At 43.3% G+C, this 115,343-nt stretch carries 65 protein-coding genes (1 of these 65 cut by a window edge); 5 read left to right on the top strand and 60 right to left on the bottom strand.

Annotation, left to right across the window (positions count from 1 at the left end; all coding sequences use genetic code 11):
- From P3L47_RS10735 to P3L47_RS10670, 14 genes are all read right to left on the bottom strand, one after another.
- Positions 1 to 1,823: the 5' portion of a glycoside hydrolase family protein gene (locus tag P3L47_RS10735; RefSeq protein WP_277783616.1), read on the bottom strand. It extends 427 nt beyond the left edge of the window; the window shows 1,823 of its 2,250 coding nt (coding positions 1–1,823); the start codon lies at positions 1,821 to 1,823; its stop codon lies off the left edge, out of view.
- A 12-nt stretch (positions 1,824 to 1,835) separates the two neighbouring features.
- Positions 1,836 to 3,758 carry a glycoside hydrolase family 97 protein gene (locus P3L47_RS10730; protein ID WP_277783615.1) on the bottom strand — a complete coding sequence of 641 codons (1,923 nt, stop codon included), beginning with the start codon at positions 3,756 to 3,758 and terminating at the stop codon, positions 1,836 to 1,838.
- 29 nt (positions 3,759 to 3,787) lie between these two features.
- Positions 3,788 to 5,929 (bottom strand): right-handed parallel beta-helix repeat-containing protein, encoded by a 2,142-nt coding sequence (locus tag P3L47_RS10725; protein ID WP_277783614.1) that lies wholly within the window; start codon positions 5,927 to 5,929, stop codon positions 3,788 to 3,790.
- 33 nt (positions 5,930 to 5,962) lie between these two features.
- The gene (locus tag P3L47_RS10720) at positions 5,963 to 7,747 is read right to left on the bottom strand and encodes a DUF4838 domain-containing protein (protein ID WP_277783613.1); all 1,785 of its coding nucleotides are present in this window, start codon (positions 7,745 to 7,747) and stop codon (positions 5,963 to 5,965) included.
- Between the two features lie 140 nt (positions 7,748 to 7,887).
- The gene (locus tag P3L47_RS10715; protein WP_277783612.1) at positions 7,888 to 9,954 is read right to left on the bottom strand and encodes an alpha-amylase family protein; all 2,067 of its coding nucleotides are present in this window, start codon (positions 9,952 to 9,954) and stop codon (positions 7,888 to 7,890) included.
- Positions 9,955 to 9,966: 12 nt separating this feature from the next.
- Complete coding sequence (locus tag P3L47_RS10710) at positions 9,967 to 11,043, bottom strand: uroporphyrinogen decarboxylase/cobalamine-independent methonine synthase family protein (RefSeq protein ID WP_277783611.1); 1,077 nt, start codon at positions 11,041 to 11,043, stop codon at positions 9,967 to 9,969.
- A gap of 34 nt (positions 11,044 to 11,077) precedes the next feature.
- Positions 11,078 to 12,565: a sulfatase family protein gene (locus P3L47_RS10705; protein WP_277783610.1), complete on the bottom strand. Its 1,488-nt coding sequence runs from the start codon at positions 12,563 to 12,565 to the stop codon at positions 11,078 to 11,080.
- A gap of 105 nt (positions 12,566 to 12,670) precedes the next feature.
- The gene (locus P3L47_RS10700; RefSeq protein ID WP_277783609.1) at positions 12,671 to 14,476 is read right to left on the bottom strand and encodes a RagB/SusD family nutrient uptake outer membrane protein; all 1,806 of its coding nucleotides are present in this window, start codon (positions 14,474 to 14,476) and stop codon (positions 12,671 to 12,673) included.
- Positions 14,477 to 14,499: 23 nt separating this feature from the next.
- On the bottom strand, positions 14,500 to 17,988 hold the full coding sequence (locus P3L47_RS10695; RefSeq protein WP_277783608.1) for a TonB-dependent receptor: 3,489 nt from the start codon (positions 17,986 to 17,988) through the stop codon (positions 14,500 to 14,502).
- Positions 17,989 to 18,221: 233 nt separating this feature from the next.
- Positions 18,222 to 19,181, bottom strand: a complete 960-nt coding sequence (locus P3L47_RS10690; protein WP_277783694.1) for a FecR family protein — start codon at positions 19,179 to 19,181, stop codon at positions 18,222 to 18,224.
- Between the two features lie 105 nt (positions 19,182 to 19,286).
- Positions 19,287 to 19,850, bottom strand: a complete 564-nt coding sequence (locus P3L47_RS10685) for an RNA polymerase sigma-70 factor (protein ID WP_277783607.1) — start codon at positions 19,848 to 19,850, stop codon at positions 19,287 to 19,289.
- 336 nt (positions 19,851 to 20,186) lie between these two features.
- Positions 20,187 to 21,587, bottom strand: coding sequence for a Gfo/Idh/MocA family protein (locus P3L47_RS10680; protein WP_277783606.1), 1,401 nt, complete (start codon positions 21,585 to 21,587; stop codon positions 20,187 to 20,189).
- 27 nt (positions 21,588 to 21,614) lie between these two features.
- Entirely contained in the window at positions 21,615 to 22,463 is an 849-nt protein-coding gene (locus P3L47_RS10675) for a sugar phosphate isomerase/epimerase family protein (protein WP_277783605.1), read from the bottom strand.
- A 25-nt stretch (positions 22,464 to 22,488) separates the two neighbouring features.
- Complete coding sequence (locus P3L47_RS10670) at positions 22,489 to 23,220, bottom strand: ThuA domain-containing protein (RefSeq protein ID WP_277783604.1); 732 nt, start codon at positions 23,218 to 23,220, stop codon at positions 22,489 to 22,491.
- A 286-nt stretch (positions 23,221 to 23,506) separates the two neighbouring features.
- On the opposite strand from P3L47_RS10670, the gene P3L47_RS10665 reads away from it, so the two are divergent.
- The gene (locus tag P3L47_RS10665) at positions 23,507 to 24,508 is read left to right on the top strand and encodes a helix-turn-helix transcriptional regulator (RefSeq protein ID WP_122360965.1); all 1,002 of its coding nucleotides are present in this window, start codon (positions 23,507 to 23,509) and stop codon (positions 24,506 to 24,508) included.
- A 13-nt stretch (positions 24,509 to 24,521) separates the two neighbouring features.
- On the opposite strand, the gene P3L47_RS10660 is transcribed toward P3L47_RS10665, so the two are convergent.
- The 15 genes from P3L47_RS10660 to P3L47_RS10590 all read right to left on the bottom strand — a co-directional run bounded on the left by P3L47_RS10660 (position 24,522) and on the right by P3L47_RS10590 (position 54,222).
- Positions 24,522 to 27,167, bottom strand: a complete 2,646-nt coding sequence (locus tag P3L47_RS10660; protein WP_277783603.1) for a glycoside hydrolase family 38 N-terminal domain-containing protein — start codon at positions 27,165 to 27,167, stop codon at positions 24,522 to 24,524.
- Between the two features lie 11 nt (positions 27,168 to 27,178).
- Complete coding sequence (locus P3L47_RS10655) at positions 27,179 to 29,344, bottom strand: glycoside hydrolase family 3 C-terminal domain-containing protein (protein ID WP_277783602.1); 2,166 nt, start codon at positions 29,342 to 29,344, stop codon at positions 27,179 to 27,181.
- 28 nt (positions 29,345 to 29,372) lie between these two features.
- A complete protein-coding gene (locus tag P3L47_RS10650; RefSeq protein ID WP_277783601.1) occupies positions 29,373 to 31,361 on the bottom strand; it encodes a DUF5054 domain-containing protein in 1,989 nt (662 codons plus the stop codon).
- A 62-nt stretch (positions 31,362 to 31,423) separates the two neighbouring features.
- Positions 31,424 to 33,301, bottom strand: coding sequence for a right-handed parallel beta-helix repeat-containing protein (locus P3L47_RS10645; RefSeq protein ID WP_277783600.1), 1,878 nt, complete (start codon positions 33,299 to 33,301; stop codon positions 31,424 to 31,426).
- 208 nt (positions 33,302 to 33,509) lie between these two features.
- Entirely contained in the window at positions 33,510 to 34,205 is a 696-nt protein-coding gene (locus P3L47_RS10640; protein ID WP_122360968.1) for a DUF3823 domain-containing protein, read from the bottom strand.
- Between the two features lie 18 nt (positions 34,206 to 34,223).
- Positions 34,224 to 35,999: a RagB/SusD family nutrient uptake outer membrane protein gene (locus P3L47_RS10635; protein ID WP_277783599.1), complete on the bottom strand. Its 1,776-nt coding sequence runs from the start codon at positions 35,997 to 35,999 to the stop codon at positions 34,224 to 34,226.
- Positions 36,000 to 36,018: 19 nt separating this feature from the next.
- Complete coding sequence (locus tag P3L47_RS10630; protein WP_277783598.1) at positions 36,019 to 39,357, bottom strand: TonB-dependent receptor; 3,339 nt, start codon at positions 39,355 to 39,357, stop codon at positions 36,019 to 36,021.
- Between the two features lie 226 nt (positions 39,358 to 39,583).
- The gene (locus P3L47_RS10625) at positions 39,584 to 40,615 is read right to left on the bottom strand and encodes a FecR family protein (protein WP_277783597.1); all 1,032 of its coding nucleotides are present in this window, start codon (positions 40,613 to 40,615) and stop codon (positions 39,584 to 39,586) included.
- A 41-nt stretch (positions 40,616 to 40,656) separates the two neighbouring features.
- Entirely contained in the window at positions 40,657 to 41,232 is a 576-nt protein-coding gene (locus tag P3L47_RS10620; protein ID WP_277783596.1) for an RNA polymerase sigma-70 factor, read from the bottom strand.
- Positions 41,233 to 41,453: 221 nt separating this feature from the next.
- Complete coding sequence (locus P3L47_RS10615; RefSeq protein WP_277783595.1) at positions 41,454 to 43,565, bottom strand: right-handed parallel beta-helix repeat-containing protein; 2,112 nt, start codon at positions 43,563 to 43,565, stop codon at positions 41,454 to 41,456.
- A gap of 48 nt (positions 43,566 to 43,613) precedes the next feature.
- A complete protein-coding gene (locus P3L47_RS10610) occupies positions 43,614 to 45,977 on the bottom strand; it encodes a GH92 family glycosyl hydrolase (protein WP_277783594.1) in 2,364 nt (787 codons plus the stop codon).
- 120 nt (positions 45,978 to 46,097) lie between these two features.
- The gene (locus P3L47_RS10605) at positions 46,098 to 47,975 is read right to left on the bottom strand and encodes a glycoside hydrolase family 97 protein (RefSeq protein ID WP_277783593.1); all 1,878 of its coding nucleotides are present in this window, start codon (positions 47,973 to 47,975) and stop codon (positions 46,098 to 46,100) included.
- Positions 47,976 to 48,038: 63 nt separating this feature from the next.
- Positions 48,039 to 49,751 carry a RagB/SusD family nutrient uptake outer membrane protein gene (locus P3L47_RS10600; RefSeq protein WP_277783592.1) on the bottom strand — a complete coding sequence of 571 codons (1,713 nt, stop codon included), beginning with the start codon at positions 49,749 to 49,751 and terminating at the stop codon, positions 48,039 to 48,041.
- A gap of 11 nt (positions 49,752 to 49,762) precedes the next feature.
- The gene (locus tag P3L47_RS10595) at positions 49,763 to 53,035 is read right to left on the bottom strand and encodes a TonB-dependent receptor (protein ID WP_277783591.1); all 3,273 of its coding nucleotides are present in this window, start codon (positions 53,033 to 53,035) and stop codon (positions 49,763 to 49,765) included.
- Between the two features lie 176 nt (positions 53,036 to 53,211).
- Positions 53,212 to 54,222, bottom strand: coding sequence for a FecR family protein (locus P3L47_RS10590; RefSeq protein WP_122360976.1), 1,011 nt, complete (start codon positions 54,220 to 54,222; stop codon positions 53,212 to 53,214).
- Positions 54,223 to 54,421: 199 nt separating this feature from the next.
- On the opposite strand from P3L47_RS10590, the gene P3L47_RS10585 reads away from it, so the two are divergent.
- A complete protein-coding gene (locus P3L47_RS10585; protein ID WP_277783590.1) occupies positions 54,422 to 55,594 on the top strand; it encodes an ATP-binding protein in 1,173 nt (390 codons plus the stop codon).
- Here P3L47_RS10585 and P3L47_RS10580 read toward each other — a convergent pair.
- The 14 genes from P3L47_RS10580 to P3L47_RS10515 form a co-directional block, all read right to left on the bottom strand.
- Complete coding sequence (locus P3L47_RS10580; protein ID WP_277783589.1) at positions 55,584 to 56,126, bottom strand: RNA polymerase sigma-70 factor; 543 nt, start codon at positions 56,124 to 56,126, stop codon at positions 55,584 to 55,586. The genes P3L47_RS10585 and P3L47_RS10580 overlap by 11 nt on opposite strands.
- 183 nt (positions 56,127 to 56,309) lie before the next feature.
- Complete coding sequence (locus tag P3L47_RS10575) at positions 56,310 to 58,595, bottom strand: glycosyl hydrolase family 95 catalytic domain-containing protein (RefSeq protein WP_277783588.1); 2,286 nt, start codon at positions 58,593 to 58,595, stop codon at positions 56,310 to 56,312.
- Positions 58,582 to 60,798, bottom strand: a complete 2,217-nt coding sequence (locus P3L47_RS10570; RefSeq protein WP_277783587.1) for a glycoside hydrolase family 3 C-terminal domain-containing protein — start codon at positions 60,796 to 60,798, stop codon at positions 58,582 to 58,584. The genes P3L47_RS10575 and P3L47_RS10570 overlap by 14 nt, the downstream gene beginning before the upstream one ends.
- Positions 60,799 to 60,811: 13 nt before the next feature.
- On the bottom strand, positions 60,812 to 63,256 hold the full coding sequence (galA, locus tag P3L47_RS10565) for a beta-galactosidase GalA (RefSeq protein ID WP_277783586.1): 2,445 nt from the start codon (positions 63,254 to 63,256) through the stop codon (positions 60,812 to 60,814).
- Positions 63,257 to 63,285: 29 nt separating this feature from the next.
- Positions 63,286 to 65,022: a discoidin domain-containing protein gene (locus P3L47_RS10560; protein WP_277783585.1), complete on the bottom strand. Its 1,737-nt coding sequence runs from the start codon at positions 65,020 to 65,022 to the stop codon at positions 63,286 to 63,288.
- A gap of 315 nt (positions 65,023 to 65,337) precedes the next feature.
- Positions 65,338 to 67,617, bottom strand: a complete 2,280-nt coding sequence (locus P3L47_RS10555; RefSeq protein WP_277783584.1) for a hypothetical protein — start codon at positions 67,615 to 67,617, stop codon at positions 65,338 to 65,340.
- An 11-nt stretch (positions 67,618 to 67,628) separates the two neighbouring features.
- A complete protein-coding gene (locus P3L47_RS10550) occupies positions 67,629 to 69,875 on the bottom strand; it encodes a hypothetical protein (RefSeq protein ID WP_277783583.1) in 2,247 nt (748 codons plus the stop codon).
- 61 nt (positions 69,876 to 69,936) lie between these two features.
- Entirely contained in the window at positions 69,937 to 72,624 is a 2,688-nt protein-coding gene (locus P3L47_RS10545) for a glycoside hydrolase family 38 N-terminal domain-containing protein (RefSeq protein ID WP_277783582.1), read from the bottom strand.
- Between the two features lie 106 nt (positions 72,625 to 72,730).
- Entirely contained in the window at positions 72,731 to 75,259 is a 2,529-nt protein-coding gene (gene galB, locus P3L47_RS10540) for a beta-galactosidase GalB (RefSeq protein WP_277783581.1), read from the bottom strand.
- Positions 75,260 to 75,296: 37 nt separating this feature from the next.
- Entirely contained in the window at positions 75,297 to 76,718 is a 1,422-nt protein-coding gene (locus P3L47_RS10535) for a family 43 glycosylhydrolase (RefSeq protein WP_277783580.1), read from the bottom strand.
- Between the two features lie 6 nt (positions 76,719 to 76,724).
- The gene (locus P3L47_RS10530; RefSeq protein ID WP_277783579.1) at positions 76,725 to 78,620 is read right to left on the bottom strand and encodes a right-handed parallel beta-helix repeat-containing protein; all 1,896 of its coding nucleotides are present in this window, start codon (positions 78,618 to 78,620) and stop codon (positions 76,725 to 76,727) included.
- 108 nt (positions 78,621 to 78,728) lie between these two features.
- Positions 78,729 to 81,464 (bottom strand): glycoside hydrolase family 38 N-terminal domain-containing protein, encoded by a 2,736-nt coding sequence (locus P3L47_RS10525; RefSeq protein ID WP_277783578.1) that lies wholly within the window; start codon positions 81,462 to 81,464, stop codon positions 78,729 to 78,731.
- Positions 81,465 to 81,481: 17 nt separating this feature from the next.
- Entirely contained in the window at positions 81,482 to 83,728 is a 2,247-nt protein-coding gene (locus P3L47_RS10520; RefSeq protein ID WP_277783577.1) for a GH92 family glycosyl hydrolase, read from the bottom strand.
- Between the two features lie 35 nt (positions 83,729 to 83,763).
- Positions 83,764 to 86,730, bottom strand: coding sequence for a LamG-like jellyroll fold domain-containing protein (locus tag P3L47_RS10515; protein WP_277783576.1), 2,967 nt, complete (start codon positions 86,728 to 86,730; stop codon positions 83,764 to 83,766).
- Between the two features lie 401 nt (positions 86,731 to 87,131).
- Here P3L47_RS10515 and P3L47_RS10510 point away from each other — a divergent pair, with 401 nt between their 5' ends.
- The gene (locus P3L47_RS10510; RefSeq protein ID WP_277783575.1) at positions 87,132 to 87,338 is read left to right on the top strand and encodes a hypothetical protein; all 207 of its coding nucleotides are present in this window, start codon (positions 87,132 to 87,134) and stop codon (positions 87,336 to 87,338) included.
- Positions 87,339 to 87,490: 152 nt separating this feature from the next.
- On the opposite strand, the gene P3L47_RS10505 is transcribed toward P3L47_RS10510, so the two are convergent.
- From P3L47_RS10505 to P3L47_RS10430, 16 genes are all read right to left on the bottom strand, one after another.
- A complete protein-coding gene (locus P3L47_RS10505; protein ID WP_277783574.1) occupies positions 87,491 to 89,755 on the bottom strand; it encodes a hypothetical protein in 2,265 nt (754 codons plus the stop codon).
- Positions 89,756 to 89,797: 42 nt separating this feature from the next.
- Positions 89,798 to 92,056: a glycoside hydrolase family protein gene (locus tag P3L47_RS10500; protein ID WP_277783573.1), complete on the bottom strand. Its 2,259-nt coding sequence runs from the start codon at positions 92,054 to 92,056 to the stop codon at positions 89,798 to 89,800.
- 14 nt (positions 92,057 to 92,070) lie between these two features.
- Entirely contained in the window at positions 92,071 to 94,356 is a 2,286-nt protein-coding gene (locus P3L47_RS10495) for a carbohydrate-binding protein (RefSeq protein ID WP_277783572.1), read from the bottom strand.
- Positions 94,357 to 94,366: 10 nt separating this feature from the next.
- On the bottom strand, positions 94,367 to 96,625 hold the full coding sequence (locus tag P3L47_RS10490; RefSeq protein WP_277783571.1) for a hypothetical protein: 2,259 nt from the start codon (positions 96,623 to 96,625) through the stop codon (positions 94,367 to 94,369).
- A gap of 30 nt (positions 96,626 to 96,655) precedes the next feature.
- A complete protein-coding gene (locus tag P3L47_RS10485) occupies positions 96,656 to 98,896 on the bottom strand; it encodes a glycoside hydrolase family protein (protein WP_277783570.1) in 2,241 nt (746 codons plus the stop codon).
- A gap of 216 nt (positions 98,897 to 99,112) precedes the next feature.
- On the bottom strand, positions 99,113 to 99,277 hold the full coding sequence (locus tag P3L47_RS10480) for a DUF4469 domain-containing protein (protein ID WP_277783569.1): 165 nt from the start codon (positions 99,275 to 99,277) through the stop codon (positions 99,113 to 99,115).
- Positions 99,262 to 99,744 carry a DNA-binding domain-containing protein gene (locus tag P3L47_RS10475; protein ID WP_277783568.1) on the bottom strand — a complete coding sequence of 161 codons (483 nt, stop codon included), beginning with the start codon at positions 99,742 to 99,744 and terminating at the stop codon, positions 99,262 to 99,264. Before P3L47_RS10475 ends, P3L47_RS10480 begins: the two co-directional genes overlap by 16 nt.
- A 213-nt stretch (positions 99,745 to 99,957) precedes the next feature.
- Complete coding sequence (locus P3L47_RS10470; protein WP_277783567.1) at positions 99,958 to 101,742, bottom strand: RagB/SusD family nutrient uptake outer membrane protein; 1,785 nt, start codon at positions 101,740 to 101,742, stop codon at positions 99,958 to 99,960.
- Between the two features lie 14 nt (positions 101,743 to 101,756).
- Positions 101,757 to 105,188: a TonB-dependent receptor gene (locus tag P3L47_RS10465; RefSeq protein ID WP_277783566.1), complete on the bottom strand. Its 3,432-nt coding sequence runs from the start codon at positions 105,186 to 105,188 to the stop codon at positions 101,757 to 101,759.
- Positions 105,189 to 105,341: 153 nt separating this feature from the next.
- A complete protein-coding gene (locus P3L47_RS10460) occupies positions 105,342 to 106,337 on the bottom strand; it encodes a FecR family protein (protein WP_277783565.1) in 996 nt (331 codons plus the stop codon).
- Between the two features lie 82 nt (positions 106,338 to 106,419).
- Positions 106,420 to 106,998, bottom strand: coding sequence for an RNA polymerase sigma-70 factor (locus P3L47_RS10455; protein ID WP_277783564.1), 579 nt, complete (start codon positions 106,996 to 106,998; stop codon positions 106,420 to 106,422).
- A 370-nt stretch (positions 106,999 to 107,368) separates the two neighbouring features.
- Positions 107,369 to 108,721, bottom strand: coding sequence for a TolC family protein (locus P3L47_RS10450; RefSeq protein ID WP_277783563.1), 1,353 nt, complete (start codon positions 108,719 to 108,721; stop codon positions 107,369 to 107,371).
- An 18-nt stretch (positions 108,722 to 108,739) separates the two neighbouring features.
- Complete coding sequence (locus P3L47_RS10445; protein ID WP_075556172.1) at positions 108,740 to 109,861, bottom strand: efflux RND transporter periplasmic adaptor subunit; 1,122 nt, start codon at positions 109,859 to 109,861, stop codon at positions 108,740 to 108,742.
- Between the two features lie 45 nt (positions 109,862 to 109,906).
- A complete protein-coding gene (locus P3L47_RS10440; protein WP_277783562.1) occupies positions 109,907 to 111,172 on the bottom strand; it encodes an ABC transporter permease in 1,266 nt (421 codons plus the stop codon).
- 12 nt (positions 111,173 to 111,184) lie between these two features.
- Positions 111,185 to 112,450, bottom strand: a complete 1,266-nt coding sequence (locus P3L47_RS10435) for an ABC transporter permease (protein ID WP_122361001.1) — start codon at positions 112,448 to 112,450, stop codon at positions 111,185 to 111,187.
- Positions 112,437 to 113,126 (bottom strand): ABC transporter ATP-binding protein, encoded by a 690-nt coding sequence (locus P3L47_RS10430; protein ID WP_122361108.1) that lies wholly within the window; start codon positions 113,124 to 113,126, stop codon positions 112,437 to 112,439. The genes P3L47_RS10435 and P3L47_RS10430 overlap by 14 nt, the downstream gene beginning before the upstream one ends.
- 520 nt (positions 113,127 to 113,646) lie before the next feature.
- Between P3L47_RS10430 and P3L47_RS10425 the strand changes: the two genes are divergently transcribed.
- Positions 113,647 to 114,369, top strand: a complete 723-nt coding sequence (locus tag P3L47_RS10425; protein ID WP_122361002.1) for an MBL fold metallo-hydrolase — start codon at positions 113,647 to 113,649, stop codon at positions 114,367 to 114,369.
- 18 nt (positions 114,370 to 114,387) lie between these two features.
- Complete coding sequence (locus tag P3L47_RS10420; protein ID WP_277783561.1) at positions 114,388 to 114,765, top strand: VOC family protein; 378 nt, start codon at positions 114,388 to 114,390, stop codon at positions 114,763 to 114,765.
- Positions 114,766 to 114,793: 28 nt separating this feature from the next.
- Here P3L47_RS10420 and P3L47_RS10415 read toward each other — a convergent pair whose 3' ends face one another.
- The gene (locus P3L47_RS10415; RefSeq protein WP_122361004.1) at positions 114,794 to 115,267 is read right to left on the bottom strand and encodes a GyrI-like domain-containing protein; all 474 of its coding nucleotides are present in this window, start codon (positions 115,265 to 115,267) and stop codon (positions 114,794 to 114,796) included.
- Positions 115,268 to 115,343 lie beyond the last annotated feature (76 nt).

Genomic DNA, 115,343 nt, shown 5'->3' with positions numbered 1-115,343 from the left:
ATATCTTCCAACAAATCAAGTGCACGCCTGTCTGCCGTCGCACGATAATATTTCAACAAACTATGTCCGGACCAAGTACATATACCAGGTGCACCATGTTTGTTGGCTACGCTCGCCCAAACCGCACCGGTTGCATGAGCACCCGCTTTCTCCATAGCTGATCCTTTAGGAAAGTGAAAGTCGTAAGAGACCGTCCAGCTGGCACAAACCGGCAACAATTCTGCCGCATATCGTAACCACTCTTTATCCCCCGTCTCTTCATAAAGCACCGTAAAAGACTCGAATAAAGCAAAAGCCGACTCACTATCCGGTGTTGACAAAATCTCACCCGGCCCCCCGGTAGTATAGCCCTTCTTGACATACTTATCATAGAACCAACGTCCTCCTAATATGGCTACCTCCAGGTAACGCGGGTTATTATAGGTCTTAGCCGCCATAGCCAAACCGGAAGGAACAATAGCCCCGGCACATGAATTACCTATACAAATATCACCAGTCTCCACATCTACGAACTGACCGAACTGACCATATTTATCCCATAGACGAACAAAAGCATCCGCCTGCTTGCGTGTACCTTCCTTCCAAGAATTTTTTATCTGTTCTCCCCTCGACTTCAGCAGATTCATCTGTAATTGCGCAAGGTACAACCAGTCACCTTGCGAACGAACAAAGGTTACATTATCATCCAATGGCTTCCCGTACCCAAATCCATAGAACTCTTTGCCATCGCCATAGGCATAAAAGAAACCGGACTTGGCTTGCGTGCGATCATAAATAGCATCCAGGTTCTTCATGGCACGTTCCTTGTCTGAATCAGTACCCCTCAAAAGGATAGGATAAGTAGCCTGGCCACCTCCGCACCACCCCAGTTGCCAAATGAAGTTCCAGGTTGCTTTATCTTTTACATCACTCAACCAATACATATTGATACGGTCATCCCAGCGACGAGTTTGGTACAGATTGTTCATCAACGTCCACAAATGGCTATAAGGTACCACGTCATGACGTTCACTCCTATTGAAATCCTTACGAACCTCTACAAAACGATCCATCATATCATTCAACCGCTTTGCTTTAAAGTCGTACACACGACAAGAGATAGACACGCTTTCTCCCTCTTTCAGAGTTGCCGGAATATCATCTCCATTGCCTGTACGTGTAACAGGAGCCGTAATAGAAAAAATAGCCTCCGAACGATCTTCATTTTCCTTTATGGTCAAACCATAATCCCCTAAATCATTTCCCTGACTGGTCTGCACCATCCAAGCCTTACGATCCTTTTCCGAGAAGTAAGCCATCAAAGGAGTGGATGCATTACCGGAAGTCAACTCAATCGGTTTAGACGGTTCGCCTTTCCTGCCCAATGTAGGCTGAGAAGAGGTGACAGTCGTAGGCATATCCACACGCCACTCGGCTTTGTCATACCAAAAAGGAGGATAACCGATATTCTTGGTAGCAAACCGGTTCCCGTCATAAACGATAGCAGGGACAAAGACATAATTATCCGGCGTCCATTCGTCCATTTTAAAATCTACGGCAAACGAGACATTCTCTGCTTTGCCTTTTTTCAACTCCCAAGTAAACGTATAATCAAGTGCTGTTTTATCGCCCGGTACCTGTTGTTTATCTGTTCTCAATACCCACTGACACCCTTTGGAGTCTGTTACTATCGAAGTTCCCTTCTCCTCAAAAGAGGTAGAAGCTACTACTTTATTATTTTGATGGTATCTTACCAAAGGTTTGATATCCCCTGTAGCATAAGCACTACTCAACGAAAATACCGATGCCATCCATAAACCAGTAATAATTAATTTGTTTCTCATGATGAATGTTTTTTACTTACTCTTTGCAATTTTCAAACAAGCGCCTCCGCCTGGTGCCAACGTAAGCGTAATCGTATCCTTACTGGTCACCTCTTTCTTCGATGCTTTATACGTTTCTCGATTGTTTAGATAATGCCCATTATCTCCATCCTCCACAACCTCAGCCAAATAGTTACCTTCAGGCAGAAAATCAAGCGCCAAGTTGATGGTACGACCGGATTCATTCGTGGCTGCGCCTACCAGATAAGCCTCCTCCGTCTGACGCATCATGACTATGTATTCGCCAATTACACCTTGCAATGTACGACTCTCCTTCCAAGGCATCTTCTGGGAAGAGATGAAATCGAGCAACTCCGGATATTTCTTATAATACTCAGGGATATCCGGAAGAATGGTGGCACCGGAGAAGGTTATCAAGGTGCGAGCCGCCTCAGATACGACAGTCGAAGGACATTCCTGATTATTGTCCACGCGGGTGGTAGGTCCCTGGCGCAGGTCGAACATACCGTTGTTCATATCCAGCGGACCGGCCACCATATTGACGAATACGGAAGTGACGAAGGTCTTCGGTTCGAACACACGATGAGCATCCAACTGGGCAAAATTGTATTCGCGCGTGACGGCATTCGGCCAAGTACGCATCTGTCCATAAGGGTGTACAGGGCCGTCGTGGTAATCCACCAGCAGATGATTTTGGGCACATAGTTCGGTAATCATCCGTGTACGATGGTTTTTCTCCTCCTGCGTTCCGCTCATAAACCCGTATTTCACACCAGCTGCACCCCATTCGCCATATTGCTTCAACGTCTCCTCGATAGGGTATTGACGTCCTCCCACATCATTCAGATATAGCCAGATGCCTACGCCCTTTTCCTTTCCATACGCAATCAGCTTTTGCACATCGCGTGCCTTGTCTCCCTTTGTCGGATCAGAATCTGATTCAAACTCTGGACCATACCAGTTGGCATCCAGCACCAGATACTTGAAGCCTTGTTCGGCCGCGAAGTCAACCATCCGAATCCAGGAAGGGTAAGACATCGTATACCTAAAGCCTTCCCATTCCGCACCGTCGATACGCCAATCCCACAGGGCGACGCTCGGTTTTACCCAGGAGAAGTCATACGAAGGATCCGGGTCGGGGTTGAGAAGTTCTATTAAATGCGAGTCGACCAGTTCACCCGGCTGGTTGCCGTGCATGATGACACGCCAGGCGGAGGCATATCCGGGGACTAAGGCAGACGGTTTGGAAGCCACGGTAAATTCCGTTTTCCCTTTCTCCGACTTCAACCGGAGCGGTTCACCCGTACGCAGGTCTGCCTCATGGATAGCCATAAAATGGCGGTCGCCGGCTTGGATCGTCATTACCGGCAATCGTTCCTCTCCGGTTTCCGTCAGTCTTTCCGGACCTAGGTTGTGATATTCTCCGTTGTAATACCATGCCGTATAATCGCCGGCAAAGTTGTAGGAGGTTTCTTCCGATTCCACCTTGGCCTCTCCCGCCAGGTCTTCAGGAATACGGTATTGGAAAGCTACACCGTCGTTGTAGGCACGTGCTACCAAGGTTATCTTTTCCGGGAAAGCACCCTTACGGCTCAATTCAAGGACCACTTCATTGAAATGGTCATCCACCTCCGTACGTTTTCCCCATATCGGTTTCCACACATCGCGCACTTTTCTCTTGGAGACATCATTGACTTTCCAGCCTTCGCCCGGTATGTCATCGTCACCAACCAGTTCAAAGCCCAATTCAGATTCGTTGATGAGCGGAGTGCCTTCCGCCTGGAAAGAATAGGTCCACTCTCCCTCCTCATTCGGACGGAGTTGCATAACCAGGTTGCCGTCGGGTGAGGATAATGTATAGTCGTTATTTGTACATGATGAGCACATTCCCAATAGAGCGATCAGAAAGGCTCCTGATAGAATTCGTTTATTCATTCTGTTTCTTATAAAGTGTTTGTATCTTGTTATTTCTTCAATCGTTCCCGACTTTTCTGTTGAAAGTCATCCAACGTCTGCGGACTCAGGCGGGCCTTCTCTACCCAGTCTTTTTTCCCGTAAACTCCTGCTTTCGAATAATCAAAAGGCTTAAAACCTATTTTACGAACAGCCTTTGCAGATAAAAAGGTATAATCATCCGACAAAGGAGCCTTAAACAGAGGGTCGGCATAGACGGAATGAGGTTCTTTCAGCTTCTTCCATTCTTTGAATGCATATTTGCCAAACTTCGGTTCACCGTTCAAATGCCAATACAGATTAGAATCAATATCCAACAAACCTGTCTCCCAGGCACCGGCCAATGTTTCCCCCTGCTCCTGCAAGATAATATTATGCTTGAAATGGAACGACAAATGCGATTCGGCACGGGTGTATTGTGCCTGGTAATAATGACCGAAAGCAAAGATATTGTTCTCTATCTTATTATCCTTGCCGTAATGCTGGTGGAAGCCACCACTTTTACATCTATATACCAGATTATTACTCATCTCAACACCGGTAGATCCTTCATCGGTATAAAGTCCCCATCCACCATAGTCATAAGACAAGACATCATGTATGACATTATTTGTCACCTTTGTTCCTTCCGATTCACCTAGCGTATAAACAGCTCCCATATCCGACAGTTCTCCCCAGCCGATATGATGGATATGGTTATATGAGATGATATTCCTGACAGCCGGACTTTTCAGTTTTGCCTGGTAAAACTCAGCTTCTCCCCTAAAATTGAGATGATGTGTCCAAAGATCCGGAGAGTCATTATATCCCCACACCCAACCGACAGAAACGCCGGAATAGTATAGATCGGAAATCTCGTTATGAGTCACTTGATTATCGCTACTATGAAAGATAGCAACTCCAATACCACTGGGTAATTCACGTCCGACATGCGTTATGATATTATTATGTATCACATTATGGCTGGTGACCTTACGATTATCTGACCTGAAATAAGGTTCGCCAATTTTAATACCACCAGCACCCAAATCAGCCAGGTAACAATGTTCCACTTTATTATTGTGACACTCTTGCCTGAACCAGACAGCGTAAGTTCCGATATGACCTATTTCGCAATTGATCAAAGATATATATTCGGAGAAATCAAATGATAACGCAGCTTTAGTAAAGGCAGCCGCCTGCATAGGCTCTTCTCCATGTTCCGGCATTCGATAGGAACTATATTTAAAAGAGATGTTTTCAAATGTCACATGTTTCACCGGACTTCCGGCTTCCCCTTTAAACACAACCAGCTGTTCAAGCGAAGGTACAAAGGACTCGGCAGTTTCCATGTTCTCCCCTTCATAAGGCATATAATACAGATATCCCGTATTCCTGTCAAGATACCATTCGCCCGGTGTATCCAACGCTTCCATATAATCATACATCAAATAGCGGGAACCTTCCCGTATCTGGTTCCAGGGATGCATCCCCTTCCCATTCACATAAATAAAAGCTGAATCGACATCCACATAGGCCGCACGTTTATGAGTGATATCCCATTTGTGATAAAACCGGAATTTCAACTGTTGCAAATCGGAAGGTTGTAGTTTACTCATCTCCTGCCAGTCTTCCTGATTGAGATTAATCCGCTGAACGGCATAATCAGCAAAGCGGACACCCTTCACAAAGGGAATCTCGGAAGAACTTTTTACATAATGCCAGTCCGTATTGGGAGTACGGGCCAGAATTGCCCGCTTTCCATTTACATATAATTGCTCAAACTCCAATCCATAACGGGTCACCTCCGGCACATAAGCCCGGTATAACTTATCTCCATATTTTTGCCAACCCTTAACAGACACACCACCTATGAAACAAGGTTTACCTACGTCTCCGTCCGATTGGATGATAATAGGACGAGAAGACGGTCGATCAATAACAAAAGGACGATCCATATAATAGTTGCCTGTTGCCACCTTTATAAACAAAGTATCCGTTTCACTCCGGTTATCCAACTGCCCATCTATCGCTTTATTCAGTGAATAATAAGGTGATTCGACGGTTCCTTTCCCATCGTCACTACCCGTAGGAGACAAGTAGACAACCTGGTCTGCATATACTCCGGGATTTATAAACCATAGTGTTAGTATTGATAAAACTATATTTTTCATTCTATAAAAGGTTGTTTTTAGTATTACATTACTTTAATGGATACCCTGAAAGAACTCATGCATCTGTACATCATACTCATCCGGTGTCGTATGCCACTCCGAAAGACGTGTAACTCCTGTCTCACGGCAAAGGGTAACGAACTCATCCAGACGAGTCAGAATTTCCGGACGCGTACGCCATTTTCCATCTATCTGTTCGAAGCAACGCCTATCTGCCGTTCCTCTTTTTTTCGCTATATTAAACAAAGCATACGTAAGTGGCATATGAGCCACCTTCACCCGTTGTAATATTTCCGGTTGTCCGTCGACGGCCTTCATTGCCTGAGTAAATATAGCTTCGTAACGCTCCATCAACTCATCCCGCAAAAAACCTTTTTCGCAATAATCTTCCGGATTCATAAAGATACCCAACTTCTCACCGGAAGCCTCCAGTTCATCATGCATCAGATCAATATACCGGCGGATATAAGGGGCTGCCTCGTGATAATAGTGTTTCAAGAAATCATCCATTTCTGCATTGATGTCGCAATTGGGGTTCCAAAGCAAACGAGCAATCAAATACTGGCGCAATTCATAAAACTCACCGCCTATTTCCCGGTTCCCTTGTTGGAAATGGGCATTCGTTCCATTCTCTACGAAAAACCGAATGTTCGGTTGCAAGACCCGTAAGTTCGGGAACGGACTTACCAGGTTTCTAAACTGTACGACATAATCCCAAATCATAATATCCCGAGTCAGTTTACCCCAAGCACGAAGATCGTCACCAAAGTTATCATTCGGATTGGTAGCAATAGGTGCTTGGCGCTCCGACTCAATATTACAAAGCATAATCTGCACATTTTCACGCGGAACGATTGAGCGAGGCGGCTTACGGCTATATTGATAGGCCAACGTTGAAATTACTTTGTCGGGGAAACGCTCAGCCACCCGATTCACAAAATCCAAGACTGAACCGCTGTGACTCTCTTCCTGCTCATCCAGTTTCGCACATTTCTCACAACGGCAATACCCATAGTTGTCATTCTGGCTGACCGACCAGTAGGTGGCTTTCGGAAACTGAGCCATCGCATCTTCCAAATTCTTCACCAGCACATCAAATACCTCCGGATTGGAAAGACACAACTGAGCCGGATTCCTCTTTCCGTCAATCAACGCATAATATTCGGGATGTGTTTTAAAATATTCAGCAGGCGGAACCAACAATTCAAATGTATGAACCATATATCCCCATTCACCATCCGTCACGCCGTCTAACGTACAATGATCGATCTTATGCCAATCAGAGTAGAACGGATCAAACGCATCACGATAATGCGTATCACGGAATAGATTAACCGGTACCTGTGTATCATCTATCTTCCCAACCTCAACCTGTTCAAGTTTCGGATACTCAAATACCTCGGATGAAAGACAACGATATCCAAGATATTGATCAAAGAAAAAATAAACTCCGTATAATGTTCCTTTATCTTTGCCACCAACAATCGACAAGCGTCTTCCTTCTGTCCGAATCGTAAATCCGTCTTCTGCAAGTTGGGTTGTATCAATATCGGTATGCGAGGAGGCACCTATCAAAATTTCATGCCGCCCGTCAGACTCCGTATCCAAAACCACCGGTAAAGTAACACCGCTACTCAAAGCCAATAACCGGCTAAACTCATTAGCGGCATGTCGTTCACTTTCTGTAACATCCGAAGATACTACAATTACATAGTCACTTCGTCCCTGGTCAGTTAATATTAATGGACCGTTTTGACAAGAGAGGAGTAGCGACATCGCCACTACCCCTCCAAGTATTAAATGTTGGTATATCTTCATCGTTTATTTATATTTGTTTTATAAGCTTCTCGATTGCACAAAAATGTACAATATTACCTTAAATTACCAACAAAAGTAAATAGCTTTTAGAGCATACAAAATAGCAAATAATTGCCTATTGGGTGGATTATTATTGCTTATTACATCACTTTATATTGTAAGAAAGAATAATCTACCGGATTGTCGATTGTAAAAGTAACAAAACCATCCTTCGATACCTCTACTTCTTTTGTCTGCTTACTTTTCAAGTTGGATATTTTCAACTTCTTTCCTGCCAAGAATTTCAATTGAATCGGTTTGTTAACCTCTCCATTATGTAACTCCCGGAACAAAAGCAGATAGCCTTCATCCTGCTTGTCATTGATAAACTGGAAACCTGCCCAACTAGCATTAGTCGGTGTCTCGCCTATCGGAAAACTATAGCAGTCAAACATCTTCTCGCGATGTTCCTTATACAGGGAAATAAGAGATTTCAACTCTTTCCGGCCAGCTTCATCCAGATATTGTGCACTCTGGAAAAAGACTGGAATAAACGGCAATCCCATGGCAAAGCAATAGCCATGTCCATGTTTGTCCGCATCGCTATAGCGTGTATCGACCCGCTTCGGGTTCTGGAGTAAGACCTGCAACTTATTACTATTGAAATATTTACTCATCAGCCAATGTTGACGCAACACATGATAAGGCACCATGATCAGATGTTCCGGCAACGCCTCCTGTATATTCTGGAAATAGATGCTACCATATTCTTTTGCATAATACCAGCCATATCGCGGATCATCATACTCCGGGCAGAAGGAAAACTGCGTCTTCATCCAAGCATTCTTCATTACCTCACGGATTCCTTTGAAACGATTTTCAAAAGCCGAGCGGTTATTCAAATGGTCAAAATCCACTTTCCAGGTAACCACATTCGCCTCCTTAAGGTTCAACAATAAATCCTTTTGTTTAGCCCTTTGAATGGCAATCCAAAGACCCAATTTAACATCGTTCTTCTTGCAAGCCTCAATAATATTCTTCCATCCATCCTCATAACTTGGCCGGAACACTTCTTTTTCTCCACCCCAAGGGTTTATCTGCCATCCATCATCAATACGAAGTACATCTACACCCAAATCAGCCAAAAGAGGAATCTCCTTTAACAAATAATCCTCAGCGGCAAATTGTCCTCCACCCGGATTGGCCGGTCCCCAAGTATCGTTTATAATCATAATATCCCGTTCCGGAAATACCGGATAACGGGTACGATCGAATTTCTTTAAAGCCAACTGCATACCGTCTTCTCCACCGGAATACACAATTGTCCAGTTCGCCCAACACTCACGGAAACGATCGGGCACAATCTCGTTAGGATTCAATCCCCATCCGGTAACGAACAAACCTTTCGGGCCGGCGTAGAAACTTCCCGTATTATGTCCCTGTTGGTTCACGCATTTATGAGATTCCTTAACGACAATCACACCTTCGTTTTCGTATTCGGACGAAACACAACTAGCCCAATTAATGTCCTCATCCTGGAACACAGGATAACCTACAACCACCTCTTCTTTCAACATATCCCGGCTTTGGTCATGGCGAGACCCCGGATTATTGTAATAGCCCCAATACCTGCGTTGATTCTTCACCGAATAATCCAACGGCAGATACTCCACACGTCCACTTGGCACCGACAAAGTATGACCAAAATAATTACGACTCGTCTCCTTCTCCGGCAAGCCCTCCGACTTAAAACCTTCCAATGCCTTCACCCGCAATTGCGTCCGCAAACCATTCGCATCCGGAAAAAGCCAAACGACATGTTGAAGTTCCAAACGAGCCGAATCATACTGAAATGTTGTAACTATTTCCAAATGTTCATTGATGAATCCATCATCATCGCTCACTTTGGCTTCAATATCCTTTAAGACGGCTTTAGATGTCGGGGTTATCGCTCCGGGCAAGTCCCAATCGCAAACAACATTCGGTTGTTCCTTTCCCCACTCTTTATTTACAGACAAGTCCTTCACTGATACCGTACGAAGTCCCGCCTCATTCAATATCCATTTACGCTCCATCTTACCGGTAGAAGCGATCAAGGTATCTCCGGAGACGGAGACTGAGGCGGATTTTAAATGCTTTTCAAAATTCGCCGGAAGGGTTTGAGCGCTAAGGGCAGTTACACACCCTAATAATAAACCTCCTAACAATATAAATGTATTCTTCTTCATTGTAATTCTATTTTAATATTTACGACACCATTTTTCTACTCTCTTCATTATATCAAATTCTTCCTCTTCAGATTCAGTGGCAATCCATAAAAAGGTATGATCCGGAGACATTATTTCCATGTATTCATCCAAATCCTCCTTAGCCAAATCCACAATAATACCTTTTTTACGGGATTGAACATAACGGATAAAATCCAAATGCTGCATAATAGGATAATCATCTCCCATTCCCTGAACCCATTGTATACATTGTATTTCTGGAACACTCAAGATGGCATCTATATGATTGGCAACACCTTTCCCGTCTACATGATAAACATTATGTGTCATTGTTTTCACTTCCTGTTCCAATATAGGCAAACCCCATTTTATATAATCAGCCGGAGATATCATAAAGGAAAAGTCAGCGCTAGGTATATGCATCCTTCCATTAACCGAAATATTCATCCAGGCCCCGGAAGGCATATTATGTTCTTTCAAAATTGTGTCATATTCATTGTAGACTTCCAAAAAATGAGCAGTTGACAAATCCATCAGTTTTTTAGTATTTTCAGGATCCATCACCAAGTCCATACACAGGTTATTCACTCCCCGCCAAGCCAAAGCACAATCCATTCCCGGGTGCAAATCTGTATAACCCACCAGATAGTCGCCCTGACATTTCTCCAAAGCGACATGAGTCAGCTCCAATATCTTTTTATAATACTTATTCTCTTTGGAAAACTGCAGTAAAGGAAGATCACGTTCGTAATCCTGAATGATTTCATGGTACCAGGATGTAGTTTCTCCAAACTCCATCTCCCCGCCATGAAAAGCAGCATACACATTCGGTCCCAGATTAGGACAAAACATCGGGAATGTTTCTGCATTAAAACGATGTCCTTGTATTTCTGCTTTAAAACAATCCACCTGATATTCAGCATCCATCCAACGATCTTCCAACGTCTGATGGTTACTCTGATGTATCACATCATATTCCGCATTGTGTCTATGAAAACGAATAGGAACCCTATCCAAAATTTCTCCGGCAAACCATGCTTCTATACGATTTACACATTCTTCGTAATCCTTTTTTGTTGTTAGTTCCATGTGTAAAGAATATTTATATTAATATAAGCTTGGATTACTCTTTATTTCTAATTTGTGACAATTCAGAAACTTGCCTTTTCAAATCTAAAGCAATCTTCCAATAAGCAGGCATTACATTATGTAATTCAGACGGATCGTTTTTCAGATTATATAATTCTTCATTTTGATTACTTTGAGCAGGAATCCATTTCCACTCTCCAGACCGTATAGCAATATTTCTCCCATTATTCTGAACAACTAAATATGGGCGATAGATATCTGCTTGACAATTAAAAAATAGTTGAGAAGCATCTCTACTGTCATTCATACACAAATTTTCTTCTTTAAATCCCAACATTCCAGAAAAAGTAGCTAACATATCAAGATAGCAAAACGGTTGATTTTGAATGAAACCTTTCTTTACTTTTTGAGGCCAACTGAAAATAAACGGGACACGAACTCCCCCTTCATTTAATGCTCCCTTTTCCCCTCTTAAAATCCAATAAGGATTATGTCCGTTTAAATTATCCAAAGCACCATCGTCATACCCCTCTTTTACCTTTGGACCATTGTCACTACTAACAATAATAATCGTATTGTCAAATTCTCCACTTTCTTTCAAAGTCTTAATTACCTCTCCTACTATATAATCGAATTCTTCAATTACATCACCATAAATACCAGCTTTTGATTTACCTTTAAATTTAGGAGATGGAATCCGTGGCTCATGGGCATTATGAGTAGCAAAATAAAGAAAATAAGGATGGTCCTTTTGATCTTTAATAAATTGTAAAGCTTTATCTAAAAAAACATCCGTCATCTCCTCATCTTTCCACAAAGCGTTTGTTCCACCACTCATCCAACCGATACGACTTATTCCATTAACAATAGTACCATCATGATCCAAATTCGGCTGAAGAGTCAATAATTCCGGATTTTCTTTTCCTGTTGGATTATTTCCAATTTTATGATTATAAGAAACCTGTATAGGGTCTTCATTAGATAAATTGACTACATTCCCATTTTCAATATAAACACATGGTACACGGTCATTGGTTGCCGGGAAAATATAAGAATAATCAAATCCAACTTCTTTAGGACCATTCACTATCGTTTTATTAAAATCAACTTTATTCTCTCTGCTACCTAACCCCAAATGCCATTTTCCAACAATACCAGTACGATACCCTGCTTGTTGAAATGTTTTTGGCAAATTGTTTTTTTGAGTATCTATCAATAACGGAGCATCCCCTGGTAAAATATGGGCCCCAGCCCGCCATGCATATTCTCCAGTAAGTAAGGCATAACGAGAAGGCGTTGATGTCGATGCTGGTGAATACGCATTGGTAAATTTCACTCCGATTCGAGCTAATTTATCAAGATTAGGAGTCTTTATTTGTTTGGCTCCATAGCAACCGAAATCAGCATATCCAATGTCATCTGCCAAAATAAAAATCACATTCGGCTTATCACTTGCTTGCACTGTTGTATGGAGTGTCAATAAACCCAAGGTTGTCAATAATATGTTTTTATCAAGTATCATCGTAACCGTATTTTATAAATTTATATGATATACAATAGAAAATTTCTTTCTTAATTTATTAGAGGGTGTTCCATCTTTACCATTTGAAACACCCTCTGTCATATTTTATTTAGGAGAATCCCAACCCGGATTTTGCTTCAAATTAGGATTAATAAGCATTTCATCCATTGGAATCGGACTTAAATAATCACGCCCTGCATTAAATTTAAATGTGCCTCCATTTAAGCTCACAGCATACGGGTCTAAATAACCATCAGCATCTACAGGTATAGTTGGAATTTTTAAACCCAATTTAATGTAATCATCCTGATTATATCTATATCCTTTCGGACGTTTTCCATCAAAAAGTTTATGAGCTCTCCATCGTTTCCAATCACCTCTTCGATAACCTTCTCCAGCCAATTCTATGCGACGTTCTTGTCGTATAATTGCCAAATTATCAGAAATCGAATATCCATAATCAGGCCACCATGATTCTACCCGTGGCTTAACTTCTGTTAAAGTAGGCATCCCAACACGCTTACGTAATAAATCGATATTATCCGACAAATCAGGAAATGTTCCATTTAATTCCACATATGCTTCCACATAATTCAGCATTAACTCCGGAATTCTGAATGAAATACCAGAAACTAAAGGATCAGTCTGATTTTGAAGCGGACCCTCCGGATTATGTGCTTTTTTAGGAGCAAATCCAGTTGTTGTATTACGACTAGCTTCCGACATATGTATCTGAGGTACCGTAAATAATGAATCAATAAAACCAGGGGTAACAGTATTCAATAAATCACCGGGAGTAAATACACTTTGTCGGTAACGAGGATCAAGTTTTGAAGCTAACTCCGACAAATAAGCTGCACCTGTTTCTCCAATAACAGCTCTATCCATTATATCAATCGATTTACCATCCTTTGACAAATAACTACGTATAAGATCTAAGGTATATGAACAATTATAATAGCCATACCACCAGGCCTGTACATTTACATTATTCTTAATACCTAAGGCCTCTGAATATTTCTTACTTAAAGTGACCTCTTGAACATCTGCATAATCAAACCGATTAAATAGATTATAGTAATCCGACTCCGGATGTCCTGTTGAATAAAGCTTACCTTCGAATCCCCCACAAAGTTGTTTAAACTGATCATAGGCTTCAATCACTTTCCGAAAATATTTATCAGCATCCACATCCGACGCAGAAGGACTACCTGCATGATATTTTGCCCATGTCGCTTCAAACAACGCTACTCTGGATTTAAAGATGAGTGCAGTTTCTTTATTAATTCGATTTACCCCCACTGCACTCCGAAGACCTAAATGTTCAACCGATTGATCGATTAGATTCATAATAGAATCAACAACCAGCGAACGTGGATCTCGTGCTTTGTTTAACATCTCCTCGTCTGTATCCGATATGACTGATGAATACCAGGGCACATCCCCGAAATTTCTCACCAATTCATGATATTTAAGAGCTTTCAGGAAACATGCTTCACCATACGTTTGAGCATAAGCACTAAAAGGTGATTCACATAATGCATAATTATCAAAAAACATATTTATCTCCCGAATGGCTTCCCATTTCCAGTTTCCGCCACTGGTTGGAGTCGTATTATCCTCTCCATTCATCCAAGTCGGGTGATTCATCCCGATAACCATGTTATCTGAATTTTGGTCATCCACATAATAACCTAATCCCCAATCTGTCAATGATCCAGGAAGCCAGTCATACTTACCTAAAATATAAGAATCTAGCTGTCCCGGTGTTTTCCAGAAAGTTGATTGAGAGACTTCATCTAAAGGTTTTCTATCCAAAAAATCATCACACGAACAAAATGCAACAAATGCTAACGGAATTAAAAGAAGATTTTTATGAACAATCTTCATTTTCTTAAATATATTTGCCATAACTATTTTCTATGATTATGTAATTAAAAACTAACATTAACACCAAAAGAATAAACAGCCTGTTGTGGATACATTCTACCTCCACTAACATTTTCCGGATCTATATAAGAAGGTAATCCAGACAACACGAACAAATTCTCTCCTGAAAAATAAACTCGACAATTTGTCATTCCCACTTTTGAGATCAGATGCTTCGGTAAAGTATAGGTCAATTGTAAATTCTTCAGGCGAATATAGGCTCCATTCAATAAATATTTTGTACTTGCCTGGAAATTCTTGTTTCCTTCAGCATTATCATAAGGACGTGGGAAATATGAATTAATATTTTCTCCCATATATTCAAGTAAACGTGCTTCTGTTGTTTCATCACGATAGAAATCCATATGTTTATCATTATTGAATACTGAACTGGCAAACGAATTACTTACGCCTGTACCCCAGAAAAAGAAAGAACCATTCATAAATACATCCCTCTTCGCTACACCTTCAAAAAATAAAGACAAATCTAAACGTCCAGCTTTTTCAAATTCATAGCCCGTTGACAGATTTATACCATATCTGAATCGTGGAGTTGAATTACCTATAATCCTCTTATCACCCGGTTCTTCTACTGTTGAATTACCTGGCGTTATTTCTCCGTCTCCATTCAAATCTTCATATTTGACATCTCCCGGATACCAGTTTGCATGAATCTTACTTTGATCGACCAAGAGCTTTCCATTTTCGTCAAAATCATCTTTAGTCAAGAATCTTTCTGCTTTGTATCCCCAAATCTCTCCAAATTCTTTTCCTACATACCATTTTTCCTTTCCATCAGATGTCTGACCAAAAGAATTAGAAGATGTATTATATTTAGTAATTTTGCTACGAGCATCTGCTAAATTCAGGGATGCACTATAATCCCATCTTTCATTAATCTGATCTCTCCAACTCAATTGCATTTCAAAACCTTTCGTCGTAAACTCGGCATTATTCACTTGTGGTGCACTTGTTCCAAGGACAGCAGCTTTAGGAGTTGGAGGTCCTATAATATCCCACGAACGTCTATTAAAATATCCAAGTTCTGCAGACAACCGACTATCAAGTAATCTCATCTCCAGACCAAGGTCTAAAGTTGTAATTTTTTCCCAAGTCCTGAACATATTCAAAATACCCGGAGTTTTTACATAAGGAAGACGACTTCCATTGAATATCCAATTAGACTCAGATGCAACTTCCATTGTCGGAATATGCAGGTATCCTGCCGAATTACCCTGATTACCTAAAGTCCCATACGAAGCTTTCAATTTTGAAAAGTTTATGATATCTTTGATTCCCGTCCAAAAACTTTCATTACTGATATTCCATGCAGCAAATGCAGAAGGGAAAAATCCCCATTGCGAACCTTTTGAATATCTTCCGGACCCATCATAACGTCCATTCAATTCCACAAAATAACGTTCATCAAAATTATAGTTTATTCTACCGAAAAAACCGGCGGTTGCCCAATCGTTTATTTTATCATCAAAAGTTCGTATACCCTGAGCTATCGATACGGCATCCATATCCGGAACAAACAAATCCTTTGCAGTACCAGACAATTCTCTGTAAATATTTTCCTCAGCCTGAGCACCCAACTGGACTCTGAAATTATGTTTCTTAATCTGATGTTCATAAGCAGTATATCCCTGTATAGTCCAATAACGATTCATATCTGTTTGCTTAGCCAATGAAGATTCAGTTCCTCCGAAAGTAAATTGATCTCCCGAGGGTCTCAGACCATAAACAGGTTTTCGTAATGTCTGATAATCCCGGAAGTTCATTCTCCAGGTACCATCAACATGTGCAGTCCATCCCTTTGCTAAATTAAAATCTAAAGATAAAATATTATCTAAACGATGCTGCAAATCTGTTTTATTTCCAGCTCCTACACCCGTACCTATTCGATTTCCTTCATTATAATACCCATCTGGATTTTTCACAGGAGTAACAGGCCATGCACCATATGCAAAATCATAAACAGCTTTTCGTCCCCAGTTATTTTCAAAACAGGGCTCTTTAGTCGTCTCATAAGAATAACGAGAACGATAAGTCAATTTCAACCAAGAAGTAATATCTGTCTCTAACCCTCCATTTATATTAAAACGCGAATAGTTATCTATATCTTCAACAAAATTAAAAATACCAGGCTGATAAACATATCCAGTAGAAACAAAATAAGACGTCTTATCATTTCCTCCTCTTACAGATAAGTCATGTTGATGACGAAAAGACGACCGCAACCAAATATCAATAAAGTCGTTATTACAATAAGATTTATTTCCCCATCCCCAGTCATTACCTTCTCCTGGGACCAAATCCAATAGCGTATATTTACCTGGGTTTTGAATATTATCTAAAATCAAATCCAATTTATCATCAGTAAATGCTCTTGGCATTTTAGCATTGATTTTTGATTGGTTCTTTAATAATCCAAAAGTATAGGAATCTGCCATTCTTGGCATATTAACAGGATTTACTATTCCGTAATTTCCACCATACGTAACTGTCGGCTTTTCGTTTCTTCGTCCCATTTTGGTCGTGATCATAAGAACACCGTATGGAGCACGTGCTCCATACACGGCTGATGCTGCAGCATCTTTCAGAACTGAAATACTTTCTACATCATTCGGATTTAAGGCATTAAAATCAGCCATCTCTGAAGGTATTCCATCGATTACGACGAGAGGAGGAGTCGATTCATTCAGGGCTGCTTGTCCACGTATTTGGATGGTTGGATTTTTTCCAGGTGTATTTCCGCCGGACGGAGTAGAAAAAGTTATACTACTCGCTTTACCCTGCAACATGGAACTGGCGCTGGTTACCGGACGATTTTCCAAATCTTTGGAACGGACAACATCTACTGAACCAGTTAGATTTGATCTTTTTTGTGTACCGTAGGCAACCACAACAACCTCATCCAAAGTCTGATTATCTTCCTGAAGGACAATATCAAAAGAAGTTTCATTTCCAACTTTCAGTTCTTTAGAAAGATATCCAATATATGATATTTGTAGTACGGCTCCCTCCGGCACGTTAATACTGAAAGAACCATTGATATCGGTTATTACTCCATTTGTCGTTCCCTTTTCTATGATATTAGCCCCAATAACCGGATCTCCGTAATTATCTTTTACCATTCCAGTTACAATTTTTTTTTGTTGAGTTATCAACGATGCAATATGTCCTGTTTCAGTCTTAGGTGACAATATTATATACGAACCATCTACTGTATATTTCACATCTGTACCGTTAAATAACTGGCTCAAGACATCCTCAAGAGGCTTTTTATTCAAGTTTACCGACACTTTACGGTTCACATTGACATATTTGTCATAAACAAACAAATAATCTGTCTGCTTCTCTATGTCAGTTAAAACACTGGATAGTTCCGTATTATTTTGTTTTACAGTAACCCTGACATTCTGCGAATTAGTGTTTTCTGCATGTAGACAGAAGATTAACACGAACAGGAATAAAGTGGTTAGCTTCATGATTCTAAAAAAGTGTTTACACCGTTGGGTTTTGTCATAGAAAACCCACGATAAGAATTTTTTATTCATATCTTTGTTGTTGCTAATTGATTAATACATTTATTTTTAACTGTGTTAATTGGATGCCGATGGGTGTGGGGACACTTGTCGGCATTTCATTTTAAGATTAACTTTCTTCTTTAAGATTAACTCTGCTTTTCATGTTCCATAGGCTGTTTCATTTTTAATTAGACTTATTTTATATAAACAATGGTATTATCATCGTTTCTTTCAAACGTATATTTAGCATTCCGCTGCAAAATTCGTAACGCATTATCCAATCCGTCGGAAATACGGAATTTACCGCTGCACGAATATTCTTCCAGCTTCTTATTTTCTACAACAATAGATATACCGTAACATTTTTCGAAACGTTTCATCAACTCATTAAAAGCGATATTGTCAAAACAAACCAATCCGTCCCGCCAACGGAAATGATCATAATCATCAATGAATGAAACTAACAACCGGCCATCTTTCATATGAACCTCCTGATCCGGTTTCAAAAGGACTGAAGTTGAGACAGCGGAATTATCCGTCACTTTCACAGATCCCTCCATCAAGGATGTTGAAAACTCTTCTGAATCCGAATAGGCCTCCACGTTAAACTTCGTCCCTAATACTTCTATATCACATTTCCGGGTATGAACCACGAAAGGAGATTCCTTATCATGTTTTACTTCGAAGTATCCTTCGCCATCCAGCTTCACCTCACGTTTCGCTCCGGAGAAAACTGCCGGATAAACCATCTCTGAACGGGCATTCAACCAAACTGTCGTCCCATCCGATAATGTAAGGTTTACCCGTTGTCCTGCCGGAACCGTTATCGTATTCATTGCAGCCAACAGTTCTTTCTTTTCTGATACATAGAAGTATAATCCACAAGCTACCGTCACTGCCACAACGGCGGCTACTTTCAGTACTTCGCGCATCCAGGGACGAATAAACGGTCCTCTGTTCGCATCCAATGCCAGCTTCTCTCCTGCTGCCTTTTCATCTGCACTTCCGGCCAAGATCATTGCATCGAAGAACTCGCGCTCCTTCAGCAACTCTTCTTCGTTTTCAGAAGAGGCATCCAGCCAACGGTAAACAGCCGCTTCTTCTTCCGAAGAAGCGATACCTTCAAAGTATTTATATAATGTTTCTTTTTGCATCTTTTTCATCGTTCTATATATAAAGCGTTCCAGCCGGAAACATCCCTAACGGAAAAGTGAACTTTTTTGAAATAAATATTCATTAAAAGGGAAAAGATCGGTCTACTAACAAATACCAAAGAAAAACAATGCAGGTAAATAATCTTTCAATGCAACGCGAAGCACCTTCAATGCTTTGGTAATATGAAACTCCACTGCTTTAGTAGAGATACCCAATGCATCGGCTATCTCTTTATGACTTTGGTTATGATAGCGGCTCCTTGTAAAAATATCTCGGGTTTGTGGGGGAAGGGACAACAATGCCTTATCAACCAGCTCCTGTAGTTCTTTTGAAAAGATCCGTTCGGGGTTACAAGCTTCCAAAGTGGTGATACGGATATTCAACTTACGGGTCTCATTAGTTTTCACATATTCCTCATAATCTTCCTGAACGCGTAATTGTCGCAAATGATCCAGACATTTATGCTTGATAACAGTCAATATATATGCCAGCACATTGGTATGAGCATCGAGTTTCCGACGATTTTCCCAATAGTACATCAGACTTTCAACGGCTATATCTTCAGCCATCATCCTGTCATCCACATACGTCCTTGCAAAATGAACAAAGCGATCTTTGTAGTTCGTAAACAGATGATTAAACGTTTGTATCTCAGTGCTCTCCTTCATAACAATATCGCTAACGGGGGATAAAGATATACAAAATATCTCAGTTACCCACTTTATGTACTGAAAACATTAAGAGATCTAGTTTAAAGTCAGCATTTCCTCATCGGTGTTTTTTGGTTGCACAATAGTGATAATACAAAAGGATGTGTCAAAATACACTAAATGGCACACAGATGACATTGATTAAACAGGTGAACACAGATTATTGATTGATTTTAATTTATTCATCTATGCTCATCTGACCGATCTACGTCATCTACGTGCCATAGTGTGACTTTTGAGACATTCTCATTTCAAAAGAATGCAACCTGTCCCCCCTTTACATTTATCAAAAGGTCAATAAACCGATATCTTCGTATCCTTGTGCGGTTCAGTAGCTTTACCTGGCAACGGATGTTCTTCCGGAATCTTGAAGCCGGGCTGCGTGATGTCCGGTCCCAGCAGGTTCTGATCCACCAATATCTGATCCCATGTATAGGTCTTGCCTGTATAGGCCGATTCGCGTCCCATGATACATGCCAACGTAGAGTTAGCCATGTTATTCGCATCGTTGAATGGCTTGTTCTCGCGGATAGATGTCACCCAATCGATATGCTCTTGCTGGAAACCACTGTAATCATCTATCGGTTTTCCGTTCTCGTCTTTCTCCGGTTCGTATTTGTAGATGACATTTCCCTTCTCGTCCCAAATGGTGTCGCTACAGTTTGAGCTACCTTTGGTACCCCGTACCACTTCGCCGATAAGGTCCGAACATTGGTCGATATGCCTTGTCGAACTGATAATGTGGATATTGTTCTCAAACTCATAATCGACCATAAAGAAATCATATTTATTGCCGAGCGAAGGGCGTATCTTAGCACCTTGACCTATTGCCCTCATAGGCGTCTTGTCACCCATAAACCATCTGACGACATCAATGTTATGGATCTGGTGGTCGTTAATACAATCACCTCCCATGAACGGGTAATTCAGCCAGTTGTAAAGCACATGTTCCGTGTCGCTCCACTCCGGACGACGGTCACGATACCAAGTACGGGCGGTATTCCAATAACAAGCCCCACCAACAATCTCGCCAATCATACCTGAAGCCACCCGGCGGTAGGTTTCGATGTAGTTGTTCATGTGGCGGCGGTAGGTACCACAGCAGACAGACAACCCTTTCTGGTCGGCCTGTTTGGCGGCAACCAAAACCGTACGTACACCGGCAGCATCCACAGCGAACGGCTTCTCGATGAAGACAGGCTTACCGGCATCCACGGCAGCCTTGAATATTTCCGGATGGAAACGGGGCGGAACGGCAGCAATGATCACATCGACTTCGGGCAATGCGATGACCTTTTTATAAGCATCAAAGCCTAAGAAAGCATGGTCTTTGGAGATGTTTTGCTTCATCTTCTCGTTGAAGTATTTCAACCCACCGTCCAATCTTTCCTGTAACGCTTCTGCCAAAGCCACAACCGACAGCCCGTCGCCAGCCTGTATAAACTGTGTCCCTGCCCCGGTAGCACGACCGCCGCAGCCGATCAGTCCGGCACGGAGCGGCTTGCCATCCACCGCTTTACGCAAAGAAAGAGGAAGCCCCAGCTCTTCACGTGATTTCAACACAAAATCATTGACACCACCGGATTTTCCACTATCCGTACAACCTGTAAGCATGGCACCACCGGCCACACTGCCACCCATCAATAAAGATGTACCCGCCAAAGCAGAACCCGTTAAAAAATCTCTTCTCTTCATATCGATATGTTATACTTTAATTATACTTCATTCAGCTCCCATGGATTTCAAAAATTCATAACTTTCAAGGACGCTCTCCTCACCGGCAATCTCCAAAGTAGAATAGCCGTCATAGCCCAATTCCACCAATGCTTTGTAAGCCTCTGCCACGTTGCAAACCCCTTTGCCCAGCGGAGTCACAGACATGCCGCAACCGAATATCTTCCCACGCAAAGGGACGAACTCTTCCGAGAGGTCTTTCCAATGGACATGGCCTATCAGATGGCCGAACCGTTTGATGTATTCCAATGAATCACCGCCGCCCAGCCACAAGTTACCGGTATCCAGGTTAAAGCCCAAAGCCTTGGAATTACACCGTTCGATAATTTCAGCAAAACTATCCGCATCGTCCGTCAAATAACCATGAGGCTCCAACAAGATGGTGACACCCAAATCTTCCGCCAACCGTGGCGGTTCGTACAGCTTTTCAACTACCGAGAAGATGGCCTCTTGATGAGACAGGTTCTTACCGAAAGGCGTTTGTGGTTCACCTTCTGCCGTTACCACATGTTTTACCCCCATCAATGCCGCCAGTTTTACCGCCTTCATCAACTGTGAAGTTCCATAACGGAACGGAGCCGCCGGGTCTAAAAGATTTGCATGGGCACACACACCGGTCATCGTTATGCCATACGTTTCGAACATTCTTTTCAAATCAAAGGGATTGGCATCCAAGCTCGCCATCGACGTAAAACCATATTCAGCCCCCAGGCAAGCACCATCGGACGTATCGGTCACATCCGCATACTTAAATCCCCATTCTTTAATTTGCGCCAATTGCTGCGGAAGCGTAGAAAACGCATTCACCAGTGCAAAACATCCTACTTTCATTGCCATAATTGTATTATTTTTTAAGTTGTTATTACTTTATCTTCTTTCCTGCAGTCCAACGAATGCCTCTGATCAGTAATTTCTCAAACATTGGTTGTTGCATAATCTCAGCATCGTGGCCTAACACCAGAAAAAAACTTCTGCCGCGATCTATTTGCTTGGCTACCGCAACCGGCTCATCTACTCCGGACGAGGCCCTTGCCGTACAAAGTACCTCAACACCTTTACTCCATTCCACGCTTTCCCATAATTCATCCCGAAACTGAAAAGACGTAATTCCCTTTGTTATCGGATGTTCCTTAGCGACTTTCACTTCAAAGTCTTCTATGGCACCATGATGGGTGTCTTTCCCCCAACGGCCACCGGTTAACTGCAGAAAAAAGTCCCAGTCATAGTTCGAGCAGCTCCCGGCATGGACCGTAACAAATCCCCCGCCATTCCTGACGAACTGTTCCAATGCTTGCCTCGATTCTTTGTTCCACATAAAAGTATTCTCCGGAAATGTATTCCAATTACTCACTATTACATCTTTACCTTTCAGCATTTCGGTATTCAATGTATCAGGACAATTAGTCACTGTCACCCGTATATCCGGATAATGCTCACACAAACGTTCCAAACAAGGTGTCGTACTACGCCAATCATGATTATTGGCTCCACTCAATAATAGAACCTGTATTGGTTTGGCATCGACTGACATCGATAATAATGTCAAACACAAAAACATATATAACACCGAAAAAAAGCATTGTTTATTTTTCATATCGCAACTTGTTTAATCTCCTGTCATAAAAAATAAAATTATTAAGGGGCACGCCGGATATTGAGATCCTTATGGCGTGCCCACATGCTAATCATAAAAAAAGATCTCTATCAAACTTCAAATAACTATACCATGTTAAATAGTTGATTAGCATCTATGATATACATACAATCTAAAGAACTTTGAATTTATGTCTATATCTTCTTTGGCAAAGAAATAAAATAATTATTACATTTGATTTCCTTTTTTTTCAGTGAAAGAATATGCAATGATTTATCGATAGCTTATGAAAAATACACCCATTTATTTTGACATCGATGGCAAAATATATAGTCCCGATTGTTGCGCTCCTTTAGAGAATGCGACCAGACAACAGGAGATAGAAATGCACACTCTTGCCAGAGATCATTATCCTGGTATTCGCCTGAAAGAAAATGAACTGGAAAATATTAAATCAATCGGCTACTGGAATGCAACCAAGCAGCAATCATGGGATCTGGAATGGCATTACAATGAAGGTATTGAGATTTGTTTCCTTGAAGCCGGGCAGGTCGACCTTTTTATAGGAGATGAGATATTACCGCTTCATCCTCAATATCTATCGATCACACGTCCCTGGCTTCGCCATAAAATCGGACATATAGGACGTTCCAAGCTTCATTGGTTCATCATCGATGTCGGTGTCCGTTTCCCTCATCAGGATTGGATCTGGCCAGACTGGATTGTACTATCCAAGCCCAACCTTTCCAAACTGACCCGAATTCTTCAACTCAATGAGCAACCTGTCTGGAAAACGAATAACACATTGAAGGATTGTTTTGCAGAGTTGGGACAGACCATTCTGCAAAACGATACTCCTTATCTTGATTCCAAAATTAAAATATGTGTTAATCGTATTTTAATTTCTCTTTTAGAACTGTTTGAGAAAGAATCCGTTTCCTTTGATGAGAAGTTAATCAGCAGTAAACGAAGTGTCAATATTTTTCTGGGAGAACTGGACTCCCTGTATGCACAGATCTGGACTCTCGAAAATATGGCTGAATATTGCGGATTGGGTGTCACGCAATTTTCTAAATATTGTCAGGAGATCACGAACCGCTCCCCCATGAAATATCTAAACGATATACGATTAGAAAAAGCTTGTCAGCAGTTGAAAGAATCTGCTGACAAGAATATTATCGATATCGCCTTCGACTGTGGATTCAGTTCCAACCAATACTTCACCCGTGTATTCAAAGAACGCTATGGGATGTCACCGCAACGATTCAGAAAGTCTCAAAAAGAATAATACTTATAGAAGATTATTCCAATATAAAACTGGCAGGCGCATAAGCTCCCAATTCCAGTTCAAACTTTCCGGATTTAATGTGGATAGGGTCTCCTTTCTTTTCCCCACGCAAATTTACCGGTACGGCAAGTGAGGCATTCATCCCTTTTGGCAACGTGACCATTAGTTTTCCTGAAACTCCAACCTGTTCCCAAACGCGTAGTAATGTTCCTGTATTTCCATCCGGATCGGCACCAAATGCGGTGACTGTCACTCCCGCACGAGAGACTTCTATACCCGATTGGGCAGCAGGAAGATTTCCTTCATTCTTTTTTACAGATACGGCTTGTAATGGATTACGCGCTTCCAAAGCTGAAGTCACAAACAGCAGGGATCTTTCTTCCGGAGTAGTACCTTCTTCTATCGTCCAAATACGAACCCGGGAACTCCACGTACCAGGATACCAATAACGGAAATTCGTATTCCACTGGTTATTATACAAATTAAGATAGACAACCGGCTGTTCCGGTACGTAATCATCTGAATATTTCCAACATCCGGGAACTCCCAAACTGATCAACGGATGATCGAGCGGACATACTGCCATTCCAGCTCCATCCCGACCGGTAATGGTTACACCATATTCAGCCGCATACAGATGCCGGTTTGCTCCCGATTGAATGTCCGTTGCCGGATTCATCACGCCTAACTGCCGGTAAACATTGAACTCCGGCTGCTCGATCCGGAAAGGCAGGCAGAGCCAGTCCGCCTCCGGCCAATTGTCTTTCGCTTTATCCTGTATGGTGATTTCCATATCCACATACGGCTGGTCTTTATACAAAGAGATACGCAATACAGAAGCCGGAAGATGGTTGGAGCGGTCGGAAGGCATAGCCAGTTCGGCTATTTGCACGTCACCCTCAGCAGTCATCTTCAACACACCTTGTTGGGGAGATGCGGCTCGATAAGGGACCTCTTTTTCCGACACCATACCCGGTTTGCAAATACCCGGATGTGCCCAATCTTTAGCTCGTCCTTGCTGGTAAGTCATCGTATAATCCAACGTTTGTTCATACGTGAACCGCTCATTCAGATACTGTCCGAAGCCCTGTTCGGCTTTCGGGTCTATCCACTCGCGTCCGCTCTTCTTATCTATCAAGGAAGTGATACATCCTCGTTCCGCATCGAAAGTGATTTTATAGTAGGTATTCTCAAGTGTGTTGCCTGACAATCTCTGTTCTTTGGTACTTACCTCTTTCAACGGGACAGTCCGGTATCCTCCTGCGGGGATATCCTTTACAAACAGTTTCTTTCCCTCTAGCTCTATCCAATCCGAACGCTTCCAAGGCAGCGGGTTGTAGACTATGGAAGAGGGTTTATTACATTTCACGTGAGTAGCCAAAGCCGTCATGTTCCTATCTGTAACCGAATGCGCGATGTCGGAGGCTTTCCGCACATAATTCGTTTTATCTTCCCACGAAGCTTCCAAATCTTCATTTTTTTCAGCCGATAATTGCTGAAAAGCCTTTCCGTAAACATTCACTTGTCTTGATCCGCCCCACGTATGTTCGCCATACAAAGCCATCTTTTCATACGCTGTAGCTATCTCATCCGAAACCGCCGGTGTATCAACACCCCAACAGCCCAATTGCGTATGCAACGCCTCTGCTGCCGGTATCAATGAATGCGTTTCCCGCAACAGGCGTATTCCACCCGGGTCACACATCACCCCATGTATCCAAGTATCCGGCATAGCGGACTTCACCACGGGCAATTGCGGATTTTCTTTCATGATAGCATCGTAAAAGTCATCCATCGTTCCCATGTGCACATTCACATCCGGCATTTTCTCTTTTATCTCCTGAAACAATTCCTTAATTCGTTCTGCCGTAGGAGGTCCCGAGTTATCACCTGTCACTAGAATAGCCGGCCAAACCGTATAAGGCCAATCTTTTGCCGGCATCAGGTTTACTCCCATCATCGGATCATTCGGTCCCTGCCATTCTACAGGACACACGGCACAGTTTGTTCCGTAACTGGCAGAGTACAATGTCATCACCCGCGAGCCATCCGGTCCTTCCCACCAAAACAATCCCGGTGTTTTAACAAACCCACTCGGCCAGTTACAACCGATATGCAAAAATCGGATACCCGCATGAGCCAATACCGTCGCCAAAGCTCCTGTCTGCGACGGTTCGTCGGTCATCTTGCCAGAGTGTGACAAAGGCAAACCATACTTACGATTCAACGCAGACGAAAAGCCCAGTCCGCGTACCATATCCTCCACTCCACAAATATCAGAGATTAGCGTGAAAGGCAACGCATGCGAGATAATCTTCCCCGACCTGAATTTATCGTCCAATATCTGCCTACGCTGAGGCGTTTGCCCATCCCAGTCTTCCATCGTCTTCGACAAGACCCACCCGGGGATCGTCCAGGCAAACTGTTGTTCTTCGGGCAGATCGGCACAAGCATCCATAGCTTTAATGGCACGGTCGATCATGTCCGTTTGATAATAGTTCACCACATCATCCACCCGATGCGTATAGCCAATGTCAAAATGGGTCTTACAAATCACAATGACCTCTTTCACCTTAGTATTATATTCTTCTGCCACCTCTCCTTTTGCCAGAAAGGGAAGCAAAGATAACAATCCACAAAATATACTTTTCTTATCCATAAACCTATATTTTATTGCAACTCAAACATAGCTTTCGCCCTGACATCATCCGATGCCGAGCCGACCAACACCTGGAACTTGCCGGGTTCAACCACCCAGCCATGCTGCGCCGGGTCATAAAAACTCAGTGCTTCCTTATCTATCGTAAAGGATACATTGGCAGTTTCCCCCGGAGCCAATTTGACCTTGCGGAACCCTTTCAATTCCTTTACCGGACGAGGCAAGGAAGATTTCAGATCGCTGACATACAACTGAACCACCTCTGATCCTTCTCGCGACCCTGTATTCGTAACAGGTACCGTTACAGTCAAACGTCCTGTCGCATCCACAACCTTCCTATCAACGGTTACATTCCCATACTTGAATGTCGTGTAACTCAAGCCATGCCCAAAAGCATAGTTGGGTTTGATTTTTTCTTTTTCAACCCACCGGTAACCGACAAAAATACCCTCTTTGTATTCGACCGTCTTTCCATCTCCGGGATAAGCTCCTAATGCATGCGCTGCCACATCGTCAAGCCGGACAGGGAAAGTTACCGGCAACTTTCCCGAAGGATTTGCCTTGCCAAACAATACCGATGCGATGGCATTCCCACTCTCTGTACCTCCATACCAGGCCTGAAGTATACCGGGTACCTGTTTCAACCAAGGCATGGCATACGCATTACCGCTTATCATCACGGCAACCAAATGTGGGTTGGCTTTCGATAACTCCGCTATCAATTCATCCTGCCCATACGGTAAATTATACGATAACCTGTCTGAACCTTCACTATCTTGGTTCGGTTCCTTATTTAACCCACCGACATAGACAACCACGTCTGCACCAACTACCGCTTTTAGCGCCTCCCGTTTCAGGCTATCTGCAGCAGATGTACCTTTCAATCCGGATGAATAACCGGGCTGATAAACGACCTCTATTTTATCGCCCACCATGTTCTTTATTCCCTCCAAAGGAGTCACTTCATACAAAGCCTTCACTTCGGAAGATCCACCTCCATTGGCTACAGTCCGTATGGCATTCTCGCCTACTACTACTATCTTTTTCAAGCCGGAAAGACTCAAAGGCAGGATAGAGGCTTCATTCTTCAACAATACGATTCCCTCTTCGGCAATCCGGCGTGCAGCATCTGTATGTTCCCGGGTATTCATAACACCCCAAGGGCGGTCTGCCGACATATTCGTCCGGTACATCATACGCAAAACACGTCTTACCTTTTCATCCAGCACTTTTTCGTCTGCCTTTCCTGATTTCAACAGTTGTAGATAAGCATTTCCCAAATAATAGTTTTCAAAAGCCTCTTCCGACCCTAAAGCGGTTCCATATTCCAAATCCAATCCATTGTCGATTGCTTCCTGCGTATTATGAGTACCGCCAAAGTCAGACAACAACACCCCGTCGAAGCCCCATTCCTTTTTCAATATGTCGTTCAACAAATAGTCGTTATGGCAGCAATGCTGACCATTCAACTGGTTGTAGGCTCCCATCACGGTCCACACATGCCCTTGTTGCACGGCTGCTTTGAAAGCAGGGAAATAGATTTCATGCAAAGTACGCTCGTCGACCAGCGAATTGATATACATCCTGCCGGTTTCTTGGTTATTGGTAGCAAAATGCTTCACACATGCTGCCACATGATTTGACTGAACACCTTGAATATACGACACTGCTATTTGAGACGCCAAGTAAGGGTCTTCCCCCATATACTCGAAACTACGCCCGTTGAGAGGTGTACGGCAGATATTCACTCCCGGACCCAATATGATGTTTTTATTACGGTACAACGCCTCTTCGCTGTATGACTTTCCATACAAGATACCCATATCCGGATTCCAAGTGGCAGCCAAAGAGATAAGGGACGGGAACGCCGTACAATAGTCATTATTCGCTTTCGCATCCGACCAGCTTTCCCAACGGAACTCCGGACGCATACCGGTAGGACCATCCGTCGGATTATTCTCCGGTATGCCCAAGCGGGGAACTCCCCAGGAACGATAGCCCCCATTGGCATGTAGCAATCGTACTTTCTCTTCCAGAGTCATACGGGACAGAGCATCTCCTATACGCTCTTCCACCGGTTTTGTTGCATCCTGATAGATAGGTTTCGTTTGGGAAAAAGCGGTAAAATAACCAATCAAACCCAAAACAAGCCATCCTGTTTTCTTTATATAGCTCATTGTCTATTACTCTTATGTTTATTCATCGTTAATCTATTCTTTCGATCGTGAAACGATAAGTTAACGATCCCTCATTCCACATACGGAAATTTGTATTCCAAAGATTATTACTCAGATTAAAATGGATACCGCCCTTTTTGTCGGGGTATTCCAATGAGTAGTTTATACCTCTCGCCTCACCTACATTAACCAGAAAAGCGGTTTCACTCCATATACGGATGGTTCCGTTAGAGGTAATCAAATCCACATAACGGTCGATGCCATGCTGCTGGCGGTTGCCCTTTTCTACCACATCGAGCAGGTCGACACGCCCGCCTACCTTCTCAGCAACGATAGAAAGAATATCATCCGTAGTAAAAGACAGCCAATAAGCTTCCGGCAAGCGAACAGCTGGTTTACCTTTTATCGTCAAAGTAACTTCCGCCTTCTTTCCGTTCTTATAGTCCAATACATCTATATACATCTTTTCAGGAAGTACCCGCTGATCCACCTTACCTTCATTTTGGAAGACCAGTTCGCTTACCGTCCGTATCCCTTTCTTCTCTTTACGGACCTCCTGCTTGATAGTCTGTGCGGAGAGAGAAACACTGACGGCTTTCGACTTATCCAGTCCCGGCTTGCCTATATCAGCTAAAGCCCATCCATAATGGGCACGCAGGTAGTTATCCAGATACTGCTTATAATCGGCGGCATCATACATTTGGTATGATAAACCTTCGAGTTTCAATGCCCCCTTCTTCAGTACGGCAGCCTGCCAAGGAGTAGAAGAAACCGATTGGGCTTTTTCCGTAAAGAGAGGAACAACCGGCTGGTCGATTTTCTTCATCTCCGCCAACGCCTCTGCCTGTAAATGCTGAGGAAGGTATTGGATCGCGTTATAAATATAATCGTCCAATTCCTTCCACGATGCTTCCGCCTTCCGGAAAGGTGCGGTAGCACGAGCCGGAAGGAAAAGGTCCATATCATATTTATCCCAGTTATGAAGATGTGTTTTCACATCCACTCCCTGCGTATGTTCGGCAATCAAACCCAATTCCAATACAAAATCGAGTGCAGCATCACTGTTCTTGTCGATTTTCTTTTCACGCAACCATTGGGAATAGAGTTCAGACAAGGCTCTGAATTTCGCCATTCGTATCGGGGCACTTCCATAACCATATATCCAGGTATCCCCTATTTCCGATGTAACTACCGGCAACTGGTCCTGCATGGCAATCAACTCTTCGGCAATCTCATTGAAAGAGCAAGCTACCAGACGGGCATTCGGATAACGCTTATGCAGGTCGGCATAAATCTCTTTCACCTTTTCATACGAATGAGGACCGTGGTTATCACCGGTAAAGTTGATAGAAATAACAGCCTTTCCTCCCGGAAGTATATTCTCCGAGCCGTAATCTTGCTGATAGACCAAAATCAATTCGCTGCCATCCGTATCTCTCCAACGGCAGAACTCCGGTACATTAGGTATAGGGCAAGCCGGATTCACACCAATATGCAGAAAACGAATCCCTGCACGGCTCATCGGCGACACAATGCTACGCGTATGTCCCGGCACATCCGTCATTTTAGCGGCAATCGTCTTTTTTCCGTACTTTTCATCCAGCTTATGAGAAAGAAGCAGGCTTGTTTCAAACAAATCCAAGTTCATCGATTCCGACTCGACAGTGTAAGGAACAGAGTTCCAAACAATATCCCCCCGTCCGATAGCTGCCTCCAGGCGTTTCACTTCCTCTGGAGATGCCGTATGGAGATATTTCCAAATCAGCCACGCCCCTGTTGTCCAGACATATTTTTCACTTGCATTCTCTGCCCGTAATTTTTCTGACACATCCAAAGCCTTGGGTATAAACTCTGTGATATAACGTTGTGTCACCACGGAGCTCAAATCGGTAAAACCAACATCCAAATGCGTCTTAAAAACGACATAAACTTTATCGACGGAGATATTTACTTCCTGTGCCACCAACTGGCAAAGTCCTCCCACAACCAGCAGTAGAAGGATTAACATTCGCTTCATAATCATCTTGTATTTTTAAAATTTAAACATTCTTCTTCCAACCCATTCGGTAGAGCTAAACATCACCACACCTTAATACGATTACCTGATACTATTTCAAACGGTCCTATAGAAGGAGAGACAGTTGATCTCTTTTCTCCCAAGAAATCAATATCCAATAAAAACGGAGTACCATCGGCATTCTCGAACGGATAGGTCGTCAACTTGGCAACTCCCAAGCGGTCGGTATTGACCGGTTTGCCTTTCAACCGAGACAATTTAGTTTCCCCTTCGAATGTAATATATACTTCATCCGCAACTTCTTCCACTTTGAAAGAAGGGTTGAACGCATCATCCACCACACCCTGCACCTTCTCTTTCATAGGACGGGCTCCGTTACAGAACAGGTTGTCTTCGGCATAAATCACACCTGTTACCTCATTCAAAAACTCCAAGCCATACAATTTCTTATCAGCTCCTCCCACAAAAATATTGTTATAAAAACGCAGGTCGCCATGTTTTATCGGACTTACACCTTTCAACTCGGTAGAATGATTCAATTGGTAAGGGGTAAAACGGGTATAGTCTGCCTGCAGAGTCAACTTCCCTCCAAAAAAATTATTCAGGTAAGCACCTCCATCCGTTGACTGACAAAGCGACAGGGAAGAAAGAAACAGGTTATTATCCACAATATACGGACCATGGCTCACTTCTATAAACAAATCAGTCGAATTACGATAGCACAAATTACCCGACACTCGTGTTCCTTGCGTCATCCAATCCAACCACATACCATACGACGTACAATCATGAATGCGGTTGTCCCGTATCACGGCATCGATCGCCCCATGAAATTTGATCCCGGCAATTTCATACCCGTTATACTGGTCTTTCACGTGGATGTTGTAAATATGATTACCGTAGACTTCACTGAAGGCAGCCATCGTCCCACAAATAGCCGTTTGTTCACAATTATAGATCGTATTGTTGCGAACAATGTGAGAACCGATCGTTTCTTTGTTCCAGCCATGGCGTGTTGTGTTGAATATAACTTCTATATAAGAGATATGCCCATCTTTCACTCCATCGGCATCATCAGCAGGAAGTACCCCGTCGCCGGTTGTACGCTCCTTGCCCAACGTAATGCCTGTGCTCTTAGCATCGTGGATGATGTTGTTTTCTATAATCCAACCCTTACACCAGTGCGTGGCGATTACGCCCACCTGCTCATTCGTCGGCGAAGCCCACTTCGTACCGGCCTGGCTCATTTCAAACCCTTTGATGGTGATATAGTCCAGTTGCTGCTTATCCGGATAGAAGCAGGTCGGACGGGCAACCACCTCGACACATTCCTTATTGGGATCTACGGTACCGAAGCGAGCCCATATAGTCGTGTTTTCGTCATCCGTTTCACAATACCAGAAGTCAGTCGTTCCCTCCGGATCCGCCTTGCATACATGCGGCTTCGGATTCTGCAACTTACTCAAAGAATCCACTTCATAGAAGGCCTCTCCATTCAAATAGACCTCCCCCAAATGCGTGACACGTCCGTCATTGATAATCCAGTCGCCATCAAACAGTTCTTTATAAGGATTGAAATTACCGAAAAGCGTGTTGGGAATCACCACCTTCCAAATACCTTTTCCCTCTTTCTTCCAGCCTTTGATCACTTCAGAGCCTTTAATCTCCACCTTTTCTCCTTCGGCAGCCTGATAAACAATCCGCCGATTATCGCTGGTCCCGCCATACATCGGTTTTATCCATTCCCGATACACTCCTTCATGTACCGTCACCACATCACCGGGTAATGCCTTTTGAGCCGCCCGATTGATGGTTTTGAAGGGGGCCTCGATTGTTCCAGCATTATTATCATTTCCTTTGGGAGAGACATGGTACTCTTTCGCTTGCAACATATTACAACACAGGCTTAATACCAAAATCCGATTCAGAATATTTCTCATGATATTTACTTTTATTTCAATGTACGAAGATAAAAACTGCCATTGCTATAAAAAATAGCAAATAGCTGCTTATTCGATGGATTATTATTGCTTTTCCACCCCAAAATAGTAACGCGGTTCGCCGCCCTCCGTTAACAAACCTCGTTATGCTTCATCTGCAAGGTTAGTTATACTTCAGTAACGAACCGCGTTACAAAAATGCTACCAATCAATACTCCAACTTCACTGTTTCTGCAAAATTGTAGCGTTTGCTGGAATTGTCCGTTCGCGCACCAACCTTTACATAATAGGTCTTACCTTTGGTCAATCCGGTAATCGTCTGTTTGTACGTTGTAGACAAGGCTTCTTCATCCGGAACACTACTCAAATCGATCATCGGACTCAATGCCGTTGTAAAATAGTTTGTCCCCACATTCGGGTTGTCATGAACCACAAACACACGTGTATCCAATATCTTATCACCTACTTTTGGACGAGATATAGTCCATTCCACCTCAATGACATCCCCTGCTATCTCTACTTTTTTAGGGTGAATCGATAAATAAGGAGTAACCTTAAAGTCTATATTTTCAGACTTCTTGATTGTTACAGATACTGGTTCTACCGGAAAGAAAGCTCCTTCCACCGGTTGTACATCATAAGTCGCACTAAATATCTTCGTATTTTTAAATGTTCCGTCGGCTTTTCCCCAAAAATATTCCGGTGTCGCCGATTCACTCCAACTCGTTTCTACCATCTTTATTCTGAAACCATTCGGTTGTTCAGATATAATAGGTTTATTAGTCGTTTCATCTATCAAACTTCCCGCTATCGCTGCATTAGGACCTTCCATGTTATCAATATCGCCACACGACATCATGCCCAATGCAAACAACATACACATTAATAAACTGATCTTTTTCATATTGTTATAACTATTGAATTAATAACCAGGATTGTTAGGTAACAAATTCGGATTCTTGGATATTTCACCGTCCGGTACTTTTGCATAATTTACTTTTACATCATATGTATAAGTAGTACTTATTTCTTCTTTGGTAAAGATATATTTACCCTCATCATAAATATAATACGGACATAATGCAGTGTATTTCTTGTTATTCATCAATTTATCCGCAATTCTCCATCTCCGCAAATCCCAAAAACTATGTTTTTCAAATACCAATTCCATACGTCTTTCTTTACGGATATTCTCTTCCGTTAATTGATCCAATGCATACAATTTAGCACCAGCTCTTTCTCTCACTTGATTGATCAAATCCAAAGCCTCTTGCTTTTTCCCTAAATAAAAAGCAGCTTCTGCCTGATTTAATAAAATTTCGGCATAACGCATTTCGATAAACTGAGTAGTAGAACGCCCATGTATAATCAAGTTATCTGCCAAAGTTGGATCCTGATACTTTCGTACAAAAAAACCTGTTGTCGTTGTTTCATTATGTCCCATACCACTTTTACCCATTATTGGCATATTCTGATACATCGCAGAAAAATCCGTTGTTGTTTTTAATTCTCCATTCGGAAAACTGCTCCAAATACCTTTTCTGATTTCTATGACTTCGTCTTTATAAACATCATTCGGTAAAATAACACTACCTCTTAAACGAGGTTCTACATCTTTAAAGATGTCATACGGATTATCATAGCGAATAGGATTACCATTTGTATCTGTTGTTTTTAACACAAACGGATTACCATTGATATCATCAAACAATTCGACAATCTCCAATGTCGGGTTTAAAATACTGGAATATCCTTCAGGACCTCTTACTTGAAATGGGACCTGATGTACATCCCAACTATGAGTTTTATCGGGATATTGATAATATTTAGCAAAGATCACTTCCGGATTGTCTTCATCCAGAAATAGGTTCCAATAATTTTCAAACTTATCCGTATGCTTATTATATAACGAATATTTTCCATCCAATTTGGAAGCAGCATCGTACGCTGCCTGATAATAGCTTTGCGCTTTAGATGCAGGCATACCTAAAAGTTCTTCATAACCACTAACTGGGGTATCAAACAGACAAAGTGAGGCCGCATAAAGCATTGCTCTTGATTTTAATCCATAAGCGACATATTTATTTACACGACCTCGCATCAGACTTTCTTCCGGAAGTAGTTCTATCGCTTTATCCAAATCTTCCGCAATAAAATCCCATCCTTCTTGTTGTGTATTACGAGGAATCTGCAGTTCTTCAATGCTCGTTTCCGGATAGTTTTTCACTTCTTTCACCAAAGGAACAGCCCCATATCGGTTTACCATAGCAAAATAGTAGTAAGCACGACAAAAATAAGCTTCCCCCAACCAAGCATTTATTTTATCTGCTGGGAAACTGGCTTCATAAAGAGGCATGTTTTCAATAAAATAATTTATTTTCCTCACCCGATCGTAAGCCCAAAACTGAAACATATCTCCAGTAGGAGAATCGTATACAAAGAAAAGTTTATTGTTCACCAACTCCCCTGACATATGCCCTGCCTGAGGCCAACTGTTCCAATAGTTACCAAATCCATACACAGTAGCTTGATGATCCTGTATTGGTAAATCATTATACAAAGAAGACATATATGAAGAGATACCAGACTCGGAAGCAAAAATATCTTTATCTTGAATGATATTAAGAGGCGGAACGTCCAACGAATTACAACTGGTACCCAATATCGCTATAAATAAAAAGGTTATTATCTTTTTCATGATGATTCTGTATTTAAAATTAGAATGTTACATTCACACCTACATTGTAAGTTTTTGTAATAGGATACAGACAGCTGTAACTATCACTTGGATGTTCCGGATCAACATACTTTAATCCAGTCAGAGTAAACAAATTGTATGCGTTCAGATAAAGTCGTAAATTTTGAATACCAACCTTCTGCATCCAATGCTGCGGCAACGTATAACCAACCTCCACACTCTTCAAACGAAGATAATTTACATGTTGAACACTACGAGTAGAGGTCCAGTAGTTTGTTGTTTCCCCTCCATTATTAGTAGAGGGATAATACCCCGGAATCCATTCTGTATTCGGATCTTTCGGATCAGCCCCCATCTCTGCTGTATGCCAACGATCCATAAACATAGAAAGACCACCACGGTCCCAAGTCAATGGTCTTTCCATTTGTACCTGATTTACAACTGTACCTTTAGCAGCACCCTGGAACAATAAATTTACATCAAACCCTTTATATGTACCAGCCAAAGTAAAACCAAAGTTAATACGAGGATCTCCACTCAACTCAATCGGTCGAACATCATTATCATCAATGATACCATCTTCGTTCCAATCTTCATAAATGTAATCACCTGGACGAAGAATCGAATTTCCTTTATTATCTTGAATCGGAGCAGACCATATTTGTCCCATATTCTGAAAATAATCGATAAAATCATATCCCCAATAATAATCGCTATAACGATCATTATTATTATCGCGCCAGTTCCGATAGGAGTTATTCGATTCAGCTCTTTCCACATACTTGTTCATTGTTCTGAAATAGGACATATTAGCTGAAATCATATAACGGAAATCACCAATTGTATTCGTATGTGATAAACTAAGATCAAATCCACGTGTTAAATCACCATTTAGGTTTTCCTGAGGCAACGCAGATCCCAATGTTCCAGGAACAGACAAGACTCTGGTTGATAACAAATTCTTTCTATTTCGACTAAAAATATCTCCCTGAAAACTTAACAGACCATTCCACATATCGATATCCAAACCTATATCAGCAGTATGTGCTTCATACCAGGTTATATTTGGATTAGCCATTCCTCTAAATCCCAAACCACTGATATAAGAATTATCAAAAATATATCCCCCATTCGGATAAGAATAACCGGACAAAAATTGATAAGTAGAAGCATCATCATCACCTAATATACCATACGTTGCACGCAGTTTCACATTATTTATAAATGATAATGCATCCATATTTTTAAAGAAAGACTCTTCAGAGACACGCCAGGCTGCTAAGAAAGCAGGAAAGAATCCCCATTGAGAACCTTTTGCAAATTTGGAAGAACCATCATAGCGAAAACTAAATTCTGCCAAATATTTTGATTTATAGTCATAGTTTATTCTACCGACAAATGCTTTATTTGCCATATCGAAAAAGACTTTCGGATCTGTATTCATTGTTGCCTGCTGATTAGTCGTACTTCCAGCAAAAATTTGATCGACAGCATCCATCGGTAAATCCCTTTGCGCAGCAAAATTATCCGAACGGTTTGTTGTTTCTTCATACAATGCTAAAATCTTCAAATTATGATCTTCATTAAATGTTCTTTCATAATTAAGCCTTAATTGCAACAAAGTTCTTTCCACTTTCCCATAACTACGTTGTATCAGTGAAGGAGAATAAGCCTTGTAAGGTTGATAAATATCAGATGCGCTATCATACTCATACAACGTATACTCCTTTCTGGATAAACGATTGTCAGAGTTATCATAGTCATAACTATACATAGCTCCCACATTGAGACCTTTTATAAAAGGAACTGTATAGTCCAATGTAAAAGTTCCCTGAAATAATTTCTGTTGATTTTTTCTATAGCCACTTATGTCTGCATCAGTAAGAGCCAATGGATGGTAAGCCCCTGGTAATTGTTGCAAATAAGCCGGATTATTATTGGCATAAACAGGTAATGTCGGTATATGCATCCAGGCTGCTTTATATATTTCCCATGCATCCATTACAGGCTCGTTTTTAGTCCCCATCATCGCATTCAGTTGCATCCCCACTTTAAGATTCTTTGTTATCTGCCCATTTATATTCGCTCTGACATTATAACGTTCGTAATTCAAATCACCACTGGAATAGAAGCCGTCTTGTTTCATGTAACCAAAGTTCAGGAAATAATCAATCTTTTCTGATTTACCCTGAGCACTGATACTATGTTGAGTTTGCGGCGCAATCTTGTCAAATCCGACATCAGACCATTTTGTTTCAGGTTTCAATCCTTTACGATAAGCATCGATATCTTCTGCCGAGAACATTAAACTTCCTCCTTTATTAATCGAGTTCTCGTTTGTCAGTTCCATCCAGTCTGCAGCATTCAATGTTTCAGGTATATTAGAAGCTTGCTGCCAACCGACGGAACCATTATATTCCAATGTTAATTTCGAGCTTGTTCCTTTTTTAGTAGTAATAATTACCACCCCATTTGCAGCCTTTACACCATAAATAGCAGCCGAAGCATCTTTCAGTACCGTAAACGATTCTATTTCATTCGGATCCAGGCGATCCATATTCGTACGGGGAACTCCATCTATAATTACCAACGGAGCACCCATACCACGAATTTGCATATCCGTATTATAGCTTCCCGGTTCTCCGGATTTCTGAACGACGCGAACACCGGCAATCTTTCCGGAAATCATATTCTTAACATTTTCATTACGAGTTTTTACCAGCTCTTCGTTACCGATATTACTTACAGCACCAGTCAATGTTGCTTTCTTTTGTGTACCGTATCCTACAACCACTACTTCCTCCAGATTCTGAGAATCTTCTTTCAATATTATTGAAAAATCGGTACGACTTCCTACTGATATATCCTGACCAAGATAGCCGATATAAGAGATTTGTACGACAGCTTTTTCAGATACAGTCAGCATAAATTTCCCATCAATATCTGTCACAACTCCATTGGTCGTCCCTTTTTCCATCACATTGGCTCCAATTATAGGTTCACCGTTCGGATCTTTTACGATACCCGTTATTCGTTTTCCTTGTTGTTGCTGAACAACCGCATTCTTTGTCAGAAAAATCTGTCTGTCATCTATTTTATATGACAAATCATACTTTTCTACCAGATAATCCAATATCACAGTGATATTGGATTTAGTCTTCTGAAGACTAACCGGCAAATCGTTGGGAATATCTTTACTATTGTAAAAAAACAGATATTCAGACTGTTTCTCCACTTGTTTCACCACATCATAAAAAGTACCGTTTTTAACATCTACTGATACCTGTGTGGTCTGTGCATACGTATTGGCAGATATATGTATGATACATAATAGCGTAAATGCCAGTGTTAATTTCATGATACGCCTTATTTTTGGAGACAAAAAGCCCCATTCTTGATATTTTTCCATATTTTTGTGTATTATTTTAAGTTTGAAGTCTTTCCGTTTCTGTTTGCCGACGTTCGCGGGAAGACTGAAATGAATAATAGTTCGGGAGGTGCCTGGCATTTCCCGAATTTTTTTTAATTGTTTACTTCTCTGGTGGTTCCATCCCTTCTATTTTTAAAGTTATACATCAAAACAATTATTTTTCGGAGTAAATACGGATCACATGCCCCTCTTTCCTATACCGAAACTTATTGTATTGGCCTAAAGGTTTCAAAACTTCTTCGATCGTGTTTTTCAAAACCAAACTACCGGTATAAACAGACTTAGCGAGTTTGTCATCTTCTATCAAAATAGTTACATCGTACAGATGCTCCAGTTCAGACATTACATCCGAGAAAGGTTTATCTTTAAATTTATAAAGACCTTTTGTCCATGCCAACTGAAACTCATCATCACTACGGAAAGTCGTTATTGTTCCGGTTTGCTTATCGATACGGGCTGTCTCATCCGGATGTAAAACTTGTTCTTCACGTATCGAACCTTCCGTATCATAAGAAGTCAAAAGAACTTTTCCTGAAATCAAGGAGGTCACAGTATGATCCATATCCGAATAGGCCTTTACATTAAAGACTGTCCCTAAAACTTTTACGTCATGTCCTTTCAACCGGACAACAAATGGTTTCTGCTGATTCTCGGCAACTTCAAAAAAACCTTCACCATCCAGCATTACCATCCGTTCTTTCTGGTCGAAGCGTGTCGGATATTGAATAGTCGTTCCGGCATTCAACAGGACTTTAGTTCCATCCGGAAGGAACAAAGAGCTTTTTCCACCCCCTTTTTCCACCACAAATCGTGTATAACTATCTGCCACCTCTTGCGGTTGACGGAGATTACGATAATACAAATACTGTATGCCCAACGACAAAGCCAATAGGATAATTGCAGCATAAGACAATAATAGAGTTATGGACTTTCGAGACACTTTCGGTTGTTTATCCACATTTATTTTCTGCCGCATCTTCTCCCAACTAGCCTCTATCGGATATTTTTGCGCATCAAGCTGTATAGATAAAGAATCATAAACTGATTGCAACTCTGCCAACTCCCGTTTCTTGTCTTCCGATTTCCGGACAATATCCAACAGCTGCTGCAAAGATTGAGTATCAGCTGTATCCTGTAGATACCGGATCAGCAACTTTTCATAATCGATATGTTCTTTATATTCCATTATTTTGCTTTTCTATCCCGAAAACGATTTTCATAAAAGATTTACTTACTCAGAAATGAAAAAAATAAAATAAGTAGAGTCAATACTCCGCGTAGTATTTTCAAAGCTTTATACAATTGGGCTTCTACCGTGCGTTGTGAGATGGACTTATCTTTGGCTATTTCGGATGCTTTTTTCCCATCGATGTAAGAGGCAAGAAATATTTCCCGGCATTTAGGAGGCAATTGATTGATTTTCTCAAAAAGAGTATTGAGGCTGTCGTTTTCTTCCTCATAATAAAAAGGCTGTTCAGAGCAAGATAATATTTCCATCATCAACTCTTTCTTATAATACTCGGCATATCCTTGTTTTACCTCTTCGTGTTTCAGCACATCCAAACAAGCATTGCGAAGAGATGCAAACAAAAAATATTTAAGTTCAGAAGCTTTGACACATAAAAAGAGCTTCTGATTCCAAACCTTCAAAAAAAGCTCCTGCACCAGGTCTTCTGCCGTTACCATACCGACATACCGGGCTGCTGTAGCAACTAAGTCAGGGGTATAGGCTACATATATCTTTTTAAATAATTCCACCTCATCCCGTGGAATCAAATCTCCCTTTTCTCCACTTAATTTCATAAGATTAGAATCGCCGGTATAACAATTACACAACAAAAACGATTTAAATCAAATATTTACTTACTCCGTCATCAGAAAAATCGAAACAACAGATTATTCAGCTGCATATATAAGCTTTTCTAAAATCGTTAAACTACAAGCCCAAAAGTGTTTCACCTAAGAGAAACAGTTGTTTCATCCAGGAGAAACACTTGTTTCATCATGGTGAAACACTTTTAAGATTATTTCAACGTCGACCCAATCTCAGTATAAGGGATATCTTTAAAACCGGCTATCCGTTTAAAGACAGGGGCATCTTTTCGGAATCCTTTTAAAGGGTCAGCCGGATCGACAAAGCCCGGATCTTCATTAGTCGTCCAGTTATTCCAAAACTCACCCCACTGGCTGCTACCATGCAACAGGTTAGTTATATTATAAAAGAGATTGCCGTATATCCGGTTCCGTTTCGGGAAAGCCGGGTCTTCCTGCCAGTAATTGACCAATTCCGGATATTTCACGCTATAAGGGGGTTGCGTATAATTGACGGCTTGCAGACGTTTGTCGTAAATATCTCCTTTGTTCACCATGTTGCTTGCCCAGTTTTGCAAACGATTATCCAGATGGATAGCCGTAGGGGAATCAATAAAGATATTATTATAATATTTATGATCCATTCCGCCTCCAATCAGCACAGGTAATGAGCCGGCTTTGAAATAGATATTGCCATAGACTTCGCTTCCACAGGCACCGTCGTCATGGTAAGTGGCTGTTACCCGATGACGCGGACTTAATTCGTGGAAATAATTATAACGGATCACATTCCCCCGTTCCGACGGGTCACGTCCATAATAAATAGCTCCCTGGTCGTCTACCTCCTGACAAACCTGCGTAATATCACAATATTCTATCGTATGCTCATTTCCATGAAACAGAATGGCCATGCTCGGTGCATCCGATATGTCGCATTTGGTAACCCGGTTGCCTACGCCATCTATCCAAACGCCCGGACGGTAAGATTTCTCAATACGGTTGTAGCGGGATATCTTACAATTCTCAACGTAATTATCCGAACGGGTCAGCGTAACGCGGTTGCCTCCTCCCAAACTGACACCGCCGGCTCCGGTATTATAAATATAACAATCCTTTACACCGTTGTTTCTTCCGGCTTGCCGATCCAGAATAGAGTTTTCGTAGATCTTTCCCATCATATCGCCTACCATTCTGCCACAAAGTTCACCTCCTGCTTCCATGGCATGTTTTTGAAGCGTGTTGTCTTCTTTGGGCGAATCAGTACCTTTCCCTATGCAAACACCTACATTTCCGACATTGCGGATGGTACATCCTTGCAACAATACGTTTTCCGTATTATCCATATAAACACCTATACCCCGGCTATTTTCAATCGTAATGCCTTCTATAGTTACATTTTCACAATTCTCTACAGCAATGACCGGTTCGTCCAAAACGGTCAGGCGGACTTTGGTTATTTTCTGATCTCCCGGAAGGAAATAAAACTTCTTTGCATCCGGATCAATCACATATTCTCCCGTCCGGTCTATTTCTTCCGGCAGGTTCAAGGCAAACCATCTACGAAAATCGGCTCCGGTAAAGAACTGATAGGTTGTAAACATACCGACAGAAATGCTGGAGTCTTGCGGGTTGACCGACTTAACCGGTATCATATCATCTGCATAGCCATATCCGAAATATCCGCCAATCCACATATTATCCGTGTTTTTCCAATGAGCCGGACGTTCCTCCTGATAATGAAATACAGGCAACCGACCCAGCTTTTTATCTTCCGGTCCGCCGGAAACATCGACCCGTCCGATCAATGCCATCGAATCGTTCGGCCAACGGGATAAGTGCAACGGTTCGTTGTCAATCATCAACTCCGACCAGGCAGGTAGTGACTTACGTCCAAAACCGGAAGGACGGATATTTGCCAAAGTTTCGACAATACCTTTACAATCTACCTCAACCACTTTTCCACGTACACTTTCCTGCAGGCGGGACAGGATAGCCCGGTCTTTCACTTGTCTTATTCTACTTAATGGAATCACTTTATCACCGGATACGGACACCATTTCTCCTTCCCTCGCTTTTATCAACAAAGAAGACCATTTACCCGGTTGGATTTCAATAGTTTTATCCGTACGGTATTCGCCGCCCTTCATTTCAATGATCACATCACCTTCCAAAGATGCTGCTTTACGAATAGCCTGCTGCAAAGTTCCCGAACCGGGTTTTACAATTATTGTCGTTTGACGATTGCCTGACTGACTTTCACTTTTTCCATGAACAAAAATGCCTTGTAAAATAAAAACGACTAATACGATAAACTTCATTTTCATTATTTATTTCCTCCTATAATATTTACTGAACAATAAGATAACCGTACACTATTCTATCCCCCATTGCTTGTTGGGCTCAGGACCCAGTTCTATTTCAAGTACTCCCCCCTTGGCAAATTCGGTATGAGGGAAATAATACGTATTCAATGGATTACCGTTCAAACGTGCGGATTGGATATAGACATTCTTTGCCGAATTATTCTTTACTTCGATGACAAACTTCTTTCCCGGATAATAACGTTCATCCAGCTGAATCGTTATACGGTCAAAGATCGGAGAGGTTATTTCATAGCGGGGATCCACAGAGGCTCCACCTTGCACATCAAACAACCCGATCGCCATCAGAACTCCCAGGGCTCCCATCTGCCCCTGATCCTCGTCACCGTTATAACCTCCGTAAGGCGTTATATCCCCAAATACATCTTTTTTTATTCTCCGAACCCAGTATTGAGTCAACCAGGGAGCACCGGCATGGCTGAACAGATGTGCCATATGCAAAGAAGGCTGGTTTTCATAATCTACCCAATTCTGTGCGTGATGTCCGTGAGGAGTTATAAAATTATTCGGGGCAGCCAGTTCAAACTGACGGTTTAATTTATGGACAAAGGAGTCTTTTCCTCCTATCAGATAAATCAAATCCGGAATATTATGAGGGACATAATAAGTAAAGATAGCTGCATTACTTTCTACAAAACCCGGCATATTGAAACCTTTCCCCACAGGTGCGAAATCCTTTAACCAATCTCCGTTCTTCATCCGGGGACGCATCCATCCCTGTCCGGGATCAAACATATACCGGTAATTAAACGAACGGTTGTTATATTTGTTATACACAGAATCGATTCCCAGCCCTTTGGCAAATTGAGCCAAACACCAATCCTGATAAGCAAAGAAAAGCGTCATCGCACAGCCTTCCCGATGTCCGCCTTTTCCCTCGATGCCTTCCGGCACGAAACCTTTCTCCGTATAATATTTCATATACTCATTCACTTCCGTTTCATAACCTGCATGATCACGTATACCTCCCGGTTCAGCATTCTTGATACTACCTTCCAAGGCGGCATTCAAGTCAAAATCATGTATGCCTTTATTATAGGCGGAAGCTATCAGAGGTATTGCCTGATCGCCCACCATCACATAGGTATAATTCCCGCCACTGGGTCCACGGGCAATCAAACCTCCTGTAGGATAATATCCGACCATCGTAGATACAAACTCACTCATAATCTTAGGATAAGCCATCGACCATAAGATATTCAAATTAAATTCTGTACCCCATAATGCATCGGAGTTATAGACAGTATACGTTGGGACACCGTTTTTCAGTGGTACCTGGCATACAAGCGGAGTATCTCCCGTGTTATCCGTATATTTCCCATTCACATCTGAATAAGTATGACGACCTAACAATGCATGCCATAAGTCTGTATAAAATTTAATCCGCTCCTGCTCGGTTCCGCCTTCCACTGTTAGCTTGCTTAACTCTCCGTTCCATTCAGCATAGGAGTCCCCGACAACACGGTCGAAATCCCAATGTTTCAGTTCGGTATTCAGATTCAGGCGTGCCTGTTCTTCATCCACATACGATAAAGCGACTTTCATTAATAAAGGCGCATCACCCAAGGGTTTAAACCTGACATAACCGCCAACCTCCTTTCCCTCTAGGGCTTGTTTCTTTGTCAGTTCTTTTTCGTCACCGACCTTCTCCCAACCACCGAACTCATGGATGGAACGGTTGAATTGAGCTACAAAATACACCGTACATGTTTTCTTCCTTCGACTGGTAGGAGCCATAACGGCATATCCTGCAATCTCTTTGGAGAGAACCTTACGGATGGCAGCTTTCTCCATAGCCCCATGTCCTAAGAATGCACCGACATCAAACAGGACATTGGCCATTTCCTTTTGAGGAAATGTATAGCGGTGCATACCTACCCTGGAGGTAGATGTCAGCTCTGCCTTTATTCCATATTTATCAAGCGTAATCTGATGATAACCGGGTTTAACTATTTCCGTATCATGTGAAAATCCCGATTTATATGTCTCCATTCCTTTGTGGCCTGTCACCTCACCCGTTGTCGGCATGACCGGAATACCGGAAATCTGCCAGCAATGAATATGGCTGAAACATCTCACTTCAGTCGAATCATATAAATAACCCGAATTCCAACTCCCTTTCACCCACGTGTCCGGACTCAAACTGACCATCCCATAAGGACGACTGGCCGACGCAAAATAAAACCAGCGTGATTTATGGCTGTCAATCTGGGGACGAACATAATCCACAGGAGATTTCACCTCCTCCGCACGGCTTGCTATGCCTGACATTGAAAAGAATAACAGAGTAAGAATAACGCACTTACCAGCGATAATGAAGGCGGGGATTTTATTCAAATAAAATATTTCTTTCATGGTATGAATAGTTTATTTCAGATTACAAAGATAAAAGCAGCTATTGCTATGAAAAATAGCAAATAGCTGCCTATTTGGTGGATTATTATTGCTTACTTATTTTATAAGCCAACCATTTTTTCAACGGATAATATGCAATACACATCCGCTGTTGGCCTCTACATCGAGCGTCAACGACGGTTGTAGTTTCATCGTTTTAATGCTTACTACATCCTTTTTCTTTCCCGGAGCCTGATAATAAAGAGTTGCATTATAGGTTGTCACATCTTTCAAAAAATCCAGCGGGACAGATACCTGTTTCTTCTCTCCTGCGTTCAATACACTGACATACCAATCGGAACCGGAACGACGAGCCACAACAGCATAATCTCCCATCTTCCCATCCATAAACCGCGTATCGTCCCACACTGTCGGAATGGAATTATAAAAACGGGTTGCTACATCCGTCTTTATCACCGATTCGGCAGAACCGGCTCCACCGGCTTTTCTCGGAGATTTCTCCGGACGATCGTACCAATAGACAAATTGCCAGGGACTGTAAATAGCCACCAATTTGGCTAACTGGGCGGCGCGTCCTCCCATCTTTGCCGTTACTCTTTCGGCAAAATAACAATTAGTATAATCTCCTGCTCCACAAATCATACGGTTATATAACGTGTAAATAGCTTGATCCAAAGAAGGTCCTTCTTCATCACCGCGAATACCTTCCTGAGTAAGCAAATTCGGGTACGTACGTGAATAGCCCGTCGGACGATATTCGTCATGGATATCAACCATCAATTCATATTTGGCAGCTTTGCGGACTGCTTGATGTAACCAGGCCGTAGCATATTGATCACCAACATTTACAAAACCATATTTCACGCCTTTGATGCCCCATTTCTTATACAAAGGAAGTATTTCATCCAACTGCTGATGCAGGGCTTTTTTATTTACATATACTAATATACCTACGCCTTTAGAATTGGCATATTCTATCACTTTCGGCAAATCGAGTGGTCCTTTCGAGCGAGCCGGATCGATAGTAACTGTCGTTGCATCCGATTTCATATCTTCTTCCGCACCATACCAACCGGCATCAAACAGCACGTAAGCAATATTGTTTTCTGCAGCAAAATCGATACAAGCCAAACTGCCTGCCGTAGTCAACGTGACTTCACGAAGCACTTGTCCGGGTTTGATCCAGCTCGTATTCGCTATTTGATTGGGTTCATTCAGATTAAGAACGAAATAATTATGTTCCACCAACTTTCCCGGATGTTCGGCAACCATAACATAACGCCAGGGTGATTGGTAATCAGCCAAATCCAGGTTTACCTTTCCTGATAGTACGGATTGTACGCCAAAACCGGTTTCACTCTTTTCCAGTTTCATGCGGGAATAATCGACTAAAGCAGCTTCACCGATTGCTACAAAGCGATGGTCGTTTACTTGAATAACCTGAGGGCGATCGGCAGCACCGCTCAACGTACTCAATCTCTTTTCCGAATAAGCCCCCTGTGCCATACCGGTTACCCAGGTCTTACAGTCTTCTTTGAACAGGAATTGTGTTTTCTCGTTCACCAAAGTCTGATTCCAGAAATCCAGTTTATCGAAGGCATACCGGAAAGCCAGTCCTTCGTCGTACAGGCGGACTTCCAACGTCATCTCTTTTTGATTTGCATCGGAGCGGAGCGTCAGTTTGAGTTCGTTATAGCGGTCGGTGATAAGTGAGCGTTCGCCATAGACAGGTTTCCAAGTTTGATTGACTTCGTTTCTTTTCTGGTTGGTTACCAGCCAGTTGCCGGCTAAGGTATTTTCTTCCAGATTAAGTTGAAGAGTTTTCACGTCTACAACCTGGTCTCCTTTTTCATACAGACCAATCCGGACAGATGTTCCATCTACTTGAATTTTAGCATTCAATGTTTCCGAAGGGCTTACCAGGGGTAACAGAGTTTGTGCACTAAGCAGCAGAGGCTGTAACAGGGCACAAAATAATAAACTAATTGTCTTTTTCATCCTTTTATCTTTAACAATAAAACCTCTATCCTCTTACATGAAAGAGAATAGAGGCATTTAACATCAATTATAACCCGGATTTTGAACTAATCCACCTTCCTTATTCGCTTCAATTTCAGAATTAGGAACAGGTAACTTATTCAAATGATCATCCAATTTATATCCAGCCTGAATAACTTTCGGATTATATTTCATCAAATACTCAGTTAATTTATTCAACCGCATCAACGTATTCAAACGATAATCTTCCATGTAAAGTTCACGTGCCCTTTCATCCAGGATCAAATCTATGTTCACGTCAGATGCTGTAATCGGAGTTGCTTTTGCACGATTCCGGATAACATTAATATCAGCGGCTGCCGCATTCAAATCACCTGCATTCATATAAGCTTCCGCACGCAAAAGATACGTTTCAGCCAAACGCATAATATACCAATCTTTATAAGTACGACCATTGTCATGCGTTTCTCCACTTTGAGAATCTTTGAACTGACCATGATGTTGTGCCGTAACGACTTTCATAAAAGTAGGCTGAGTGATACGGAACAATTCTTCTTTATTCCCCAACGTTTCTTCCGACATTTTCTGTCCATAAAAACGACCATTCGGGTTTGTCCAGTAATACTCACGTTTCATATTATACTTTGAGTTACGCATATCACGATCCCAATCATCTTTATACTGCCATATCTGATTGGCGGCATAATCAGTTATAGAAATTTGGTCTACCGGACGACCACTCAAAATATCTTTCAACCAGTTTGAGTTTCCATCCGCATCTTTCAAATTCCACCACATGGTACCAATCCAACGCTCCATAACAAAATTACCACCGGAAGCACCCACGTTTCCGCCTCCTTCCAAATCCACATCAAACTGCACATTCCAGATACACTCCTTATTTCCATCGATTCTATTAAAGTTTCCTTCTCTGAACAAATCCCAAAAGACATCTCCCCATGCTTCTTTTTCTCCTTGGTAATCATATCCTTCAAAAGTAAAATCTTTAAGTTTCCCAAATCGTTCTGTCATCAATGACATAGCCGGATTGTTGATTACAGCCGTTGCCTGTTCTATTGCACCATTATAATCTTTCATGCAAATAAGAATTTCAGACAACAAATGTCTGGCAGCTACATTTGAAGCCATTCCACCTTTCTGGTCGTCAATATCTCGCATCCATTGGATAGCAAACAACAAATCATCCTTACATTGCTGATAGATTTCTTCCTGACTGGCACTCTTATAGTTAAATTGAGGTGAAGTTGTTTCTTCGAGAACAATAGGAGCCTGTCCCCACATATTACCCAAAAAACGATATGCAAAAGCACGCAAAAACTTAGCTTCCCCTACTATTGCATTCTTTTCCTCTTCCGAATTCCACTTTACAATAGAACTTTCGCTCCGATCTATAATAACATTACAGCTATAAATATAACCATACAGCCGCTGCCACCATTTTTTAGCAAATCCATTATCTGCATTTAGCGTATTCCAGTAAAAATATTCGGGATATACGTCTGTCGCAGAACGCGGACCGTTCAAATCAACATCCACACCCATCAAATCATAATTCTGCCAACTATCTGTATTTGCATAAAAATCATTCCTTATGTTCAAATAAAGGTTAGCCAAAGCAGCCTCAAAGCCTTTTCTATCCGTATAAGAATTCTCCGGAGTCAAAAAGTCTTTTGGTGTTTCATTCAACAGGTCGTTACACGAAGTCATCGATCCTGCTAAAATCAATCCTATAAATAAATTTCTTATCAGTTTCATTTTCCAATAGATTAAAAGTTAAACATTAAAGTCATTTGATATGTACGAATAGATGGGAATGCCGTAATCTTCAAACCAGAATCTGTTTCCGGATCTAAACCATCCCAATGAGGAGCAAACGTAAATAAGTTATCTGCACTCAAAGATAAACGCATATTATTAAATCCATACGGTTTCACCAATCTTGATAAATCATAACTTAAAGCAATCTTTTGCAATTTAATAAAACTACGATCTACGTATTTTGTTCCTTTATACCTTGCATTCGCTTGATAATCAGGACGTGGATACTTTGCATTCGTATTCTCCGGAGTCCAGTAATCATAGACAGTTCTATTATGTGCTGCGCTATTCACATACTCATCAGTATAAGGAGTATTGTTGCCGGAAAGGAAATATCCATTTCCACCCCAGATAGAATTAATATATACCATCAAAGAAAAATCTTTGTATGACAATGTATTCGTCAAACTCCAACGGAAGTTTTCTTTTGAAGTACCCAAGAATTGACGGTCCTTATCCGAACTAATCTTCCCGTCGCCATCCACATCTTCCAATTTATAATCACCAGGACGCATTCCTTCCATAATCGTGCCGTTGTCGACATCACTTTGCTGCCACATACCATTCACTTTATAGTTATAGATTGTGCCTAATGTTTTTCCAATAAAATATCCGGAGCTGATCAAATCATCTTCTTTTCCATCTCCATCGTTATCTTCACCATAAATAGTAGCTACTTTATTACGGTTTAAAGAGAAAGCAAAATCAGAAGTCCATGAAAAATCTTTTGTCTCTATATTAACCGAATGTAAACCGATTTCAACCCCTTTGTTTTTAATTTTACCTAAATTAGATAAAATAGAAGTTTTACCGGAAACGGATGGTAATGCAAGACTAAAAAGCAAATCTGTCGTATTGGTAAAATAAGCATCTACAGAACCGGAAAGACGGTTATTCAATACAGAAAAATCTACTCCGAAGTTAGCTCCTGTCGTCTTTTCCCATCCCAAATCATTCAATGCAAAAGATGAAATTCCTTGTGTAATTGAATAAGACGGGTCGCCTGCAAAGATATATTTATTAGTGCCCACTTTAGCCAATGTACTGTATGAATCAATAGATTGGTTACCATTTGAACCATAAGAAACGCGCAATGACAGATTATCAATAGCCTTAACATCCTTCATAAAAGATTCATTAGTGATATTCCAATTCAAGCCTCCGGAAGCAAAAGTGGCCCATTTCCGATTGATACTAAAGGCAGAACAACCATCCCGACGCACAGTTCCGGTCAAAGAATAACGACCGTCGAAAGTATAAGTACCACGAGCCATCCAAGCAATTGCACCACTTTCACCAGCCCCCGTATTTACTGTCTGCTTTTTGCCATCTTCCAGTTTATTGTCACCCAAAACAGTATTATCAAAATTCTCTGCATAAGAAGTCATATCATCCCAAGTACGACGTTCTCTTGAGTACAGTAGAGTCACATCCACATTATGTTTTTGATTAAATGTATTGTTATATTTAATCATATTGTCCAACAACATGCTGTAGTTGTTTTCGTTCTTTCGTTCCCCCTTACCGTTTTTGCCCTGTCCTTCGGTTGTATATTCATCATAAAAGTAATTTTTCTGAGACCAACGCAAAGTATTTGAATAAACCATCTCGTATGTCAGGCCTTTCACCCAAGGTACGGTTATCTTACCATTCAGAATAGCTCCCAAAATATTGTATTTCTCCGTATCATCCGTCCTCATACTCCAAAACGGACTTTGGAAAGATGTTGTTGTTTGAGGAAACTGTAAATAACGTCCTTCTTCATCATACAAAGAAGCATAAGGGCTAAACTGGGCAGCTTTCTCCATAGACGGAGTACTTCCTGAATAATCACGAATACTATAATTGGTTTTTACCCCTACTTTCAACCAGCTTGTCAGATTACTATCAATATTGACACGGCCTGAGAAATTCTTATAGCGGTCATTCAGCACAACTCCTTTCTGATCTGTCATTGCTGCAGAGATATAATAACTCGCAAATTCCGAGCTATTAGAAACACTTACATTTGCCTTCAAATTATAAGCATTCTGACGAAACAGTTCATAAGGATCCGAAAAAGTAGGTTGATGGTCTGGTGTTGCATTATAGTTTTTCGACTCTTCTGCCTGAAGATAAAGGTCTATCTTCGCTGGATCTGCATCCAAACCATTGGCTTGACGTACATCTAAGATATGTTGTAAATAGCCAGGGGCATCATATACCTTCAAGCGTTTCAGTTCGTTACTTATACCATATGATAAATTTACATTAAATTCCGGTTTCGAAGACTTGCTTCTACCTCGTTTTGTCTGAATCAAAATAACCCCATTAGCAGAACGGCTACCATAAACAGCTGCTGCACTGGCATCTTTCAATACAGTAAAATTTTCAATATCTTCTGATGGTATATCAGCTAATGACCCGTCATAAATAGCACCATCCAATACTATCAATGGATTATTACCGCCATCACGGGTTGAATTTTGACCTCGAATGCTGAATCCGGCAACATTACCCGCTTTATTCACACCGCCTACATTCAATCCCGGAACCGAACCTTTAATCGTTTCCATAATGTTATTAGTCGGGACATCACGATATGTATCAATATCGGCTTTAGTAATAGATCCTGTAATCGCCTGTCTATTCTGCGTACCATAACCAATTACGACTACTTCATCCAAAGCCTGACTATCTTCCGACAATCTTATACTATAAACCGATTGACTTCCTACAGTTATTTCCTGCGTTTCATATCCAATATAAGAAATGAGTAGAGTAGCCCCCTGCTGTGCTTCCAGGCTAAAATTGCCATCTATATCCGTAATCGTTCCAGTCGTTGTACCCTTTACCGAGACATTTGCTCCGATAACAGCTTCACCGTTCTCATCCTTGATTGTACCAGTAATTTTCTTTGTCTGACCGCTTTGTGTGGTGCGTGGCAATTTCAAAATAATCTGTTTGCCAACAATTTCGAAAGTAACAGGTTTTCCTGCAAAGGCTTTTGTTAAAATCGTTTCCAAACTTTCCTGCTGACCTTTTACTGTGATTTTCTGATTCTGATCGACAGTCTGATCCAGCATAAAAGTATAATCCGTCTCTTTCTCTACCTGAGTAATAAATTGTTTTAATGATTTATTCGTTACCGATAAATCTAGTTTTTCGGCCTGTGCATAGACGCTATTTACTGCTCCGAATGCAACAAGCACTGGTAATAATTTCCAGTTTATTTTAAACATGTGTAATAGCTTTAAGATTATAAATTTGTTATATCTTTGCCATTGTATATCAATTATTTGTTATGCCTGCCAAAGGCATAACAACCGAATAAGTATATATACTTCAAAAGGCATGGAGATTAGGGGTCTCTGTGCCTTTTACGCATAAGGCATTATACGTTAGACAAAAAGCATCTCTATTTATATCTGATCGTCACCTCCTTCCCGTCTAATTTATACTCTATTGGGGTAATCTTATTGATCATCTCCAATAATTCCGTCAATGACTCTGTCTTAATGGTAAACCAATAAGCCCTGGAAGCATCCACATTAGATAATGTTATATCCACTCCATACCAACGTTCCAATTTCTTCCATACTTCTTCTGCAGATGCACCATCAAACTTTAAAAGATTGTGGTGCCAGCTAGCCTCTATTTCCGCATCGCACGTCTCAACATGACACAACAAACTACTTTTAGAAACAGTAGCTTCCTGATCCGGCGATAAATAAGTCAGCAACTGCTGATCTTTGGCCGATAGCAAACTTACTTTTCCTCGAAGCAATGCTACCATAATATCCTCATCGTCGGCATATGCACTGACATTAAATGCCGTACCATGTACTTTTACATCAACGGCACCGGTCTTGACTATAAAAGGATATTGCGTATCTTTTTGAACATCAAAGAAAGCCTCTCCTTCCAGATTGACAATACGATCTTGTGTACTATACTGATAGTTATAAGACAAACGCGATCCGGAATTCAGCCAAACCAGTGTACCATCAGGAAGAACAAGCTGAGTTTTCTGTCCGGGAGGTGCCATAACCACATTTTCAAACTGAGAAGCCTGCCAGGATTCTTTCTGACCATTCAATAAAAAAGAGAGTGAAAAGCCTAGAACCAACGCAATAACAGCAGCTATTGACGACACACGTATCAATAATGAACGGGAATACAATGGAACCTGCTTTACTTTATCACGAATACGTGCCTGTACCTTATTCCATACCGCTGCTTTATCCGGTATCACAAAGGCAGAGGCATCCACCTGAACTGCTTCCCATTGCAGCTTCAGCTTTTCCAGCAGAAGAGGATGTTCGGCATCTTCGTTCAACCAACGATTTACCTCTTCCAATTCTGCCTGTATGCATTGCCGGGATAAATACTTGGCTAGTAGTTCATATGGTATTTGTCGTTCGTTCATATTCCGTTTCTTTTATTAGTTGACACATAATGCCCCCTAATACCCCCAAAGGAATTTGAAATATTTTTTACTGTACCTTTCTGCAGGTAATAATCAGCAAAAACTGCACGATACACCGTGCGATTTTTCACAAAAACTGCACAATGCATCATGCAATTTATTATCTTTGTAGCGAATAAAAGCCTAAATGATAGCTAATATGCAAAACTTATACAGAAATTTTCGTCTCCAATTAGAACTGACTTCTACCGATTTCATCCGCTTCCTGCATGAAAAAATTGCCTGGGATAGCAGATTGATAGCCATTGTCGGTTCAAGAGGTGTAGGCAAGACTACGTTATTGCTTCAACACATCAAAAAGTACGAGAATCCTGAAGAAGTGCTTTATGTTACCGCTGATGACTTTTATTTTACCACTCATCGGCTTTTCGATTTAGCCTATCAGTTCTATACACAAGGTGGGAAAAAGCTCTTTATTGATGAAATACATAAATACAAAGGATGGTCGACAGAGATAAAAAACATCTACGACCAAATACCCGGTCTGCATGTCGTCTACACTGGGTCGTCCATTCTTGATTTGGAAAAAGGCGGTGCCGATTTAAGTCGAAGGAAAGTGGAGTACAACCTGCCCGGCCTCTCTTTCAGAGAATACATTAATCTGACTCAAGGATGGCAGTTACCTGCCTATTCTTTATCCGATATATTAGCCGGGAAAGTACTATTCCCTTATGAAAAAGAGCGTCCTCTTAAACTTTTTAAAAGTTATCTGCAAGCAGGCTATTACCCTTTTTTCACAGAGACGGAGTATCGTCTGCGATTAAGCAGTGTCGTGAAACTTATGGTGGAAACAGACATTCCTCAATTTGCAGAAATGAATATTGCATCGGCTTTTAAGTTGAAAAAATTACTTTACGCACTTGCCCAAAGCGTTCCATTCAAGCCTAACTACACCAAATTGGAACGTGACCTTGAAATCAGTCGGAACACACTGCCCGACTATCTGCTCTATCTGGAAAAAGCCGGACTCATAAATCTGCTTCGCGAAAAGGCCAATGGCCTGAAATTATTGGAAAAGATAGATAAAGTCTATCTTAATAATTCAGACATCGCCTATATGTTGTCCGACATGACACCTGATATTGGTAATATTCGTGAAACCGTCTTCTTGGCCTGGATGCGTGTAAGGCACTTCGTCACATCATCCCCTATAAGCGATTTTGAAATTGACGGACGTACATTCGAAGTTGGTGGGCGAAACAAAAAACAGGTACAGATAAAAAATGCAACCGAGGGATATGTGGTGAAAGATGACATAGAATATGCCTATAAAAACGAAATCCCCTTATGGATGTTTGGTTTCATTTATTAAGAAGAGATAATAATACAAGCGCCATCGCTTCGTCCGAATGGGATGCAATATATTCACGTATCTTTTTTAAGGCAATCCCCATTTGGTTCTCGACAGTCTTTACGGAAATCTCTTTTACTTGTGCTATTTCTTTGTAACTTAATTGTTCTTCCCGGCTCAGGATAAATATCTCCCGACATTTTTCAGGTAAAGACTCGACGGCAGCTTGCAGTAATTGATAAAACAACTCACGGTCTACACAATCGACCGATTCGTTCTTTTCTAATTCGATACGGGCCCATTTCTCTAATAAAACAGCGTGATTATCTTCATCACGCAAATAATTCAGCATCCGGTTACGGGCACTGTTATATAAAAAAGTCTTGATGTATTGTATTTCTTTACCTTCGTAATCCTCCCACAAACAGACAAAAACATCCTGAACCACCTCCTCTATTACCTGATAATCGCGGGTATAGTAATTCAGGAAGCGGCATATAATTTCAAAATAGTCATTATATGCATCTTTGAATGTTCTTTCATTAATGATCATGTTTGTATAGTTTCTTCATTAAATGAGGTTATTCTTTTGTTAATCTCGTATCCCTCTGTTTCGCAAAAATAACCAAATAAACAATATACCTATCAGAAATAGATAAAAAGATAAAGCTTGCAGGGACCGTTTTAAAACAGATATTAAAATAAACAGTACACCTGCAAGCCTAAAAAATCTCAATCAATTACTAACTATAAACGAATAACTTGCACCTGGTAAGGTTTCCATATGAAATATTTCTCCTTCCAACTCTTTTTCTTCCAGTAACCGGTCTGATTGCCAAACTTTCATCCGGACTTTCTTATGCTTCCAGGGATTCAATAAACTCAAAGGTCTCCCTTGTTCACTGAATATGGCGAGGGAAGCAACCTCACCATTTTTCAATTCGCCGGAAACCAAAAAAGCTCCCTCTACCCTGATCTGATGGAATGAAGCGTCTTTTTCACGTGGCCAAACCGGAAAAACGCGGACAATGTCCTGATGCCCCATACAAAGCATCTCGTTGATCGTGTTGGGAACGGTACTCCAGTTCTCTATGCCATGCGGATTATCCAACTGAAATCCGTTCGGATAAGTATGACGGGAGTAGGCATTCAAATGAACCAAAATACTGTCCGGATCATAACCTATCCGCACTGCTGCCGGAAAGAAACTGTTACTTCCGTTGAAATCCAGCCAACGCTGCATTTCGTCGACTGTATTATGTGCAATCTTCAACATTTCCGGATCACTGTTTAAGCCGATCTGACCTGCCGGATAAATATGCTGGATACCCAACGTATTACCATCCCACCAATCCGTTCCTTTTTCCGTATAGCGAAAGACTGTTTTACCATTTCGTTCCTGCAACGGATAACCGGATATATGGTTGGTGATAAATGCCCATTGCTCTCGTTTGTCATCATCGACTCCCAGAAAAATGCTCATGTCGGATACGGTTTGCATAACCATCCGTACCAGTCCCAAAGACAGGATCGGATTCATTGTTCCAACCGTACCTTCATGGATAGCATCATTATAAATAACATAACGGTCTCCTTCAAGCGTTAAATACTTTTCCCAGAAAGCAGCAACTCCCTTTACGAACGGATAGACCTTCCGGGTATATGCCTTATCCCAGGTACGATAAAACTGCATGGACATATTGACAACCGCATACGCCGAATTGCTTTTCTGCCCCATAAAGAAACCCTCATCCTCTACCAGCTTTTCTTCGAACCAACCTTTAAAATAGGTATCCATAAAAGGAGAACGACGAGTTGTTTCGATACCCAGAGGACCAGCACCTACAGGTAACAAGATACCGTCAGGAATACCGGTTACTTTTTCAGAATAATAATTTCCGCGGGATATCAAAGCCAGCATCGGCATATAATAGGGATCGGCCTGTTCGATACGGTTGGAAGAGTATAAACCGTAATAGGGAGCCATATGATTATAATTCAAATGATAATCACCGTTCCAGTTCGGACGTTCCCGGGTAATCCAGGTACCGAAGATAGAAGGAGGAAAATCCTTATCACGACTGCAAGAAGCTGTTCCGTAAAGAGACAGATAATATTGCTTTTCTATTACCGAATCGGGGATACTGACAAAAGACTTCTGCCAATAATCTTTCCACCATTCCTGATGATGCTTTTCTACTTCTTTCAGATGGGAAGAAGAACAGTCGGAAGCACGCCCGATAACATCCGATACACAGTCATTGCTTTTAAAATTACTTGAAAAAGCACAGACCATGCGCACCGGTTTGCCCGGCTCCAGGACAAAACTTCCATCCGAAGACTGATCCATACGCAAAGCCATAGCCGCTTTGGTTGGAATATCGACAGAATCTTCAAAAGCCCGCCATAGATAGAGAACGCCTTCTTTGGTTATACCGACTTCCCGTTCATCAGGAAAGACTCGTTCCAATGGCGGTTTATTTATGATTTCTTTCTCTCCGGGCAAAGACAGGTTTACATGACCTTCTATACTGCCTTCTCCATCCATTTCCAGTTCGACAACCAACAAATCTTCAGTAGCCGACACATATGTTTTATAGGATACAGACTGATTATCTTTTGTAAACCGGGCAGTCGTAGTAGCATCATATAACTGTTGTTCCACCAGATAAGAAGCTCCTTCCAAAGCCGGTATCGACAACTCTATTTTACCCAGTACCAAGGGATAGGATTCATCTAAAGCCGACTTCAACCGCCAAAAATCGTTTCTGGCTACGTAAAAGGTCTGTGCTTCGGGAGGCCCCGCCAGTGCGACACCAGTAAAGCCATTCCCCAGCAAAGGCGCATCTACCGAATTACGGTTAGGAATCCGTTTCGGAGGTTCGGTAAAACGAATCGTATGCTTACTGATGATTGCCTCCGCCTGCTCCTGCAAGGCATTAGCCTGTTGGAGATCGCATCCGATCAACAACAGGCTAACAACTAAACTTACTACTATATTTATATTCCTAATACACAACATACGGTTCTCCCTCAATCTTCAACTCTCCGAAACTGCCTTCCGATTTATAAGGCTGGCCTCCGCCGATATATAATTCTACCGGACCTTCTTTCTGAACCAGATTACCTTTGTCATCTACTAATGCCAACTCTTCCGGAGAAAGCATAAAAGTAACTGTCTGGCTTTCGCCTTTATTCAAATGAATACGTTTGAAGCCTTTCAGGGCACGTAGCGGGACACGGGTATTTCCGTTCTGAGGATGAGAGACATATAGCTGGACCACTTCATCACCATCCCGTTTACCGGTATTGGTCACCGTTGTTGTTACCTGGATGCTTTCGCCGGTTTTTACGACGGAAGCATTCGATAATGGCTGATAAGCAAATGTAGTATAGCTCAAGCCATAACCGAACGGATAACGAACATCGTCTTTAAAATAACGATACGTACGGTTCGCCATCGAATAATCTTCGAAATCCGGAAGATCTTCATCATTCATATAGGTAGTCAACGGCATACGGCCTGCCGGGTTATAGTCGCCGAAAAGAACATCGGTGATAGCATCACCGGCAGCTTGTCCGCCATACCAGGCCTGAAGGATAGCATCTGCATTGCGGCTCTCCCAGTCGAAGCTCATAACGGAACCGGACATATTGACCAGAATCAACGGACGGCCTGTCTTCTTCAACTCTTTCATCAATTCAGTCTGTACCGCCGGCAACTTCATTGTGGTACGGTCACCGCTGGCAAAACCACCGTAACCGGCAGCTCCGGCATCACCGGCCTCTCCTTCATAGTCGGCGCTGATACCGCCAACGAAGATGATAATGTCTGCTTTCTTAGCCTGAGCAGCCACCTGGGCAAAAGAGGGAGCACCTTCCAGTTTCTGAACAATACCGACACCTGTCAGCGTATCGATCTGAATCGTATTACCAAAACGTTTCTTCAAACTCTTATACGGAGTGATGATTTCGCTCGGAACACCGAAATAGTTAGCTAACAGCGTGCTGCCATTATCCATATTCGGACCGATTAAAGCAATACGTTTGATCTTCTTCGGGTTTAAAGGAAGTATATTCTTATGGTTCTTCAACAAGACCATCGACTCCTGTGCCATTTTATAAGCATGAGCTTTATGCGCATCACACTCGATCACTTCACGACCAATTGTAGAATATGGTACACGGTCAGCCGGATCATACATACCCAACTTAAACTGGATTTCAAACAAACGAGCCAGAGAAACATTGATTTCTTTCTCCGAAATAATACCGCGCTCTACTCCCTGTTGCAACTTCTGATACAAATCACCACACTCCAAGTCGGTACCAGCTAGGACTGCATCTGCTACTGCTTCCGTATCATTGCTATGTGTTTTGTGATACTTCGCAAAGTCACTTACCGCCCAGCAATCGGATGTCACATACCCATCAAACTTCCACTGATTGCGCAGAATATCCTGCAACAACTCATTATGTCCACAACAGGGTTGCCCCTCCAAGCGATTGTAGGCACACATCACACCATGCACTTTCGCCTTCGTCACCAACTCACGGAAAGCCGGTAGATACGTATCCCATAAATCATATAAAGAAACATGCGCATCATACGAGTGACGATTGCCTTCCGGTCCGCTATGTACGGCATAGTGCTTGGCACAGGCTACTGCTTTCAGATAATGAGAATCACTACCTTCCAGGCCACGGACAATAGCCGATCCCATCTTACCTGTCAGATAGGGGTCTTCACCGTAACACTCCTGCCCACGTCCCCAGCGGGGATCACGGAAGATATTGATATTCGGAGTCCAATAGGTCAGTCCACGGTAAATACTACCGGTCTTTCCTGCTTTCAAATCTTCGTTAAAGAGGGCACGACCTTCCGAAGAGGTCATATCCCCCATCAGCTGCAAAGCTTCTGTGTCGAAAGTGGCAGCCATACCGATAGCCTGTGGGAAAACAGTCACCTTTTCCTTTGTACGGGCTACACCGTGAAGCGCTTCATTCCACCAGTTATAAGCCGGTATGCCTAAACGGGGAACCGCCGGAGCGGCATGTTTCATCAACTGAACTTTTTCTTCCAGGGTGAGACGGGAAATAATATCCTGCACACGTTCATCCAATGGAAGATCCGGATTCCGGAACGGAAACTCATACGTCTGTGCTACCAGGCCGTTCAAAGAGACAACAGCCAGTAAAACGATACTTTTCAGTTTGTTTTTCATGTGATTATCTATTTTATTTTGTTACTTCGACAATGATTTTACTCTCTTTCAGTCCTTCCGATACGGCTGTCAGTTCAATAGGTTGGCCGGAGCGGTCACTGGTAACAAGTACCTGGGCGTAACCATTAAAAGCATTCCGGTGTACATCACTGCCTACGGGGAAGACATCCGGTTCCTGACTACAAGGATTACCATTACCCACTCCCAATATCTTGCCGTTGCGGACATCGAAATGAATACTGTTGTCGGCAATCGGCACTACACGTCCTTTGGCATCCAATACTTTTACGGTTACGATTGCCACGTCATTGCCATCACCCTGAATAGAAGAACCGTTCTCACTGACCAGTTGCAGAGAAGCCGGCTTTCCGGTAGTTTCTACCAACTCCGTATATTTCTTTCCGTCCTTCTTTCCTTTAGCCAACAGCTTACCCGGAGTGTATTTAACACGCCAAGCAGGAATATCGAACTTTTCAACCGTCTTTTTACCCAAGCTCTTACCGTTCAGGAACAGTTCCACCTCATCCATATTAGTATACAAATGTACATCGACCGAATCGGTACCGATTCCATTCCAATGAGGAAGCACGTGCAACACCGGTTCTTCCGTCCACCAGGCTTTATAATACCAGAAAGCATCTTTCGGGAAACCGCAATAATCCAGAATACCGAAATGAGACACTACACCCGGCCAGAAATGCAACTGCGCCTCGCCTCCATAATCGAAACCGGTCCATACGAAAGCACCGGCGACAAACTTGCGTGCATCGACATAACGCATCCATTCTTGTGCACGTGCTCCCCATCCCGGACAGTCACGATCATAAGCCTGATGGAAACCTTTCTTTGCATCCGTCTGATAAATACCACGCGTCATCACCGTACTCGCCTCTTCAGTGAAGATACAGGGCAGGTTCGGGAACTTTTCATGTACGGCATCGATATTACCTATTTTATAATAATTAGAACCCTGTACATCTACGGCATAGGTAAAACCTTCACCCCAGCTACCGTTCATGGCAGCCGTGCACGGGCGGGTAGGATCCAGTTTACGCTGAACGGCTTTCATGCGCTCAACAATCATACGCCCCTTCTCTGTTCCCTGTATCGCTGGTTCTTCGTTCCCCAAACACCAGATGATAACAGACGGATGATTCCTGTCGCGACGAATGATCGTTTCCAACTGGCTCAGACCTTCTTTACTGGAGCTCAATACACGCAGTTCATCCATGAACAACATACCTAATGTGTCACAAGCATTCAGCACAGCCGTTGTCGGGGGATTGTGGGAAGCACGATATGCATTTACCCCGTATTCTTTCAAGCGGGCCACCCTCCAGGCATTCAGCTGGTCCGGAACGGCAATACCTACGCCGGCATGATCTTGATGGCAACATACCCCCTGAATCTGCACACGTTCGCCATTAAGGAAGAAACCTTCGTTCGCATCGAAACGAATATCACGGATACCGAAAGATGTCTCGTAACTGTCTACAACTTTCCCATCTGCAACAATATCTGTATGTAATGTATAAAGAGTCGGAGTCTTCAATGACCATAAACGGGCATCCGGTACATTCATAAATGTCTCTACTTCTTCCGTCTCCAATGATTTCACGGAAACCTTTGCGTCTGCACTGGCTATCTCTTTGCCCTGATTGTCTACTATAATATTCCTTACAATGACATTCGATGTATTTCCACCCTGGTTAGTAACTTCCACCTGAGCCTTCACACGGGCTTCTTTCTTCTGCAAATCCACTTCACTGGTAACGAATGTTCCCCATTGCGGAATATGCACGGGAGCCGTGCGATGAAGCCATACATTGCGGTAGATACCGGCACCTTCGTACGACCATAATTCGGAATGAGTAGCGTCTACACGGACGGAGATCACATTTTCCGCATCCTTCTCATAATTCAGGCATTCCGTTACATCGAATACCAAAGGCACATAGCCGCTCTCGCCACGTCCCAAATAGACTCCGTTCATCCATACCTGTGCATCACGGAAGATACCCTCAAACTCCAGCGTATACCGGTCCCCTTTTACCAATTCGGGCGTAAACCGTTTCCGATACCAGCCCACACTGTTTTCGGGTGCACGTCCGCCCAGCTTGCGGTATCCTTTCATCTTGAATTGCTCCTGGCTATATCCCAAAGCCATTCCCCAATCATGAGGCACAGAAATCTTCTCCCATGCGCTGTCATCAAACCGTTGCGTATGAGGAATGGCCAAACGTGATTCCTGGTCAGCATCCAGCATAGTCGACTCCTGCAAAAAGGCAATCTTAGAGAACGACAATGCCTGTCCGTAATTAAAATCCTTTTCCGGATTAGCCGCATGTCCCTTAGCAAAAAGCCAATCCTGGTTTAATAATACTTTCTCGCGTTGCGACTGCGCCCCCATCCAAAGGGAAGGGAGTAGTAGCATGACTGTAAAAATCAATCTTTTCATTCTTCTATCTATTGTTTTCTATTTTGTCATTATTGGCAAACTTCTATCTGCGACGTTTGAGTAACGCCATTCTCATTATAAGTATCTATGGCAAAATAATAAGTAACACCCTGATTCAAGCTTCCGATTTCCAGGGCAGTGTCTCCCATCACCTGGAAATTGTTATACAGTTTGTCTTTCGCCACGCCATAACGGACAATATACCCTTGAGTATGCGGCACTTCATTCCAGCTCAAACGTACCTTACACGGATCGGTAAGATCCCGTTCCACTGTAAAGCCATTCACTGCACGCGGCTTACTACCCAGACCGTTACCGAAAATCCTCAGATCACGGACGGACAGATTCGACGATACTGTATATTCTTTATTCTGCAATTTGATATACCGAGCCTTAAACGGAGTATCAAATTCGATATAGTCATGAGGAGTATCAGTCTTTTTAGTACTGTAATCCACTACCGGATACCAGTCTTCGCCATTGGCAGAAGCAGAGATTAGATAACTTTGGTAAACATCCGGAACAAAGCCTCGCTGATTCGCTCCGTATTCGTCGAAATTCACCTGTATGGCCTGAATGGAAGAGAGTTTCTGCAAATCGACCTGTAGCCATTCGTCTGCTTTATTCGATGCGGCAACCCATGCCGTGCGGGAATCTTCATCCACCGTATTCTCTGCCGGATAACCATCCAGTGAAGAAGAGACTGTGACCGGTTTCTTATAGGAAAGCAACATCCAATCGGGTTGATAGTTTCCGGCAGTCTGCTCTTTGCCTCCGGGCAGATACATCGGATAATCTCCTAAATAGGTATTCGTATATAGGTAACCATCCTTATCGAAACCGGCAGGGAAGAAAGAAACTCTCCGTTCAAACATGTGACGGACGGAAATCGAGTTGGTTGCCGCTTTCCAATAGTTTTCGTTACCGACCGTAAACATACAGCCATGTCCGGCACCACCGATAAATCCGGTCGGTTTATAAGAGACCGGACTGTTTTCCATATAGGTAAACGGACCGGTAGGAGATGCGCTGACATACACACCGTCCGCATACGACTTCCATTCGGTTCCCGGACCGGCATATTGTAAATAATACTTACCTTGATGAGCCGTCATCCAGGCTCCTTCGATATAAGGACGACGGGGCAGTTCGTTCAATTCTCCCGTTCGTTCCCAGCCATGATTTTCCTTATCACTGTTAAAGCAGGCGATCACTTCTGTTTTAGCTTCCAATGTATTCAGGTCCAGTACCTGCATATAGATCGGATCGACAGGCGAACAGCCATAGTACATATACAAATTATCCCCTTCTACATAGAAAGCAGGGTCCCAGAAAGACCAGATTTCCTTCACCGGCTCCCACTCTCCTTTTTCCGGAGCGGATGAACGGTACAACATTCCTTTCCCATGGGTAGACCCCACATAATACAGGTAGTCATTGTGTATAAAAAGCCCCGGTGCATAATCCTCGATGGGCAGCACGGAATCGGTTATAAAAACATGTTTCCAATTAGTAAAATCATCCGAATACCAATAGCCTGACGACTTGGATGCAAACAGATAATGTTTCTCTTTGAAGGTTACTACAACCGGATCGGCAGCTTCCCGAATTCCCTCACCTCCATCTATTTTCATGAACCGATAATTGAGGTTCACCGGATTACAAAACGTTTTCGGAGACTGGGCTATTTTAGCTTCGATCTGGTGAGAATCCTGGCAACTTACCAAAAGAGGTACAGCCAGCAAGGTTAGCAATAACTTTTTCATACTTCTTGTATTTATCACATATAAAGATTGAGTTTTCCAGGTATTTACGGGAACAAATATACAGATTAGCAAGTAGATATACAACAAAAATGGCAACATTTACTGTCTTACAAACAATATCTATATATAATCATCCTTCATACAATAAGCTCGCATACTTTACAGTACCACGGAAAACTCCTGACAACAGATATCCGTAAGATACCAGGATGCCTATATCATTAAAAGTAGCACTATAGTGCCAGGGTATATAGCACTACTATGCTAGCTCCCTTGACACTATAGTGCTATACTCCCCAGCACTATTGTGCTATTTTAATATCCTTCCGCTCTTCGTAAAACAAACGATTCTACCTTATCGCCATTGGCAAGACGGTACAATGTCCAGGTATTTCCATCTTCATCGGCCTCCAACCTCCAGTCGTAGGACGGATCCCTAAGAAGTTTCTTCAGCTGTCGGGGGAAGGCATTCGCCCGGCGGGCATCTTCCCAGGTACGAATGGCTTTGAATATCTCGTCTTTCTGCGGACAACTTTCTACATCTTCCTGGTTAATGGCCAGGAAATAGGTTGCACCGTATCCGACTGAGATGGCCTGCACATGTTCATATTGTTCTACAGTTGAAGTATCTTTGATAGCAAAATTACCACCGAACGAAACCGGATAATAATTCGAATAGGTCACATCGCGCAAGTCTTTTCCCTGACTGGTCGCACTTCCCCATTCACGGGTGTCGATATCATACAGGTTACGTCCGCCGCCTACATTCCATACACTCTGGTAATGCCAGGAGCCTTCCGACAAGGTAGCACCGGAGAAACGGATATAGGGAACATCCAGCTCTTTGGCTCTTTCAAATAGTTTGCGGAAAAAACGTTTGGCAGAATAATAGCCATGGCCGTTGTTGAACAGAAATTCCTGTCCGTCGAAATCATAAAGAGTCAGACCGCTATGGGTAGCCACCTCTGCATAATATTCGGCAATCTCATCCTGAAGGGCCAGGTTCGGGATCAATCCGTCGTAACCGTAATTGATGGTCACCTGCAATTTATAAACAGGCTCATTAGCTTCATGGCTAGCGGCCTGCGTTCCCCAATAGCCACGAGTTACATGCTGTAATGTATAAGGAGCTGTTTCGGAAACTCCCAGATAATGAATCAGTTCCTTTCCGATTTTCAGAATATTCAGGTCTTTGCAATGACCTTCCCAACTGGCTATTTCTTCCAGGTATTTCGGATCATCGACCACTATCAGCGTATCCTGGGCGGTGATACTTTTCATCAACGTGCGTTTCTGTTGATAACATAGGCTGTCGCTGGGGACAGGGCTGGCATCCTTAGTACCTGGTGCCAGTGAGTTGGTAATGCAGACACGACCTAACATCAAACCTTCGGCGGCAGCCAGGTCGGCAAACTCACGATGTGATTTATTTCCTGAATTAAAACGGAAAGGCTTCTTTGTTTGAGCTTTTCCGTCCAGATACCCTTCGTTGGCACGGTCGGGACGCAAAAATCCCTGATCGTATGCATGGATGGCAGGGAAGCCCAAACGGGCGGTATACGAAATAATGCTGTCGTAACGGTTACCGCTGGTCATTACATCCGGACTAAAGGCAGCCGGGTCTTTGATCCATTTTCCTTTTACGGTCGGATAAGGCAATCCTTCCGAGAGGACAATATTTTGAATGACATCCAACAGCGCCGTACTGTCCGGACTACCCCATAAAGCAACGGAAGAACCGATAAAATCGACATCCGGTATAGGTTCCACATCGATATGGTTCGGAATGTTTGCCGGCATATTCGGGATCAGGGAATAAAAGACCTGGCGCGGTTTGCTGCGATCCCTCGACTGATAATTCAGATAAATGCGTCCCAGGCTATCCACCAAAGCCGCATTTCCGTACATGATCCGGTAATAAGGTTCCTTATTGGCATAGAAAGCGACATCGCTGACGCCATCACCACCCAAAGTAAATATTTGTCCTTCATGCAAACTGTCAGGCAACGGGTAGCGTTCTTTATCCGGCGTGTGAATGATGTATTGGAAAGGGGCAGCATCGCCTTCGATATCGGGTGTACCGCCTAATGTATTATCATCGAGAGCGAGCACGCCGATACTGTAATTCACCACATCGCTGGTATCGCGAGCAACACCGATAATTTCACCTAACAGGTTGGTGATGTTGGTATAGTAGCTTCCCCATTGAATCGCATCGATACCGTTTCTTGGCTCCAGGCTATTCAATGTCAGTTTAAAATATTTACCACTGGGTTGCAATGAGACTTCAGCCACAGAACCGTTCGGATATTCCAACGTAAAACAATGAGTTGCGTCATTGAAAACGGCACTTTGCGGTGTGTAAAACACCCTTTTCTCAGAATCATATAACGACATCAACGGAGAGGGTTTATCAGCTGGACTGAACTCGCGGGCAGGCGAAACAGTCGTATTTTTCATACTGGTAATATACCCCTTGTCATTCACACCGATACTGAAATAGTCGGTATTGAAATCCCAGGTCTTCTCTGTCGTACAACTGAAAAGAAGTAAAGAAGCAGCACATAATGAAAGGACTTTCTTATATTCTATCATAAGAGTTGTTATTAATTTGTTTTTAGTTTATAGGTTACAGACTTACCCGCCTTTACCGTCACTTTATCATTCCATCCGAGGAAGGCATTGTCGCCCAGCGGACGGGCTGCTTCTTCTGCATTCTCTGCAAAGAGGGTGACAGTTGCGTCGTAAGCGGTCGGGTTCGTAATTTGCAGAACTAATTGTTTCTTGTTCTGTTTGATTATTTTCGCTTCTACATGATCAAAGACATAGAGGGAGCCGAGGTCTGTCCGAACATAAATACCCGGAATCTCCAATGCCATCATGGCACCGTTTGTTTCATTCCAGCCGGTCTTACCACCGTCTCCGCGAGAGCCACGGCTATCGGCATCACAATAAGTAAGACGTTCTGTAATCTTTCCGTTGGGTTGTATGCCTTCTGCATGGGCATGGATTACGTCACGGAGTAATTCTGCATAAGAAACATCGCCGGTAGAACGGTATAGTTTGAACAAGGCATCTCCGGACTGCGTACAAAAACCCGGAGCGCCGTGCTTATTCTGTGTACTTGCCCAAACGGCACCGGTCAGATTGGCTCCCAGTTTTGCCAACGGAGTATCTTCCGGCAGACGGTAAGGGAAAGATACGGTCCAGGTGGCACATAGATTGGCCAGGTCGGCCGATTGTTTCAGATATTGTTCTTTCCCCGTCACTTCATAAAGTGTCATTAAAGAAGTAAGCAGAGCAACCGCCGTTTCGGAGTCTGCATTTTGAAGGATATCTCCGCAACCACCGGAGGTAAAGCCGACTAAAGCAAAATTATCGTAATAATCCGCAGCAGCTTCGCAGGCAACTTCCAGGTAAGAGGGATTCTTATAATATTCGGAAGCCAGGGCCAATCCAGCTACTGCCATTGCTCCGCTTGTCGTATTGTATACAGCTACGTCGCCTGTTTCCACATTCAGATAATTCCCCCATGTTCCCTCTTTTTTCCAGGTATTGACAAAGGCATCTGCCAACAGACGCACATTCGTTTCCCAACCGGCATCGATAATAGAAGCTTTCCCCTGTTCCTTCAATAACATAAATTGTTTGACCATCCAGTAAAGTACATCGCCGTTTTTACGGGTCAGACCGATTCCTGGATTGTTGACAGCCGCATCACGGTATAAGACTTTTCCGTCCGATCCGAGAACATCATAATAGTAACCGCTTTTCCCTTTTGCACGCGGCAGTCCGAAGTCGAACGTATTTTTCACTTTCCGCAAATGCTCCTCATCGCCTAAAGCCAGCATCGGATAGGTATTCATCAGACCGCCAATCCAACCGTAAGAGATCCAGTCGGCATTCTCCGGACAATAATATTCCCACTGGTCACCGACATGATAACGGTCGTCGATATTCCGTACCATCCGTGTCAGCACCTCACTCATCGGCATCAGATTACGGGGAGCTTCCCCGGCAGTATGTAGTTTACGATCTTTCATAAAGCGCGCCAGTAATTCCGGAACATCTTCACAGGGAAAAGTGATCTCGGTAACCCGTATAACGATTTTATCTCCCTTCTTCACCTGTATTCCCCGGTCAGGACTTTTACTGAAACCGATAAATTCCGGTTTACGTTCCCGTACCCCCGGAGCACTGATAACAAAAGAGGCGATACTGCGATCAGGTGTTTCTTCTACGATCAGGGCATGATCCAATAGTTGCTTATTCCATTCGATACCCTGGTCGGTCAATAAAATCGTCCCGGACTTCTTCCCCCGTTCCAGCATCGTCATGGCAGGAGTCGCCGCATTGCTGACATTGACCTCCAAACGGGAGGAAGCTCCGAACTCAGGAGAAAGCTGCGGAATCGGATTGGAAGTCAACGCCAGATCCTTCCGGTTATAATCTGTCTTATCGAGCCCCGTAGCATACGAGCGATTGACAATACGTTGCCTGTTACCGTTATAAACGGAAGAAGGGATCATCACATAGTTATCGCTTGTCCAGCCATACCGGTCGAATGCCACTGCCACGCCGGCATCTTTCATATCCTGTCTGGCTGTGAAAGAAAAAGTATATAGTTTGCCACCATTAGCCATTGTCTGTTCGGTCCGTACCTCCCAGGCAGAAGACGAATTGATCTCTTCACACTGCTTTAACTCGGCCTCGTTGTAAGAACATTCCAACAAACGGATATTTTTAGTTACATCCTTCACTGCCGGTAACCAGCTTCCTTTCCCTGAAAGCTGCGGAATTTTCTTATCAGCATGAACCTTCCTCCCGGAAGGTTCTGCCAACAAGTTCTGCATAAAAGCAGAGCATACAAAAAAACTAATACATATAAAAACACACTTATTGAAATTCATTTGCTTATTTCTCCAGAATTAATGATAAAGGCTGGTAGGCCTTCAAGTTAATAGTTATTTTATTTTGCTTCACAGGAAAGGCTTTTCCCTGACGCTCTCCACGTAAATTACAATACTGGGCCGTACGATAACCACAGTCAGGTAATGTGATCACACATTCACCCGCATCCCCGGCCTGTTCCCAGACACGCAGAACGTCTCCGTCTCCGTCCGTATTGGCTCCGAAGGCTGTAACCAAAACACCTTTCTTCGACAACTGTATTCCTTCTGCCGACACAGGTAGTTCGCCACCTTTTCCTTCCCGGTAAACAGCCATAAGAGGCACACGGGTTTCTTCTGTCGGAGTAATCAGTGAAGGCTCATTTTTATATTCATCGACCGACCATAGATAAACCTTCGCCGACAAGGCACCTTCCACCCACTCTGTAAAGTTTGTTCCCCACTGGGTATTGAATAGATTGACAAACACATTCGGTCTTTGAGGAATGAAGTCACCGGTAAAACGATACAACCCCGGGCGATCCAGGCTGACTGCCGGAGCATTCGGAGTATTCAATCCGAATCCCTTCCCTTTCGGGTCGACAACAGCCATCCCTGTATTCAGAAAATAATAATCATGATTAGAACGCTTTATAAAATCCGTAGCCGGATTAACGACAGCCCCCGTACGTCCTAAATGAAAAGTCGGCTGAGAGACATTGAAAGGAAATGCCAGCCATCCGCCTTCCGGCTGCATATCGGCCCGCTTACCCTGCATACCCCAACAGATTTCCAGGTAAGGAGAATCTTCATAAAGCGTATAGGTCAAAGTATAATCTTCACCACGACCGGTACGGCAGAAGGCTGTGGCTTCCACCGAGTGTGCAGTTTGATTATAAACAATCCGTAAAGCTTTACCTTTAACCATTTCATACTTTAAAGCCGGATCGACCGGACGTCCCATCTCCTGGTCTGCCCAACCATGATGACCCGGTTTAACGTATGCCTTGTTATATCGTTCGATCTCTTCATTACCAAACTTCTCATGAATAAACTCACCAAAGCTGTATTCATTGCCGGTATCGACCATCTCCTGCTGCCGTTTCTTATCCCAAACAGACAACAGAGCACCGTTTTCCGATGAAATAACAACTTTGAAATAGGGATTCTCAATCACATTTTCCACCTGATCGACACGAATGGCATGAGCCTTTTCCGAAACAGGCTCGGTTATCACCGAATATGTTTTATATCCCAAAGTAGGTACATCATGAGCGGTAAATGAAAGATAGTTACCCTCATTATAAGCAGGAATGACCTTGCCGGTCTGTTCGTCTTTCAATCCATAAACAGTAAATTTCTTCTGATACACATCCATAAACAAAGAAACGACACCCGAACGTTTCCAGGGTAACGGGTTATATACCACCACCTTCTGCCCATCCCCTTCTACGGCATTGGCCAAATTACGCATGTCTTTACGTAAAGAGGGGATAAGATATTGTTTCGACCGATGTACACGGTTAGCCTTTTCATTCCATGATTCTTCAATAAAATCATAAGCACCTTTCGCACGATCTATTACAAACGGATCGCCATATTTCCAAAAAGCCTGGTGGCCGTGACTGATTGCCAGTCCGAAAGTATGTTCGTCAAATAATACCGACTGTTCGATAGCCTTGTCGACATACGGTTTCACAGGTTCCGCTTTCACGTTCCAGCCTTTCAGCAATGTGTTCAAGGTCTCTTCATTATAGATCAGACGCTGCATCGATTTATTGATCTTCACCTCCTTGGGCATTGACATATAACCATGAATCCAGGTGTCGGGCATATCTCCGCGTACCACAGGAATAGATGGATTTTCTTTCATCAATGTATCGTAAAAATCTTCCAGTTGTCCTATCCTGACCCTGGCTCCCGGTACTTTCTTACGGGCTTCTTCCAATACAGCCGCAACCTCTTCCGGTTTCGGAGCTCCGGTATTTTCATGTGTATGGATCATGGCTAACCATGTTTTATGTTTCCACCCTTCAGGCGGCAAAACACCTGATCCATAATATTCAGCCCAGTTAAATGTCAGTAACCGGGAGCCGTCAGGACCTTCCCACCAGAATAATGTCGGAAGTTCCGGAGAAACTGACCCCGGATTACATCCGATATGTAAAATCTTTACTCCTGCCTGTGTCAGCAGCGTCGGTAAAATCCAGGAATGACTGGGAACGTCAGTCAGTTTAGCACCTCTTGTCAGCGGATGTCCATACGTCCGGTTGATCTGAGAAGAATAGGACATTCCGCGAACCAACGTTTCCAGGTCGCTCGACTCCGTTTCATAAGTAAAAGGAAGAGCATGCACCCTGAAACGTCCATCTTTCAGGGCTGTCTCAATACCCGGCTTCCGGTCTGCCGATACATTGTCCAGTATATATTTCATAGGCCATCCGGGGAGTGTCCACACAAACTGTTGTTCCGGTGGCAACTTACTCGTTACATCCACCGAATGCAAAGTTTCATCCATCATGGAAGTGGCATATTTCTGCAATATAGATTCCGACCAGTCTGTATATCCAATATCAAAATGCATTTTAAATACAATTATGATATCTTCTACCGATGTCTTTTCAGAACCTTTATCAACATCTATCGCAGCTATTTGTGCGTTCGACCGGGATATAAATAGTACCAGTACGATAAAAAGCAAAATTCGTTTCATATAAGTGTAAGTATAATGTGATGCAAAAATAGGAGGAATAGCATATAATCGATTTATACTTTCCTTTTATTAAGTTATACAATCTTACGTATTGTACCAAATACAATTAGTACTTAGTAGCTGAGCCTATTTTTATGTCGACTATTGCTTTCTCCAACCCCTCTGATGTTATAGTCAAACGAAGCGGACGGACTCCATTCCGTTTCGCTTTGATTATCGCTAAAAACAGGCCGTTAAAGGCAGGACGAGCCGGTTCTGAGAAAGTGATCAGACAGGTCGGATCCCCATTATCGGTTGCCACGATCTCTCCGTCTCCCTCCAATGTGCAGGTAATCATATTTTCGGCAGTCGGTACGGCATTTCCGTCTTTGTCTTCGAACGAAACTTTTACGAAAACCAAATCCTCACCATCCGCCTTGATTACGGTCTTATCCGGTTCGGCTTTTAAACGAATAGCATCACCGGTTGTCTTCACCGAAGCCTCTGCCCATTTTCGATTTTGCTTATAGGCAACAGCTATCAATTCGCCCGGCTGATAGACCACACTGTCCCAACGGAAGCGATATTCATAAGGTTGTTTCACTTTCTTTCCTAACGATTCACCATTTAAGAACAACTCCACCTCATCACCAGAGCTGTAAACAAATACAGGTGTTACCAGCCCAATCCTGTCCGGAAAATTCCAGTGCGGAAGAATATGTACCATCGGCGTATCCGGCATCCAGCGGGATTTATATAAATAATAGCGATCTTTAGGAAAGCCCGCCAAGTCGACAATCCCGAAATAACTGCTGCGGGAGGTCGGGCGGTTACGTTCTATCTTTTCCAGTTCTTCACGCTGTGCAGCCAGTTCTTCTTCACTCATAGCTGCCGAATGGTTCAATAAAACACTGGCATCACTGTTGAAAGGAGTCGGCTCACCTAAATAATCGAAGCCGGTCCATACAAATTCTCCACAAATACCAGGATACTTATCCAATGCGGCAAACTCCCAATCAGGCAGTCCTCCCCATCCCGGTTCCGTTAAATCGTATGAGGAAACATGATACTGACGAGGGAAGTATTCACCTCTCGAACTCATTGTTGAACTCGATTCGCTGGAATAACCGGACAAGTGTTCATGTCCCTTCTTATTTAGAAACTCTCCATAAAAATCAGGACCTCCATATACACCGGCTGCATAATTCATACCATGCACATCGACTTGCAATTCCGTACCGTTCATAGCCGACTTACTCGGATAAGAAGCCCCGAACGTAGCCGGGCGGGTACGGTCAAAGCAATGTACAACTTCTGTCAAATGCCGGACGATTCCCCTTTCCGGTTCATATTGTTCCGGTAACTCATTCCCCGTACTCCACATAATAACGGAAGGATGATTACGGTCACGACACACCAACATCTCGATGTCTTTCTCATGCCATTCATCATATAAGACGCTGTAATCGTTTTCTTTTTTACCGATCGTCCAGCTATCAAACAACTCATCCATCACAATGAAACCCATTTTGTCGGCAAGCATCAACAGTTCCGGTGCAGGCGGATTATGGGATGTTCGAAGCGCATTACAACCGAAACTCTTCAAAATACGTAACTGACGCTCCAAAGCCACCACATTCATCGCCGCTCCTAAAGCACCCAGGTCATGGTGATTACATGTTCCATTGATCTGCACCCGTTTTCCGTTCAACAAGAAACCATTGTCATGTGTAAATTCGATCGTGCGGATACCAAACAGGACATCATAAACATCTACCTGCTTGCGTTTATTATACACCGTAACCCGAGCCAGATAACGGTTCGTTTCTTCGATACTCCACAACTTGGGTGATGCTATGCAAAGCTCCACACTGTCTATCCCGGTCTTTCCGGAAAGCAATGTCAATGGGCGTTTGTCGGATTCGGCGACTAATTTACCTGGACGATCGTCCTCGTCCAATTCATAAATATCTACTTTATAGGCTCCTTTCGTATTATCAGAAAGTGTGTTCTGTATCTCCACAGCCACTTTAGCGACAGCCTGTTCGGGAGTAACCTGAGGTGTTGTCACAAAAACACCCCAATGAGCTACATGCACCGGTTCCGTTTTGACCAGTCGCACATGCCGATAGATTCCTGCTCCCGGATACCAACGCGATCCAAACTTTTCGGTGTTCAACCTCACAGCCACCACATTCTCTTTTCCATAAAGAAGATGAGGAGTCAGATCAACCCGGAAAGAACTGTAACCGAAAGGACGTTCACCGACTTTCTTTCCGTTCAGCCAAACCTCGGCATTTGCCATGGCTCCGTCGAAGTCCAGATAAAACTGTTTCTGCTTATCTTTCACCGACACTTCGAAATGTTTACGATACCAACCGATCCCTTGCCAGGGGAGCTTACCGGTATATCCATCCAAATCTTTACGAAACGGACCTTCAATCGCCCAATCATGAGGGACATCCAACAATCGCCAACCCGAATCATCGAACGAGCTGGCTTCGGGAGAAGCCGGTTCCGGACAACGAGAGCCATCAGCCTGTAAGCCAAACCGGGCAAACCGCCAGTCTCTGTCAAAATTCAATTCTTCCCGCTGTCCCCATGCAAACAGCCCGATACAGATAATCCATATACTAATTAAAACAAACTTTCTCATAACGATTTTACCAAGCTATCTCTTATTCGATATTCAATTATCTTTTCTCAAAAACAAACCATTCCAGGTTCAATAAATTTTCCTCGGAGGTCTCCGCTCCAACCGCCTTAAAGACCAATACCAGTGCATGTTTTCCTGTGACCGGTTTGATTTTCGTTTCATGAATAGCATACGCCGTTTCACCCTGCATCGGAGCTATCTCGCAGGTCCCGATCAACTCACCGTCCGGACTATCCAGGCGAATCTCGATCTTAGCCGCTTTGTTTTTATCCCAGGTCTTACAAATGAAATGGTTGACATCCGAACCGGTAAAGTCATAATATTTCCAATACGCATGATCGCCATCGCGAATAGCTGCCAGATATTCGACCGGAATATCATTCGCCGGACGACGTACGGATACCATAACATTACCTGACATCAGACAAGCTCTGGCAGCATCCATCCGGTATAAAGGAGAGATAGGTCCGCCAATCCCCTGCGTAGTCATTTCTACTTTTGGGATCGTTCCGTCCGGATTAAAAGTAATTGGCTCCAGGCAAGCCTTTCGCATGGTCGCACTAGCATGAGTGGGACGATGATAAGCAATGTACCACTGACCGTTGATTTCGGTAATACAACCATGGTTATTCACCAAATTCCGGCCACTGCCCCAATTATCGATAATAACCCCTCTATACGTATAAGGGCCTAACGGCGATGTCGATGTCGCATAATCCAACGTTGCACAATTGGATTCTCCATGCTGCGAATGGCTTCCATACACAAAATAATAGATACCATTCCTTTTCCGGACAGAACTGCCCTCGTTGAAGAAATGAGTTTCATACGTCAGCAAGCTATCGTGCACGGCACCTTCGATCGAGAGCATATCTTTACTCAATTTCGCTCCTTTGGCATATCCTTGTCCCCAATAGAGATAGGCCTGCCCATCATCATCAATGAATACGGAGGGATCGATACCTTTTGCACCTTCCATCACTTTTCCATTTTTAAACGGACCGTAAGGAGAAGAAGATACAGCGACACCTTCATCGTCACCACCTCCTGCCAAACAATAGTAGAGATAATATTTTCCGTCATGATAGATACAATCCGGAGCGTATAAGATCCTGTCGGTATAATCCACTTGTTTACCCGGTCCGTCAGTAGCAAAAGAAAATTGTTCCACATTCCAGTTCACCAGATCGGAGGAAGAAAGCACGTTATAGGAACGCGAACACCAGGCGTTGCCCGGTTCATCACGCGATCCGTAGACATAGATACGTCCATCGGGCATCTGTCTTACTTCCGGATCAGCGATATATACTCCCGGAGGTGCGATAGGATTAAGCATTCGGTTGGTTGAAACAGGGGCGGCATTACCATCCGCTACCTGTTTTATGTCAAACTGACAACTGGCAAGCAGTCCTGCCATAAGCAGGCTGCCCGCCAGGGATAAATGAATTTTATATGACATTGATTGTTATTTTAAGTTAGGCCACACTTTTATACGTTTGGAAGAAGGCAAACTTTCTACCGGTCCCACAACCGGAGACGCAGAACGCTTATTACCCAGATAGTCTTTCTCCAAGCAGAAAGGAGTACCGTCAAAGTTCTCAAATGGGAATCCGGTCAACTGGGTAATACCAAGGCGGTCGGCATCAATTCCTTTTCCTTTGAAAGAGGATAGTTCCTGCAGATTAATGTCACTAACAAGATACACTTCTCCATCTGCCGTTTCTTCCACTCTTAGCTTCGGATCGACTGTATTTTCTACCCAATCCTGCGTTTTATTTGTCATAGGCAGAGCTCCGTTAAGGAACAGATTGTTCTCTGCATAGATCGGACGTTGAGAGACATCGAACACGACCATTCCATATTTCAACTCACTGTTATCTCCACCGATAAAGAGATTGTTATAGAAGCGATGGTCGCCTTCAGTGATGGTCCGGATACCTTTCACCTCAGTTGAATGATTCAAGTGATACGGAGTGTAGCGTTGATCGTCCAAACGGTTGATATCTCCTGAGAAAATATTATGCAAGTACGCACCTCCATCAGTATTTTCCTGTATTGTGCGTGGCGATAAAGAAATGTTATTGTCTACTATGTAAGGGCCATGAGACACTTCAAAGAACAAATCCTGTGCCAAATTATCATATAACAAATTGGATGATACCCGGGCTCCCTGAGCCATCCAGTCCAACCAAATCCCATAATTACCAGATTTATGAATCCGATTGTGGTGAATATATGTATCTATCGCACCATGTAATTTAATACCGGCCATCTCCGCACCACTAAATTGCTGCTTCACTAAGATATTATAAATATGATTTCCATAGATTTCACTGAACGCAGCTCCCATACTACCACAAATACCGGTCTGTTCGCAATCGGAAATAATATTATTCCGAACGATATGTGAGCCGACATTATCCTTGCTCCAACCACGACGTAGCGTATTAAATATGACTTCGATATAATGCAATGTGCCATCCAAACGTGGATCGTTGCACTCCAGGTTATGCCCACTGGCACGTTCTTTTCCTAAGGTAATACCATTGCTACGGGAGTTTTTGATGATATTGTCTTCAATAATCCAACCTTTACTCCAATGCGGAGCGACCATACCGACCTGTTCAGCCGTCGGAGCAGCCCATTGCGTAGCTGCCTGGCTGATATGGAAGCCACGAATCGTGATGTAATTCAGTCCTTCACGAGTCGGATAGAAGCAGGTAGGGCGAACTGAAACCTCTACTATCTCCTTATTCGGATCAACGTTTCCAAAGTTTGCATAAATAGTTGTATTGTTAGCGTCCACCTCTGCAAACCAAACATTCGTACATCCTTGCGGATCACGGATTGTCCGCAGTGTATCCGGCGTAAACACCTTATCCAAACTAAATTCTTCATACAGTGAAACATCGTTCAGATAAACATCTCCCGTATGATGAACCCGCTCAGACCAGAGCCAGTCACCGAATAAACGGTCGTTGAACGGATTATAATTTCCAAAGAATGTATTCGGCAATACGACTTTCCATACGCCTTTGCCTTTCTTCTCTTTTTTCCAGCCCGTTACTAATTCCGAGCCCTTAATTTCTGCTTTTTCACCATCGGCTACCCGATACAGGATACGTTTCCCTTCCCGTTCCCCACCACTCAGCGGATTCACCCATTCACGATAAGTTCCGTTATGAACCGTAACCGTATCTCCCGGCAAAGCCTTCTGGGCAGCCCAGTTAATTGTTTTGAAAGGGGATGAAACATCACCGTTATTGGCATCACTTCCTTTTACCGACACATGATATTCTTTGGCTGATAACATATTTCCGCACAGACAGAACATCGAGATGAAGCATAGTATCTTTTTCATGGTTTAAATATTAATAAGTATCACATCTTTTTGATGTCGCAAATATAAAGGCAGCTATTCCCTTTTAAAATAGCAAATAGCTGCCTATTTCGTGGATTATTATTGCTTTTAATAAAGCAGATAAGAAGCAGGGGCAAATCCATCCAACTGAACTTTAAACGTGCCGTCCTGTATCTTGACTGGCTGCCCGCAGGGAACACCTCTCAAATTTACCGGTTGTGCCACTCCGTCTTTTCGAATTGGCAAAGAGACTTCACAGAAACCACTTTCTCCGGTCTCTTCCCAAAGACGTAACAGCTTGCCTTCACCATCCGGATTGTTGCCGTAAGCAGTAACAAGTACCCCTTTGCGTGATACTTTTACTCCTTCTTTTGTTACAGGCAACTTGCCGCCGGGACAGGTTGCAATGCCAACTTGCAATGGCAGACGGGTTTCCCAAGCCGGAATAACCAGACCGGATGCATCGTCTGCACTCGCCCGGTTCACCCATAAACGTACTTCCGTAGTCAGGTTGCCATTCCAAAAAGAGGTAAAGTTGGTATTCCAACGATTATTAAACAGATTAAAATAAACATGCGACTGAGGGTTCTCATATTTATCCGCGAAGTGCATAAAGTTCAGATCACCCAGTTGAAAAGCCGGAGCATCCAAAGCACAAATGCCGATCGAATACTCCTTATCCTTTATCATCAATCCTGAGTTCGACCAAATGTAATTGAATTGACTACCTTCTATCAGGTCTTTGGCCGGATCTATCACCGAACCCAGGCGACCGATACGATATTCCGGTTCCACTGTCCGGAAAGGAAATGCGATCCATCCGGCTTCCGGCTCTTCAGTGGCAGGTTTGTTTACTATTGACAATTTGATATCGATATAGGGGATATTTTCATAAAGCGTCACCTTCAGACCGGCTGTATGCTTTTCCTCCCCAACCGAAACAGGCGGAACAAGGATCGCCTGAATAGATGATTTATGATCTTCCACATACAACTCCATCCGACGGACAGATTCATGTACTCCTTTCGTCCGGTCGTCGAGGTAAGAACTCTTGCCGGTGATGCGGTAATGCGAATTCTTATAGCCGTCGTAAATATACTCTTTCAGATATTGCAGCGATTGTTTCTTGTCATAACGTTCATAAACATATGTGCCAAAACCGTCTTTGGCACGAGAGTCTACTAGTTCGCGGTTGTTCACCTTATCCCAGATACTCTTTATGCAACCACGCGACCGGTCAAACGTTACCTTATACCACTGGTTTTCGATAAAGCCTGCACGTTCGTCACCCTTCAATGTAATTTTTTCATCAGCCGGAGCCTCATTGGTCAAAACGTATGTTTTATATCCATTCGCCGGAATATCTTCAACACAGAATGTACCCAGTCGTTTCGAATCGGCACCATACACCATCAGTTTATGAATACGGTCGGTACCCACTTCTTTTACGTAAGCATCCCGGATAGAACCTTGTGTAGGCAAAGCGAAGTCAACCCTGCCACCACGCTTCCACGGCAGCGGATTGTAAACCACAAAGCGGAAGCCATCCTGTGCCACATTTTCAGCTAAGGTGTACAGTTCATTTTCCAACTCCGGACGTAATGCCTTTTCCGCATCCTCGATATAGCCGATATGCTCTTCCCACGATTCCACCATGCGAGCGTAATTGGGAATCAAACCGGAGACATAGTTCTTATGCCATTCCTTCCCCACCAATCCGGGGATGAAATGCTGGTCTGCCAACCCCCAGGTATGTTCACCATACATCAAACTTTTGTCGTAGATATAAGCCATATCCTCATCAATCTCATACGGGATGATACCCCACTCCCTGCCTTGCGTATGCAAAGTTTCTAAAGCCGGTATCAACGGGCGTATCCGGCGAGCCTTTTGTGTGGCCTGCGGGTTCGACATCACACCGTGTACCCAACTGTCGGACATGTCTCCCCGTACGACAGGCAGTTCCGGATTCTCAGCCAAAATAGCATCCGCAAAGTCAGACATCTTACCTATATGTATTTTAGCTTTCGGATATTTTGCTTTGATATGTGCAATCACCTTCTCCACCTCTTCAGCGGCAGGAGGTCCGGCATTGTCGCCTGCATGTACGAACGTCAGCCACGCCTTGTGCTTCCATTCTTCGGGAGGGAATACGCCACCGCCGTATCCTTCTGAAAACATCGTCAGCACTCTTGAACCGTCCGGTCCTTCCCACCAGAACAAGGTTGGAACCTGTACCACACGGTTAGTCGGGTTCGAGCCGAAATGAAAAAATTTGATTCCCGCATGATGCAGAATTGTCGGAAGTATCCAGGTGTGTCCAGGCACATCCGTCATCTTTCCATCGGTAGGAAGCGGCAGGTTATATTGGCGCGCCAAAGAGGAAGCATATCCCAAGCCACGTACCAGGTCTTCCACTTCCAATGTTCCCGTATGTGTAGTGAAAGGGAGGGCATGCGTCACCAGGTTACCACTTTTCAACTGATGTTCAATACGCAATCGGCGTTCGGGCGACTGTCTGTCCCACAACATTTGCTCCAGAGGCCAGCCGGGAACAGTCCAGGCAAACTGAGTATCCTTCAACTTGTCTGCATTCTTATCCATTACATCCATAGCCTTGTCGATCATGGATGTACGGTATTCATGTACCACATCCCGCGCCAATGCCGAATAGCCTATGTCGAAATGGCTCTTAAACACTAAATAAAAGGTCATCTCCTGATTATTTACTTGGGAAACCTCATCATTCTTATGTTTCTTATAATTATCAGCTTGCGCATAAAGCTGACCGGCAGACAAAGAAGACAGGCAAAGAAGTGCCACCGATAGTTTTAATAATTTCATACAACTTTCTATTGTGTTTATTCATGAGTCATTTCAAAAAGAAGCTCGCCCCCCTGTAAGACTTCCTCAAACGTAATATACGTCCGGTCCAGAAGCTGACCGTTCAAGAAGACCTTGTCTACATAAATATTCTTTTCCGACAAGTTGTTAGCTTTGATAACAAAGTTTTTTCCCGAAGAGAGTTTGATTGTTACCTTCTGAAACAAAGGGGCACCCAGTTCATATTGTCCGGAAGCCGGATTCATCGGATAGAAACCTAACGAACTGAAGACATACCAGGCACTCATCTGTCCGGTATCTTCATTACCGCAAATACCTGCCGGGGTATTATTATAGAGAGTAGTCAATACCTGATTGACATACTTCTGCGTCTTGTCCGGACGGCCTACCCGGTTATACATATAAACGGTATGATGCCCCGGTTCATTGCCATGTGCATATTGCCCGATCAGTCCGGTAATATCACCGGAGACATTCTCTCCGCGCAATTCGGAAGACATGCCGAAAAGCGTATCCAGTCGCGCCTCCAATGCCTCCTTGCCTCCCAACAAGCCAGCCAGCCCTTCCACATCGTGAGGGACAAAGAAAGTCCATTGCCAACCATTGCCCTCACAATAATCATCCTTGCGATGAGAAGAAGCCAACGGATCGAAAGGTGTACGCCAGCAGCCATCCTTCAACCGTCCCCGCGCCAGCAAGGTGGTCGGGTCAATCACATTCCGATAATTGAGCGATCGGTTCGAAAAGTAAGCGGCTTCCTTTTGTGCACCGGTTGCTTCGGCAAAACGGGCCAGTGCATAATCATCGAACGCATACTCCAACGTACGCGCCACCGACTCCATCTCCATATCGCAGGGAACATATCCGTATTTTTTATAATTCTCCAATCCGACAAAATAGCCCATGGAATAGCCGCACGTATCTTTCATAGCCGATGCCACCATAGCTTCCAACGCCAGCCGGGTATCGAAACTGCGAATGCCATTCAAATAGGCGTTTGCTATCACCGGCAACGAATGAATACCTGTCATCTGATAATTCTCAATGCCCCACAACGTCCATATCGGCAACTGTCCGGCATATTTATAATGCTCCAATAACGTCCTTATATAATCATTTGCCACTTCCGGATTTAACATTGCCAATAAAGGACAAGCCGCCCGGAACGTATCCCAAAAACCGACCACACCTCCGTAATAATCAAAACCATCGGTTTGATGAACCTGCCAGTCCGGCCCTCTGAAACGATTGTCTACGTCCGACAACAGGAACGGATACAGCATGACATTATGTAAAGAGGTATAGAAAAGTTCCTTCTTCTTCGGGTCGTCAGTCTCTATCTCTATTTGTCCCAACGTACGGCTCCAAGCATCGAAAGCCGATTTCCTGATATCCTCGAACGTCTTTCCTTTTGTTTCCGACAACAAATTAGCGGCAGCCCCTTCCATGCTCACCGATGAGAGTGCCGTTCTGACTTCCAGTTCCCCCTGTTCATCTTCAAAGGTTAGTAGCGTCTTGACATTGCGTCCCTCGGCAGAGGTGGTCTCCTCGACGCGTCGGTCGTCTACATACAAGGCACACGTTTTGATGGGTGAAGAAAAGGTAGAATAGAAATAGACCTGTTGCTTCGGTGTCCAGCCATTTGAAAAGCGATAGCCGCGAATCGTGTACGGGTCGACCTTCTCAAACGCAGAGGCATACACCGTATCCACATCGTGCTCGGCTTGTATGGTACAAGCACTTTCAGAACCATACTTTAAATCGACAATTACCGGCATTTCCCCCTGGGATGCATACTTGTAGCGTTGTATCCCACACCGGCGGGAAGCGGTCAACTCTACCGTCAATTGCTTATCATACAAATTGACTGAATAATAGCCTGGTTCCGCCTTTTCCTCCTGATGCGACAAAGCCGCCTGGTATTGTTTAGAGTACAATTCATCCTCGCCTGTCGGCTGATTCAAGGGTAACGGCATAAACAAGATGTCCAGGAAATCTGCACATCCGCCTCCGCTTTTATGCAGATGGCTGAATCCTAAAACAGTCGGATCGTCATAATGATAGCCTGCACCATAAGGACGCGTATCCGCACCAATCTGCATCATGCCGAACGGTACGGAGGCGACAGGAGACACCCTGCCCTCCCAAGCCGTACCAATCCATTTATTTACATAACGGTTATTCGAATCGGCAACCTCTGTGCATCCTGTAGTCAATAGTCCGCAAACGCATCCGCCAATCAGTAGCCATAACAACTTTTTCATATCTATCTCCCTATTTCATTCAATCAACCTATACTTTATTCTTCTATCAGGAACCAGGACACACCCTGTGCCTTTATCGAAACCGGCAGCAGTAATTCACCTTCCCGGTTCAAAGAGAAGTTCTGTATGCTTCCGTCTGAAGAAGTGACCGTAGCCTTGCCCTTCAAGCCCGTATAATACAGAGGCAGACGCATCTCTTTCGTGATATCCCTGTCAGTCGGATTAAACACAACCACCATGCCTTTATGACGGATGAAAGGATTCACATGCATCATGCAATCCAAGTCGCGGCCGGTCGGGCGGCTGACGTGGATAATATCAGAAGTCAATATGTCGCGATATTTCTTAAACCAGTTGATGCAACGAGACACCATCTGCTTCGTCTCCGGCGTATCATACAAGCGATTTCCACGAATAGTCAGATGGCAACCGCTTCCCAGGAACTGCATCAACTGCGCTTCATAGCGATCCAAATTGTCGCAAAGAGGCTCCAGGCCTACGCGCGGATCATTCGTATAGAAGCCGACCAGCTGTAAGGTCATCCATCCCATAGTCGGAATCTTATGCCAGGTTCCGTCATAGATATACTGGCGGCCTAACAAGAGCTGCTGTTGCGGAGTCAGGTTGGCACTGGCTTCACGGTATCCCATTCCGGTAGAGTTTTGTCCGTTGAGGAAATACCAGTCGGGAATAGGGATATACATGCCCCGGCGTTGCAGTTCATGAATGACCTCCACCTGCGTTTTCCATTGCTGCCACTGCGAATCTTCCAACCGCGTATGGTGTGGATGAACGGTTGAAGCACACGGATCGCCATGGTACGGTCCATCCATATTATATGTCATAAATCCGGTCTTATCGAAGAACTCCCACATTTTCGAATAGTATGTATCTTTCCACTCGCTGGCAATGCAGACGCTCTGTCCGAAAAGGCTACCCGGTTTTCCTGTTTCCGGATGAACGCAATCCACCTCGGCACCTCGCCCGCGAGAGGCAACCTGCAACTCGTAGCCACCCATCACGATACCACGCTCTTTGGCGTATGTCGCCACTCGACGCCACAACTGCACATAAGCCGAATCCAGGTTGTCATGACTGACACCCGGCCAGGCTTGAATATCCAGTTGTTCAAGTCCCAGTTCGGCAGCCTGGTCGATCTGTGCTTTCAGCTTCGTTTCATCGTGCGAAGTAATTCCGGCAGAAATCAGAGACTCAGTTGTCTGTGGAGCCAGCTTCTTATACATCCGGCGATGTCCGAGCGACTGGCGTTCGCGGTCGTCGCTATCCTGCAACAATTCGAATGTGATATATGATTTGAAGGGAGCCTCTTTATTTACTTTCGTATAAGGCCCCATCGGCAATTTGCTCAGTAATAAGTTATGATGCGGGAAACCGAGGAACTTATCTTCTGCCTGATTATGACTGGCCCAGGTATTATAGTCTTTGTCGACCGTCCATTTGGTAGTGGAGCTGCCCACGTGATAAGGTTTGGGAGTTCCGGCGTAATGCATCAACGCACTACCCTCTATATCCGCATTCACCAACGCAAAGGAGAAATCACTCTCCACATGAAGACGCTTCACCTGATCCTGGTTGACAGCCAGCACTTCACACTCCATCTCATTCAGCAACACTTCCTTTTCTCCTTCATTAATCACCTCAATCCACTTGGCAATCACAGGCAAGCCCTGATAGATTTCATAGTTGACCTTCACCTGTATGTCTTTCACATCCACCATACTTTCAGTCGGCACGAAGGTCATCTCCATGCGCAAGCCCTTGGCAGGCCAGTCTGCCGGAACGGCATTATATTTCGGAGTCCACGGATAACGCATCAGCGGAAGGCCGGTTTCCACTTTCTCCAGTGTAAACGCCAGGTCGGAAGCCTCCATTTCCGTATACCAACTATCCAATAGATAAGACAATTCCGGCTGCCCTTTTAATCCGCCGACTTCATACCACACGCTGTCAATGCAAACACGTGCTTCCGGCTTCACCGCCCGTAAAAACTCAGCCTCATTCGAATGATTCTTATATCCTACGCAGGCAATATTCTCACCGACATAAAAGGTACGGGAAACTAACCCGTTATTCAACTGTAAATTGGATGTCAACCCATCTTCCGATTTCTGTACATACAAACAGGCCGGTTCTTCTACCTGACTGATTAGCCAGTCTTTTTCCTGACGAACATCGGAGAACTCTGTAACAATCTTCTTGCCCGCACTCTCCTGTTCCAGTTGTTGCACCAAGGAACGGCGTTCGGCCAAGCGTTGTTTGCTTGTCTCTTTTATCTTTTTATAATCCAGCAGGAAATCAGATTCGGGATTGAACTTTCCGGCGGCGAACGTGCTGTATCTCACTTCATATATTTCACCGTAAAAGGCCTCTTTTCCCTCTTCCGAAACGGCAATGGAGAAATGAGGAGCCATGGCCTTGGTAGGCTTGAATGTCCCGGTCTTTTTCCCGTTCATCCAGACAGAGCCCTTTCCATCTTCCACCACCATAGCGAGATGCGTCCAGGCGTTATTGGACACTTCGCCGATTTCAGCACGTCCCGTACCGCCGGAAATTAGATACCAATGACCTTTCTGATGCGTAAATACATATCCTTCCTTGGTTGTACCATTGGATAACAAGACCTGTTCCTGCCCTTCGCCTTGTGTATGCTGGCGAGGCTTTACCCATATTTCCAATACCTGATTGTCGGCCGGAGAACCAATGGCTTCTACCTGTTTATATCCGTCGCCATTGCCGTTAAATAAGATTCCGCCTTCTCCCTTCATTTTCTTGTCGCCGGGCGCATCGGCATAGAAGACGGGGCGGCCAACGGCCATCAATTCGCCTTTTCCGGCCAACGGCGTTAACTTTTCCGGGGCCACGGCATAGGTTACATTACCGGATTTTCCAAAGTTGTAATGCACGATGGGGGTTACTTTCGCTTCAGCCAACAAATACAGGGCCATCAACACTGCTACCATCGTCATTCTTTTCAAATTCATAGACTTTTATATTTTTCAGATTAGACTTAAATCAATTATTACTACAACTTGTTTATATAATAAGACACTTATTGTCCTGAAAACATTTAGACAAAAGAGTTAAAAAACACAAATAAGATAAATTTCCATACTACTTTTGTCAAAATATCTTTTTGTTATTCTACCCTCTATTTCTTTGTCCTCTACGTATCTATCATCGAACACGGACTGAAATAGGCTACTGTTGAAGGGTTAAGGATTATCATTTCGACTGTTTTAATAAACTACTAATAGTCATTTCGACATCCGAAACAGAAAGTCCTGGCTACCAATTAAAAAAAGTAACCAAGATACAGATCTTTCAATAACAAAATGTCAGTTGTAAAAGCATTGTATAAAAAAGGCTTTTAGAAGAAAAAAAGATGATTTTTCCTCTTCTAAAAGCCCTTTTTAATCATTGTACTCCGGAAAAAGAATTTTCCTCGGAGGCATTCGCGATCAGCTGGGAGCTAATTTCAATTATCTGGGACTTCAACACCAACCAACTGGGACTTCGTCGCAATTATCTCCGAGATAATCTCAATCAGCTGGGACTTTATCCGTATTATCTGGCAGGTTTACTTCACTAAACAACTTATCAGAGTGGTATAGCCCCAAATTGCTGTTATTAAAAGAAGCTATAAAGTAACTTTTATCCAATAAACAACACTGGTTGGAAACAAATTGGACATTTGTCATCAAAATAAAAAAATGAAATTAATAATCATTATCACAGGAAACCTTACCCCTTATTGCTACACAAATCAAAAGAACGAACTTTCTTGTCATTCTCCATTTGGTAAAGTGTCCAGCCGCTCTTGTCGGCTTTTGGCTCCAAACGCCAGCTGAGTGCCGAGTTTTGCAACATCTTTTTAATGTAAGTAGGGAAAGCGTCGGCACGACGAGCTTCCTCCCAAGTACGGATAACGTTAAAGATGGCATACTTTTGCGGACAACTTTCCACGTCTTTCTGACCGATCTTGAATGCGTATGTACAACCATAACCGACAGCCGTAGCCTCGATATGTTCAAAGTCCTCTACAGTTGACTTCTCTGTGATTGGGAAATTACCTCCAAATGACGACGGAAAGAAATTGGCATAAGTAACATCACGCAGGTCTTTACCCTGACTGGTTGTACTACCCCAAACACGTTTATCCACATCGTAGATGTTAAGACCGCCACCCACATTCCAAATACTTTGATAATGCCAGGAACCTTCCGACAAAGTTGCTCCCGTAAAACGTATATCCGGCAAACCATACTCTTTTGCTTTCGCAAACATTTCCCGAAAGAAACGTTTCACGCCATACGAACCAAAACCTGTATGGAAATAAAATTCTTGTCCATCATAATCGAACATCCCCAATCCACTATTCTTACATATATCGGCATAGTGTTTGGCTATTTCGTCTTGCAATTCCAGGTTCGGAATCAATCCTGCGTATGCTCCCCCCACAGCCGGTTGAAGTTTATCCACAGCATCACCTTTGCCATGAGTCGCAGCCTTGGTTCCCCAATAACCGCGTGTAACATTCATCAAACGATACGGTTTCTCTTTGGTAACTCCCAAATAGTGAATCAACTCCTTACCGATCTTCACCATATTCAATTCCGGACTATGCCCTTCCCAGCAAGCTATTTCTTCCAAATGGGTAGGATCATCGATATAAACCAGCGTGTCCGTTTCGTTCAAGTCTTCCGTCAAGAAACGACGATGCAAAATACAGATACTGTCCGAAGGAACCGGGCTACAATCCTTCGTGCCAGGTGCCATTGAATTAGATATGGAGGTACGCCCCAAAATCAAGCCATCCTTAGCCAAAAGATCGGCATATTCACGGGTTGACAAATCCTTATCCGTAAAATGATAACGTTTATTTTCATGGTTCGGACCGTCGATGAAACCACCATTTCCCCTGTCAGCATGCAAGAAAGGCTGGTCATAGGTATGAATCACTTTCAATCCCATCTGTTTGGCATACGAAGCCACACTATCCATCAAACCACCGTAGGTACATATATCCGGCATGAAGTTGGTCGGATCTTTTACCCACTTCCCTTGAAAGGTAGGATAAGGCAGCCCTTCATTCAATACGATGTCCTGAATGACTTCCATCAAAGCCGTGCTGTCGGGGCTCCCCCACAAAGCGATGGACGAGCCGATGAAATCCACTCCGGGAACATCCTGACGCATCATGTGGTTAGGTTCGTTATTTTGGAAGATAGGATTACCCTCCGGAGAATAGATCATCTTGCCTTTTCTGCGGTCACGCGAATGATACCGGATATTGATTCGACCGTTGCAATCAACAAAAGCCGTTGTTCCATATAAAATACGGAAATACGGTTCTTTCCGGTTATAAAAAGCCACATCATTGATGCCGTCACCACCCATCGTAAACTGTTGACCCTCATGTAAAGTAAGCGGCAGGGGATGATTCACAGGATCAGGCGTATGAGCGATATAACCCGAAGGTCCCGTTTCAGAAGTAAAACGTGACTCTCCACCAATAGTATTATCGTCCAATGCCAATGCGCCAATGGCATAACCTACTGCCACCGACGTATCACGTGCCACTCCAATCATTTCACCTAATAAATTGGTGATATTCGTATAGTAATTTCCCCACTGTATACCGTCAACACCATTGCGAGGCTCCAAACTCTCCAACTTCAGTTTGAAGTATTTTGTCTTCTTATCCAGGCTAACCGTAGCCACAGAGCCATTCTCATATTCCAACCGATACTTGCCTCCGCTATAACTTGCCTTTTGCGGATAATAATAACGTTTCAAGTCTTCATCATAAAGAGACAACAGGGGCGACGGCTGGTCTGCCGGACTGAAATTACGACTTTCACGTGTCAAATTCCACATACCGGTAATATACCCTCGGTTATCTATATCGATGCCAAAACGATCTGTTTTGAACGAACGGGATCCACCCGCTCCGCAAGCTGACAACAATACCGCCATTGCTGCCAATGATACTAAATTCTTCTTCATTATTATTGTTTTAATTCATAAATTACCCACAGAGAACTATCCTCACTTTTTTACGCGATACTCTATCGTCTTACCCGCCTTCACCTTTATCTTCTTCCAATTTACAAAAGCAACGCTCGGTAAAGGTTTTGCTGCATCAGCTTCGCTCTCGCTCAAGACAGATATTTCTGCATCAAAAGGAGTTGTATTAGTGATCGACAGTAACATCTCACGATCGTTACCCTTGACAAGCTTGACATCCATATGGTCGAAAGCATAAAAGAGATTCTTTTCCGGACGAATATAGATACCGGGCAACTCCAATGCCATCAGACAGCCGTTCAACTCGTTCCAGCCATTGCCACCTTCACCACCCAGACCACGGGTGCCGCGCAACTCGGCATCACAATAGGTCAAGCGTTCGCTGATAAAGCCATTCGAACGGATTCCCTCTACATAAGCATGCCAAATATCGTGTAACAGTTCGGCATAGGTGAACTCGCCCGTTTCCCTGAAGATACGGAACAAGGCATCCGCTGAAGAAGTACAGAAACCGGGAGCTCCGTGCTTGTTTTGCGTGCTTGCCCATACGGCACCGGTCATGGGAGTTTTCAGTTGTCCCAACTCCGTATCTTCCGGTAAAACATAATCGAAAGAGACCGTCCAAGTGGCGCATAAATGAGCGGCATCGCGTGCCCTTGCCAACCAAAGCGGTTTGCGAGTCAACTCATAAAGCAGGTTACAAGAGGTCAGAAAGGCTACCGCCGTTTCCGAATCAGCATTTTGAAGGATGTCGGCACAACCGCCGGAGGTAAAGCCAACCAACGAGAAGTTTTTATAATAGGCATCCCCGATCTGTTCAGCAACAGTCAGATACTCCGGTTTGTCGTAATATTGCGAAGCCAATGCCAGACCGGCCACGGCCATGGCACCACTGGTCGAATTGTAGACTTCAATGTCGCCGGTTTCTACATTCACATAGTTACCCAACTCACCGTATTTGTTCCAGGTGTTCACAAAAGCGTCTGCCAGGCGCATAATGCTTGCTTCCCATTCGGGGTTGATGGCCTTCGGACGGTTTTGCGCCTTCAGTAACATGAACTGCTTCACCATCCAATACAACACATCGGCTGTTTTGCGTGTCAAGTTGATTTCCGGCGTATCCTTACAACCATCACGTCCGAATACTTTTCCGTCCGACCCCAGTGTACCGTAGAAATAACCGCTTTTCCCCTGAGCACGGGGCAAGGCAAAATCGAATGTGTTTTTCACTCTTCGCAAATGTTCCGAATCGCCCAACGCCAACATCGGATAGGTATTCATCAAACCACCGATCCATCCAAAAGAGATCCAGTCGGCATTCTCCGGACAATAATATTCCCAATTGTCGCACACCAGATAACGGCGGTCGATATTGAACGTCATCAGACGCATGATCTCACTGGCGGGCTTCAGATTACGCGGATGATTTTTGCCCGTCTGCAATTTGCGCACCTGCTGGAAACGCTCCAACGCCATCGGCACGGAGGGGGCATCGAAGGCAAACAGGCGAATACGCACTTTTACCTCTTCCCCTTTCCGGAACGAAAGTCCCCGATCCGGACTCTGGCTGAAGCCGATAAACTCCGGCTTCTTTTCACGTACGCCCGGGGCACTGACTACCAACGAAGCAGTAGAACGATCCGGACTTTCTTCAATAATCAAGGCGTGATCATAGATTTGTCCCTGTTGCTCTATGCCTTGGTCGGTCAGCAGGACATATCCTTTCTGCTGCGCACGTTCCAGCCAGACAATGGCCGGAGAGGCGGCATTATTGACCAATACTTCCAATTTGGAAGGTGCACCGAACTCCGGAGACAGCTGAGGGATCGGGTTAGAAGTCAAAGCCAGGTCGGCCTTCCGGTAGTCCGTCTTGTCGAGGCCGGTAGCATACGGGCGGTTTACGATGCGCTGCCGGTTGCCGTTGTACACACAAGCCGGAATCATGACGTAATTGTCGCTACTCCAGTTGTAACGGTCGAAGGCAACAGCCACACCGGCTGATTGCAAGGCGCGTTTCGCCTTGAATGTGTATTCATAGACATATTGTGTGCCGTAAGGTGTGATATGTCCTTCGGAATCTCCTGCCACACTCACTTCCCAATTCGGAGAAACGGAGGTGATTTCCTCGCATTGTTGCAACAATGCCTTATCATACGTACACTCCAACAGGCGGATTGCGTTTCGAGTATTTGACTTGTCCGGTAACCACGATGTCCGGTTTTCCGCTCCTGCATGAAGGGTTATCATTGCGCTAATGGCAACTAATACAATGTTTTTCATCACTGTTTTTTTATTCAATAGTTTTTAGGCCAGACTTTCCAAGTTTGCTGGCCGCTTTTCTTCATTTCGATCGCACCCGGGTAAGGATGCGCTGCATTTCTTTTATTTCCCAAATAGTCCTTGTCAATAAGTAAAGGGCTATCATCGATGTTCGTGAAAGCCTGTTGAGGTATAATCGCTTTCTCCAGCAAGTCGGTCGTCACCATTGGGCATGAAGGAGTAGCAAGCCATTCTTCAGGCACATTCATCGACAGATACCAACCGTCAGCACACTGTTTCAGCTTTATGTCGGAGTTGAAGCCGGAGGCATCCATAAACGATTTGTCCCGCTTATTCGGGTGTGCCCCGGCTGTAAAGAGATTCCCCGTGTAACGGATAGGGAGCAAACACTCGTCCCAATTGACCAAAGAAGCCTTTCGGGCAAAATGGTTGTTAAACCATTGCAAGTCGCCTCCCATATTACGCACATTGCCAATCGAAACCGTACCGTGCGGTTCGTAAAAGAAGGAATAACGACCGCCGGCACAACGATCCAGTCCGGCAAACACCTTGCCCGTCACCAGATTGTGCACACCAGCTATCCCTTGCGACAGATTCAACGAATAGCCGGACAACAAGATATTGTTTGCCAAAAGCACAGGCCCGTGGCAAACCTCTATGAAAATATCCTCCTGCACGTTGTTGCCGTGAAACAAATTACCCGTCACCTGCATACCTTGCGAACCCCAGTCGAGCCACAAACCACGGATAGTGTTATAGATATGGTTATCCCTGATGATGGCATCCATGGCAAAGTGTAGCTTGATACCCGCCATCTCGTCGCCTTCGAAAGTCTCGTCCACACAAATATCGTGAATCTCATTGCCCTCAATCAAGCTGAATGCACCGCCGCTACATCCAACAATACCCGCCTGTCCGCAATCGTAGATATGATTGTTGCGAATGACATGGAATCCGGCATCCTCTTTATCCCAGGAAGCATTCTTGAAATAGTCCAATAGCTGCTGCTCGGTCTGTCCTCCATTCGCATCCGGATAGATACGGGGAGGCAAGAAGAGATAATGATGCGAATGGCCGAATGTCGGTCTGCCCAACGAAATACCGGTACAACGGGAGTTACGGATTGTATTATCTTCAATCACCCACCCTTTTGCCCAGCGCGGTCCGATCAGACCAGGTTGTTCGGCTGAGGGAGGAGCCCAGTTGGTGGCGGCATTCTCCAGGATAAATCCGCGGACGGTGATATAGTCTATCCCAGTCTTGTCCGGATAAAAGACTTGCGGACGAACTGTAATCTCCACGCCTGCCTTATTGGGATTCACGCCATCAGGGAACTGTGCCCAAAGCGTTGTCTTCCCATCATCGGGCATTTCCGGAGCACGGACAACGAGACATAAATTATGCTTTCCTTCCAATGAGCGTTTCATCGGTAAACGAAATTCGGCAAACTTCTCCCAGTCGCCCGTATTCGTCACCTGCGAGGTTCCCAACAATTCCCCATCAGGCGTATCCAAACGCATTTCGACCGTTCCCCCCTTGGCTAATGTAGCCGCCTGAAAGATCAGTGTATCCGAGCCTGTACCGAAATCCACCTGGTCGAAATACATCTCCGACCCGTCTTTTAGATAACCAAAAGGCCACCGGTTGACAATGGCGATACAGATAGCCGCATCACCACCTTTCACGGAAGCATGCATAGAAGTCTGCCTTTTGCCACCCACAGGTTGTACCCATTCGAAATTCATCAATACCGGGCCACCGTTACCATCGGCTTCAGCATACCAATGCGGCTGCTCACTACCAAGCGGTTTCAACACATCATCTAAAGAGAATGTCTCGCGCATCCGTTTCCCCTCATAAACCACCATCCCGGTATGGTTTGGACGGCCTTTGCCACGGTACCAACTGCCATAGATTTGCTCATCAAAAGGATTACTCTCGCCAAAGAAGGTATTGGGCAATGTTAGTTTCCAAGTATTATGCTGAACCTTTTTCCAGCCTTTTACCCGTTCCGAGCCGGAAATAATCACCCGTTCGCCCGGTGCGGCCTGATAAATGATTCGTTTCTCTTCCGACTCACCGCCCCAGGGCGGAGCCACCCGTTCCCGATAAACTCCTTCATGTACAGTAATCACATCACCCGGAACAGCCTTATCGGCTGCAGCCTGAATAGTCCGCAACGGGGCAGACAGACTGCCTGAGTTCGTATCTTTTCCTTTTATGGATACATGGTATTCTCGTGCGGACAACAGGTATCCGCACATGCAGAATATTGAAATCAAATAAACTATTTTTCTCATACCTATTATATTATTGAGCACATAAATCAAACGCACAACCTTTCTTTCCGTTTTCCATTTGATAAAGTGTCCAGCCACTCTTGTCAGCTTTTTCCTCCAAACGCCAGCTTAGTGCCGGGTTTTGCAACAGCTTCTTAATGTAAGTAGGGAAAGCGTCGGCACGGCGAGCTTCCTCCCAAGTACGGATGACATTAAAAATGGCATACTTTTGCGGACAACTTTCGACATCTTTCTGGCCCAATGTCATGTTGTAAGTCGCTCCATACCCAACCGCCGTTGCCTCAATATGCTCGTAATCTTCTACAGTGGAAGTTGCCGTAATCGGAAAGTTGGCACCAAACGACGACGGAAAATAGTTGGCATACGTCATATCACGCAAGTCCTTACCCTGGCTGGTGGTACTACCCCAAACACGCTTCTTCACATCGTAGATGTTCAGACCGCCCCCCACATTCCAAATACTCTGGTAATGCCAAGAACCTTCCGACAAGCCTGCCCCCGTAAAACGGATATCCGGCAAACCATATTCCTTGGCTTTTGCAAACATATTCCGGAAGAAACGTTTCACGCCATAATTGCCGAAACCAGTATGGTAGAAGAACTCCTGACCATCATAGTCAAACATACCCAATCCACTATTTTTGCAGATGTCGGCATAATGAATCGAAATCTCATCCTGAAGAGCCAGGTTCGGTATTAGTCCTTGATATCCCCAACCTACTGTCGGCTGGAGTTTATCAACCGCATCCCCTTTGGCGTGGGAAACAGCTACCGTATTCCAATAACCACGTGTCACATTCAACAACCGATAAGGTTTCTCGGTAGATACACCCAGGTAATGAATCAACTCCTTACCAATCTTCACCATATTCAACTCCTTAATATGTCCTTCCCAGCAAGCAACCTCCTCCAAATGTGTCGGATCGTCGATATAAATCAGCGTATCCGTTTCATTCAAGTCTGCCGTCAAGAAACGGCGGTGCAGGATACAGATGCTGTCCGAAGGAACCGGGCTGCAATCCTTCGTGCCGGGTGCCATAGAGTTAGAGATAGAGGTACGTCCCAAAATTAACCCGTCCTTGGCCAAAAGGTCGGCATACTCACGGGTTGAAATGTCACCATCCGTAAAATGATAGCGTTTGTTCTCATGGTTCGAACCGTCAATAAAGCCACCGTTTCCCCTGTCGGCATGTAAGAAAGGCTGGTCGTAAGTATGGATAACCTTCAATCCCATCTGCTTGGCATACGAAGCCATACTGTCCTGTACCCCACCGTAAGTACGCAAGTCGGGCAGGAAAGCAGTCGGATCTTTCACCCACTTGCCTTGGAAGGTAGGATAAGGCAACCCTTCGCTTAACACGATATTCTGAATCACCTCCATCAACGCCGTACTGTCTGGACTACCCCACAAAGCGATGGACGAGCCGATGAAATCTACCCCGGGAACATCCTGCCGCATCATGTGGTTAGGCTCGTTGTTATGGAAGATCGGATTCCCTTCGGGCGAATAAATCATCTTGCCCTTGCGACGGTCGCGAGAATGATAATGGATGTGAATCCGTCCATTACAATCCACAAAAGCCGATGTACCACCTAAGTTTCTATAATAGCTTTCCTTACGATCATAGAAAGCGACATCATTATACCCGTCTCCTCCCATTGTAAACTGCTGCCCTTCATGCAACTCCAAAGGAAGCGGATGGTTAACATGGTCGGGCGAATGGGCGATATACCCCCCAGGACCAGTCTCCGAGGTAAAACGGGATTCGCCTCCGATCGTATTATCATCCAATGCCAATGCACCAATGGCATAACATACGGTAGCCGACGTATCACGCGCCACACCAATTATTTCACCCAGAATATTGTCAATGTTCGTATAGTAGTTTCCCCACTGTACATCATCTATTCCGTTGCGAGGTTCCAAACTTTCCAACTTCAGTTTGAAATAGTTGCTCTTCTCCTCCAAGCTGACCGTAGCCACCGAACCGTTCTCGTATTCCAACCGATACTCGCCTCCGCTATAACTTGCCTTTTGCGGATAATAATACCGCCTCAACTCCTCGTCATAAAGAGCCAACAGAGGCGACGGTTGGTCTGCCGGGCTAAAATTACGGTTCTCCTTTGTTAAGTCCCACATGCCGGTAATATACCCCCGATTGTCTATGTCGATACCGAAACGGTCTGTTTTGAACGAACGGGACCCGCCCGCTCCACAAGCAGACAGCAATACCGTCATTGCTGCCAATGATACTATACTCTTTTTCATTCTTATTGTTTTATCCATTGATAGCTATTTTCATTTCTTTACACGATACTCCATCGTCTTGCCCGCTTTCACCTTTATCTTCTTCCAATTCACAAAAGCTACACTGGATAAAGGTTGGGCAGCTTCAGCTTCGCTCTCACTCAAGACGGAGATCTCCGCATCGAAGGGAGTCGTGTTGCTGATTGAAAACAACATCTCACGCTCGTTTGCCTTGACGAGCTTGACATCCACATGGTCGAAGGCATAAAAGAGGTTCTTTTCCGGACGGATGTAGAGCCCCGGTAACTCCATGGCCATCATACAACCGTTCAACTGTGTCCAACCGTTACCGTCATTCCCTTGTAAACGAGTACCTCTGAGTTCTACATCACAATATCCTAAGCGTTCAAAAATAGAACCATTCGGAGTGATTCCTTCCACATATCCATGCCATACATCATGTACCAATTCCGCATAGCGAAAATCTTTTGTTGCCCGAAATACACGGAATAAAGCATCTGCCGAAGAGGTGCAAAATCCCGGAGCACTGTGTTTATTCTGCGTACTGGCCCATACGGCACCGGTCAGACGGCCATCCACCTGAGCCAACTCAGTCTCCTTCGGCAAAACATAATCGAAAGAGATTACCCAAGTCGCACACAAATTGGCAATATCCCGTGCCCGCTCCAACCAAACCGGTTTGCAAGTCAATTCATACAACAAATTACAGGAAGTCAAGCAAGCAATCGAAGTTTCCGAATCAGCATTCTGAAGGATATCCCCGCAACCACCGGATGTAAAACCTATTAACGAAAACTCTTTATAATAGGACTCTCCTATTTGTTCGGCAACCTCCAAATATTCAGGCTTACCGTAATATTGTGAAGCCAAAGCCAAACCGGCAACCGCCATTGCACCACATGTGGTATTATAGACTTCCACATCACCAGTTTCGATATTTACATAATTCCCCAGTTCACCACATTTATTCCAAGTATTCACGAAAGCATCTGCCAATCGTATCATACTTTTCTCCCATTCCGGATTGACTGCGTCGGCTTTGCCCTGAGCCTTCAACAACATGAATTGTTTCACCATCCAGTATAACACATCGGCATTCTGACGAACAAGAGAGAGTTCCTTTAACGAACATAAAGCCTTTCCCTCCGCATTTAACACGCTATAATAATAACCGGATTTTCCCTGTCCCCGCAGTCCAAAATCAAACGTATTCTTCACCTTCTGCAAATGCTCCTCGTCGCCCAACGCCAACATGGGATAAGTATTCATCATGCCACCAATCCATCCGTAAGAAATCCAATCGCCATTTTCCGGACGATAAAACTCCCAGTCGTCACATTTCAGATAGCGACGATCGATATTAGAGGTCATCAAACGCATCACCTCGCTAGCCGGTTTCAGGTTACGCGGATGATTCTCACCGGTCTGCAACTTACGTACCTGGTGGAAACGGTCCAACACAGCTGGGACAGCCGGTGCATCGAAAGCAAACAAGCGGACCCGTATTTTCACCTCTTCTCCTTTTTGGAAAGAGAGACCACGGTCACGGCTCTCACTAAAGCCGATGAACTCCAAGCGTTTTTCGCGTACACCGGGTGCACTGACCACTAATGAAGAGACGGAGCGATCAGGTGCTTCCTCAACTATCAAAGCATGATCATAAATCACCCCATCCTTTTCTATCCCTTGATCCGTCAGCAAGACATACCCTTTCTGCTGCGCACGTTCCAACCAAGCGATAGCCGGAGTAGCCGCATTATTTACAAGTACCTCCAAGCGGGACGGCGCTCCGAACTCGGGCGACAATTGAGGAATCGGATTCGATGTCAATGCCAGATCCGGTCTTCTATAATCATTCTCGTCCATGCCTGTTGCATACTGACGATTCACGATCCGTTGTCTGTTACCGTTATATACAACCGAAGGTATCATGACGTAATTGTCACTACTCCAGTTATAACGATCGAAAGCAACAGCTACACCAGCCGATTGTAGGGCACGTTTCGCTTTGAACGTATATTCATAGACATACTGCGTGCCGTAAGGAGTCTGTTCCCCCTTCGGATTACCCGTACAACTCACCTCCCAATTGGCAGAAGCCGATGTTATCTCTTCACTCTGTTTCAAGAGTGCCTTATCATACGTACACTCCAACAAACGAATTTTGTTTTTAGCATTTTGTTCTTCCGGCAACCACGATTTCCGGTTTTCCGCTCCCGTTTGAACGGCTACAATAGTAGCCATGGATACTAATAAAATCTTATATTTCATCGTTAATTATTTATATGTTTTCTAAGATGATGTCTCACCTTAATTTCACCCTCATAGACTTTATTTTTTCAAGTCATATCCAACCATCTCCAACTATATCGGAAAATAACCTTATACAAAAATACATCTCGGATCTTTATCTAGAAATAGCAAATAACTGTCTTTTCGGTGGATTATTATTCTCTGCCAAGCTGAGGAAAAGTAAATCCCTACTGCCTATTTGATGACCGGACGGTCATCATCATCACCTCCAAGCACATCCCCCACGTAAAGCTGCACCGGGAAAGTATATGTACGCGCTTCCTTCACCAAGTTGTTACCTGCACTATATTGTGTTGTAAGACTCAATTTGTATTCACCGTCAGTCAACGCCGGAAGCATGAATGTAACTTACGACAGGTGCTGTGTATCAACAAAGCAATTTTCTTGGCTTCTCCCTCAGCCGGAGTAAGATAAATACCCACCGTCGGGTCGTCGCCAGCCACCTTGATGTTTGTTCCTGTTATGACCGCAGGGCCGGAAGAGGTCAACTGCAAATTCTTCTCACCCGTCGTTGTATCGACAATATCATTGATAATTGGTCCGGTAACAGCCGAGCGAGTTTCTACGACGACAAACTTCAACGTGTCACGCAACAACTTACTAGGCGTATAAGAAATACCTAATTTATGGATAGCGGGATTGAACGAAGCTTTCTCGCCGTCGAACGCCCCGCTGACATTCACTAGATACTGACTGACACCATCCACCACGCTTTTGCCTTCAGCGATAGCATTAACCTTCTCCTGGTCGGCAAAATCCAGGATATTTACAATGGTTTCTTTGCAGTACTCGGTACGTTTAACCACAATACGATCGGCTATTTCACTGTTATGTAATGAACCTGTAACAACCTAACCACCTTTCACTTCCGTGATGGTGTTGTCATACAAGTTGACTGTCCTGCCATGGTATATAAATTTAAAAGATTAAAGTATTTTGCCTGCAAAATAAAAAAGCATGCAGATAAATCTTTACAGATAAAATCTGCATGCTTCAGTCAATCAATTCAAATCAAACACTTATTTCAACGGGTCGAAAGTACCGCCCCATTCATTGTTTTGTTCCAGTTTGGAGTTGCGGTCGAGGTCGTCTTTCTTGATCGGATAGAACCAATGGTTATTATCCAAGTTGAAACGATACAAAGACTTGTCTCCATCTACACATTCGATATAGTCGAAATGAAACTGTTTGTTCACTTCCGGATCAAACATATCTTTCGTCCAATCGAAGTTACCCTTTTCAACAATGCTGTAATCGTTGATGACCAACCACAAGGATGAACGATATTTCATGTTGTTCAGGATATCGAAACGCTTCCAACGACGCAAATCGTTCCAACGCTTGTCTTCATAAGCAAACTCAATATAGCGCTCAGTCACATAGGCTTCACGAATTTCATCCTGAGAAGTTGCTGTAATTCCATATTTACCTGTTGTATTTTCTATACCGGCACGTTTACGGACATCATACAACACCTGCAATGCTTCACCACTCTTTCCAACTTCATTAGCACATTCCCCATAATTCATCAACACTTCTGTGAAACGTATTTCCACCCAATCGATTTGAGCTTCATAGACCGTACTGGCATTGATATTATAGTCGAGACCTTTACGTTGATAGAAGTTTGAACTGGCACCGGCTGCTTTTCCTATCTCATCCATAAGCAAATGAGCATAAGCGCCATCAGCTAATATATGCCAACCATTCCAATATTTATTGTTGCCGACTAGTATGTTGTTACAAGGATACTCTGTACCCGGACAGAATATTGTAGCATGGAAACGCGGATCACGGTTGTTGTAAAAGTCGTTTACGAACTTTTGGTTGTACTCCTTATCCGTGGCCAAACGATTTACATTCAGCTCCAACGGAGTACCATCTGCTTTCGGGAAAGCCATCAACAACGGCAGAATAGCCTGGTTCTGTTCAGCCATATCCATTGTAAGAGGTAACGGACGAATATTCTTCTGATCCAGATAATGATCTGGGCCATAGAACTGGTTCACCATGATCACCTCACAATTTTGCTCATCATACCAAATATCGGCATATTTACCTTGATACAACCCTTTACCTACACTTTGCAAGAAATCGACAGCCTCCTTGTTTGCTTTATAAGCCTGCTCCCAACGAGCCTGATCGTGGTTCGGGTTGAACAACGGACTGGCGTATGCCAATAGAATACGACCTTTCAATGCCATAGCACATCCCTTGTCAATACGTCCATAGTCACTATCCCCCCAAGTGCCAGGTAGTAAAGAAATAGCTTCATCTAGATCCTTCACTATCTGAGCCATACATTCACTGGTGGAGTTACGAGAAACCAAAAGGGAATTGATATCAGAAACATCCTGTACATCCAAAATCAAAGGTACACCACCCAATGCAAAGACTTTTCCCCAATAGTCCCATGCACGCCAAAACAAAGCTTGACCACGCATTTGATTATTTTCTTCTACAGACAAGACAGTAGGGTCAACCGTCTCCAAGTTAGTCAAAAAGAAATTAATCCTATCAATAAATCGATAATCCAATTTTTGCCCACTAATGTCTACAGAATATTCACCACGCACATACTGATTCATTTCCGTTGGTCCATTCATACCTTCATCTGAATTATTTGCCGAAATTGGCCAACCGGGCATCATGTTTCCATAAATATTCGACAGAAATGCACTGATCATTTGAGGATCTTTCCATACTCCATCCGGAGTAATGGAATTTGTATTTTCGTAATCCAGGCTGCATCCATACATAAAGAAAGCACAAAGCATACCTGCTAATAATTTAATTCGTTTCATTATTTACTCCAGATTTAAAATTTAACATCAATACCAAAATTGAATGACCGCATGATCGGATAGGCATTACCATTTTCCAATTCCGGATCATAATATTTGAAGCTACTCCAAACAAAGAGATTTGATCCCGTCACGAAAAGTCGAACATTATCAAACAGCTTATTATAGAATTGATTTTTAGGTAAATCATAGCTCAATGTAATGTATTTCAGACGCATAAAATTGGTCTTCTTCAGCCAGAACTGGCATTCGTCATCTTTATATGATCTCGGCTCATTGGCACTCTTCTGTTTCGGAAGCATAGCATTCGGGTTTTCGGGTGTCCAACTATTATCATACCACTCCGACCACATACGGTTCCACTCTACATTACCTGCCAAATCACGGAATGAACGGTCTTTACCTAATTCACCGGAGAACATCATATCCAAACTCAAACCTTTCCAACTACCACCCAAGTTCAAACCATACTGAACAGGGAAGTTCTTGTTACGTAATACAACACGGTCCCAGCTATCAACAACGCCATCAGGTTTACCATCAGGACCTGAGTGGTCTTTATAAACCAGCATACCTAATTCCGGCTTCATACCTTTAAATGAATAATTCGGATGTGCTGCGTTAAAAGCGTCCAACTCTTCTTGTGTACGAATGATACGGTCAAAATCATATCCGATCCAACGAGTTGTGGATGTACCAATAGGAATGTCAATCCATTGAGCATTCTCTGCATAATCTTTGTATTTGATTTCGTTCCAACCATAGGACAGTGTCAAATTACCAAAGTAATTGAATTCACGACTATTCCCTCTATATCCCAACTGAAGGTCGATACCTTGTGCATTCATCTTACCGTAGTTTTCGGCAGGCATGTCACGACTAAAGGTAGTCGGCAATGTCGCTTGACGGTTATCCAAAATATCATAAGATTTACGGAACCAATAATCAGCGCTCAAATTCCAATGATCCAGAAAGCTCATATCCAAACCAATATTATAGTTTAAAGCCTTTTCCCAGGTTAGATTCGGATTAACCACATTACCATAATTCAAACCAACATGTTTAGAAGGATTCTTACCGAAATAAGCACCTTTGATATCATTGTTATCATTCAGCTTTGTTGCTGTATAAGACTCCTGCCATTGCCATCCACCGACAGAATCGTCACCGGTCAGACCGACAGAACCACGTATCTTCATAAATTGAATCCACTTTTTGTTGAAGAAGTTTTCTTCCGACAATACCCAACCTAAAGAACCAGCAGGGAAGAATCCCCAACGCTGAGAAGGAGCGAAGTTCATAGAACCATCTTCACGGAAAGAGAAACCTAACAAATATTTATTGGCATACGAATAACTGAACTGTCCGACATAAGACATACGTCCGTTCTTAGCAGAAGGATCCCCTCCTCCTGAGGTAAACTCTCGCGAACTACCAGCTGCCCAAAACTGGTCAGTTTGATAAGTCGGAAATGTTTCTCTTAAACCGTAAACACTATCATTGAAACCTTCAGACCATTCTGTCAACAATACTGCTGCCACATTATGGACATCGTTAAATGTATTAGCGTAATTCAAATAAAAGTTCAATTGTTGTGTATCTCCCCATTTGGAATCCTTGCGAATATAATCACGTCCATACTGAGTAGATCTTTTAACTGCAATAATATCTTCATCACGTGTAGACATAATACGACCATTCGCACCCGAATGTTTCGTTATGTACATATCATAATTGGTATAATATCCGTTCACTGTACTATGGGTCCAAGTCTTATTATACTGGACACTAGCACTCAAACCTTTCAAAAAAGGCATTTTATATGTACCTTTTACGGTAAATGTCGGATTCAAACGTTTGTCATGACGATATCCGTCAGCACCCAATACACGGGCACCCACATTCCCTATCCAACCGTAATCCACAAATTTACCACTATCCGTAAACACCGGCTGTTCCGGCTGCCAGATACGCAATTTACCGTATGTATCGTATGCCCAATCCGTACCATCACTGGCAATACGACCGATCTTGTCATTTGTCAATGAAAAACCTGTATACAATTCAAAATCATCGGTCACATCAGCCGTCACATTCATACGGATATTGTATTTATCGTATGTAAGCGGGGACAAGAACCCTTCTTGCTTCATGTAAGAAGCCGCACCGAAGTAATGAATCCGGTCGTTACCACCTGAGATGTTGATATTGTGTGTCTGCGTGGTCGGATTCTGATACACTTCATCCAACTGGTTGTATCCATACCCGTTGTTAATAGACCGTATATGGTCTATTTCCTCCTGAGTCCATTTATTAGTTGCTTCAGGGTTAACACGATTGTATATCTCCGCTGTTTGTACACCGTCTGTCAGATCGTAACTCTTTGTACGTGTATCGACAGAGAAACCGTATGAATAGTTGATAGTCGGTTTTCCGATCTTACCTTTTTTGGTTGTTACGATAACAACACCACCAGAAGAACGTGATCCGTAAATAGCAGCCGAAGCAGCATCTTTCAATACAGAAATGTCCTCAATTTCATTTGCACTCATCGCATTGAAAGAGGTAGCATCTCTAACGACACCATCAATAACATAAGTTACCGGCTGTGGATTGTACTTTTCCTCCTTCCAGGAAGAAACAGTACGGATCTTCAAACTCGGGTTCGTTCCAGGAAGTCCATTTTTAGAGGAAATATTGACACCAGCCATTTTTCCTGCCAACAAATTCGCGGCTGAGGCAGTAGGAATGGTTGTCAGGTTTTCTTCCATCTTCATATTAGAGACAGCTCCTGTCAACGATGTTTTTTTCTGTGTCAAATAACCGACAACAACCACTTCATCCAATAACTCTGTATCATTTGCCATCGTTATCTTGAGTGAATTTTTCCCTTTTACCGGAATTTCCATATTTTTAAAACCGACAAAAGAGACAAGCAAAGTCGCATTATCATCTACATTTAAAGAAAACTTTCCATCAATATCAGAAATTGTTCCATTATCTGTGGTTCCTTTCTCTAAAATATTAGCACCAATTACCGGTTCACCATTCGGATCAACGATCATACCGGAAATTATTTTTTTGTTTTGGTCTACAGCCGAAGTAATAGTAGATGTTACTTTCGGTTTGTAGATAGATATTGTCTTGTTTTCAATATCATACTTAACGTCCATTCCCTTAAAGACATCGGCCAAAACTTGGTTTAAGGTTTCATCAGTTACATTTACCGTAACCTTTTGTTTGATATTAATATCATTATTACGTACCAGGATTGAATAACCTGTTTGTCGTTCTATGTCATCAAGAACTTTACTAATAGGGGCATTTTTGTGATTTACTGTAATTTTCACGCTTTGTAATGCCGTATTGGCATATACAGAAGTAGATATTACGCCCATCGCCAAAAATAAACCCAATTGTTTGATTGAGAAATACTTTCTTTTCATACTTTTGTAACGATTTCGTTAGTTAACAACTAATTAATTCAAAAAAATCATCTAATGAATCGGAGAGAAGTGCCAACTATCTCCGATTCTTTTTTTAACTGGTGTTTTCCATAAATTCTTTTTTAAATTAAACATCCTATTTTAATCGCAGTTTTATCTATCCTTTAACATTATTACGCTTCCACTCTGTTCGAAACGATATTTCTTATCCACGTCAATAAAATTAAACACTTCCTGAAGTGACATGGTCAGATTAATACTTCCTGTAAAGTATTCATTTGTAACCTTTTTACTCTCTACATGGATCTTTATATTATATTTCCGCTCTATATCTTTCAATATATCAAGGAAAGAAGCATTCACAAAACTCAACCGCCCCGTCGTCCATAAAGATGATTTATGCGACTCAGTCGTTTCGCTGTACAAGGCACCCGTTTCACGATTATATATCGCTTTTTCATCCGGTTTCAAACGGACTTGTTTATTATTAGCCAATACATCTACCCCACCATTGATCAGTGCCACTTCGGTCTCCGAGTCTTCCGGATACGAACGAAGATTAAATGTCGTTCCGGTCACTTTCACCTGCATACCACCTGCATAGACTTGAAAAACTTTTTCGGCATTTTTAGCCACTTCAAAATAGCCCTCACCTACCAAATAGACATTTCGCTCTTTCTTCCCGTATGATAACGGATACTTCAAGACAGAGCCGGAATTAAGGACTACCGTTGAACCGTCCGGAAGAACCACTTTAGTTTGCGAACCCAAAGGAACCGTCATTTCATTATATAGCTGTTCGCCTGATTCATCCAATTCATTGTATGTAAAAATAGAACCGATGGAAACAGAAACCATCAATAGAAGGACTGCAGCAACGTTTCGTGCATAGATAAACCACCGGCGCCGTAAAGTAGCTCCGGACGTTATATGCAACCTTTCTTTCAAATGGGTATATTGGGTTTCTTTCTGAGATTCAAAGGCTGGAACATGAAGAAGCGCGTACAACTTTACCATCTCGTTGTACCGCTCTCTGTATAAATCAGACTCCTCTACCAAAGCGAACAAAGATACTTTCTCCTTGTCCGTTATGGAACCTGAAATATAGTTACTCATTAGTTCCTCAAATAATATATCTTTATCTTGCATATACTGCTAAATTTTCCGGTTGTTTAGAATTAATACACATCTCAACCGGAAAACATTTAGATAAAATCAAACTTTTTTGAATTTAATATAAGAAAAGAAATAGAAGATGTTTTAATGCCGGTTTTAAACGATCTATCGCGTTCTTTAGCTGAACACGTACTGTACTGACAGTCAAACCCATATCATGGGCTATAACATCGACCTCCTTGCCGGCATAAAAATACTCCTCAAAGACTTGCCGGCATTTCAAAGGTAATTGATTTACTGCCGAACGTATCTCTTCTTCCGTCTGGCGCATTTCTACATATTGCAGCGGAACCGGTGTCGATTGGATATAATTTTCCTGAAAAGCTAACATTTGGTCTTTGTGCTCATCCAAAACATTTTGCTGAGCTCTTTGCATGCGTATGTAATTGAGACACCCATTCTGGACAGAACGGACCAAATAATAATGTATAGGATACGATAAGGTTTCTCTCTTATTCCATATATTGACAAAAACATCATCTACAATTTCAGCGCTACAGCTTTTGTCTAACAGATAGCATAAAGCAACAGCATTCAAATAGCTATAATAAGCACTATACAACCCGGAAAAAGCTTTTTCCGAGCCGTTTCTGATCTGCTCTATTACCTCCTTATTTATATGGTTTATATTCATAAACATCCATGTCGCTTTTATCCGATAAAACAATAGTTCTGGAAGAACTCAGTCCTTTTTATTTTGCAATGCTAATAAGAATCAGCACTTTGTCTTTTTTATAAAAAAGCGCAACAATATCTCTTATTTTACTTTCCTTGCTGGTTTTGATATAAATAACACATTAACTATTCCATAGTTCTTCCAGAACTCAGTATTTAAAGGAACTCATTCTCTGTTTTATGCAGCAAATATAATATTTATTCACTCCTTTTGAACAGAATTCACCAAATAAAAACAAAAGGGAAGCATTCTCACGAAAACCTCCCTTCTTTTTGGTGTGTCTATCAATTATGTTGTAAAAAGGACCTGTGTCCTTGTGTAAATAATATTATAAAGTAATCGGTGTTCCATGATAGAAATCCAAAATCTTGGCACGGAAAATAAAGTTATATTTCGCCTGTGTCTGTTCGGCCAGGCTCTGCGCATACTTGGTCTTTGCCTCGCTGTACTCAAAAACAGTACTTTTTCCGGCTCCATAACGATCCTCTGCATAAGAGAAAGCTATTTTGCTGGCATCGACCGACTTGTCGGACGATACATATTTTTCCTGTGCAGCCGTAGCATTGTAGTAAGCTTGTTGGATCTCTTTATAGAGTATCTTTTTAGAGTTCTCCATCAGCAACTCGCGATTATGGATAGCGATACGGGCAGAACGAACACTGTTACGCACCTGGAAACGATTGAAGATCGGAATGCTCAGACTGAAACCGATCGATTTCTGTCCGTTATTCTTCAACTGGTCACTAAACGGAGCATTATTATAATCTCCGTCACCGAAGTTATGATAGTAACCGTTGCTGTAACCTGCACTGAAATTCAGTTTGGGATAATAACCGGCCTGAGCCACCTTCAGCATTTTCTTCTGGCTTTCGAGCAGGTATTCCTGTTCCTTGACCTGCGGTTTAACACCGACTGCATAGTCGTACACCTGATCCGGCGGGATAATGCTGCTCATATATTGTTCAACCGCATCACCTGTTTCAGGCTCAAGCACGTCGAAATTTTCACCATCACGTTCCAGTTCGAGCGCTTGAGTCAAATCGAGCAATGCCAGCTTTACGTTGTTTCTCGATTCGGTCAGTGTAACCTCGTCTTTTGCCAGCTGCGCTTTCATATCATACAATTGTGACTCCGGGACTTTTCCCGCATTATAAAGCGCCTCCGTCTTTGTTACCTGCTCCGAACTGAGTGCCACCTGCAATTCGGCAATCTTCAGCATTTCCTTATTATAAAGAACTTGCAAATAATAGGAAGCCACATTTATAGAAAGGTCTTCCTTCGCTTTATTCAGTGTCTCAATAGATGCTTTCAAGTCCAGCTTGCGCGCTGCAATGTCGTTAGGGATCTTGAAACCATCGAATATAGGCATACTCAACTGAATAGAAGCAGAGGTATTTGCCGAGTTACGGTCTACGATCAGACCATCCTTCGATTCAGACCGACCAAAACCGAAGTTTTCATTGATACTGGCATTCAGGTTGGGCAACCAGCTATATTTACTGGTATGCAAGGTCACCTCCTGATTCTGCCGCTCCAGTTCTTTCTGCTTCAGATCTATATTATTTTCAATAGCGTAACGGATACATTCCTCCAGCGACCATTGTTTTGGTGCCTCCTGTGCTCCCGCCGGGAGACAGAAAAGGAAAGAAGCCAACGCTATAGATGATATTACTTGTTTCATAGCTTATTCGTTTAAATTTTATTTCTTATTCGGAGCAACAATACCGCCACGAATCTTATCATTTTCAGCCAAACCATCCTTCACTTCAATCTTGATACCGTCAGACAGGCCGACTGTTACAGGACGTTTCTCGAACAGTTGTTCCGGTTTCTCCTGCGTCACGATCTGCACGAAAGTAGAATCGCCGCTGAACTCTACGCAACTTTCAGGAATAGTAATTACATCTGTCGCACGTTTCAGCACAATCTCGGCATTGGCGCTGTAACCGGCACGGATAAAGGCATCTTCCGGCATCTGTACGGCAGCTTTAATTTCGAACATCACGGCACCGTTTTCTTCCACACCTTTCGGAGCTACGTATTCCAATACTGCATCGAACGTACGGCTATCCAGCGCACCGACAGTCAATTTGATCGGCATTCCTTCATGGATACGACCCACTTCCGTTTCATCCACTTTTCCACGGAAGATCATATTATTCATATCGGCTACAGAAGCAATCGTCGTACCGTCGTTGAAGGTATTCGACTGGATCACAGAGTTACCCACCTTGATAGGAACATCCAGAATCATACCGGTGATAGTAGAGCGAACCTGCGTCGTACTGGATGCAGCAGACCTGCGGGAAATACCTTCACGGATAATCTCCAATGCATCCTGTGCATTCTCAGCTTCTTCCTGTGCTTTTTTATAGTTGGACAAAGATGTTTCATAATCTTCTTTCGCTATAACTCCCTGCTTATGCAGTTCTTCATCCCGTTTATAGGTAGCTGTGATCTGTTCCAGGTTGATCTTAGCCACACGCACACGCGATTCGGCACTGTTTAACTGAACCATTTCCGGGATCACCTTGATTCTTGCGATGATCTCGCCTTCTTTAACCATCTGACCGGCTTCTTTCAGCAATTCGGAAATAATACCCGACATCTGAGGTTTGATAAGAACTTCGTCGCGAGGTTCTACCTTTCCGGTCGCTACGGTTTTCGTTTCCACGGAGTCACGCTTGGGTGTTACTACTTCATAAACAGTAATAACAGGTTGTGATTTTTTCCACAAGAAGTAGAAAGTGCCGATCACGGCGGCTCCCACCAATACTAAAAAGATGATTCGCAGGACTTTCTTTACGATACGATTCTTCATGATTTATCTTATTTTCAATTTTCAACTTTCAATTCTCAATTATATTCATTCTTCTCTGATTGCATCAATAGCTTTGATCTGCATGGCTCGCCAGGCGGGAATCAATCCAGCCATCAAGCCACTGATAAGTAACACGAATGTAGCGACAACTGCTGTTCCGATATGAATCTCCGGGTTACTGAAGAAAGTGCCGTTATTAGCCTCTTGCCCGCTGCTTGCCAGCATTCTGTTCACCACATCGAGCAGGAATACCCCGCAACTCAGCCCCATTAATCCGGCCAAAGCCGTAAGCAACAAGCTCTCGCTCATGATCTGGGATATGATATCGAACGGTTTGGCCCCGATAGCACGTCGTACACCGATCTCACGGGTTCGTTCCCGGACAGTCACCATCATAATATTACTAACTCCGATGATACCGGCCAACAGCGTTCCCATCCCTACCAGCCATACAAGAATATTGATTCCGGTAAAAAGCATATCGAATGTCTCGAACTGCTTGGCTATCGTAAAACTGCTAACAGCCTGCGGGTCGGTCGGTGAAATCTCGTTCTGCATTTTCAATACCGCCGTGATATCATCCACCATCTTCTGACAATTATATCCATCCTCTGCCGTCGCACACAGGAACCAGAATTTATCACCCTGGTTGGCCACCTGCTGCAAGGTTGTAAAAGGAGTCATAATACTCTCTTCCGTACGTCCGCCAATCTGTACGCGCGGTTTGGGTTTTACCACACCGACCACCTGATAATAAATACCGTTCACGCGGATATACTCGCCAATCGGATCTTCACCAGGAGAAAATAATACTTCGCGGACAATACTTCCGATCACACAGACTTTACGCCTTTCCAATACATCTATCTCATTCAGCAAACGGCCTTCCAGCACATGCTGCGTTTCAATCTGAAAATATTCTGAGTGCACGCCACGTACATTATATGTACCAGCCTTCTGTCCTCTCACCACATTATTCTGTCCGCCCCACGACATGGCCATCGGCGAAAGGTAGCGAACACCTTTCACACGCTGACGGATCGTTTCCAGGTCGCGGTTACGCATCTGCCAATAACGCCCTTTCTTATATCCTTTATACGCTTCACCGGTACGTTCGGAAAAGAAGAAAGCAGAGTTTGTTGCAAAACCGTCTACTCCCATCAATACTCCATTCTTAAACCCTGTACCGGAACCCAGCAGGATAACGAGCATCAGAATTCCCCAGAACACACCGAACCCGGTCAGAAAACTTCTGGTCTTGTTGCGGGTGATTGTCACCCATATCTCCACCCAACGGTCTATATCGAACATATCTTTCTGTTTTTATTCGTTTCTCATGGCCTCGATAGCCGTAATTTTCACTGCCTTACGTGCCGGGAAATAACCAGCCAACACACCCGCTGCGATAATCAAAAGGGTAGCAGACAAAGCGACACTCAGACTTACCGTCGGATTCAGGAATATACTCATATCATCATTCGAAGAGGCTTGTCCCATACTGTTACTCTCCATTACGGCATTAATAGCTTCCGTCAGTCCCACTCCGGTTATCATTCCAATGTAGCCGAACACTGCCGTTATCAAGATAGACTCCACGATGATCAGTTTCAGGATGGAGAACGGAGTAGCACCGATCGCTTTACGGATACCGAACTCACGGGTTCTTTCCCTTACGGTTATCAACATGATATTACTCACTCCCACGATGCCGGCAGCGAGTGTTCCGATACCGATAATCCAGATAAACAAGGTAATACCATTCAACATACCGTTAAACATGGCAAAATCTTCAATCGTACTCCACATACCGATCGCCCGCAAATCTTCCGGGTCAAAATAGTGTCGTTTACCCATCTGCTGACGGAAACGTTTCTCAAAGGCTTCATATTCTTCTTTGGTGCTGACACCATCCAGGGAGAAGATAATATTATCCAGGCCATAGCCCGAACGATACAGCTGCTGTGCAGTAGAAAAAGGAATATAGGCCGGTGCATTGTTATTATTATCCTCATCCGTATAGATTCCGATTACCTGATAAGCAATATCACTGGCATTTATATATTTACCTAACGGGTCTTCTCCCCTGAAAAGGACTTCTTTCATTCGCGGACTAATAACGATCACCTTTCTCTTTTGCAGGACATCCACTTCATTAATAAAACGTCCGTTGCCTACCGTCATCGTGATCTTGTCGATTATAGCCTTGTCCGGATGGACTCCCTGCAACGAATAAGTATTATATTCCTCTTTATATGAAAGTGTATCGCTTTGATAGAGAATACCCGATACCAGGTTTACTTCCGGATTCTGTTGTTTCAGTGCCACCAGATCGTCGTCTTTATACTTGATCCGTCGGTTCGTCTGCATTCCCTTATAAGGTTTACTGGCAAAGCGGGGCCATGTCTCCACACGGTTTCCCGCCCAACGGTCGAAGTTTTTCATGATGCCGTTTTTCATCCCGTTACCAGCTCCCAGCAGGACGATCAGCATAAAAATCCCCCATGCTACGGAAAAGCCGGTGAGGAATGTACGGAGCTTGTTCTTTTTGATCGTACTCCATATCTCGCGGAAATTATCAAAGTCGAACATATCCTTTTCCTCTTTCTATGTTTTCTATCAGACCATCCTTGACACGGATGATCTTTTCTGTTGCATCGGCTACGGATTGTTCGTGGGTAACGATCACCATAGTCATGCCTTCTTTATTCACATTGCGAAGCAGTTCCATTACCTCGACCGTAGTCTTACTGTCGAGTGCACCGGTCGGCTCGTCGGCCAGGATCACCTGTGGTTTGGCAATCAGGGCACGGGCAATGGCAACACGCTGCTTCTGTCCGCCGGACATTTCACTCGGCATATGTTCCGCCCAGTCTCTCAGACCGACCATATCCAGATACTCCATTGCCATAGCATTTCTTTTCTTGCGGTTCATTCCCTGATAATACAAAGGAAGAGCCACATTCTCCATCGCATTCTTAAAGGAAATCAGATTGAACGACTGGAAAATAAAGCCGATCATCTGATTACGAAGTTCAGCTGCACGCGTTTCGCTCAGATTCTGAATCAATTGTCCGTTCAAATGATAGGTACCCGTATCATAAGTATCTAATATTCCCAGTATGTTCAACAGTGTCGATTTTCCCGATCCGGAAGCTCCCATGATCGAGACCATCTCTCCCTTTTCTATCTCCAGGTCTATACCTTTCAAGACGTGCAGCGGGGCACCATTGAAATACGTTTTGTTAATTCCTTTCAGCTGAATCATCATATTTGTCATTACTTTTCATTATTAGACGTACACATTGCTAAAAATGTTACATGTTTAAGGAACTTTTTTATTCTCCGACGGAACAAATGTATATTTATATAAGATACCTTGTATCGCAAGGTACTAATAATTATATTATATTAACTATCTATTTATAATCCGGTAAACACATTCTATCACAAAACACCTACAAAATAAACGGATTTTTCTTATTTTCACTGCATCTACTTAATTTTTATTATATTTTAAAAACATCCCATCCAAATCAAGCATTGTTGCTGTTGATTTCATATTTTGTCCACAAAGTAATTGCCTTTCGATAGCTGTCGAAAGGCTTGTTCATTGCTATCAAAAGACCTTACCATAGCTATCGAAAGGCCTTCCCATAGCTATCGAAAGGCAAACTGTTTGAGATAAAAAATATAAATCATCCGATCCTTTTGTATATTTGTACCGCAGAAAGCAACTTAATCACAGGATATCATGTTTTATTTACATGAAAACAAAAGAAAACAGTATGAGGCTTACTTATATTTATCACAGCGGCTTTGCCATCGAAGCAGACGGATATGCCATCCTGATCGATTATTTTAAAGATTCGGGAGAAACTCCGGATACGGGATTCGTACACGACGAACTGCTTCATCGCACAGGTACATTATATATACTGTCCTCCCATTTCCATCCGGATCATTTCAATCCGGAGATATTGAAATGGAAAGAGATAAAACCGGATATCCAATATATTTTCTCTAAAGATATCCTGAAACGGCGACGTGCAAAAGCCGAAGACGCCACTTATCTGAAAAAGGGAGATGTTTTTGAAGATGAGCATGTCCGCATCCAGGCATTCGGCTCGACCGATGTCGGTATTTCTTTCCTGATCGAGGCTGAAGGCAAACAGCTGTTTCATGCCGGCGACCTCAACAACTGGCATTGGAAAGACGAATCCACCCCACAGGAAGTGGCAAAGGCAGAAGGCGATTACTTGCACGAACTGACAACATTAGCTCAAACAACGCAACATTTACATCTTGCCATGTTCCCCGTCGATCCGCGTATCGGCACAGACTTTATGCGGGGAGCCCGACAGTTTGTCGACCGGATCAAGACAGACGTTTTAGTCCCCATGCACTTTTGGGAACGTCCTGCCGAAGTGGTCGCTTTCGGCCCTTATGCAGAGTCGAAAGGATGTCGTTATATCTTGTTGTCCGTCCCCGGAGAAGGCACTGATTTTTAATTTATAAAGAAAACAATTATGGAAATTAAAAGTAGATTTGATCATTTCAACATCAATGTTCTCGACCTGGAAAGAAGCATCGCTTTCTACAAGAAAGCACTGGGGCTGAAAGAGCATCACCGCAAAGAAGCGAAAGACGGCTCCTTCATCCTTGTTTACCTGACAGACGATCAGACCGGTTTCCTACTGGAACTGACCTGGCTAAGAGACCGCAACGAACCATACGAACTGGGAGATAACGAAAGCCATCTCTGTTTCCGCGTGGCGGGTGATTATGATGAAGCCCGCAAATTCCACAAGGAAATGGACTGCGTATGTTACGAGAACACCGACATGGGCTTGTATTTCATCAACGACCCGGATGATTACTGGATCGAAATATTACCAGCCAAATAAAGCAGTAAATATCAAAACCAAAATTGTATCAGCTTTTTACCGGCAATACAATTTTGGTTAACCGGTCATCGTAAGATTCTTCCTTTTTACGGTAATAGAACTCATAGGCAGTACCTTCCGGTTCATACCCTTTCATCATCATCCAGGAAGTCATCTCGCCATACAAATAATCCATCTCGTCGTAATCGCCTCTGAACAGGCAATGAACCACTTTCGATGACGGAATAACCCGGGGCTGCACACCCTCATTCCCTTCCATCATACAAGATACGGGGAAACAAATCTCTACATCCAGGTCATGCAGATCCATGTTCATAAAATCGTAGTAAATGATAAAAGGCACATCGGTCATATATATGCCTGTTTTTCGTAAAATCCGCAACGCATCCTCGCGTTTCCTGGCAAACATCTCTTCTAATTCTTTGTAACCGACTTTTATGCGGGCTGATAAAACAGGTTGTTCCGCCCGGACCATAAGCCGTATGTCTGAAACCTGTGGCATAGTGTTATTCATTAAAGGGTTAAGAATTTACCAAATATAAAACAAATCCCGAAAAAACCACTATAGAAAGAGGAGA

It is taken from the genome of Parabacteroides chongii (genome assembly GCF_029581355.1).
In the GTDB taxonomy this organism is placed as follows: domain Bacteria; phylum Bacteroidota; class Bacteroidia; order Bacteroidales; family Tannerellaceae; genus Parabacteroides; species Parabacteroides chongii.
This window is presented reverse-complemented; position numbering and strand designations above follow the sequence as displayed.

Excerpts from the sequence above, each read along its gene's own strand:
- P3L47_RS10730 (WP_277783615.1), bottom strand. The coding sequence starts at position 3,758 with ATGAATAAACGAATTCTATCAGGAGCCTTTCTGATCGCTCTATTGGGA.
- P3L47_RS10725 (WP_277783614.1), bottom strand. The coding sequence starts at position 5,929 with ATGAAAAATATAGTTTTATCAATACTAACACTATGGTTTATAAATCCC.
- P3L47_RS10720 (WP_277783613.1), bottom strand. The coding sequence starts at position 7,747 with ATGAAGATATACCAACATTTAATACTTGGAGGGGTAGTGGCGATGTCG.
- P3L47_RS10715 (WP_277783612.1), bottom strand. The coding sequence starts at position 9,954 with ATGAAGAAGAATACATTTATATTGTTAGGAGGTTTATTATTAGGGTGT.
- P3L47_RS10710 (WP_277783611.1), bottom strand. The coding sequence starts at position 11,043 with ATGGAACTAACAACAAAAAAGGATTACGAAGAATGTGTAAATCGTATA.
- P3L47_RS10705 (WP_277783610.1), bottom strand. The coding sequence starts at position 12,565 with ATGATACTTGATAAAAACATATTATTGACAACCTTGGGTTTATTGACA.
- P3L47_RS10700 (WP_277783609.1), bottom strand. The coding sequence starts at position 14,476 with ATGGCAAATATATTTAAGAAAATGAAGATTGTTCATAAAAATCTTCTT.
- P3L47_RS10695 (WP_277783608.1), bottom strand. The coding sequence starts at position 17,988 with ATGAAGCTAACCACTTTATTCCTGTTCGTGTTAATCTTCTGTCTACAT.
- P3L47_RS10690 (WP_277783694.1), bottom strand. The coding sequence starts at position 19,181 with ATGCAAAAAGAAACATTATATAAATACTTTGAAGGTATCGCTTCTTCG.
- P3L47_RS10685 (WP_277783607.1), bottom strand. The coding sequence starts at position 19,850 with ATGAAGGAGAGCACTGAGATACAAACGTTTAATCATCTGTTTACGAAC.
- P3L47_RS10680 (WP_277783606.1), bottom strand. The coding sequence starts at position 21,587 with ATGAAGAGAAGAGATTTTTTAACGGGTTCTGCTTTGGCGGGTACATCT.
- P3L47_RS10675 (WP_277783605.1), bottom strand. The coding sequence starts at position 22,463 with ATGGCAATGAAAGTAGGATGTTTTGCACTGGTGAATGCGTTTTCTACG.
- P3L47_RS10670 (WP_277783604.1), bottom strand. The coding sequence starts at position 23,220 with ATGAAAAATAAACAATGCTTTTTTTCGGTGTTATATATGTTTTTGTGT.
- P3L47_RS10665 (WP_122360965.1), top strand. The coding sequence starts at position 23,507 with ATGAAAAATACACCCATTTATTTTGACATCGATGGCAAAATATATAGT.
- P3L47_RS10660 (WP_277783603.1), bottom strand. The coding sequence starts at position 27,167 with ATGGATAAGAAAAGTATATTTTGTGGATTGTTATCTTTGCTTCCCTTT.
- P3L47_RS10655 (WP_277783602.1), bottom strand. The coding sequence starts at position 29,344 with ATGAGCTATATAAAGAAAACAGGATGGCTTGTTTTGGGTTTGATTGGT.
- P3L47_RS10650 (WP_277783601.1), bottom strand. The coding sequence starts at position 31,361 with ATGAAGCGAATGTTAATCCTTCTACTGCTGGTTGTGGGAGGACTTTGC.
- P3L47_RS10645 (WP_277783600.1), bottom strand. The coding sequence starts at position 33,301 with ATGAGAAATATTCTGAATCGGATTTTGGTATTAAGCCTGTGTTGTAAT.
- P3L47_RS10640 (WP_122360968.1), bottom strand. The coding sequence starts at position 34,205 with ATGAAAAAGATCAGTTTATTAATGTGTATGTTGTTTGCATTGGGCATG.
- P3L47_RS10635 (WP_277783599.1), bottom strand. The coding sequence starts at position 35,999 with ATGAAAAAGATAATAACCTTTTTATTTATAGCGATATTGGGTACCAGT.
- P3L47_RS10630 (WP_277783598.1), bottom strand. The coding sequence starts at position 39,357 with ATGAAATTAACACTGGCATTTACGCTATTATGTATCATACATATATCT.
- P3L47_RS10625 (WP_277783597.1), bottom strand. The coding sequence starts at position 40,615 with ATGGAATATAAAGAACATATCGATTATGAAAAGTTGCTGATCCGGTAT.
- P3L47_RS10620 (WP_277783596.1), bottom strand. The coding sequence starts at position 41,232 with ATGAAATTAAGTGGAGAAAAGGGAGATTTGATTCCACGGGATGAGGTG.
- P3L47_RS10615 (WP_277783595.1), bottom strand. The coding sequence starts at position 43,565 with ATGAAAATGAAGTTTATCGTATTAGTCGTTTTTATTTTACAAGGCATT.
- P3L47_RS10610 (WP_277783594.1), bottom strand. The coding sequence starts at position 45,977 with ATGAAAGAAATATTTTATTTGAATAAAATCCCCGCCTTCATTATCGCT.
- P3L47_RS10605 (WP_277783593.1), bottom strand. The coding sequence starts at position 47,975 with ATGAAAAAGACAATTAGTTTATTATTTTGTGCCCTGTTACAGCCTCTG.
- P3L47_RS10600 (WP_277783592.1), bottom strand. The coding sequence starts at position 49,751 with ATGAAACTGATAAGAAATTTATTTATAGGATTGATTTTAGCAGGATCG.
- P3L47_RS10595 (WP_277783591.1), bottom strand. The coding sequence starts at position 53,035 with ATGTTTAAAATAAACTGGAAATTATTACCAGTGCTTGTTGCATTCGGA.
- P3L47_RS10590 (WP_122360976.1), bottom strand. The coding sequence starts at position 54,222 with ATGAACGAACGACAAATACCATATGAACTACTAGCCAAGTATTTATCC.
- P3L47_RS10585 (WP_277783590.1), top strand. The coding sequence starts at position 54,422 with ATGCAAAACTTATACAGAAATTTTCGTCTCCAATTAGAACTGACTTCT.
- P3L47_RS10580 (WP_277783589.1), bottom strand. The coding sequence starts at position 56,126 with ATGATCATTAATGAAAGAACATTCAAAGATGCATATAATGACTATTTT.
- P3L47_RS10575 (WP_277783588.1), bottom strand. The coding sequence starts at position 58,595 with ATGTTGTGTATTAGGAATATAAATATAGTAGTAAGTTTAGTTGTTAGC.
- P3L47_RS10570 (WP_277783587.1), bottom strand. The coding sequence starts at position 60,798 with ATGAAAAACAAACTGAAAAGTATCGTTTTACTGGCTGTTGTCTCTTTG.
- galA (WP_277783586.1), bottom strand. The coding sequence starts at position 63,256 with ATGAAAAGATTGATTTTTACAGTCATGCTACTACTCCCTTCCCTTTGG.
- P3L47_RS10560 (WP_277783585.1), bottom strand. The coding sequence starts at position 65,022 with ATGAAAAAGTTATTGCTAACCTTGCTGGCTGTACCTCTTTTGGTAAGT.
- P3L47_RS10555 (WP_277783584.1), bottom strand. The coding sequence starts at position 67,617 with ATGATAGAATATAAGAAAGTCCTTTCATTATGTGCTGCTTCTTTACTT.
- P3L47_RS10550 (WP_277783583.1), bottom strand. The coding sequence starts at position 69,875 with ATGCAGAACTTGTTGGCAGAACCTTCCGGGAGGAAGGTTCATGCTGAT.
- P3L47_RS10545 (WP_277783582.1), bottom strand. The coding sequence starts at position 72,624 with ATGAAACGAATTTTGCTTTTTATCGTACTGGTACTATTTATATCCCGG.
- galB (WP_277783581.1), bottom strand. The coding sequence starts at position 75,259 with ATGAGAAAGTTTGTTTTAATTAGTATATGGATTATCTGTATCGGGCTG.
- P3L47_RS10535 (WP_277783580.1), bottom strand. The coding sequence starts at position 76,718 with ATGTCATATAAAATTCATTTATCCCTGGCGGGCAGCCTGCTTATGGCA.
- P3L47_RS10530 (WP_277783579.1), bottom strand. The coding sequence starts at position 78,620 with ATGAAAAAGATACTATGCTTCATCTCGATGTTCTGTCTGTGCGGAAAT.
- P3L47_RS10525 (WP_277783578.1), bottom strand. The coding sequence starts at position 81,464 with ATGAAATTATTAAAACTATCGGTGGCACTTCTTTGCCTGTCTTCTTTG.
- P3L47_RS10520 (WP_277783577.1), bottom strand. The coding sequence starts at position 83,728 with ATGAAAAAGTTGTTATGGCTACTGATTGGCGGATGCGTTTGCGGACTA.
- P3L47_RS10515 (WP_277783576.1), bottom strand. The coding sequence starts at position 86,730 with ATGAATTTGAAAAGAATGACGATGGTAGCAGTGTTGATGGCCCTGTAT.
- P3L47_RS10510 (WP_277783575.1), top strand. The coding sequence starts at position 87,132 with ATGATTTTTCCTCTTCTAAAAGCCCTTTTTAATCATTGTACTCCGGAA.
- P3L47_RS10505 (WP_277783574.1), bottom strand. The coding sequence starts at position 89,755 with ATGAAGAAGAATTTAGTATCATTGGCAGCAATGGCGGTATTGTTGTCA.
- P3L47_RS10500 (WP_277783573.1), bottom strand. The coding sequence starts at position 92,056 with ATGAAAAACATTGTATTAGTTGCCATTAGCGCAATGATAACCCTTCAT.
- P3L47_RS10495 (WP_277783572.1), bottom strand. The coding sequence starts at position 94,356 with ATGAGAAAAATAGTTTATTTGATTTCAATATTCTGCATGTGCGGATAC.
- P3L47_RS10490 (WP_277783571.1), bottom strand. The coding sequence starts at position 96,625 with ATGAAAAAGAGTATAGTATCATTGGCAGCAATGACGGTATTGCTGTCT.
- P3L47_RS10485 (WP_277783570.1), bottom strand. The coding sequence starts at position 98,896 with ATGAAATATAAGATTTTATTAGTATCCATGGCTACTATTGTAGCCGTT.
- P3L47_RS10480 (WP_277783569.1), bottom strand. The coding sequence starts at position 99,277 with ATGCTTCCGGCGTTGACTGACGGTGAATACAAATTGAGTCTTACAACA.
- P3L47_RS10470 (WP_277783567.1), bottom strand. The coding sequence starts at position 101,742 with ATGAAACGAATTAAATTATTAGCAGGTATGCTTTGTGCTTTCTTTATG.
- P3L47_RS10465 (WP_277783566.1), bottom strand. The coding sequence starts at position 105,188 with ATGAAAAGAAAGTATTTCTCAATCAAACAATTGGGTTTATTTTTGGCG.
- P3L47_RS10460 (WP_277783565.1), bottom strand. The coding sequence starts at position 106,337 with ATGCAAGATAAAGATATATTATTTGAGGAACTAATGAGTAACTATATT.
- P3L47_RS10455 (WP_277783564.1), bottom strand. The coding sequence starts at position 106,998 with ATGAATATAAACCATATAAATAAGGAGGTAATAGAGCAGATCAGAAAC.
- P3L47_RS10450 (WP_277783563.1), bottom strand. The coding sequence starts at position 108,721 with ATGAAACAAGTAATATCATCTATAGCGTTGGCTTCTTTCCTTTTCTGT.
- P3L47_RS10445 (WP_075556172.1), bottom strand. The coding sequence starts at position 109,861 with ATGAAGAATCGTATCGTAAAGAAAGTCCTGCGAATCATCTTTTTAGTA.
- P3L47_RS10440 (WP_277783562.1), bottom strand. The coding sequence starts at position 111,172 with ATGTTCGATATAGACCGTTGGGTGGAGATATGGGTGACAATCACCCGC.
- P3L47_RS10435 (WP_122361001.1), bottom strand. The coding sequence starts at position 112,450 with ATGTTCGACTTTGATAATTTCCGCGAGATATGGAGTACGATCAAAAAG.
- P3L47_RS10430 (WP_122361108.1), bottom strand. The coding sequence starts at position 113,126 with ATGATTCAGCTGAAAGGAATTAACAAAACGTATTTCAATGGTGCCCCG.
- P3L47_RS10425 (WP_122361002.1), top strand. The coding sequence starts at position 113,647 with ATGAGGCTTACTTATATTTATCACAGCGGCTTTGCCATCGAAGCAGAC.
- P3L47_RS10420 (WP_277783561.1), top strand. The coding sequence starts at position 114,388 with ATGGAAATTAAAAGTAGATTTGATCATTTCAACATCAATGTTCTCGAC.
- P3L47_RS10415 (WP_122361004.1), bottom strand. The coding sequence starts at position 115,267 with ATGCCACAGGTTTCAGACATACGGCTTATGGTCCGGGCGGAACAACCT.